This is a genomic window from Pseudomonas danubii (assembly GCF_042980055.1).
Classification (GTDB): domain Bacteria; phylum Pseudomonadota; class Gammaproteobacteria; order Pseudomonadales; family Pseudomonadaceae; genus Aquipseudomonas; species Aquipseudomonas danubii.
The window spans coordinates 57672-147500 of record NZ_CP116502.1 but is presented as its reverse complement, the minus strand read 5'-3'; the positions used below and the strand labels follow the sequence as shown (position 1 = coordinate 147500).

Here is an 89829-nt window from a genome sequence, read left to right as displayed (position 1 = left end):
CGGAAGATGTAACGGGGCTCAAACCATACACCGAAGCTACGGGTATCACGTAAGTGATGCGGTAGAGGAGCGTTCTGTAAGCCTGTGAAGGTGAGTTGAGAAGCTTGCTGGAGGTATCAGAAGTGCGAATGCTGACATGAGTAACGACAATGGGTGTGAAAAACACCCACGCCGAAAGACCAAGGTTTCCTGCGCAACGTTAATCGACGCAGGGTTAGTCGGTCCCTAAGGCGAGGCTGAAAAGCGTAGTCGATGGAAAACAGGTTAATATTCCTGTACTTCTAGTTATTGCGATGGAGGGACGGAGAAGGCTAGGCCAGCTTGGCGTTGGTTGTCCAAGTTTAAGGTGGTAGGCTGGAATCTTAGGTAAATCCGGGGTTCTAAGGCCGAGAGCTGATGACGAGTTACCTTTTAGGTGACGAAGTGGTTGATGCCATGCTTCCAAGAAAAGCTTCTAAGCTTCAGATAACTAGGAACCGTACCCCAAACCGACACAGGTGGTTGGGTAGAGAATACCAAGGCGCTTGAGAGAACTCGGGTGAAGGAACTAGGCAAAATGGCACCGTAACTTCGGGAGAAGGTGCGCCGGTGAGGGTGAAGGACTTGCTCCGTAAGCTCATGCCGGTCGAAGATACCAGGCCGCTGCGACTGTTTATTAAAAACACAGCACTCTGCAAACACGAAAGTGGACGTATAGGGTGTGACGCCTGCCCGGTGCCGGAAGGTTAATTGATGGGGTTAGCTAACGCGAAGCTCTTGATCGAAGCCCCGGTAAACGGCGGCCGTAACTATAACGGTCCTAAGGTAGCGAAATTCCTTGTCGGGTAAGTTCCGACCTGCACGAATGGCGTAACGATGGCGGCGCTGTCTCCACCCGAGACTCAGTGAAATTGAAATCGCTGTGAAGATGCAGTGTATCCGCGGCTAGACGGAAAGACCCCGTGAACCTTTACTATAGCTTTGCACTGGACTTTGAATTTGCTTGTGTAGGATAGGTGGGAGGCTTTGAAGCGTGAACGCCAGTTTGCGTGGAGCCATCCTTGAAATACCACCCTGGCAACTTTGAGGTTCTAACTCAGGTCCGTTATCCGGATCGAGGACAGTGTATGGTGGGTAGTTTGACTGGGGCGGTCTCCTCCTAAAGAGTAACGGAGGAGTACGAAGGTGCGCTCAGACCGGTCGGAAATCGGTCGTAGAGTATAAAGGCAAAAGCGCGCTTGACTGCGAGACAGACACGTCGAGCAGGTACGAAAGTAGGTCTTAGTGATCCGGTGGTTCTGTATGGAAGGGCCATCGCTCAACGGATAAAAGGTACTCCGGGGATAACAGGCTGATACCGCCCAAGAGTTCATATCGACGGCGGTGTTTGGCACCTCGATGTCGGCTCATCACATCCTGGGGCTGAAGCCGGTCCCAAGGGTATGGCTGTTCGCCATTTAAAGTGGTACGCGAGCTGGGTTTAGAACGTCGTGAGACAGTTCGGTCCCTATCTGCCGTGGACGTTTGAGATTTGAGAGGGGCTGCTCCTAGTACGAGAGGACCGGAGTGGACGAACCTCTGGTGTTCCGGTTGTCACGCCAGTGGCATTGCCGGGTAGCTATGTTCGGAAAAGATAACCGCTGAAAGCATCTAAGCGGGAAACTTGCCTCAAGATGAGATCTCACTGGGATCTTGAATCCCCTAAAGGGCCGTCGAAGACTACGACGTTGATAGGTTGGGTGTGTAAGCGCTGTGAGGCGTTGAGCTAACCAATACTAATTGCCCGTGAGGCTTGACCATATAACACCCAAGCAATTTGCTTAAGAAGCGAGTTGCGGTGTGTGAAGACGCTACGAACCGAAAGTTTGCACAACACACAAATCTATTACATACCCATTCGCTGGCACGTTGCATGAGCAACGGACTGGCTACCGAATTTCTTGACGACCATAGAGCGTTGGAACCACCTGATCCCATCCCGAACTCAGAAGTGAAACGATGCATCGCCGATGGTAGTGTGGGGTTTCCCCATGTGAGAGTAGGTCATCGTCAAGATTAAATTCCGAAACCCCAATTGCGAAAGCAATTGGGGTTTTGTTTTTGCGCGAAGAAAAATTGCTCTTATTCGCAAACAAAATTGCACAGTTATTTTCGAATTGGAACACTAGAATAGCCGCTACTTTCTCCACTTCCAGAGCCCTCTATGCCAGATCCGGTTGACGCCCCCGGGTTGTCAGAACTACCACTGGACGACCTGGTTGCCTGCCATGAGTGCGACCTGCTGATGCGCAAGCCAACGCTCGCCCTTGGCGAGAAAGCCCAGTGCCCGCGTTGTGGCTATGAGCTGTATGCCCATCGGCACAATGTGGTCGAACGCAGCCTGGCTCTGGTAATCGCCGCCTTATTGCTCTACGTGCCGGCGAACTTTCTACCCATCATGCAGCTCAATCTATTGGGACAGTCTTCCGAAGATACGGTCTGGAGTGGGGTACAAGGCCTGTTCGATACCGGCATGGAAGGCGTAGCGCTGGTGGTATTCCTGTGCAGCATGGGCATTCCATTGCTCAAGTTGATTTGCCAACTTCTGGTGCTTCTAAGTATCCGCTGGAACATCGGCCGTAGTTACGGTTTGCTGCTCTATCGCATTTATCACCATTTGCGCGATTGGGGCATGCTCGAGGTCTACTTGATGGGCGTACTGGTGGCCATCGTCAAGTTGGCCGACATGGCCTCCATCACCGTAGGCCTGGGGCTGGTGTGTTTCATCAGTCTGTTGTTGGTGCAGGTCTGGCTGGAAGTGGTGATGTCGCCTCATCAGGTCTGGCAGGCGCTATCGGGAGAAGACATACATGCGGGCGATTGATGCAGGCATTCTGATTTGCACCGAATGCCATGAATTGAACCGGCAGGAGGCCGACAGCGACGGGCAGACCTGCACTCGTTGCGGAGCTTTGGTACACCCACGGCGCCCCAACAGCATCCTGCGTACCTGGGCCCTGCTGCTTACCGCCGCCATTCTCTATATACCCGCCAATGTCCTGCCGATCATGACCGTCAGCTCGCTGGGCCAGGGCGACCCGAGCACCATCATGTCCGGGGTCATCCAGCTGGTGCAGCATGGAATGTTCCCCATCGCCGCCGTGGTGTTTGTCGCCAGTATTCTGGTGCCTACCTTCAAACTGGTGGGCATTGCCCTGTTGCTGTTCTCGGTGCAGCGTCACCAGCCACTGTCAGCGCGGCAACGGATTATCATGTACCGCTTTATCGAGTTCATCGGTCGTTGGTCGATGCTGGATATTTTCGTCATCGCCATTCTGGTGGCGGTGGTCAACTTTGGCCGGCTGGCCAGTATCGAGGCCAATCTCGGTGCGGTCGCCTTTGCCAGCGTGGTGATCCTGACCATGCTGGCCGCAGTAACTTTTGATCCCCGACTGATCTGGGATAACACGGAGTCGGACGACGACCATGAGTGATTTGCCTACCGCCAAAACCCGCCCGGCCTCCAACTGGTCGGCCATCTGGGTGCTGCCCCTGATTGCCTTGATCATCGGTGGCTGGCTGGGGTGGCGTGCCTACAGCCAGACCGGTATCGAGATCCAGTTGCGCTTTGAAAGCGGCGAAGGAATACAGGCCAACAAGACCGAAGTGGTCTACAAAGGCATGCCTGTGGGTAAGGTCAAGACTCTGGCTCTGGACGATGAGGGCAACTCCAAGGGGGTGATTGCCACGGTCGAAATGAACAAGGATGTCGAACAGTACCTGAAGACCAACACCCGCTTCTGGCTGGTCAAGCCTAGTGTCAGCCTGGCCGGGATCACCGGTCTGGAAACCCTGGTCTCAGGCAATTACATCGCGGTCAATCCCGGAGAAGGAGAGCCCACGCGCAAGTTCAAGGCCCTGGCTGAAGAGCCGCCGTTATCGGATGCCAAGCCTGGTCTGCACCTGACCATCAAGGCCGAACGCCTGGGGTCGTTGAGCCGCGGCAGTCCGGTCTTCTACAAACAAATCCAGGTCGGACAGATCAAGAGCTTCCTGCTTTCCGAGGATCAGAACACAGTCGAGCTCAAGGTCTACATCGAACCGACCTACGCCAATCTGGTGCGCAAACACACGCGTTTCTGGAACGCCAGCGGCATCAGCATCGACGCCAATCTGTCCGGGGTAAAGGTGCGCAGTGAGTCCCTGTCCAGCATAGTGGCCGGCGGTATCGCGTTCGCCACTCCGGAAAATCGCAGGGACAGCCCGCCCACCGACCCGAGCCTGCCGTTCCGCCTATACGAAGATTTCGATGCCGCCCAGGCGGGCATCCGGGTCAAGGTCAAACTCACCGATTTCGAAGGCCTGCAGGCTGGGCGTACGCCTGTGATGTACAAAGGCATCCAGGTGGGCAGCCTGAAAGCCCTGAAGGTCGACTCCGACCTGACTAGTGCCACCGCCGAGCTGACCCTCGACCCACTGGCCGAGGACTATCTGGTCCAGGGCACTCAGTTCTGGACCGTCAAACCCTCGATCTCCCTGGCGGGTATCACGGGGCTCGAGGCCTTGGTGAAAGGCAATTACATTGCCATCCGCCCCGGTGACAAGGGTGCCGCCCCCCAGCGCGAGTTCGAGGCGCGGGCCAAGGCCCCGCCCCTGGACCTGCGGGCACCCGGCCTGCACATGGTGCTGTTTACCGACAATCTCGGCTCCCTGGAGGTGGGCAGCCCGATTCTCTACAAACAGGTCAAGGTCGGTTCGGTGCAGAGCTATCAGTTCTCCCACACCCGCAAGCAAGTGGTGATTGGTGTTCATATCGAGAAAGAATACGAGGGACTGGTCAACGGCTCGACGCGCTTCTGGAACGTCAGTGGCATAACCCTTACGGGCGGCCTCACTGGCGGTATCCAGATCAAGAGTGAGTCACTGCAAAGCCTGATGGCCGGCGGCATCGCCTTCGAGACGCCGCTGCCCAACGTGCCGCTGAAAAAGCGCATTCCGCGGTTCCGTCTGTTCGCCAACCAGGAAGAGGCGGCGCAGCGCGGCACCCTGGTCAACATCAAGGTCGATCGCGCCGATGGGCTGCGTGCCGGAACGCCGGTGCGCTTCAAGGGCCTGGATGTGGGCAAACTGGAAGAAGTGACCCTCAGCGCCGACCTGCAATCGGTGATGCTCAAGGCGCGGATCACCGAAGTGCCGGAACGTATTGCCCGGGTCGGCAGCCAGTTCTGGGTGGTCAAGCCGGAACTGGGGCTGATGAAGACCTCGAACCTGGAAACCCTGGTGACCGGTCAATACATCGAAGTTCAGCCCGCGGCGAAGAACCAGGGCGTGCAAACCAGCTTTGTCGCCTTGCCGCAGCCACCGGAAGCCAGCTCCCAGGAAGCGGGTCTGAGCCTGGTGCTGAGTGCTGCTCGCCGTGGTTCGCTGAAGGTGGGTGTCCCAGTGACTTACCGGGAAGTGACCGTGGGCAAGGTCACCGGCTACGAACTGGGACAGACCGCCGACCGGGTACTGATCCATATCCTCATCGAACCCAAATACGCGCCGTTGATTCGTGGTGGCACGCGCTTCTGGAACAGCAGCGGATTTGGTGTGGACTTTGGCCTGTTCAAGGGCGCCACAGTGCGCACCGAATCCCTGGAAACCCTGATCCAGGGTGGCATTGCCTTCGCCACCCCGGATGGCGAACGCATGGGCAACCCGGCCCGTCCCCAGCAGACCTTCCCGCTGTTCGACAAGTTCGAGGATGAATGGCTGACCTGGGCTCCCAAGATCCCCCTGGGTAAGTAACCCTGTTGTAGGAGCCGGCTTACCGGCGAAGAGGCCCTCAAGTCCTGCGTTCTTCTAGAGGACGCCTTCGCTGGCAAGCCAGCTCCTACAAAAGCTATCCAATAAAAAAGGCCGCGCTCCCAAGAGCGCGGCCTTTTTCGTTGCAGCGTTACGAAATCAGACTTCGTCCAGTTGCGCTTCTGCCTCGGCTTCGGGTTCCACGTTCAGAGTCGCCTTGACCTGATCGTGACGACGGATGAACTTCCAGTCCGCCTCGTCGATGTAGATGCCGTTCGGTCCGCTGCCGCCTTCCAGGTCGATGGCGACCTGGGCCGACACCTGCGGCTTCACACTGGCCAGGATCGGCACGAAGCCCAGCTGCAGGCTGGTTTCCAGCAGCGCCGCCTGGTTGCGTTCGTCGATGTCCGCTGCCTCGTCGAGGTAATAGGGCAGACGAATGCGCCCGGCCTGGTCGCGGTCCATCAAGTGCAGCAACAGGTACATGTTGGTCAGCGCCTTGATGGTCATGGTGGTGCCGTTGGACGCCGCGCCATCGATGTCGGTGTGGATCACCGGCTGGCCGTTGACCTTGGTGATCTCGAACGCCAGTTCGAACAAGTCCTTCAGGCCCAACTGGTTGTGGTTGGCGGCTACCAACCGCGCCAGGTACTCCTTGGCCTCTTCGTTCTTGTTGTCCTGCTCGGCGCTCTGGCTCAAGTCGAACACCGACAGGGTCTCGCCTTCCTCGTACTGGCCGGCGCTGTGGATGATCTGATCGATGTGCTTGAGGGCTTCCTTGTTCGGTGCCAGGACGATGCGGAAGCTCTGCAGGTTGGACACCTGGCGCTTGTTGATCTCGCGGTTGAACAGCGCCAGCTGGTGTTCCAGGCTGTCGTAGTCACTGCGGATATTGCGCAGGGTCCGGGCGATATCGGTCACCGCGGCGCGGCGTGCCTTGCCCAGGGTCAAGGCTTCGTCGGTACGGTGCGCATAGGCGTTGATCAGCAACTGCAGGCGGCGCTCGACGTCATCTTCGCTGTCGAACTTGGCCACGCCCTTGAGGCGTACCTGGGCATACAGCGCCTCGATCTGCCCGTCGACCCGTTGCAAGCCCTGCCAGCTGTCCTGGTAGTCGTTGAGCAGTGGCAGCAGGTTGTCCATGGAGTCGTCCACCGGGTCCATGAACGGCGTGCCGAACGGCAGGTCTGCCGGCAGCAGCTGACGGCGACGCAGGGCGTCGTCGAGGGTGCGCTGCTTGGCTTCCATGTCGGCGATCTGCCGGCCCACCAGTTGCAACTTGGCCGACAGTTGCTGGACGCGTTCGGTGAAGGCATCGCTGGAGCGCTTGAGTTCGTCCTGGGCCGCTTCCATCTGCGCCAGCTGTTCCAGCTTCTCGCCTTCCTCGGCGCTCAGGGTCTGGGCACGGCGGAAGTCTTCCAGGGCCTTCTGCGCATCCAGCACCTGCTGGTACAGGGCTTCGGTCTGGGTCTTGCTCGCGGCGCGGTCGGCAGCCACGGCAGCCTGGGTCTTGAGCTGCTTGAGTTCTTTTTCCAGGCGCTCCTTCTGATCCCGCAGGGCGGCGCGGTCAGCCAGGGCCTGCAGGGCTGGCGGCTCGATGTGGGAGATGTCGATGGTCAACCCCGGCACTTCGAAACGCTCGCCCTTGAAGCCATCGAGGATCAGCTCCACCGACTTCACCCACTCGCCGTTGTCGTCCAGGGCGATGCCGTGCTCGCCCAGGGGCAGGCTGAACAGCGCGCTGTTGAACAGGCGCATCAGGCGCTCCACGTCCTGCTGGGAGAACTCCTCGCGCAGGCGGGCATAGCTGTTGTTGTCAGCGTGATCGAGTTGCTGCTTGACCGACTTCAGGCGCTTTTCCAGATCCCGCAGGCGTTCTTCCAAATCTTCAGCGGAGAACTGCCGTGACTGGGCCAGGGCGCCGGCCAGTTCATCGTGGGCATCCTTGGCCGCCAGCAGTTGCTGTTCCAGGACCTTGACGTCATCCACCAGGGCGAAGCGGTGCTTGAGCACCGACAGCTCGCCGAGCCAACGCTGGGTGCCGGTGATTTCCCGTTCCAGGCGCATCATTTCCTGGGTGCTGCTGCGTTGGTCGTTTTGCAGCGCGTCCTGCTCATTACGGTAGTGCTCGGCCTGGATGGTCAGCTCTTCCTTGCGCGCGCCGGCGTAGTCCGACCAAGTGCCCAGCAGCGAATCCAGCAGGGGCGACAGGCGATGCAGCTTGCCCCGCAGAATGTCCCGCTGCTTCACGCCGTTGGCCAGGGCCTCCACCAGAGGGCCCGCGGCCACCAGGGAGTTGTAGTCCTGCTCCATGCGCCGCACATCGCGGAAGGCTTCGTCGCAGGCGGCGATGTAGTCGACGCTGCCGGAGCGCAGGCTGTGCTCGAAGGCATCGAGGAACAGCTGCTTGAGCTTGGCTGCGGTGATTTCGCGCATGTGTAGCAGGTTGATGAACAGCGCGCGGAAGGTCTTCAGGCTCTGCTCGCTGGTCGAGCGCAGCGGGATCAGGGTCAGGTCCAGTGGAATTGAGGTGTGGCCGCCTACCAGCAGGCGCCGCAGTTCATCCGGCTTGAGTTCATAGGCCTTCAGGCCCTGGCGTTCCAGGTTGGTGAACAACTCTTTCTGCCGCAGGCAGGTGTCGTCCTTCTGGTAATGCGCCAGGTCCAGCTGGCCGGCGTAGGCGAAGAACTGGTGGCCGAAACCGCCGCCCGGGCCGCGCCCGACCACGCCAATCACATGAGGGCCGTGGGGCAGCGAGACTTCCACCAGGATGTAACTGGTGTCGGAGGCGAAGTAGAAGCGCCGGGATTGTTCCAGGCTGTACTTGCCGAAGCTCATGTCTGACATGCGTGCCAGGATCGGGAATTGCAGGGCGTTGATCGACGCCGACTTGCCCAGGTTGTTGGCCCCGTAGACCGACAGTGGCTCTTCCAGGGGGAACAGGCCTAAGCTGTAGCCGGCGGTGTTCAGTAGGGCAAAGCGGCGGATGCCGTAGCGTTCCTTGCTCATGCGTCGAGCTCCTGTTCTTCGGCGATGGCCCGGGCCAGCGCGTCTTCTTCACTTTCTTCGGACTCGTCGAATTCGCTCAGGTCCAGCGGGTCATCGGTCTGCAGCAGTTTCTCGTCGCTGTCGTTGTCCACCAGCACCGGGGTCGGCAACGGCAGCACGCTGTGCAGGCTGGCGGCCAGGTCGCGGTCCTGCTGCACCGACAGGCAAACGTCGAGGAAGCGGTGCATTGGCGGCAGGAAGCGGTAGATCCCCGGTTCCTCGGCGGCAAAACCCAGCTGGGTCATGCGGCGCATGATTTTCTCTTCCAGCTCTTCCTGGGTCTGTACTTCGGCCTGGATGAACAGGTCGCGGTATTTCTCCAGCAAGGACGGCAGTTCGTCACGGCCGAGGCTGCCGCCATCGAGCACGGCAATCGGGTCGCGGCCCTGGTCGGCCAGATGCTCCACCAGGATGAAAGTGAACAGCGCCAGGCGCTGGGCGGTCTTGTTCACCTGGGCGGCGGCGTTGTCGGGGACAAAGTAGTAGAAGCCGCGGGTGTCGCACACCAGTTCGAAGCCCAGGGCCTTGAACAGCGTGCGGTACTGGTCCTGGAAGTTCGACAATTGCGCGTACAGCTCCGGGTCGCGGCGGCTGACGTGGTAACCCTTGAACAGCTCGCGGAAGATCGGCGCCAGCTGGGACAGTTCGGAAAGATCAAGATGCATTGGCGTTGCTCGCAGAATGCTCGGCGGTGTCATCGCGGGCCGAGAGCAGGGCGAAGGAGCGCAGGCTGACCTGGTGCTCCTGGGTGTGGTAGTCGCGGCGTTCTAGGCGCTCGCGCTTGAAACGTTTTTCCCGGGACAGGCGGGAGAACCAGTACAGCAATTCGTCGGTGGCGCCATCCGGCTCCTGGTCCAGCAGCCAGCTCATCAGGTCCGGCATCGGCAGGGCGTCTTCGCAGCGCTCGAGCATTTCCCGAACCGTGCGCGGCGCCTTGGGAGCCAGGCCCTTGTGGGTCTTGTGGGCCTTGGGGAAACGCGCCGGCTTGGGCTCGAAGCGGGCCAGGGCGTAGACATAGGCTTCCACCTGGCCGGAGCTGCCGAGGAAGGTGCTCTGCGGACGGGTGAACATCGGCATCGCCGCCTGGGGCACCGCGTCGATGCCCTTGCGGCGGATGGCCGCCAGGGCCAGGGCGGCGCCGCGGGTCACGGCGTTGTGGCGGCGGGCTTCCTCACGCAACGGCAGCAGCAGCTCCCGGGCGTGACGCAGGGTCAACTGGGCGCTGGTCTGCATTTCCAGGATGCGCGCGTGGGTGCGCAACAGCATGTCGTCGTCCACCAGATGGCCCAGGCGCTGTTGCTCGGTGAGCAGGCGCAGCAGGACGTTCTCCACCTTGCGCACGCCCTGTTCGAAGGCGCCGTCGGCGTTCACCAACTGAATCATCGGCTCGACGTATTCGTCCCAGGTGGCCAGCACCTCAGCGTAGCGCTGGCGCAGGGGAATCTGCCGGTCGCTGGTCTTGGCCCGCTCGGCCACGGCCACCAAGGCCTGTTCGTCGTTGGCGAGCTTCTTCAGGACATCGCGCACGCGCATGTCCAGCAGCCGCAACTGGCGCGCCAGGTCGTTGCCGTCGCGCACATCGAAGGCGTCCTGGATGTAACCGGCCAGGCGCTCCAGGTGACGCAGGTAGGCTTCGATCTCCAGGCACAGGCCCAGGCGGTGTTCACGGCGCAGGTAGGCGAGGAAGTCGTGGATCTGCGCATTGAGCTCGAAACGGTTCGGGCTTTTCGCCACCGGGACCAGGATGTCCAGGCGTATCCATACGTCCAGCAGGTGGGTGATGTCCTGGGGCGTACTGTCCAGTTGTTGGGCAGACAGCTGTGAACGCAGTTCGGCAAGACTCAGGGTGCCTTGGTCGAAGTGCTCGCACAGCGGCTCCAGAAGTGCCCAGTGTTCGGCGAGGGCGCGCAAGACGCGCTTGGGTTCGATCATCGGAATGGCCGGCTGGTTGGCAATGAAAAGCGGCGATTGTACTGCATCAGGGGGCCGACGATTCACCCCCAGGTCCAGGTATGAGACGGACTGTCGCTTTTGCGCGCAATCAACAGCAGGCGATCTTTGACGAAGGACGGTAGAATCCCCCACCTCAGTTATCCACAAGTGGCCGACCTTTGCTTATCGAGTCCCGTCGTCGCGCTTATCTGTCCGCCATGCAGGTGGTCAGTTGGCTGCCGCGCAGCGAATTGCCCTTTGCCGCCCCTTCGCGTCCTGAATTGCTGGCCTTGCCGGAACCCGAGGTGCAGGTGCCGCCTGCCCCCGTGGTCGAGGCCAAGGCCCCGGCGGCGGCTGCAAGGACCGTCGAACGGCCGAAGATCGAGGTGCCGCGTCCGTCCACCGCGCCTGCAAAGTCAGCCAGCAAGCCAGTGGCCGAGGGCGAAGAAGCCCCGGCTCCGGTGGTCAAGGCGCCGGTGGTTCCTCCGCCGCGCTTCGCCCTGCAGCTGTTGCGGGCCGGCCGTTGCCTGCTGCTGGTGGAGTTACCCACAGGCGAAGCCTTCCAGAGCCGCGACCCGGCCTACTTGCTGCTCAAGGACATGCTGCGCGCCGCCGGCCTGCCGGACAGCCCGCAGATCCTCGCCGAGCCGGTGCGCTGGCCGATGCTGACCCGGGGCAACCTCGACCAAGGGCCGGAAGCCGCCCGGGACTTCGTCCAGGCCTTTGTCGGCGTGCGAATCGAAGAAGAGCCCTGCGTCTGCCTGTGGCTGATCGGTCTACCGGCCGTACGTTTCGCCGGGGAAGCCAACGCTGAATCCTACAACCGTGAACTGCAGGTCGAAGGCCTGGGTTCGGCCTGGGCCTTGCCCGGCCTGGAACTATTAATGGAAGAGCCACAGCGTAAGGCTGATGTCTGGCAAGCCATGCGTCGATTGATGACGCGCTGGAAAAGTACTGATGAGCACAATGACCAATGAGTGACGCGTTGACCTTCCGCCTGGCCACCGAGGCGGACCTGGATGCCATCCTGAAAATCGAATATGCCGCGTTCAGCCACCCCTGGACCCGGGGCATTTTCATGGATGCCTTCAAGTCCTACGAAGTCTGGCTGATGTTCGAAGGCAGCCAGCAGGTGGGCCACGGGGTGATCCAGGTGATCATTGACGAGGCGCATCTGCTGAATATCACCGTCAAGCCGGAAAGCCAGGGCCGCGGCCTGGGCCTGCGGCTGCTGGAAGAGCTGATGAAGCGCGCCTACCAAAAGGACGCGCGCGAATGTTTCCTCGAAGTGCGTTCCAGCAACCAGACCGCTTATCGGCTTTACGAGCGTTATGGCTTCAATGAAGTCGGGCGCCGCCGCGACTATTACCCGGCAGTAGGTGGCCGCGAAGACGCCCTGGTGATGGCCTGTACCCTGGTCGACTGAGCCTTTAATCGCACGCTGCCTGCTGTAGGAGCTGGCTTGCCAGCGAAGGCGCCATTCGCGGCGATGCATGGCTTGAGGGCCTCTTCGCCGGCAAGCCGGCTCCTGCGGAAGATGGCGTCATTAAATGTGGCGCCGAGCTCAGGGTTTGCCGTCCAGCGGGTCGCGGCGCGCCAGTTCGGCTTCATCCAGACCACTGCCACCCCCAATGTCCGTGGCATCGACAATACTCAGATCCCAGTCCGCCGGTTTATCGGCGCCGATTTCCCGGGCAGAACGGGCCCCATCCTCGCGGATCAGGGTTTCCGGGCTCAGGTCGTCGTCGCTGGAGCCGTCGCTGGTGAGGCCGGTGCTGCTTAGGGCGCCGGGTTCGTCGTCATCGAAATGCAGTTCCTCCATGGACCCCATGCGATCCTGATCATCGTCGATCGGCTCGGGCTGGGGCGCGTTGAAGGGGCGTCGTGATTCGGTCATGGCGATTGCTCATACTTTTAGGGGCTTGCAGGGTGGACCCACAGCCCCGGTGAAGATTCCCCGGCAGGGATAACCGGTATCTGCCGTTATTGGCGTGACCTCGACAGGCACTCGTCTGTCAAAGCTGCGCATCATTCTTGAGGCTTCACAGCATGAACGAACTACAAGATCTGATTGATAACAACGCGCGTTGGGCCGAAGCGATCAAGCAGGAAGATCCGGAATTCTTCTCCAAGCTGGCCCGCCAGCAGACTCCGGAGTACCTGTGGATCGGCTGCTCGGACGCCCGGGTGCCAGCCAACGAGATCGTCGGCATGTTGCCGGGCGACCTGTTTGTGCACCGTAACGTGGCCAACGTCGTGCTGCACACCGACCTCAATTGCCTGTCGGTGATCCAGTACGCGGTGGATGTACTCAAGGTCAAACACATCCTGGTCACCGGCCACTATGGTTGCGGCGGCGTGCGCGCCTCGATGCAGGATCGCCAGTTTGGCCTGATCGATGGCTGGCTGCGTTCGATTCGTGACCTGTACTACGAGCACCGCGAGGCGCTGGCACAACTGGCCACGGAAGAAGAACAAGTCGACCGCCTGTGCGAACTGAACGTGATCCAGCAAGTGGCCAACGTCGGCCATACCAGCATCGTGCAGAACGCTTGGCATCGCGGGCAGAGCCTGTCGATCCACGGTTGCATCTACGGGATCAAGGACGGTCGCTGGAAGAGCCTGGACACGACCATCAGCGGTTTCGAACAACTGCCACCGCAATATCGCCTGCGTCCCCTCGGCGCCGTCTGAATGCGGGCTGGCCGCTGCGTGAAGGCGCAGCGGCCAGCGGCGGACTTCAGAGGTGCGGCACCTCGGTGCTTGGCGCCGGTGCCGGTGCCTTGAGCTGCTTGAGCTGGGTCGTGACCGGTGCGCTGCTGCACTTGGCCGCGGCCTGTTGCTCGGTCAGCTTGCGTACCGAGGTGTAGAACAACTCGCAGGTCTGCTCTTTTTGTGTCACCTGCCAGGTCTGGGTGCAACTGCTGAGCAGGGTGCTCGGATCCGTCCCCGGCTTGCTGCCCATACCGGCCTGCCAGCAGGCCGCACTCAAATCCTGTCCCATGACTTTCAGCCCTGCGGCGTCGGCCTTGGCCTCATCGTTGTCATAGTTGTCCGGGTCCGCCGCGTACCAGATGTAGCTCGGGTGGTTGGAGCCCAGTACCGGCACCTTCACGCCTTCGCTGGGGCTGATCTGCGCCAGGCCCAGCACATTCACCGTGACCCCATATTGCTGCTTGAGCCAGTTACGCACGGGCGCACCGAAAGCCACCATCGGCAAGGCCGCGCCGCTGGCGTTCTGGCTGACCTGCTTGACCATGGTGGTCTGGTAGTTGTTGAAGTAGCTGTAGACCCCTTCCAGGTCCTTGCCGGCACTCGATGGCGCGGCGATCGGTGCGATGTCGACAATGGTCTGGTACGCCGGCGTTTGCTCTGCGGCAATGCCGTTGACGGTGAGCAGGGTGGCCCAGCGGTCGGTGGTGGCCGACTCCAGATAGTCCTGGGCCTGGGTCAATGAATAGTCCGGCGGGAAGTGCAGCAGCTCGACGCTCTTGCGGTTTTCCAGGGCCATGCCCAGAGGCAGGAACAGGTACCAGCTGTAGGCCCATTTGCCATCGGCATTGAGCTGGCTGGCGCCTTTATAGGCCAGGTCGCCGGCATCGAGCAGGGCGCTCAACGGCTTGTCGTAGCCCTCGGGCACGCCGCTGATGGAGGCGACAACCTTGTCGTTGGCGGTTTTCACGCTGACCTTGGCCGCGCTGTAGCCATCGCGCTGCACGCTCTGGGTCAGGTAGTGCGCCACCGTCTGCTCCAGGGTCCAGTTGCGATAGCAGATCACGTTGCAGTTGTTGGGGTAGGCGAAGAGTTGGGTGACACGTTGCGGACTGCCCAGATCGACCTCGACATCGGCCATGACGCTGGTGCTCAACGCGGCGGCCGCCAGGGCCAGGGAGATTCCTGCGAATTTGAACATGCTCAGATCCTTTTCAGCGTGAACCCCATGCAGGGGGAAGGCATTGTGTAAATGAACGTTCGGCCCGTACCTGTTCAACCAGGCAGCAAGCGTGTCAGAGGATAGGCGGGATAATGGATTCGGCACGCCAGGATGATGCCGCTCATGAGCAGCAGGAAAATAACTTGCAGTGGGCTCCAGTGGCTCCAGTGCAACGCAGTCAGGTAAGGGTGTCTTTCACTGAAACCTGGGTCCAGATGCCCGATCCGTTTGTCATGCAACAGGCCGATCAGGATGAAACCCGAGTATCCAGCCATCCCCAGCGGTCCCAGCAAGGCCGCGAAAACTGCAAGCATCGCTAACTGGGGGACTGCGTGGCGCAATACCAGCCACTCGCCATGGGGGTTCAGACGTCTGGGCAGCAGGCGTTCGCTGAGCCACAGATCAAGGGCAATCATCTGATGAGATGTGGGCACCCAGAGCAGGAGCATGATCAAGCGTGCCACCGCCGTGGGAATCAACGCGATCGTTCCCCCGAATAACAAGGCAGGCATTGCTGAATGATCCTCCTGATTAAGGAAGAACAGGGTCAAGGCCAGAGCCAGGGCAGCCCAGACCCTGATCCAGGTCTGCGCCGCTGGGGGCCGAGGCATGAACTTGCGCCAGAAGAAAACGTCGCTACAGGGCAGACGCTCAATCAGTTGCGGGTAACGCCCGCTCAGGGTTTGCGCAAGATCCTGGCAAGCGACCCAGTGGTCTACGCCGAAGTCCAGGATCAGGTTCTGCTGTTGCCGGCGTGACAAGGGATTGAGCAGCAGTTGCGCCGCCTGAACTTCAGGTGCCCAGGTCTTGTGGTCTTGCGCCTTGGCTTGCAGGGCGTGGAAGAAGGCTTCCTGCTCACAGCGTTGGATCAGGCTATGCCAGATCCAGGCGGGTTCCGGATGGACCCCGCAGGCATCGTCCCAGCCCAGGAGTTGGCAGACTCGGTCGAGCAACGGCAGGCTCCACTGCGTGTCGTACAGCAATTGCATGACGATTCGTTGCCATTCCTGTCGACGGTCGAACACCTGCATCCAGGGCTGTTTACTGTAGGTTTCGAGGGAATGGAGGAATTCCGGTTCCTGCCGGGTTTCCAGAAGCTCTTGCAGGGTCTGCCGGTATTGCTGCAACAACCCGCTGGTCAGCGCCTCTTCCTCCCAGGGTGTCATGTGCACCTGCTGCCAGGGTGTCAGCCATTGCAGGTGCTGCACCGCCCAGGTGGTGATGGCAGTGCGAAGCCCTGGCTGTTCGAAGCAAAGACGCAGCAAACCGGCTTCAAAAGCTGGCGCACAATCCAGGTCCAGGGCCTGTTGCCAGCGCTGTGGCAGTGTGTGCCGACTCAGGTTCAGCAGCAGAGGCTGTGCCGGGTCGTCAGTTTGCCGGGTGATTGGCAGCGCTTGAACCGCGGGTTGGATCTCCAGCAGTTGCGACCAATGTCGAAGGTTGGCGTCATTCGCCGGTGTCATGGTCGGGAGCGTGCTGGCTAGCGTCGTGCGGGAAGTCGGTCGTTCTTGTTCCTCTTCCCGCCAGCGAGCCAGTTGCAGCGCCCGCTCGTAGGCCTCGCGCAGACGCTGGAAGCCTTCGGCATCCTCATCGGGACGGGTGGTTTTCAGGCGTTTGGCGTAGCTGCGCTTGATGCTGCGCTCATCGGCATCGTCCGGCAGTTCCAGCAGGGTCCAACAGTCCATGTCGCCGCTCCTCAGTGCCAGTGGCCGTTTTCCAGTCTCTGCAACTGTTCACTGAGTTGGTTGCGCACTTCGCGGATCTTGCGCTCGTCCTGGGTGTCCAGCACTTGCTGGAATTGCCCGGCCCAATAGCCGATCTGTTCGCGCAATTCCCCAAGGCTTTCCTGATACAGACGTTCCAGGCGGGCGCTGAGCAGGGTGTTGACCTGCTGGTCGCGGGGATGAACCTTCAGTTGCTCCAGGGCCTTGAGGCGCTGCTGGATTTCTTCCGGGGTCAGCACCCCGGGGTTGTTCTCGATCACCAGGGAACGGCTCTCACCGGTCAGGGGAATGCTCACCTGGGCTTCCAGCAGGCCGTTGATGTCGTAGGTGAAGCGTACGTCCAGCGAGACTTCACCGGCCGGGCGCTTGGGCACCTGCATTTCCAGTTGGCCCAGGGCGACGTTGTCGCGCACCAGGCGGCTCTCGCCCTGGAAAATCTTCAGCAGCACCTGTTCCTGGTTGTCATGCAAGGTTTGCACGGTCTTGACCCGGCTCACCGGCACCACGCTGTTGCGCTCGATGATCGGCAGGTAATGCCCGCCCTCGATCTGGTTGCCGTACTGCTGGGAGGTTTCGATGCCCAGGGTGTAGGAGCAGACGTCGGTCAGGACCACTTCTTCCAGGGCCGCGGAGCGTGCCTTGAGGGCGGCCTGGACCGCCGCGCCTTGGGCCACCACTTCGTCGGGGTCGAGGCTGATGGACGGAAAACGCCCGAACAATCCGGCCGCCAGCTTGCGTACCAGGGGCATGCGGGTGGCGCCGCCCACCAGGAGGATTTCATCCAGGTCGCTGACGCGGATTCGCGCATCGCGCAGGGCCCGCTCGATGGGGGCCCGCAGGCGTTCCAGCAGGGGCGTGTAGAGGTTGGCCAACTGCGCCTGGGTGATGGTCTGGGTCCATTGCCGGCCATCGACGCGCAGGCTGAACTCGGCGCTGGGTTCCTGGCCCAGGGCACGGCGTACCCGTTCGGCTTCCCGGCGCAGGGCCTGGAGCACGCTCTGGCGCTCGGGAAAGTCCGCCGCCTGGCCTTGCTGTTCGATGAAGTGCTCCAGCAGCAGGCTGTCGAAATCTTCGCCGCCGAGGAAGTTGTCACCGGCGCTGGCGCGGACTTCCATGACCCCGTCGAACAGCTCCAGGATCGACACGTCGAAGGTGCCGCCACCGAGGTCGAAGACCAGGAACGAGGTTTCCTTGTCGCGCTGGTGCAGGCCGTAGGCCAGGGCCGCGGCAGTGGGTTCGTTGATCAGCTTTTCCACCTTGAGCCCGGCCAGCTCGCCGGCGATCCGCGTGGCCTTGCGCTGGGCGTCGCTGAAGTAGGCCGGCACGCTGATCACCGCCTCTTCCACCGGCTCGCCGTAGGTGCGCTCGACATCCTCCTTGAGGCTCTTGAGCACCAGGGCCGAGAGTTCTTCCGGGCGAAACAGACGATCCCCCAGACGCACTTCGGTGGCGCTGCCCATGTAGCGCTTGAACAGTGCGGTGGTCAGTTGCGGATGGGTGTGCAGGCGTTCCCGGGCGGCCTGGCCCACCAGCACCCGGCCCTCATCGTCCAGGCCCACCACGCTGGGGGTCAGGAGCTGGCCCAGGGCGTTGGGCACCAGCTCACTGGCGGTGTCGCGCCAGACCGCCACCAGGCTGTTGGTGGTCCCCAGGTCGATGCCTACGATCATGACGACGAACTCCCTTTCCAATCGGAAAACTGATGAAACAAATAAGTGGCGCGCAGGATATTACCCGTCGGGTGGATGGGTAAAGTGTGTGATGTCACATGGCTATTATTGGTGCCGATGCCGCAGAGCCGAAGCGGATCTTGAGCTTCGGTTCTGCGGTGGCTGGCGGGCCTGTTGCGGGCCCCGCCGGGGTCAGACGCTGAAGTGCAGGGCGTTGGTCAGATCGCCCATGGGTTTCTGGCCCCGGGCAATCATGGCCTCATCACGTTCCTTGATGCCGTCCAGGGTTTCCAGCTGGAACACCCGGGTGATCAGCCGCAGGATCGAGGCCGTGTCATACACCGTGTGATCCACCGTGCCTTTGCGGGCGAACGGCGACACCACCAGCGCTGGAATCCGCGTGCCCGGGCCCCAGCGATCGCCCTGGGGCGGCGCCACGTGGTCCCACCAGCCGCCGTTTTCGTCGACGGTGACGATCACCACCATGTTTTTCCATTGCGGGCTCTCCCGCAGCACTTTCAGGGCCCGGTCGATATGCCGGTCGCCGGCGGCTACGTCGGCATAGCCGGCGTGCAGGTTGAGGTTGCCCTGGGGTTTGTAGAAGGTCACCGCCGGTAGCTTGCCGGCCTCGGCGTCGGCGAAGAACTTGTTGGTGCTCGACTCGTCCCCCAGGCCGCCGTCGCGCAGGCGCTTGGCACGCTCGGCCGGATTCTCCGGGCCCTGGCGCACAAAGTAGTTGAACGGCTGGTGGTGGTACTGGAAGTTGGGGATCTTGGGAATCCCGCCGGAATCCTTGAACTGCTCCAGAGTGGCCTGCCAGGCACCGCCGTACCAGGCCCAGTCGACGTTCTTCTTCGACAGCTTGTCGCCGATGTGTTCGTGGGTCTGGGGCACCAGCACGCTGGGCAGATCGGGCTTGGCGTAGTCCGGGCGCTCCGGGTCGCGAATCCAGGTCGGCCAGTAGGGCGGGGCCATGGTATTGACCGCGTAACCGTCCGGGGTCAGGGCGCTGGGGCCGAACTGCGGCGCACCGTCCATGGCACTGGCCGGGGACTTGTCCAGGGGCTTGAGGCGCGTGCCCTTGGGGTCGTCGCCCTGCAAGGTGGCGATCTGCGACTTGGCCACCGAGTTGGCCGCGTCGGGGTAGAACGGCACCTTGGCGCTGATCAGGTATTGGTGGTTGAGGAAGGAGCCGCCGAAGGCGCCCTGGAAGAAGTTGTCACAAAGCACGAACTCTCGCGCCACATCCCACAGGCGCAGGGAGTAACGGGTCTGGGCGTAGTGACCCATGGTCAGGGCACCGGAGTCGGCCCAGGCCACGAAGCCATCGTTCTTGCCGCCGTTGATCTGCATCTGGTTCTGGTAGAACACGTGCCACAGGTCGCGGGTCACCAGGCCCAGGGGCAGGTCCTCGCCGCTGGGGCCTTTGAGGGCGAATGGCGCATTGGGCAGGTTTTCCTGGAACTGGGTTTCCACCGGGTAGGTGATGCCGTCCAGGGTCTGTGGCCCCACTTGCAGGATGCCGCCCCAGATGGGCGGCAGTTTCGACAGCAGGCTGCCATCGCGGTCCCGTTGCTGGAACGCTTCGGGCTTGAGGGCCGACAGCGGTTTTTCCACGCCGGGGAAGTTGGCGAACAGGTTGTTGAAGCTGCGGTTCTCGGCGAACAGCACCACCACGTTCTTCACCTGATCGCGCAGCGCCTTGTCCAGCTCAGTGGGGGAGAGCGGACGTGCATCCGGTTTGCCTGTGGGTTCGCCGGGCTTGCTACAGGCGCTCAGGGTGGCGCCGACCCCAAGAACGGCAACGCCGCCAAGGAAGCGGCGGCGGCTGGTGTCGGTGGGTTGGTCGGCGTTGGTTTCGGGGGTGTCGCGCTGGTCGGTATCGTCGCTCATGTCGGCTCCTTGCACGTCGATCTGGAAATTCGTTACAAACTATTTCGGTGGCACGGTAACAACCGAATATGACGCAAAGACTACAGGAATGCTTCAGGAGTCCACTGCGATGGCCTCTGAAAAGTCTGAAATCCGCGTCGAAAAAGACTTATCCACAGGCCCGCTCCGTCTTGGCGGAGCGGGCTCGGCAAGCCTTCAGGGGATCACGGGCGGCAAGTAGGCCAAGGTGGTGCCCAGGGCCCAGAGCAGGACCAGCACCAGAGGGGTGTGCACCAGCAACTGGACGAAGGAGAAACCGATCAGGTCCCGGGCCTTCAAGCCCAGTACTCCCAGCAGCGGCAGCATGTAGAAGGGGTTGATCAGGTTCGGCAAGGCCTCGGCGGCGTTGTAGATCTGCACGGCCCAACCCAGGTGGTATTGCAGGTCATTGGCCACCTGCATCACATAAGGCGCTTCGATGATCCACTTGCCGCCGCCCGACGGAATGAAGAAGCCCAGTACCGCCGAGTACAGGCCCATCAGCAGGGCATAGGTGTCGTGGGAAGCGATCTGCACGAAGAAGGTCGAGATGTGGTGGGCCAGGGTCTGGCCGTCCACGCCCTTGACCACCGTCATCAGCGCGGCGATGGAACCGTAAAGCGGGAACTGGATCAGCACCCCGGTGGTGGTGGGCACCGCCCGGGCCACGGCATCGAGGAAGCTGCGTGGGCGCCAGTGCAGCAGGGCGCCGGCCATCAGGAACAGGAAGTTGTAGGTGTTGAGCCCGGAGATCGCGGTGATCGCCGGTTTGGTGGCGAACTCGTGATACAGCCAGCCGGCGGCCAGCAGCGCCAGGAGAATGGTCAGCAACGGGCTGTACTCCAGCCACTCGCCGGGGCGGGTCCGCGGTTGCGGCTTGGGCATGCTGAAGCTCGGGTCGACCCCGCAGGCCTGGGCATCCCGGGCACTGTTGGGCCCCGGGGCGGTGGCGTAGGCGACGATCAGCGAGACGACGATCAGGGCCAGCAACAACACCCCCGACTGCCAGAGAAAGATGGTCTGGGTGAAAGGAATCACCCCGGTGATGGCCAGGATCGACGGCGGCAGGCTGCCGGGGTTGGCCTGCAACTGCGCGGCCGAGGACGACAGCCCCAGGGCCCAGACAGCGCCCAGGCCCAGGTAGGCGGCCGCCCCGGCGGCGCGGTAATCCATGCGCAGTTCGGTGCGTCGGGCCAGGGCCCGTACCAGCAGGCCGCCGAACACCAGGGACAGGCCCCAGTTGAGCAAAGAGGCGACCATGGAAATCAGCGCCACCCAGGCCACCGCCGAGCGGCCGTTCTTGGGGATGCGTGCCAGCTTGTCGATCAGCTTCACCGCTGGCGGCGAACTGGCCACCACGTAACCGCCGATGACCACGAAGGCCATTTGCATGGTGAAGGGAATCAGGCTCCAGAAGCCGTCACCGAAGGCCATGGCGGCATCGGTGGGCTTGGCGCCCATGGCCAGGGTGGCCAGGGTGACGATGATCACCGCCAGTGCGGCGAACACCCAGGAATCGGGAAACCAGCGTTCAGCCCAGTTCGAACAGCGCAGGGCAAAGCGGGCGGAGCGGCTATCTTGAATATCAGCGGCCACGTCAGTACCTCGGATTTCTTATGTTTATAAGGAAGACGGCCGCCCCAGGCTGAGGCGGCCGAGAACTGTGCAAGAATGCGGCAATTGCCACGGACTGCAAAGGACTCAAAGCCGATGTCATTTTCCCCCGAAGAACGCGCCGCACTGCTCAAGGTCAAGGGTGTCGGGCCCACAGTGGTGGGTCGCCTGGAGCAACTGGGGATCATTTCCCTGAGCCAGTTGGCCGCCGCCGATGCCCTGGACATCGTCACCCAGGCCTCGGCCCTGGTGGGCTCCAGCTGCTGGAAAAACAGCCCCCAGGCCCGCGCCGCGATCCAGGCCGCCATCGCCATGGCCAAGGGCTCGTCTATAGCCCGGGTCGCCAACGACTGATGGTTGTTCCTCGGGACGATTGCATAGACCATGTGCAGCCTTGCTGATTGCCACCCTCCGAGTTGCTTTTATGACCCCTTCCACTGAGTCGTCGCCGGCGCGCTTTTCCCGCGCCGACTACAAGACCCTGGGCCTGGCCGCCCTGGGCGGCGCCCTGGAAATCTACGATTTCATCATCTTCGTATTTTTCGCCCTGACCCTGAGCCAGCTGTTCTTCCCTCCGGAAATGCCCGAATGGCTGCGCCTGCTGCAAAGCTTCGGGATCTTCGTCACCGGCTACCTGGCCCGGCCCCTGGGGGGCATTCTCATGGCCCACTTCGCCGACCGGCTGGGGCGCAAGAAGGTCTTCAGCCTGAGCATCCTGATGATGGCGCTGCCTTGCCTGCTGATCGGCATCATGCCCACCTATGCCCAGATCGGTTACTTCGCGCCCTTGCTGCTGTTGGCCCTGCGCGTGCTGCAAGGCGCCGCCGTGGGAGGGGAAGTGCCCAGCGCCTGGGTGTTCGTCGCCGAGCACGCGCCCCGGGCCCATCGCGGTTATGCCCTGGGCTTCCTCCAGGCCGGCCTGACCTTCGGCTACCTGCTGGGCGCGCTGACGGCGACCCTGCTGGCGCGGGTCTTCAGCCCCGAGGAAATCCTCGATCACGCCTGGCGCTACCCCTTCCTGCTGGGCGGGGTGTTTGGCGTGATCGGCGTTTGGCTGCGCCGTTGGCTGAGTGAAACCCCGGTGTTCGTGGCCCTGCAGAACCAACGCGACAGCGCCGGCGAATTACCCCTGCGCACCGTGCTGCGCGAGCACCGGCTGGCGATCCTGCCGGCGCTGATCCTCACCTGCGTGCTGACCTCGGCGGTGGTGGTGTTCGTGGTCATCACCCCGACCATGATGCAGAAGAGCTTCGGCATGAGCGCCAGCCATACCTTTGCCCTGAGTAGCCTGGGCATCGTTTTCCTCAACATCGGCTGCATCCTGGCCGGGCTGATCGTCGACCGCCTCGGCGCCTGGCGCACGGTGATGCTCTACAGCCTGCTGCTGCCCCTGGGCATCGCCGTGCTCTATGACTGCCTGATCAGCGGCGGTGAGTGGATCGGCCTGGCCTACGCCATCGCCGGCCTGGGTTGCGGGGTGGTGGGGGCGGTGCCATCGGTGATGGTCAGCCTGTTTCCACCGCGGATTCGCGTCTCGGGCATTTCCTTCACCTACAACATCGCCTATGCCCTCTGGGCCAGCACCACGCCGTTGTTGCTGATTGCCCTGATGCCCTGGAGCCCATGGATCTGCGTGATCTATTGCGCGGTGATGGGGGCGGTGGGGGTGGCCAGTGCCGGCTACTTTGGTGGGCGCGTGGGCGAGGCTCGGCACGCATCGGCGCAACCTGATGGGGGCTACTGATCAGCTTCGCGAATTTTCTTCAGCGGGTGTGATTATTTGGGTAGCAGTTGGTCCAGGTAGCGGGTGCGCTCGTTGCTCAGGCGGGTCACGCAGCGGTTGATCAGGGTGACGTGGGCCGGCTTGCCCGGTTCCACTTCGAAGGCCTCCAGCACGCAGCTGCTGTCGCGGTATTTGATCCAGGCACGCTGGGCATTCTTCAATTTGCCGAGGTATTCCTGTTCTTGCAGCAGGCTGCCGGGATACAGGTTGTGGACCCGCACCAGCAGTGCCTGATAGCTCTGGTTGAGCGCAGCGTCGGCGCGATCCTTGTCCTGCCGGGCGCAGCGATCGATCTGTTCGCTGACGCTGATGTGCTCGCAGTCCAGTGCTGCGGCCTGGGCAGGCGCCCAGCCAGTGGTACTGGCGAGTACGGCGATGACAAGGCCAAAGATCCAAGGCTGATGAGGCATGTCGGTCCCTTGCGCTGAGAATGGAGCAGGCATTCTACAGAGCTGTTGCCAGGGAGAGCATGTACCTGCTCCTGCAAGGCGTGCCGGACGGGATCGAGGTCGAGCAGGTGGAGCCGGCGGGGCATCAGCAGATGCATGAGCAAAAAGGTGGTCTGGCCGGCGAGGCGATCGTGCGGCTCAGTCGCGCTCTTCGAGTACGTAGCCCACGCCCCGCAGGGTGTGGATCAGTTTGCGCTCGAAAGGGTCGTCGATCTTCGCTCGCAAGCGGCGGATCGAGACTTCCACCACGTTGGTGTCGCAATCGAAGTTCATGTCCCAGACAAAGGAGATGATCTGGGTCCGGGACAGCACTACGCCGCTCTGACGCATCAGCAGGTGCAGCAGGGCGAATTCCTTGGTGGTCAGATCGATGCGTTGTTTACCGCGAAAGGCCCGGTGCCGGCCCTGGTCCAGTTCCAGGTCGGCGACCCTGAGCACGTCGGGCACCGCTGCCTGTTCGCTGCGGCGCATCAGGGTGCGGACCCGGGCCAGCAGTTCGGGGAACTCGAACGGCTTGACCAGGTAGTCATCGGCCCCCAGGTCCAGCCCCCGGATCTTGTCCGCCAGCCGTCCCTGGGCCGTGAGCATCATTACCCGGGTGTTGCTGTCCTGGCGGATCTGGCACAGCACGCCCCAGCCGTCGATCTGCGGCAGGTTGACGTCCAGGATCACCAGGTCGTAGGCGTGCTGGCGGGTCAGGTGCAGGCCATCTGCGCCGGTATTGGCACAATCCACCACATATCCACTTTCAGTCAGTCCCTGATGCAGGTAGTCGGCAGTTTTAAGTTCGTCTTCGATAACCAGGATACGCATGCTGATGAGGTTCTCGGCGATAAGGGGCAGTAAAAGAAAGTTGCTGTAAATGGCTGGATTAATAATTTAAAAGTGCACTTTCATGCAGGCAGCTTGAGACGCCTTTAACTTTGTTTGGAGCGTTTTAAAGTGCGTCTGGCATTGTCTTTGGATGGCGGAATGTTAATACAGAACGTTGATGCAGAGCCTTTGCTAACGGATTTGTAATCTTTGCGCCACCCTGCTGATAAGCAGCGAAAGTTACCCTTGGTCGATATTGAAATTCTCCCAGTCAATGGGCGAACTGTTGCAGTTCCATATCGGCCAGGGCGCTGTTGAATAACCACCGATATGTTCCGCTGCACTTTCGCAGAAACTTTGCCTCTATAGGGGCCGGAACCTGTTATGCCGACTTTCCCGAGAACACTTCCCCGGGCAGCCTGGCGCTGCTCTGCGGCGCTGCTGCTGGCGCTGCTGGCGCAGTCTCCGAGTGCTGCCGAGCCACCCGCGCTGAGCCTGGATAGCGCCTTGGCCAATGCCTTTGCCAACAACCCCGAACTGGCCGCCGCACGCTGGGAGATCGAGATCGCCCAGGGCGCTCGCCAGCAGGCCGGGCTGATGCCCAACCCGGTGCTGTCGGTGGATGCCGAGGACACCCGCAGGGATACCCGCACCACCTCGGTCAAACTCAGCCAGGCGCTGGAACTGGGAGGCAAGCGCGGCGCTCGGGTGGAGCTGGCCAGCCGCGGCCAGGCGCTGGCGGCCCTGGAACTGGAGCGACGGGGCAACCAGCTGCGGGTCGATGTCCTGGAGGCTTTCTACGCCGCCCTGCGGGCCCAGGAGCGCACGCAACTGGCCGGGCGTTCCCTGGCCCTGGCCGAGCGCGGTGTCACGGTGGCCCAGGGGCGGGTCAATGCCGGCAAGGCCTCGCCGGTGGAGGCCACCCGGGCCCAGGTGCAGTTGGCGGAAGTTCGCCTGGAACTCAATCGTGGCCAGATGGAGCAGGACAATGCCTATCGGCAGTTGGCCAGGATCACAGGCGCTGCCACCATGAACTTTGCCGCCGTGCAGGAGCCCTCGCTGGCGGTGGTCACTCCGCCGGCTTCGGCGCAATTGCTGAATCGGTTGCAGGAGACCGCGGAGCTGCGTCTGGCGGAGCAGGAGATTGTCCAGCGCGAGGCGTCCCTGGGCCTGGAAAAAGCCCAGCGCATTCCCGACCTCGACGTCAGCGTTGGCAGTCAGTACGACGCCAGTGCCCGCGAGCGGGTGAACCTGGTGGGCCTGTCGATGCCGCTGCCGCTGTTCAACCGCAACCAGGGCAATGTGCTGTCCGCCGCCCGGCGCGCCGATCAGGCCCGGGACCTGCGCAACGCCACCGAGCTGCGCCTGCGCAGCGAAACCCGCCAGGCCCTGGAGCAATGGAGCACCGCCAGGGGCGAGGTGCAGTCGTTCAACCAGATCATCCTGCCTGCGGCCCAGCGCGCAGTGGACAGTGCCACCCGGGGCTTCGAGATGGGCAAGTTCAGCTTCCTCGAAGTACTGGATGCCCAGCGCACCTTGATCAGCGCCCGCAGCCAGTACCTTGCCGCCGTGGCGCAAACCACCGATGCCTGGGTGCGGATCGAACGCATCTACGGCGACCTCAGCCGTTGGTGAAAGCCTGGTTGAGGGGCCTCGCGTGCCTGGCCGCCCTGCTGGTCAGCGATTGCAGCGGTGCACCGCTGGCGCCGCCGGATGAGCCGCCCCGGCACTGGTGCGTCCATGAATGGCACCGGGCTCTCGACGAACTTTTCTTTCCGCCTACCTCGTAAGGCGCTTCTCGCGCTGCCGAACATCGATTGTCAGGAGCACCCATGGATAAAAAACGCAGCCTTGTCATGGCCATTTCAGCGGTGGTCGGCCTGGGAGCGGCGGCCTTGCTGCTGCCGGACCTGTTCGCTACCCCCGCCCGCACCCAGGCACCTGCAGTGGCAGAGCCGGCCGGGCATGGCGAAGACGAACCTGAAGGGCATCTGGAGCTCAGCCCCGAGCAGATCCAGGCGGCCGGTATCGAGCTGGCCGAGGCCGGGCCCCGGCGCCTCAACCGCCTGCTCAGCCTGCCGGGGGAAATCCGCTTTGACGAGGATCGCACCTCCCACATCGTGCCCCGGGCTGCCGGCGTGGTGGAGTCGGTGCAGGTCAATCTCGGTCAGGCGGTCAAGCGTGGCGAGTTGCTGGCGGTCATTGCCAGCCAGCAGGTGTCTGACCTGCGCAGTGAATTGGCGGCTGCCGGGCGGCGGGTGGAACTGGCCCGTACCACTTTCGAGCGTGAACGCCAGTTGTGGGTCGACCAGATCTCCGCCGAGCAGGATTACCTGCTGGCGCGGCAGACCCTGCAAGAAGCGCAAATCGCCCTCGACAATGCCCGGCAGAAGATGAATGCACTGAGTGGCAGTGCGCAGTTGGTGGGGGGCAATCGCTATGAAATGCGCGCGCCGTTCGATGGCGTGGTGGTGGAGAAACACCTCAGCGTCGGCGAAGTGGTGAGCGAAACCAGCGCCGCTTTCACCCTGTCGGACCTGTCCCGGGTCTGGGCCACCTTCGGGGTGTTTCCCAAGGACCTGGACAAAGTCCGGGTCGGTCAGGCGGTGAATGTCAGCTCCAGTGAGCTGGGGACCCAGGTCCAGGGCCAGGTGGCCTACGTCGGCAACTTGCTGGGGGAGCAGACCCGGACCGCCACCGTGCGGGTGACCCTGGCCAACCCCGATGACGCCTGGCGCCCGGGGCTGTTCGTCTCGGTGCAAGTGGCCACCGAGGCCTTCGAAGCGCCGGTCAGCGTGCCGCAGACAGCGATCCAGACCGTGGAAGACCGGCCTTCGGTGTTTGTCCGGGTGGCCGAGGGCTTCCAGGCCACGCCGGTGGTCACCGGGGCCACTCAGGACGGTTTCGTCGAGATCCGCGAAGGCCTGGCCGCCGGTGCCCGGGTCGCCACCCGTGGCAGCTTCACCCTCAAGTCCGAGCTGGGCAAAGGCTCGGCCGACCATGGCCATTGATCGGTCACAGCACAGAGTGATTTCCCATGTTTGAGCGCCTCATTCAATTCGCCATCGAGCAGCGCATCATCGTCCTGTTGGCGGTGCTGCTGATGGCCGGGGTCGGTATCGCCAGCTACCAGAAACTGCCGATCGACGCGGTCCCCGACATCACCAACGTCCAGGTGCAGATCAACTCCGCAGCGCCAGGGTTTTCACCCCTGGAAACCGAGCAGCGCATCACCTTTCCCATCGAGACCGCCATGGCCGGCTTGCCGGGGTTGCAGCAGACCCGCTCGCTGTCGCGCTCGGGCCTGTCCCAGGTGACGGTGATCTTCAAGGACGGCACCGACCTGTTCTTCGCCCGGCAACTGGTCAACGAGCGCCTGCAAGTGGCTCGTGAGCAATTGCCTGAAGGCGTGGAGGCGGTGATGGGGCCGATCTCCACCGGGCTGGGGGAAATCTTCCTCTGGACCGTGGAGGCCGAGGACGGTGCCCGCAAGGAAGATGGCACGCCCTACACCCCCACCGACTTGCGGGTGATCCAGGACTGGATCATCAAGCCGCAACTGCGCAACGTGCAGGGCGTGGCGGAGATCAACACCATCGGCGGCTTTGCCAAGGAGTACCAGATCGCTCCGGACCCCAAGCGCCTGGCGGCCTACAAGCTGACCCTGAATGATCTGGTGACGGCCCTGGAGCGCAACAACGCCAACGTCGGCGCCGGCTATATCGAGCGCAGCGGCGAGCAGTTGCTGATCCGTGCGCCGGGGCAACTGGCGTCCATCGAGGACATCGCCAACATCGTCATCAGCAGCAGCGACGGCACGCCGATCCGCGTGCGCAACGTTGCCCAGGTGCAGATCGGCCGCGAACTGCGTACGGGCGCGGCCACCGAGAACGGCCGGGAAGTGGTGCTGGGGACGGTGTTCATGCTGATCGGCGAGAACAGCCGCAGCGTGTCCCAGGCCGTGGCGAAAAAGCTCGAAGAGATCAACCGCTCGCTGCCCGAAGGGGTGGTGGCGGTCACGGTGTACGACCGCACCAACCTGGTGGAAAAAGCCATCGCCACGGTGAAGAAGAATCTCTTCGAAGGCGCGTTGCTGGTGATCGTGATTCTGTTCCTGTTCCTGGGCAACATCCGCGCCGCGCTGATCACCGCCCTGGTGATTCCACTGTCGATGCTGTTCACCTTCACCGGCATGTTCAGCAACAAGGTCAGCGCCAACCTGATGAGCCTCGGCGCCCTGGATTTCGGCATCATCGTCGACGGCGCGGTGGTGATTGTGGAGAACGCCATCCGCCGCCTGGCCCATGCCCAGCAGCACCACGGCCGCATGCTGACTCGCTCCGAACGCCTGCATGAAGTCTTTGCCGCGGCCAAGGAGGCCCGGCGTGCGCTGATCTTCGGCCAGTTGATCATCATGGTGGTGTACCTGCCGATCTTCGCCCTGACCGGGGTGGCCGGGAAGATGTTCCACCCCATGGCCTTCACCGTGGTCATGGCCCTGCTGGGGGCGATGATCCTCTCGGTGACCTTCGTCCCGGCGGCCATTGCGCTGTTCGTCACCGGCAAGGTCAAGGAAGAGGAAAACCTGCTGGTGCGCAGCGCCAAGCGTGGCTACGCGCCGGTGCTGGACTGGGTCATGGGCCATCGTGCGACGACCTTCGCGGCGGCCGCGGCGATCCTGCTGGGCAGCGGTGTGCTGGCCAGCCGCATGGGCAGTGAATTCATTCCCAGCCTCAGCGAAGGCGACTTCGCCCAACAGGCTCTGCGGGTGCCCGGCACCAGCCTCACGCAGTCGGTGGACATGCAGCAGCGCCTGGAGAAAACCCTGCTGGCGCAGGTGCCGGAGATCGAGCGGGTGTTTGCCCGCACCGGCACCGCGGAGATCGCCTCGGACCCGATGCCGCCGAATATTTCCGACAGTTACGTGATGCTCAAGCCCAAGGCGCAATGGCCGGACCCGGGCAAGTCCCGGGAGGCATTGATTGCCGATATCCAGCGCGCCAGCGCCCTGGTGCCGGGTAGCGCCTATGAACTGTCGCAGCCGATCCAACTGCGTTTCAACGAGCTGATTTCCGGGGTGCGCAGCGATGTGGCGGTCAAGGTGTTCGGTGACGACATGACCGTGCTGAACAAGACCGCCAATGAAATCGCCACGGCCCTGCAGGGCTTGTCCGGTGCCTCGGAAGTCAAGGTCGAGCAGACCTCCGGCCTGCCGGTGCTGACCATCAATATCGACCGCGACAAGGCGGCGCGATTCGGCCTGAACGTGGGCGATGTGCAAGACACCATCGCAGTGGCGGTGGGCGGGCGTCAGGCCGGCACCCTGTATGAAGGCGACCGGCGCTTCGACATGGTGGTGCGTCTCTCGGACCAACTGCGTACCGACATTGACGGCCTTTCGCGGCTGCTGATCCCGATCCCGGCGACCGCGGGCACGGCCAACGGGCAGATCGGTTTTATCGCCCTGTCGGAAGTGGCCAGCCTCGATCTGGTGTTGGGCCCCAATCAGGTCAGCCGCGAGAACGGCAAGCGCCTGGTGATCGTCAGCGCCAACGTTCGCGGGCGGGATATCGGTTCATTTGTCGAGGAAGCCACGGCGTTGATTGGCGAGAAGGTCAAGGTCCCGGCGGGGTACTGGACCACCTGGGGCGGCCAGTTCGAGCAATTGCAGGAGGCGTCCCAGCGCCTGCAAGTGGTGGTGCCGGTGGCGCTGCTGCTGGTGTTCGGGTTGTTGTTCATGATGTTCAACAACCTCAAGGACGGCCTGCTGGTGTTCACTGGCATTCCCTTTGCCCTGACCGGCGGGATCATGGCCCTGTGGTTGCGGGATATTCCGCTGTCGATCTCGGCGGGGGTGGGGTTCATTGCACTTTCCGGTGTCGCTGTACTCAACGGCCTGGTGATGATTGCCTTTATCCGTAACTTGCGCGAGGAAGGGCGCCCCTTGTCCACGGCCATTCACGAAGGCGCCCTGACCCGTTTGCGTCCGGTGCTGATGACCGCGCTGGTGGCGTCCCTGGGGTTTATCCCCATGGCCCTGGCCACGGGCACCGGCGCCGAAGTACAACGGCCCCTGGCGACCGTGGTGATTGGCGGCATCCTGTCGTCCACCATCCTCACCTTGCTGGTTCTGCCGGCGCTGTACCAATGGGCGCACCGCAAGGAAGAGGATTAGCGCCTGTCGCCGCTGCCGCAGGCTGTGAGCGGGCTGGGCGGCACTCCGTCGAAGGGACGCGGCGGTCTTGAGGCCGCTGCGGGGTTGGCGGGGGATCGTCAGGCAAGGTCCTGCGGACCTTTGCGCAGCTTCGCCTTGGCTCAGCAGCGGCTACAGGGCGGGTGGGTTAGAGCCAGGCGGCATCCCAGAGGGGATAGTCGCCTACGCGCTGGACCAGTCCCGCTCGAACCGGGTTGTAGATGATGTAGCGGGCAAGCGCCTTGAGGTCTGCCTCGCGACGGATGGCCCGTTCGTAATACCCTTTTTGCCACAGTCGACCACGCTGGTTAAGGCGCTGGTTGATGTTGCGCCCGCTTCGCGACTTGAGCCGGCACAAGGACTCTTCCAGCGAGCATTTCTGCAGTTGGAACAACCAGTGAATGTGATCAGGCATGACCACCCAGGCCAGGGAGTGGATGAGTCCCGCTTCGTGTTGGGCCCTGATTTGTTCGACCACCAGCCGCCCCAGGTAGAAGTCGCTGAACATCGGGCGTCGCTGTTCGGTCACGGCGGTTATCGCGTAGATTCTACCGATCTGTGTGTGTCGTCCTTTGAGCAGGCGATAACCATTGGATCGGAATTGCATTACCCGGCTCTCCCTGTGCTGGAACGATCCCTTCACGCTAGTCCTGGCTCGGCCTGTTAACAGATGTATCTCGTTAACACCTGTGTCTCTCTTGCATCCCTGTAGCCGCTGCTGAGCCAAGGCGAAGCTGCGCAAAGGTCCGCAGGACCTTCAGCGCGGTAAAGAACGGCGCCTCCTGCGCAGGTGTTCGCAGCCTGCGGCAGCGGCTGAAAAAGCCCAGCGTGGCCGGTAATTCTCGGGCAAAAAAAAGCGCCCCATGCGGGACGCTAAAAATTCATCTCTTTCCAAAGGAGCATCAAAAAAACGCTTCAAGAGATGAATGTGCTCGGTAGGCCATCGCCGTTAAATATCTTCCTCGGTCGTAGCGGATGCGCCAGCGTCGCGAGGGGAAGTGCCGGTGTCAGCCGCGGCTGTTTGCTGACTGGCGTTGCCGTGAATCTGTTCCTGGCTGGCGAGGAAGGTGTCGCGGACCTGCTGTGGGCGTTCGCTGCCATCAGATGCCCAGACGGCGGAGCCGGTAGTGGCCAGAAGGCCGATCAACAATAGTCGGGTGGGACCCATGGTGTTTCTCCTGACAAGCTCGCCGGCCGGGGGAATCACGGCGGATTCGAGTGTGTTCAGGAGTATATGGAGGCCAACCTAACGAGAAGGTGAGGCCGATATTACAGTTCTGAAAGCCATGCGTCTGTGAAGAAGTTTTAACACCGGGCAGGCGTCAACCTGCCCGGCCAGGTACATCAGAGCAGGGCCAGGGGGTACTCGACGATCAGTCGGAATTCTTCCAGGTCGGACTCGAACTGACTGGAGCGGATGGTCGCCTGGCGGATGCGCAGGGACAGGTCCTTGAGCGTGCCGCCCTGGAACACGTACTTGGCTTCGATGTCCCGCTCCCAGCGACGCTGATCGGTCAGCGGATCACCCGCCGCGTCGCGGCGCATGTACACCGAGTTGGCGTGGCTGTAGTCGGCGTCGCTGCCGCGCGCGTAGCGGGTCATGAACGACAGACCGGGAATGCCGAAGGTCTGCATGTCGAGGTCGTAGCGGACCATCCACGAACGCTCCTTGGGCGAGTTGAAGTCGCTGTACTGGATCGAGTTGTCGAGGAAGATCGAGTCCGACTGGCGCAGGTAGTCGAAGTCGTCGTTGCCGTTGTTGCGCTGGTGCGACAGGGCCAGGGTGTGGGCGCCGTAGGTGGCGCCGACCTTGGCGCTCCAGATGTTGTTGTCGAACTCGCCCAGCAGTTTCTTGCCCTCGTCCACAGCCTTGTAATAGTTGAAACCGCTGAACAGGGTCAGGTCGTCGGACACCGGGTAGTTCACCGCCGTGCCGAAGTAGTACTGATCCCAGGCGTCTTTCAGGCGGCTGCTGTAGAGGCTGAAACTGAGGTTGGGGTTGAACTTGTAGTCGCCACCGAAGTAGCCGACCCAGGGCGAGTCGACCTTGCCCGCGTAGAAGGTGGCGAAGCCGTCGCGCATGCCGCTGCTGTCGGGCTGGCTCATGGCGTGCAGGCGCCCGCCCTGCAGGTTGAGACCGTCGAGGCTGGTGTTTTCCAGGGTCACCCCGCGAAAGCTTTCCGGCAGCAGGCGCGAGTCGCCGTAGTGCACCACCGGCGTCTTGGGGAACACGTCGCCGACTTTCACCACGGTGTCCAGGGCTCGCAGTTTCACCGCGCCGCCGGCCTTGCCATAGCCGTCGGCGGGCTCGTTGTCGTGGTTCACCGGCAGCATGCCGAAGGAGCCACGGCCGCCGCTGCGCCCGCTGCCGGAGTCGAGCTTGAGGCCGTACATGGCGAAGGCATCGATGCCGAAGCCGACCGTGCCCTGGGTGAAGCCGGACTCGAACTTGCCGATCAGGCCCTGGGCCCAGGCTTCGGAGTAACCGTTGCCGGTGGGGCTGGACTGGCCCTTGCGATCATCGCGGTTGAAGTAGTAGTTGCGCAGCAACAGGTCGAGGCGGCTGCCTTCGACAAAGCCTTCGGGTCGTTCCTCGGCGGTTACCGCCGCCACGGGACACAGCCCCAGTACCGCGGCAAGCACGGACAGGGACAGAGGGGGATTGATTCGCATGGGGTCGCTCCTGAGTGTTGGCAGCTATCAACTTTTATATCGCCAGAGGCGTTCTTATTGGGGGGACTGACCGGCGCAGAAGCGCCCTGAAAGTCGCTGTCGATAGTTGCAAACAGTCGATAACGGCGAGGTGACCCGGTGATTACAATTGTGCAAGAAAGGACGCTGGTAGCGCTCGGCCAAAGCCTCTGAAACCCCCATGAACAGGGGCGATGGCAATGGGGGGGGGAAGTTGCCTTAAGGGGCATTACAGATAAGTAATGTGCCCGCGATCATTCTGACAGGGTCGGTTCCTTATCCTCGCTGGAGTCAACTGGACGAGGAAACTGTCATGAAGCTGTTCAACTTGAGTATCGCCGCGTTGCTGCTGTCCATTTCTGCCCTGGCCCTGGCCGAGGGCGGTGGTGATCGCACCTTTACCCGCGCCATGCTGGAGAACCAGAAGGCCATGGAGCGCTATGCCGCAAGCCAGGGCAAACCGGCCCCGGTGGTGCAGAGCTACCGCTATGGCATGGCGCTGGATATCGCCAGGGTGGTCAATGTGACGCCTGCGGCCAAGTCCTGCGAGGTGGTGCCCTCGCGCATGACGTATGAAGACTCCGCCGGTCAGCTCAAGACCATCGAATATCAGGTTGTGGGTCAGTGCCGCAACAACGGCAGCTGACTCCGGTATCGTGCCCTCAGGCGTCGCCTGGCTCGGGGTGCAGGGCAACGATCATGTCGACTTCCACCGAGGCGTTTTTCGGCAACTGATAGACCCCCAGCGAAGTGCGTGTGTGCACGCCGGCCTCGGCAAACACTGAATACAGGATCTCTGAGGCGCCATCCGCCACTTCGCTCTGCTGGGTGAAGTCCGCCGCGCTCTGCACATAGACGTTGATTCGCAGAATGCGCTTGATCCGCTGCAGGTCGCCGAGCATCTGTTCCAGGATCGCCAGGGCTCGCAGGGTACAAATCTGTGCCCCGTGCCGGGCCTGCTCCAGGGACGTCTCGGCACCCACCCGGCCGACCACCATCACCGTGTTGTCGATGCGCGGGATCTGCCCGCTGACATAGACCTCATCACCGTTACGCACCGCCGGCACATAGTTGCCGCCAATGCGCATCTCGCCTTCGAAACTGTGGCCGATCCGGGCTGCCGCCTGCTGGAAAAGTGCCTTGCGTGTTGCGTCCATAGTCCAACTCCGTCGATCGCCGTGGAATTTCCAGAAGCCGACTATACGCGCTCCAACGCGGCGATGAATCTTCGGCGAAAGCCCCGTATCGACGGGCTTTGCCTGCCGTTGAAATTTTTTGGTCGGACAAGTCGCAGTTGCTATTAAGAAAATACTTTCAGGGCCGATGTTAGGCCCAAAGCAGCCCATTTTTTTCAGTCCCCCCGTCCCCGGTGCATCCTCATGTTCAATAAACGCTTGAAGCAAGAGTTGTCGGCGCTTCGTGAAGAACTCTCGAGCCTTCAGCAAGTGAAGGAAAGTCTTGAAAGCGAGATGCTCGTGATCAATTTGAGCGCCGATGGACGGATTCAATCGGTCAACCACAACTTCGCCCAGGAAATGCTCTACAAGGGAGGCGATCTGGTGGGGCGTGCCCTGGAGGACATCGTCCCGGAACACGTCAAGCGCGACGAGTTCCATCAGCGCTTCAAGGCGACCCTGGCCCGGGGCGAGCATTTTGCTGGGGCGGTGCGCTTGCTGCGGGGCAACGGTGAGGAAGCCTGGCTGCGCGCCATTTCCCAGCCGATTCGCGACTCAGAGGGCCGGATCAAGTACTTCGCGATCTTTTCCAGCGACCTGACCCGCACCATCGAGGCCTCCCGCGAGCACGAGAACCTGATCGGCGCGCTGATGCGTTCCACCGCGCTGATCGAGTTCGATCTCAATGGCCATGTGCTGACCGCCAATGACCGTTTCCTGGCCGGGATGGGTTACAGCCTGGCGCAGATCAAGGGCAAGCATCACCGCATGTTCTGTGAGCCGGAGGAGTACAACAGCGCGGCCTACCAGGCGTTCTGGAGACGCCTGAATGCCGGGGAATTCATCGCTGAACGCTTCAAGCGGATCGATGCCCACGGCCGGGTGGTCTGGCTGGAGGCGTCCTACAACCCGGTGCTGGACGCCAACAACAAGCTCTACAAGGTGGTGAAGTTCGCCACGGTGATCACCGATCAGGTGAATCAGGAACTGGCCGTGGCCGAAGCGGCGAACATTGCCTACAGCACCTCGTTGCAGACCGACAACAGCGCCCAGCGCGGCACTACGGTGGTCACCGAGGCGGTGAACGTCATGCGTGATCTGGCCAAACACATGCAGGAGGCCGGCGAAGGTATCGGCGCCCTGAACGAGCAATCCCTGGTGATTGGCAGCATCGTCAAGACCATCAGCGGCATTGCCGAGCAGACCAACCTGCTGGCGCTCAATGCGGCGATCGAGGCAGCCCGTGCCGGTGAGCAGGGACGGGGTTTTGCCGTGGTCGCCGATGAGGTCCGGCAACTGGCCTCGCGTACCAGCAAGGCCACCGAAGAAATCGTCGGCGTGGTCCGGCAGAACCAGGACATGGCCCGTGAAGCCGTGGAGTTGATGGCCGAAGGCAAGCTGCAGGCCGAGCAGGGCCTGGCCCTGGCCGCAGAAGCCGGCACGGTGATAGTCGAGATCCAGGACGGCGCACAGAAAGTGGTGAGCGCGGTGGGTCAGTTCGCCAATCAACTGTCGACCTGAGTCGTGGGGCCCCGGTGACGGGGCACCGCTCATCCTCTCGGCACGGCGTTCGCCGGCCACGATGGCCTTGAGGAAATTTCCGAAGAGGTCTTAAGAATATTCTGAAACGCTGCGCACGGCTTGGAGAAAGGTCACGCAGCGCCGATGGCAAGAGGGTCGCTGTATCCACTCTTAGTCTGTCGGTGTATCCATGTTCAACAAACGTTTGAAGCAACAGCTTGCCACCTTGAGCGACGAGCTGAATGCTCTGCAGCAATTCAAGGCCTGTCTGGAAACCCAGGTGCTCAGCATCGAACTGGACGGCGAGGGGGTGATCCGTCGGGTCAACCAGAACTTCACACGCACCTTGGGCCTTGATGGCCAACAGCTCTGTGGGCAGCCCCTGGAGCAGATTGTGTCGCGCCACACCCAGGCGACGCAGTTGTATCGCACTTTCCAGGCGGCCCTGGGGCGCAACGAAGGCTACATCGGCCAGTTGCGCCTGCAGCGGGGCGACGGCCGCGACGCCTGGTTGCATACCTGCGTGCAGCCGGTCCATGACAGCGCCGGGCGCCTGGACCACTACTCGCTGATCTGCAGCGACCAGACGGCGTCGGTGGAAAGCGCCTGCGAGCATGAAAACCTGATGGCGGCGTTGCTGCGTTCCACTGCGGTGATCGAGTTCGATCTGCAAGGCCGGGTGCTGACCGCCAACCCGCGTTTTCTGGCCTGCATGGGTTACCGCCTCGATGAAGTCCAGGGCCAGAACCACCGTCTGTTTTGCGAACCCCAGGAATATGAGGGGCCGTCGTACCAGGAGTTCTGGGCGCGCCTGAACGCTGGCGAGTATGTCGCCGACCGCTTCAAGCGTATCGACAGCCAGGGGCGTGTCGTGTGGCTCGACGCCTCCTACAACCCGGTGCTGGATGCCAACGGCCAGCTGTACAAAGTGGTGAAGTTCGCCACCCTGATCACCGATCAGGTGAACCAGGAACGCTCGGTGGCCGAGGCCGCCGACATCGCCTATAGCATCTCCCGCCAAACCGATACCAGCGCCCAGCGCGGCTCGGCGGTGGTCACCCAAACCCTGGACGTGATGCGTGACCTGGCCAAGTGCATGCAAGACGCCGGTGACGGTATTGAAGCCCTGAACGAGCAGTCCCTGGTGATTGGCAGCATCGTCAAGACCATCAGCGGGATTGCCGAGCAGACTAACTTGCTGGCCCTCAATGCGGCGATCGAGGCCGCTCGGGCCGGTGAACAGGGGCGCGGTTTCGCCGTGGTCGCCGACGAGGTCCGACAACTGGCCTCGCGTACCAGCAACGCCACCGACGAAATCGTCGGCGTGGTCCGGCACAACCAGGACATGGCCCGCTCGGCGGTGGAACTGATGGCCGAAGGTCGCCAGCAAGCCGAGCAGGGCCTGACCCTGGCGGCGGAGGCCGGCGCGGTGATCGTCGAGATCCAGGACGGTGCGCAGAAAGTGGTGGGCGCGGTGGGGCAGTTCGCCAGTCAGCTGTCCAGCTGAGTGTCACGCTGAGGGTTCAAGTTTCGCGTCCGCCTGGCCCAGCGGACGCGGAGGGTTTCAGTGTTGCAACGGCCCATGGCATTCGTAATGCAAACGGTCGAACCACTGCCCGTGCAGCAGGAAGCTGCGGCGTGAATGGCCGTAGCGGGAGAACCCTGACGCCTCCAGTACCCGCACCGAGCCGAGGTTCTCCGGGCGGGCGTTGGCTTCGATGCGGCTCAGTTGCAACTCCCCGAAGGCCCGTTGCCGGACTTGCTCCACCGCCGCCTTGGCGATGCCGCGGCCGTTGAAACGGGCGCCCACTCGATAGCCCAGTTCGGCGCAATTGAAGTAGGCGCGCTGCACCCGGTGCAGGTTGATGCGTCCCACCAGCTGTGAGTTTTCACGGATCAGGAATTGATAGCCGCGATCCGCTTCGGCGTCCTGTCGAGCCTGGGCGATGGCTTCGGCGACGCCTTCGGCACAGTAGTACGCGGCGGGTCGGGCGTTGATTGAAGCCTCGAAAAAAACGCGGTTCTCTTGTTCAAAAGCTAGCAGTTCATGCACGTCGTCAGGCTGCGGGGCGGTGATGTACAGGTGCGTCATGGTCCGGTGGCCTCAATCCGTTGAAGGCGCTTTCATCTCACGTTCTGCAGGTCGGCTTCAAGCCTCCAGGTGCGGTTTGATCAGTTCGGCAAACCATTCGATGAACACATTGAGACGGCGCGAGCGATGGCGGCGGTCGGGGTACAGTGCGCTGATTTCCATGGGCGCCACCGGCAGTTCATGAAGCACCTGCACCAGTTCGCCGCGCTCCAGTAGATGCTGCACATCGAAGCGCGGCACCTGGATCAGCCCCAGGCCCTGGCGACAGCAGGCAATGTAGTTCTCGACGTTGTTGACGATCACCCGACTGGGCAGGCCCAGCAGGTGCTCGCGACCTTCCTGCAGGTATTCCCAGGGCTGCTCTCGACCCGTGTCCGGGGAGGCGTAGCCCACCATCCACTGGCCGTTCTGCAGGTCCTGGTGGCTTCGAGGCTCGCCATGTTCGGCGAGGTAGGCGGGGCTGGCGCAGTTGATCAGCGCCAGGCGCCCCAGGGGACGGGCGATCAGGCTGCTGTCCGCCAGGCTGCCGACGCGGATCGCGCAGTCGATGCCTTCCTGGACCAGGTCGATGCTGCGATCGCAGGCCCCCAGCGCCAGTTGCAGGTCGGGGTATTGCGCCAGCCATTGGGGCAGGGCGGGCACGATCAGGCGCCGGGCGATGCGGCTGGGTACGTCGATGTTCAGACGTCCACTGACATCCACCTGGCGATGCTGGAACAGTTGGCTGAGTTCGGATGCATCCGCCAGCAGGCGCCGGGCTCGCTCCAGAAGGATGGCGCCGTCGGCGGTCAATTGCACATGCCGGGTCGTGCGGTGCAGCAGGCGCGTGCCGAGGCCGGTTTCCAGTTGCTGCACGGCGGAGGAGACGGTGGCCCGTGGCAGTTCCAGGACATGGGCGGCCTTGATGAAGCTGCCCATGTCGGCCACCTGGATGAACACGCGGTATTGTTCAAGCTTATCCATCGTATGAACGATCCTGGTCCGGGGGACGCCGAGCGGCAATGGATCGCGGCATCGTCCGAGGCGATCGATGCAGCGGCTCGGCAGGCCAATTTACCCCTTGGGCGCCAGGATTACTTGGTGGTGTAGCCGCCGTTGATCAGTAAGGTCTGACCGGTGATCCACCAACCCTCGGTCACCAGGTGACGAATGAAGGGCACCACATCCTCGATATCAGTGAGTCCGGTCTTGCTCGAAGGCGACAGGGCCGCGGCGCTCTTGTGATAGGCCACCGCGTCGTCCCCTTCGGCAGGGTAGAAGAACGGTGTATCCATGGGGCCTGGCCCTACAGCGGTGACCGAGATGCCGCGGGCGCCGAACTCCTTGGCTGCGGCCCGGGTGAAGTGTTCCACCGGTGCCTTGGAACCGCCATAGGCGGCATAGAACGGGGTGAAGGCTCCCAGCAGCGACGTCACCAGGGTCACCAGCTTGCCGTTGTCCTCCAAGTGTTTGCCGGCTTCCTTGATAAAGAAGAACGCGCTCTTGGCATTGACCGCAAACATCTGGTCGTACTCGTCTTCGCTGATCTCGACTATGGGTTTTTTCAGCACCTTGCCCACGGTGTTGATGGCGATGTCGATCTTGCCGAAACGCGCCTTGACCTCGCTGAACAGACGCTCCACGGCACTGGCGCTGGTGAGGTCGGCCTGCCAGGCGTGGGCCTCGACCCCCAGGTCCTTGAGCGCCGCCAGGGTGCGCTCGGCGTCGGCCTGGCTGGCGCTGCTGTTGTAGTGCACGGCCACGGCTTTGGCCCCGTGGCTGGCAAGATCACGGGCAATCAGGCCGCCGAGGTTTTTCACCCCTCCGGCAATCAACACGACTTTGTTGTTCAGGGAATGATCGGCCATGGTGCGGCTCCTTCGACGGTTGGTGAAGGCTGAGTCTAGTCTTTGGAAGGGCGCGGATAAGCCGTCGGCGGCTGCACGGATTATCCAGAAAATCCATCCAATACCGCGGTCTGCCCGAGGGCTGGATAGGGCTACAATCGGATTTTTTTCAGGAGCCTGCCATGCCTGCATTTCGTCGTTCGGTCCCTCTGGAAAAGGCCTACCGCCTGCTCAATCACGGCCCTACGGTGCTGGTCAGCGCGGCCCATGGTGGCCAGCGCAATATCATGGCCGCGGCCTGGGCGATGCCCCTGGATTTCGAGCCGCCGAAAGTTGCCGTGGTGCTCGACAAGTCCACCTGGACCCGGCAGCTGCTGGAGGCTTCGGGCACCTTCGTCCTCAACGTGCCCTGCGCCGCTCAAGTGGACATTGTGCAGAGCCTGGGCAACAGCTCTGGACTGGAGCTGCACCACGCCGGGCGCGACAAGTTTTGCGCCTATGGTTTATCGACCTTTGCCGGCCAGGCCCTTGAGGCTCCGCTGCTGGAAGGTTGCGTGGCCTGGCTGGAATGCCGGCTGTTGCCCGAGCCCCACAATCACCAGCAGTACGACCTGTTCCTCGGTGAGGTGATTGCGGCCCAGGCCGATGCCCGAGTGTTCAGCGAAGGGCGTTGGCACTTCGAGGGTCAGGACTCGCTGCGCACCCTGCACCATGTAGCAGGTGGGCATTTCCTGACCATTGGCGACGCCGTTGACGGTCGTCAGTTGCCCCAGGCCGGTGAGGTTTGAGTCAACGTCTGCTGGGTGTGATCCAGCACCTGCAAGTCCAGCGCTCTGCCGCCGACTGGGTCTTGGCTACCAGCTCACCTGGCCCAGGGCGTCGGCGAAGGCGTTGAGTTTCGGCGAGCATTGGCGTGAGGGCGGGTAGACCAGGGACAGTTCCCGGCAGCGCCCGTCATGGGCCTGGAGAATCGGCACCAGATGGCCTGCGTCGAGGGCATCGCGCACGGCGAACTCCATCAACTGGGCGATGCCGAAGCCACCCAGCACCGCATCCACCAGGGCATCGCCGATGTCGAAGATCAGCCGCCCCTGCACCGCCAGGTCCAGAGGCTTGCCCTGGTCCATGAACTGCCAGTCCACCAGGCGGCCGCTGCGCAGGTTGCGCACGGTGAGGCAGTTGTGCTGCTGCAAGTCCGCCAGTTGCCGGGGCGTGCCATGGCGCTGCAGATAAGCCGGCGCCGCCACCGTTACCCAGCGCAGGGGCGCCAGGGGGCGGGCGATCAGGCGCTGGTCGTTGATCACCCCGGTACGCAGCACCGCGTCGAAGCCTTCGTCGATGATGTCCACCACCCGATCGGTCATCACCGCCTCGATGCTCAACTCGCGATAGCGGGTGGTCAGCTCGCCAATGACCGGCATCACCACCTTGCGCCCGAACAGTGAAGGGGTGCTGATCTTCAGCGCTCCGGTGGGAGAGTCCCGGCGGTCCAGCAGCAAGTGCTCGGTATGGGCCAGTTCTGCCAGCAGCGGTCCGGCCCGGTCCACCAGAACCTGGCCGTCCGGGGTCAGGCTGACACTGCGGGTATTGCGTTGCAGCAGGCGCACGCCCAGTTGCTGTTCCAGGCGGGAAATGGCCCGGGACAGGCCGGATTGGGTCAGCCCCAGGTCGCCGGCGGCCCGGGTGAAACTGCGGGTCTCGGCCACCCGGACCAGCAGGCGAAGGGCGTTCAGATCCATGATTAAAGTCATTACTGAAAGAGGAAGTGGCGTATTTATCATTTAAACGGCATCGATGACACTGGGCGCCGCTTATTTCAGACAAGGATTTTCGCGATGTCCGCGACCCCGTTAGCCAAGCCGTCGGGCTGGATGCTGTTACTGCTGGCCACCGCGCAGTTGATCATCGCCCTGGACGCCACCATCGTCTTTGTTGCCCTGCCGGACATTGGCCAGCGTCTGGGGTTCTCCGCCCAGCAATTGCAGTGGGTGGTCAGCGCCTACAGTGTGGCCTTTGGCGGCTTCCTGCTGCTGGGCGGGCGTGCGGCGGACCTGTTGGGCAAGCGGCGTTTCTACATCATTGGCCAGTCCCTGTACGCCCTGGCGTCCCTGGCCGGCGGCCTGGGCGGCAGCGCCCTGTTGCTGGTGCTGGCCCGGGCCGTGCAGGGCGTGGGCGGGGCGATGCTGTTCCCGGCCACCCTGGCCCTGATCAACACCTGGTACGCCGAAGGCCCGGCCCGTAACCGCGCCTTTGCGGTGTGGAGCGCGGCCTCGGCGGCGGGACTGGCCCTGGGGGCCTTGCTGGGCGGGGTGTTGACCCAGTACTGGGGCTGGGAAGCGGTGTTCCTGGTCAACGTGCCCCTGGCCGGAGCCTGCGCACTGATGGCCCGGCGCTGGATTCCCGCCGACCCGGCGCGCCAGCGTGGCCGTCAGTTCGATCTGCGCGGTGCCCTGACCGTGACCCTGGGGGGCACCTTGCTGGTGTTTTCCATTGTTCAGGGGCCGGAGTGGGGCTGGACCGCGCCGGCGACCCTGGCTTGCCTGATGCTGTCCCTGGCGTTGCTCTGGCTGTTTGTCCGACTGGAGCAGCGCAGCCCGGACCCGCTGATGCCGCTGCGTTTGCTGGGTTATCCACAACTGCGCATGGCCATGGTGATTACTGCATTGTTCATGAGCAGCTTCGGCGTGCAGTACTACTTTCTCAGCCTGTATTTCCAACAGGTCTACCAGTTCAGCGTGTTGCAGAGCGGCTTGGCGTTCCTGCCTTCGACCCTGCTGTGCACGGCCGGGATCTGGGTGGCGGAACGGGCGCTGCTGCGCATCGGCTTGCGGGCGACCCTGGTCAGCGGCTTGCTGCTCGGGGCGCTGGGCATCGGCATGATGTACCTGGCCTTGCCCGGCAGCAGCGGTTTTGTCGGCCTGTTGCCGGGAATCGTGGTCATGAGCATCGGCCAGGGCATGACCTGGACCTCGATGTGGGTCTCGGCCGGGCAGGGTATCGCAGCGTCCGAGCAAGGGGTGGCAGCGGGGGTGGCTTCGACCAGCCAGCAAATCGGCGGGGCCCTGGGGCTGGCGCTGCTGGTGTCCCTGGCCAATACCTTGAGCCCTGAGGGCAATCAGGCTCATGGCATTGAAATGGCCACTGCGGCCAGCGCCCTGCTGGCCTTGCTCGGGGCCCTCCTGGCGCTGCGCTTGCCTCGGGCGTCACCAGCCTTGCCGGCCTGTTCCGTGGCCCAGGGCTGAGGCGCGTTCAGTGGGGTTGGGGCAAGTGGCGGCGCACCGCCCACAGCACCCCGGCCAGCAACAGCAGGGCCGCCGAGCTTTGCAGCAGGCTCGGCAGGTGTTGCAGGCAGATAAAACCGTACAGCAGGGCAAACAGGGTCTCGAACACGATCAGTTGGCCGCTGAGGGTCAGGGGCAGGCGCCGGGTCGAGGCGTTCCACATGCGATTGCCGAACCAGGAACCCAGCACTGCACTGGACAGGCTCAGGCCCCAGAACAGCATCCAGCGATGCTCGCTGGCCTCGACCTGGGTGCCCGGCAGGGAGAAAGCCTCCGCCAGCAGCCAGATCAGGGCACTCATCAGCCCGGTGGTGATGCCCCACAACGTCGACCACTGGCTGCTGTTGAAACGGCTGCCTTTGAGGTAGCGGGCGTTGTCGGTGGCGAACCAGGTCCAGCACAGCAGGGCGCCAAAGGCGCAGAGCAGGCCCAGGGCACGCTGGCCCAGCTCGGGTGAATCGCCAGGCGCGGTCAGCAGGGTGTCGAGGTTGATGCAGCAGATGCCGGCGAACACCAGCAGCAGCGGCCAGCGCAGGCGGCGCAAGGGCACGGCGTCGGCGTCGCCGCGCCCGGCCAGGGTAATGGTCAGCGGCAACAGGCCGACGATCAGCGCGGTGCTGGCCACCCCGGCCCACTGGATGGCGCTGGCCAGGAGCATGAAATAGATCAGGTTGCCGGTCAGCGCCAGCTTCACCAGCAACCCGGCATCGCTCCAGGTCAGGCGTTGCAAGAGTTCCCGGGCCTGGGGCGCAGCCAGGAGCAGGGAGAATGCACCGTACAGGGTGAAGCGGGCACAGCTGAGCATCAGCGGACTGAACTCCGGCAACAGGCTGGGCACCACAATGGCCAGGCCCCAGACCGCACCGGCTAGGGCGGCGTAAGCAACTCCGCGTTTCATGCACACACTCGCAGCGATTCATCAAAGCGCGCAGCCTAGTCATTGCTGACCGAGTGGACAAAGGATATATAGGCACCTACCTATTCTGCTGGGGAATGCCTCATGAGCCGCTTTGCCCGTCATTTGCCACCATTGGAAACCCTGGTGACCTTCGAGGCGGTGGGGCGCAACGCCAGCTTCACCCGCGCCGCCACCGAGCTGTGCCTGACTCAGAGCGCAGTGAGCAAGCAGATCCGTGCCCTGGAGCTGTCGCTCAAGACCGAACTGTTCGAGCGCCAGGCCCGGGGGGTGAAACTCACCGCCAGCGGTGCCTCGCTGTTCGCCGAGGTCAGCACTCAGTTGGAGGCGTTACTGCGCAGCGTCAGTCGCCTGCGGGCCGGGCGCGATGCCAACACCGTTACCGTGCAATGCACCCATGCGGTGGCGCAGTTCTGGCTGTTTCCGCGCTTGCTGGCGTTCAACAAACAACACCCGGACATCACCGTGAGCATCCACGCCAACAACGACATGGACGAGTCCAGCGTGGCCGAACACGACTTCGCCATTCTCTACGGCGCTGGGCATTGGTCGTCCCTGACCGCCACGCCGTTGTTCGCCGAGATTGTCTATCCCATCGCCAGCCGGCGCCTGGAGTTGCCGGTCATTGACGCGCTGGCGCAACTGGCCGAGCTGCCCTTGATCCAGCTGGATGCCACGGCCTGGAACTGCATAGACTGGCGCGACTGGTTCCGGCATTTCGGCCTGGACTACAGCGCGCCGCCAGGGGCCATGGGCTTCAATCAATTGACGCTGATGTTCAGCGCCGTGCAGCAGGGCATGGGGGTGGGCCTGGGCTGGGATTTCATGGCCAGCGAGTTGGTGGCCCAGGGCGAGTTGCAGCGCGTCGGCCAGTGGGCGTTTCGCACCGGGCAGGCAGACTTTCTGGTGCATGTGCGGCACAAGCGCCTGTCTGCCAGCGGCCAGTTGTTTCGCGACTGGCTGGTGGCGCAGGCGAGTGAATGAGCGCCCGGGGCGGTGTGCCAGCCCCGGTGCCTGGATCAGAGGCTGGCGCGGGGCACGCTGAAGCGGAACTCGCTGCCCTTGCCCGGTTCGCTGTGGGCCTCGATCTTGCCGCCGTGGGCCTGGATGATGCCCTGGGTGATGTACAACCCCAGGCCGGTGCCGTTGGGGTTGCCTTCCTTCAGGGTCCAGTAGCGATCGAAGATGAACGGCAGCTGGTCGGCGGGAATGCCTTCCCCGGTGTCGCGGACGCTGAAGACGATCTGCTCGCCGTCGGACATCGCCACCACCCCGACCTTGCCTTGCTTGGGGGTGAACTTGATGGCGTTGCCCACCAGGTTCGACAACACCTGGAACAACCGCTCGGGATCGGCATTGATGGTCAGCTCGGGCTCGGCGTGGAAGCTGATGTCGATGGCCTTGTCCAGGGCCAGGGGGGCCAGCAGCGAATAGGCCTCTTCAAAGATCTGGCTCACCTCCAGCGGCTGTGGCGCGATGCTGTAGCGCCCGGCTTCGATCTTCGAGGTGTCGAGCAAGTCCTCCAGCAGGTTGTTCATGCGGCTGGCGGCCTGTTGCATGGTGTCGATGGCCGAGGAAATGCGTCGTGACGTATGCGGGCCGTCAGAGCTGAAGGCTTTTTGCAGCATGCCGCAGAGCATGGAAATCACGGTCATCGGGTTGCGCAGGTCGTGGGACACCACCGCCACCAGCTCGTCCCGGGCGCGCACGGCCTGTTGTTCACGTAGGACCTGGCGCGCCAGGTCGTGTTCCAGGGCCGAGCGCCGCAGGTCATTGGCGGCGAAGCGGTCGCCGTGGCTCCACTTGCTGGAGATCCCGGCCATTTCCACCTTCCAGATCTCGAACGAGGTACGCGGTCGCAGGCGCAGGCCGGCGTCGGAGTTTTCCAGGTCCAGGGGTTTTTGCGGGTTGCCGCTCCAGTGGATGTTTTCCTTCACTTCGGGGCGGAACCACAGCACGCCGTTATCCACAGGTTTGGGCAGACTCATGGCCAGGACGCCGCTGGCGACCTGTTGATAACTCGCCGCCGGCGGGTACACGCTGGCCAGGTGATGACTGGCAAACACCGCTTCCCCCGTGCCTTGCAGCCAGCGATGCAGCGCGCGGATTTCGTCCTGGGGCGGGCACTGGCCGAAGCAGTGCAACTGTTTGTCCTCGATGATTGCCACACCGCCGGCTTGCGTCAGGTCCAGCAGCACCTGCGGCGCCTGGGTCAAGCCGTCGAAAACACTGCCGCAGGCGTCGCGCATGGCCTGGTCGAGGCTGGCCAGGGCGGTGAGTTTCTCTTCCCGCTGGCGGCTCAGGTCCAGGGCTTGCATGGCGCTGATCTGCAACGACAGCACCTGGCCAATGGTCTGGCAGGCAATGCGCAGTTCGTGGGGCACCAGCAGCGGCTGGCGGTTGCCGCAGCTGATCAGGCCCCAGAGCTGATCGTCCTTGAGCAGGGAAATACTCATGGACGACAGCACGCCCATGTTCTTCATGTACTGGCAGTGAATCGGCGACACGCTGCGCAGGGTGGCGAAACTCAGGTCCAGGGGCTGCTGGGTGTCCGGGCGCAGGGTCGGCAGCAGCGGCACCGGCTGGTAGTCGGCGTTAGGAATGATCCGCAGCCAGTTGCTGCGATACAGCTCGCGGGCCTGCTGGGGAATGTCCGAGGCGGGGAAGAACAGGCCGTTGAACACCTCCATGTCGGGGCGGGTGGCTTCGGCGATCACCTGGCCGTGGCCTTCCTCTTCGAAGCGGTAGATCAGCACCCGGTCGTAGCCGGTCATGGCCTGGATCTCTGCGACGCTGATGGCATACAGCTCGTGCAGGGTCCTGGCCGCTTGCAGGCGCCGCAGCAGGCGCCCGAGATTCTCGGTCTGTTGCTTGAGGTGCTGGTGCTGCGGCTGATCGGGCTGGATTTCCAGCTCCAGCATCAGCACCCCTTGATGGCGATGCAGCAGGGCTTCGAAAGGTGTTCCGTTGAGTGACAGGTGCAGCGGCGGGGCATCGAACAGCTGATCCTGTTGCAGCACTTCACGGATGCGTTGAGCGTCTGTTTCTCCCAGCAACTGCTCCAGGGGGTGACCCAGCAGCGAATCGGCGGGCGGGCCCAGTAGGGTCTCGACGTTGGCACTGATCTGCTGGATGCGCAGTTGCGGTTCGCACAGGGTCAGCAACACACCGTGGGGCTGGATCGCTCCCGGGGAGTGGATGGGTTCGTTGGCGCAATTGGCCAGCAACTGTTCGAAGGTTTGGGAATCTTGGGGGGTCATAGCAGCACCTCGCGGCGGTCGAGCCAGCGTTCGAAACAGGCAAATGTGGATTGCGCGGCGCTGACCAGGTGTCGGCGTGTGCTCGGGTCTTCGGGCATGCGCTCCAGGTAGTCGAGAAAGTCCTTCCAGCGCCGCCCGGTGGCAGTGCCATAGACGTCGAGAAAGGCGCCGCCGTTGTCGGCATCGAGATCCAGGCGCCGGGCCATTTCCCGGCGCAGAATCTGTCCGCCCAGGGTCGCGCCTTCCAGTACGTAGAGGGTGCCCAGGCAGGCTCCGGCGCTGTGCAGAGGCGGCAGTTGCTCACAGCGGGGCAGGGCCTCGATGCTGGCGACATCCAAGCCCAGGGCACGCAGATCCCCGAACAGGGTCGGGGTCTTCAGGCGTTGGCTCAGGTCATAGCCCGCAGGGATCAGGCCGCAGTTCTGCAGGGCCGCTTCCAGGGGCTGATAGAAGCCGTAATAGGCCTGGATCAGGCGTCGATACCAGGGCGCATCAAGCCGCTCACAGAAGAACGGCAGGCGTTTCTCCAGGGCAACGTGCAAGGTCGCGGTGCCGGTGCGCAGGTCTTGAAGCAGGGTGGGCGTGGTGCTGGCTTGGTGCGGTGTCGGCATGCAGGGATCAGGGGTCGCAACAGGTAGTGGACGCGCCATGGGCGTCATCAAAAGCCGGGACCAGGCTGGCATCCCCGCGATAGAGCCATCGCACAGAAAAAATCGGCGCGTCACTTTACCCGTGCTTTTTCCCTCGACGTAGGGGTTTTGTCACACCGTCGGTCGGTCAGCAGCGTTGATTGAGTGGCGTGTCAAAGCGTCTGACCCCGCCGGTGCGGTGGAAATTCCCTTTTCCACTTTGCAGATTCGGGCCGGGGTCAGATCCAGACGTCGTTCTGTGCCGTACGTTCGCCGCCTTGATCGCCGGTGTTGAGCACGCCCTTGGGCTCGATCAACAGCAGTTTGACCTCCTGCTCGGCCCAGGGCTTGTGTTCGACGCCCTTGGGCACCACGAACATCTCGCCGCTGGCGATGGACACCTGGCCGTCACGGAAGTCGATGTGCAGCAGGCCGTCGAGCACGATGAAGGTTTCGTCGGTGTCGGCGTGGCTGTGCCAGACGAATTCCCCTTGCAGCTTGGAGATCTTGAACTGGTAGTCATTCATCTCGGCGATCACCTTGGGGGTCCAGTGTTCGCTGAACAGGCCGAGTTTGTTGGCGAAGTTGATGCTTTGGTAGGCGTCTTGCGGGGCAGGGTTTTGCATGTTGCGGTCCACCTCAGTGATGAATGAACACTGAGGGTAAACAGGCAGGGGCGCCGGCTTCTTGAACGATCGTGTGTGGCTCAGCGGCCGAGCATCTTCAGCCAGCGAGCGGGAGGCAGGCCGTAGGTCTGGCGAAACTGTCGGGTCATGTGGCTCTGGTCGGAGAAACCCGCCATCAGCGCCGCATTGGCCAGGGACTGGCCCTGCACCAGCAGGGCGCGGACCAGGTCCAGGCGGCGCATGCTCAGGTAGCGATAGGGGCTGGTGCCGAACAGCAGGCGAAAGTCCCGGGACAGGCTCCAGCGGTCGCGTTCGCTATGGGCTGCCAACTCGTCCAGGGTGAGGGTCCGGTCCAGGGCGCTGTGGATGTACTCTCGGGCGCGTTCTGCCGCTACGTAGTCGAAGCGCTGGCGGGACCGCGGGACTCCGGACACGCTGTTCAAGGCGTGGGCCAGGTCGAACAGCGCGTCTTCCTGTTCCAGCGGATCGAGGGGGCCGTCGACGCTGCGCAGCAGGGTCTCGGTGGCGGCGAACAGCCGCGGGTCATTGGACAGGCCGCCGGCAATGAAGGGCAGTGGCTGGCCGCGGAGGATCTGCTGGATCAGCGCCGGCTCGACATACAGCATGCGGTAGTGAAAACCGTCGTGGGTGCCGGCTTCGCCGTCATGGGGCTCGTCGGGGTGCAGGACCATGGTGGCCCCAGGCAGGCTATGGCGCCAGCCGCCGCGGTACTGGAAGCTCTGCACCCCGCGCAGGGTGCGGCCGATAGCGTAGGTGTCGTGGCGGTGCATGTCATAACCATGGCCGGCGAAATACGCCTCGATGCGCTCCAGGCCCCGGGCGGGCGGCGCGCGGTGAACCCAGTCGGTGACAGCGGTGGGTTTGGCCATTGGACGGTCCTGGTGAGCAATCGCAAGAGCCGCACATTAACTCAGGGGCTTGGAGTTTGTCTGCAAGGCCTGAGCCGATAACGCATGCCTCTGTGCTGCAACTGCCTCTTGCTATTGCCCCGGTGGCTGGTGACTAATCTGCAGGCACGATTGCCCCTCAACACGGACGTTATGTCCCCGTATCAGGAGACTGAACATGGCTGTTGTTTTTCGCCCGGTAGCGGACGCCGACATTGCGCGGATCTGCAGTTTCGTGGGCAGTCCCCAAGAGTTGTATTTCTTTTTTCCCGCTGCCACCTGGCCGCTGACCCACAAACAGCTGCGCGACTCCATCGCCCAGCGCAGCGACTCGACAGTGATCGAGTTGGATGGGCAGGTAGTGGGCTTTGCCAACTTCTATCGCTGGGCCAGTGGCGGCACCTGCACCATCGGCAATGTCATCGTCGACCCAGAGGTGCGCGGCGCGGGCCTGGGAGCGCAACTGATCGGGCAGATGATCCATATCGCTCGCAGCAAGCACCAGGCCAGCGAGGTGACGCTGTCCTGCTTCAACAGCAATGTGGCGGGGTTGCTGTTCTATCCGAAGCTGGGTTTTGTGCCGTTCGCCATCGAAGAGCGCAAGAACAAGGAGCAGGAGCGGGTGGCGTTGATCCATTTGCGCTGCAGCCCCAGCTGAAACCAAGAGAAGCGTCAGCGATCATTTTTTTAACGGGAACCATTCATGAGCAAGTTGCGGGTCGGAATTATTTTTGGTGGCCGTTCGGCCGAACACGAAGTGTCGTTGCAGTCGGCGCGCAACATCGTCGATGCCCTGGATCGTTCGCGCTTCGAGCCGGTGCTGATCGGTATCGACAAGCAGGGCCACTGGCACCTCAATGACACCTCGAACTTTCTGATCAACCAGGAAAACCCGGCGCTGATTGCCCTCAACCAGTCCAACCGCGAACTGGCGGTGGTACCGGGCAAGGCCAGTCAGCAACTGGTGGAAACCTCCAGCCAGGAACTGCTGGGCCATGTCGATGTGATCTTCCCTATCGTCCACGGCACCCTGGGGGAAGATGGCTGCCTGCAGGGCTTGTTGCGCATGGCCGACCTGCCCTTTGTCGGCTCCGATGTACTGGGCTCGGCGGTATGCATGGACAAGGACATCAGCAAGCGCTTGCTGCGCGATGCCGGGCTGGCGGTGACGCCGTTTATCACCCTGACCCGTGCCACTCGTGGTCGCTACGGTTTTGCCCAGGCCCGGGAGAAACTCGGCTTGCCGCTGTTCGTCAAACCGGCGAACCAGGGCTCGTCGGTGGGGGTGAGCAAGGTCGAAAGCGAAGCCGATTATCTGGCTGCCGTGGAACTGGCCCTGAGCTTTGACCACAAGGTGCTGGTGGAGTCGGCAGTGCGGGGGCGGGAAATCGAATGCGCGGTGCTGGGCAATGACCAGCCGCTTGCCAGTGGCTGTGGCGAGATCTTGGTCAGCCAGGGCTTCTATTCCTACGACAGCAAGTACATCGACGAACAGGCGGCTCAGGTGGTGGTACCGGCGGCGATCAGTCCGGCTGATAGCGAGCGGATTCAGGCCCTGGCCATCGAGGCATTCCAGGTACTGGGTTGCTCCGGGCTGGCCCGGGTCGATGTGTTCCTCACTGACAGTGGCGAAGTGCTGATCAATGAAATCAACTCCCTGCCAGGGTTCACGCGTATCAGCATGTACCCCAAACTATGGCAGGCCGCCGGCATGAGCTACAGCGAGCTGGTCAGCCGGCTGATCGAGCTGGCCCTGGAGCGTCACGGCGAGCGCCAAACCTTGAAAATCACCCGCTAAGGCGAGCCTCCTTCCGGGCTCATTCCGGCGGTAGCATCAGCCCGATGCAGGCCAGCGCCAGCAACAGCGCCCCAAGCACGATGAACACGTAGTTGACGGGGGTGAAGCGGGCGTTGCTGCGACCCTCGGGATCACCCGCAGCAGCATTCAGACCCCGCTGGCCCAGCCAGGTGACCCATGCCAGCACTGGCAGCAGCGCCAGGCTGGCGATGTCGGTCACCGGGTAGCCGATGTTCTTGCGTGACAGGGCATCCACCACGTTGTTGACGATCAGCCCCACCACAAACAGGGTTGCCAGTTCACCGGGCCGCCAGTCATGGCTGCGGCCGTCGCGCTTGAGCTGTGCATCGGCTTCGCGGTACAGCGCGTGGGTGAAGAAAATCGCAAAAAACGCCCGGGCCACGGGCCACAGCTCCTGGCCGCTGGCATGCCTGAATTGATGCCAGTGCTTGTAGGCCCAATACAGCTGGTAGATGCCGAAAGTGACGATGTACAGGGTGATGAACTTGGCCCGGGACACCACATAGAACGGTTGCAGCTGCGCTTGGGGGGACGGCGCGACCAGTTCCGCCTTGGGCGGGGCATAGAGGTTGTCAGACACGGGCACTCCTTGGTTGGGTCTGAAGAAGCGGCAACGTTAGCGCCGCTTGGGGTGGGACGCCTACTGGCATTCAGGCAGGTCTGCGCGGGATGACTCACGACGCAGCGGATCTGCCGGGCGAAGGTAATGAATATCCCATTCGCTTTCACTGACCTGAACAAAACCCAGGCGTCGATAAAAACGATTCGAGTCACTGCCACGCAGGGCATCCAGGCGGATTGGCACCTGTTCCAGGGTTGATCGATCAATCAGCGGTTTCAAGGCCTTCTCGCCGATGCCCTGCCCCTGAAAATCAGGCATGACGTACAGGTGCTGCAAAAGCAAATGATCGCTATAGGCTTGGCTCTGAATGAAGCCTACATGCTGTCCATTGAGACAGATGAATTGGCATCGTTCGCAAGCAAAACTTGCCACAAAGCGTTCTCGGGCGCGCTGCGGGTCGAAGCGTCCGATGCGTTCCAGGCTGTCGCGCATCGCCGTTATACGCATGTTGACTAGGGTTTCCAGATCGTTTGCGGTGGTGGCTTGCAATGCAAGCACCGGGCTCATGTGCGGGCTATCCAGGAGTATTGAAAGGCCTTCTCGTCACCGCGATGGCCCCGGCGCCGGTAGCTGGCCAGCTTCGGGGTCGAGCAGTAGGTGCACAGTGGGCTGAACTCGACCTGTTCATCACTCATCCCGGCCGCACGCAGCAAGTACAGGGCATAGCGGCTCAGGTCGAACCACAGCGAGCCTTCCTGGGTCGGTTGCGGCGGGGTGATCTCGGGCGGCAGCAAGGGGGCCGGTTGCTGACGGCTCCAGGGGGCCTGAGCTGCGGGCCACAGATGGCTTTGGCTGGCAGACAAGTGGTTGACGAAATCCGCACTGACTTCATAGCAGCAAGGCTTGATCGACGGGCCAATGGCCACGCGCAACTGATGTACGCTGATGCCCCGAGCGGCGAAGTGCTCCAGCACATGGGCAATGATCCCGCCGTGCAGGCCTTTCCAGCCGCCATGCACCGCTGCTACCCAGGCGCCGTCGTGGCTGCTGATCAACATCGGCAGGCAATCGGCGGTGACCACCGCAATCGGCCGGGCCGAGCGGGTCAGTACCGCGTCGCCACGAATGATGCCGCTGGGCAGGGTGGTACTGGCTTCCACCACTTCGCCGCTGTGGACCTGGGAGCAGAAGAACAGATTGGCTGGCAGGGCAGCGCCCACGTTGGAAAAGTCATGACGGATGCCGGTTATCTGCTGCAACACACCTGCCTGGAAACTCATCGGGCCTTCGCTCGGTTACCTGGGAATGGTTGCAGAGCATAACGGCATCCGCGGTACTTTTGCTGACAACGGCTGGCCCGGACAGGCTCCCAGACCAGCGGTCTTCCCAGTACGGGCCCGTCTGCCGGGCGTTTCAGGCGTTCAACGGGATATACAACTCCACCACGCTGTGGGGATTCATGGGGCCCAGAAAGCGTTCGCCGCTGTACTCGAACTCCAGGGCTTCGATGGGCAGCAGCCCGGCCGCGGGCAGCCATTCGCTGTAGGCGGCGCGGAAGGTTTCCGGCAGGGTTTGCACCGTGCCGTGATGCTCGACCCTGGCGTAGTGGCGGCCGGGGATTTCCAGTTCCACCATGCCCGGCACCAAGGGCGCGTCGGCCGCCACCGGCAAGCCGGCGATGTAGCGCCAATGGCCGTCCTCCAGAGGTTGGCAGATACCGTAAGTGCCAACGGGGTCGGCCAGTCGCTGGATCTCCTGCTCCCGGGGTTCGAAGCGCTGCCAGAGTTCGGCGATGGAGCCGGGATCATCCTGCTGCCAGGCCATGCCGATGATCCGCAGCGGCGCCAGGAGCACTTTTTCCGGCGTTTGCGGCGCAGGAATCTGGCGTTGCGGCTGCGCCAGATAGCGCTGCAGATGACCGAGCACCTTCTGGCTGCGGGCAATCTCGCTTTCCAGCTGCCGGGCGTGGTCCTGCAGTGATTGCTGCATGTGCAACACGCTGTCCAGGCCGCCCTGGTCCGCCAGCGTGCGGATGTCTTCCAGGGACATGCCCAGTTGCCGCAGCCAGACGATGCGGCCCAGGGTCACGATCTGTTCCGGGCTGTAGTAGCGATAGCCGTTGTCACGGCCGGTGAGGGCCGGGGTGAACAGGCCGATGCTGTCGTAATGGCGCAGGGTCTTGGTGGTGAGGCTGTGGCAGCGAGCCATTTGGCCGATGGTGAGCATGGAGCGTCCTTAGTGTGGTTGGGCTGCCAGGCAGGTTGAGCCTTTACCCAAGGGCAAGCTCAAGCCCGGCAGCGTGGCTCAGGACGATTTGCTCGGCTTGATCAGGCTTTCGGCCGGGATGCCGAACAGCTGGTGCAGTTTCCAGATCATCGGCAGGGTCAGCGCGCGCTTGCCGTTGAGCACTTCGTAGACGCGATTGGTGCGGCCGATGGCCGGCGCCAGGTCGGCGGCGGACAAGCCGGATTGCTCCATGCGGAACTTGATCGCCTCGATCGGGTTGGGCAGGTCCAGGGGAAACTGCCTGGCTTCGTATGCCTCGATCAGGGTGATCATCACATCGAAGTAATCGCCTTCAGGCGTCCCGGGCTGCGGTTCGTTGTCGAACAGGGGCGAGACGCTTTTGAGCGCGGCGCGGTAATCCTGGTCGGTGTGGATAGGGCGGATGTTCATGCGGGTTGCTCCATGTCTACGCTGTCGGCATCAATGGCGTCGTACTGTTGGTGAGTGCCCACGAACTTGATGTACAGCGCACCAAAGCGGTAGGCCACGGCAACGATCAGTAGATACTCGTTGCCCTTGATGTTGAAGACCACCCTGCGGCTTTTGAGAATGCTCGCGTTGCGATACTGGTCCTTGATCTGCGCAGGGTTGGACCACTCGGCATTCCTTGCTTCATCGATCCAGGCCAGCAGAGGCTGTTCTGCGTCCGGGTGCTTTGCCCAGAAGGCCTTCAACTGACTGACTGCAATAATTCTCATGGCGCGATCCTAGTCCCGTCCTGGGACTTAAACAAGTCGCTGAGTGCGTCAAGCGATGTACGGGCAGATCGCTGGATCTGCCCGCGCAGGCAACGTCGGCTCAGGGACGATCAGGTCATGCAGAGAGCGTGGCGTGCACGTCGTCCATCAGTGCCTTGCCCATCTCTGCCAGGTAGTGTGCCGCCCAAGCATAGTGGTCGCACCGGGGCTCCATGGCGGCCTCCAGGGTGAATTGCTTTGCCAGATGCAACAGCGCCGAGGCGTGTTCCAGGGCATCGCTGATCGGCACGTCGGCATTCACCCGAAACAGCGGATGCGGGTGTTCGCCGCACTGGGAAAAGCGGATTTCACCGAGGGTGGTCAGAGGCGATTGAGTGGTCATCGGGCACCTCCGGCTTTTTGTGACGGGAGGTAATGGAGAAACAGATTGCAGAAGCAGTTCATGGTCACGACTCCTTGATTCGAAGGACCGTCACCGTCTGCCGCCAAGCAGATCAGGGTGGCGGATTGCGCAGGATTGGCGGACCGGGAATCAAGGAACCGGCGAACCCGAAGGTTCTCCCACGCAACCCGCCATAACGCAGGTATGCGGGCGCAAAAAAAGCGCCCGCATGTGGGTGGGGCGCTGTTGCGCCTCGATTCTATCAGGCCGCCAAGCCTGTTCGCTGATTTTGCAGCGACGGTCGAACCATAGGTTGGAGTAGGGGGCGTCGCAACGGCATTACTGCGACATTTTGTGAACCAACCCTGTAGCCGCTGCCGCAGGCTGCGAACGACCGGAACGGTCGCAGCGATCTCCCAGGCGCCGAAGGCCCTTCGGTCCTTGTCGCAGCCTGCGGCAGCGGCTACAGAAAGCCCTGTTTCGCCATCTCACTGGTCGCGGCCCAACCCAGCCCCTGATACAGGGGCTTGCCGGCCTCGGTCGCATGCAGCACGGCAAAGCCCAGCCCGCGCTGGCTGAACTCGGCCTCTGCCAGTTTCATCAGCGCCGACGCCAGGCCGCGGCGCCGGTAGGCCGGTTCGACGTAGACGTTGAGCACGTAGCCGCGCTGATCCTGGGTTGGATGGGAAGGGTGGGGCGGCCAGTCGATGCTCATCAGGCCGATGCTGGCCACGCTCTGCTCGGCGTCCATCAGGGCGAAGCCGTAGTAGCGGCCGTCCTCGAGGCGTTCGCGCAACCAGGGGTGAAAGTGCTCGGTCATCACCTGCAAGGCGGAGAGGTCCTTACCCGCATCGAGAAACATCGCCTGGCGATGGCGGCAGATCAATTCAAGGTCCTGGGGCGTCAGGCGTCGTGGGCTCAGGCCCGGAATATCAAGGTCGGCTGCAATCTTGTTCATCGTCGGTTCCTCGGTGGGCAGGGACGATGCTAGGGCAGATCCACAGGCCGGGTCAGACACAGAGCGCCGCAAAATCTTGCATACAGTGCCCTGGGCCCCCGCCCACAAAAAAGGGCCAGCCTCACGGCCGGCCCTCGGGTTCAGCGCAGGGCCTTCAATCCCCCAGCGCTTCCCCTTCGCGCCGTGGATCGGCGCCGCCGGCCCAGGACGCCTTGCCCTGTGCATCACGCACGCGAACGATGGCTTGGGTGCCGCTGGTCATGTCGATCTCGTTCAGTTCATGACCCTGGGCTCTCAGCGCCTGTTTCAGCGCCGGGCTGAACTGGCCCTTCTCCAGTTCTGTGGGGCCGTTGCGGCTGCCGAAGTTGGGCAGGCCGACGGCGGTTTGCGGGTCGAGGTTCCAGTCGAGCATGCCCACCAGCGACTTGGCCACGTACTCGATGATCTGCGAGCCGCCGGGGGAGCCGACGCTGGCCAGCAGTTCGCCGCTGGCGCGGTCGAAGACCAGGGTCGGCGCCATGGACGAGCGCGGGCGCTTGCCGGGTTCGACGCGGTTGGCCACCTTCTGGCCGTTTTCCTCGGGGATGAAGGAGAAGTCGGTCAGCTGGTTGTTGAGCATGAAGCCCTGGACCATCAGGTGCGAACCAAAGGCCGCTTCCACCGTGGTGGTCATGGACACCGCGCCGCCCAAGTCATCCACCGCCACCACTTGCGAGGTGGAGATGCGCATCGGCGAGCGATCCGGTGCATAGGCCACCTGAATGCCCTGAGGCTTGCCCGGTTCGGCCTTGCCCAGGCTGCGTTCGCCAATCAGCGCAGCGCGCTGGGCCAGGTAGTTCGGGGCGATCAGGCCGGCCACCGGCACGGGCACAAAGTCGCTGTCGGCCACGTACAGGCCGCGGTCGGCATAGGCCAGGCGCTCGGCTTCGGCGATCAGGTGCACCGCTTGCGGTGCTGGCTCAAGGCCGGCGGGCAGGTTGGTTTTCTGCGGCTTGAGGTTGGCCAGGGTGTAGCGCGGGTCGCGTTGTTCCAGAGCCTGCAGGGTGCCGAGGATCTGCGCCACCGCCACACCGCCTGATGAAGGCGGCGGCATGCCGCACACCTGCCAGCGCTTGTAGTCGCTGCACAGCGGCGCGCGTTCCTTGGCGCGGTAGCCTTGCAGGTCGTTGAGCGACAGGCTGCCGGGGTTGGCGTGGCCCTGGACCTTGGCGACGATTTCCGCGGCCACCGGGCCTGTGTACAGGGCGTCCGGGCCTTCCTGGGCGATGCGTTTGAGCACGGCGGCCAGCTGTGGATTTTTCAGCAAGGTGCCCACGGCTTTCGGCGTGCCGTCGGCATTCAGGAAGTACGCGGCCATGTCCGGCGAGCGCGCCAGGAACGGGTCGGCGCTGATCATGCTGTGCAGCCGTGGCGAGATGGCGAAGCCTTGCTCGGCCAGGCGGATCGCCGGTTCGAACAATTGCGCCCAAGGCAGGCGCCCGTGTTTCTGGTGGGCCATTTCCAGGGCGCGCAGCACGCCCGGGGTGCCCACCGAGCGTCCACCGATCTGCGCCTGAGGGAAGGGCATCGGCTTGCCGTCCGCCTGCAGGAAGAGCTTCTCGGTGGCGCCGGCCGGCGCGGTTTCCCGACCGTCATAAGTGCGCACGGCCTTGCCGTCCCAGAGCACGATCATCGCGCCGCCGCCAATCCCCGAGGACTGCGGTTCTACCAGGGTCAGCACCGCTTGCATGGCAATCGCCGCATCAATGGCCGAGCCACCTTTGCGCAGCATCTCGCGCCCGGCCTCGGCGGCCAGCGGGTTGGCGGCGGCCGCCATGTGTTTGTCGGCATGCCGGGTTTGCATGTCGGTGCGGTAGCCCGAAGCGATTTCCGGAGCGGCAGGCAGGGCGGTGGAAGAGGGCGGGTTGTTGCAGGCGCTGAGGCTGAGGGCGGCGGCCAGCAGGCCGAGGCTGAGGAGTCGGGGGTGACGGGGAGGGAAGATCGAGAACACGCGTTGAGCTCCGTTCACTGGGAAATGAGGTGTCGTCCGTGGAGGGGAATGTACAGCAGTGGCGCCGCCAGCAGGGCCGGCAGGTGGCCATGACCGTGCGCTGGGCCAGTGGCAAGACGCTAGACAGCGGCCCTGTACATAGGGTCGCAGGCAGGCGTGCACCCGGCCACCGATTGATCTGAGTCAGGGCGGCTGGGGGAGGTTGGGCACATGGTGCAGCAAACCATAAGCCTGATGAGAGGACGCCATGCACGGTTGTAAGTGGTTACTTGTGTTCGGATTGCTGCTGGGGAGCGAGGCGCGGGGGGAGACGCCGAGCGAGCCGATCCTGCCGGTGCAGCCGGCGAAGATCAGCGATGTGGCCAAGGTGGAGTTGGGCAAGCAGCTGTTCTTCGACCCGCGCTTGTCCAAATCCGGTTTCATTTCCTGCAACTCCTGCCACAACCTGAGCATGGGCGGCAGCGACAACCTGCCCACCTCCATCGGCCACAACTGGCACCAGGGGCCGATCAACTCGCCCACGGTGCTCAACTCTGGGCTGAGTTTTGCCCAGTACTGGGATGGCCGTGCGGCGACGCTGCAGGAGCAGGCCAGCGGCCCGATCACCAACCCGGGGGAGATGGGTTTTACCCATGACCTGGCGGTGGACGTACTGCGTTCCATTCCCCAGTACCGGGCTTCGTTCAAGCGTGTGTATGGCAACGATGAGATCAGGTTCGAAGACGCCACCAACGCCATTGCCGCCTTCGAAGACACCCTGGTGACGCCCAACGCGCCGTTCGACCGCTGGCTCAAGGGCGACAAGGCGGCCATCAGCCCGACTGCGCTCAAGGGCTACCAACTGTTCAAGTCCATCGGCTGCGTGGCCTGCCACAACGGCGAGGCGGTGGGCGGCGGCTCGTTTCAGAAAATGGGCATGATCGAACCCTACGTCACCCAGAACCCGGCCCAGGGCGTAGCCGGGCTGACCGGCAAGGACGCCGACCGCATGCTGTTCAAGGTGCCGACCCTGCGCAACGTGGCGCTGACCTATCCCTACTTCCACGATGGTGCCTACTGGAAGCTGGAAGAGGCGGTGGACGTGATGGCCCGCCTGCAACTGGGGCGCAAGCTGGGCACTGAGGAAGTCGGCCAGATCGTGGCCTTCCTGGAAACCCTGACCGGCGATCAGCCGGACTTCAAATTACCGATGCTGCCGCCGTCATCGGCGCAGACACCGCGTCCGCAGCCGTTCAACTGACCGAAAAGAACCGCAGCGTGCGCCCTCCGTTCGCTGAGGGTGCCGCTAGCTATCCATCATCTCTGCCGCTTGCTGGGTCGCCTGGCTGGTCCGGGTGGCCAGCTTGCGTACTTCATCGGCGACCACCGCAAAGCCGCGTCCGGCCTCGCCGGCGCGCGCTGCCTCGATGGCGGCGTTCAACGCCAACAGGTTGGTCTGGCTGGCGATGCCCTGGATGGTGGCGACAATTTGCGTCAGTTTGTTGAGGGTTTCCTGCATCACCCGATGTTGTTCCGCCTGAGCTTCGCGCATCGCGCTTTCTTCATGGTGGGCATGGATATCGGTGATGGCGCCCACCACTCTTTGCGGGGAGCCGTCCTGCGCACGTCGTGTTTGTCCGCGGCCGCGAAACCAGCGGTATGTGCCATTTTTGTGTTTCAGTCGATAGGCCACATCGAACGGTGTCTTGCCGCTGCGATCGTTAACGTGGGCGACAAAGGCACCGATGGCCCGTGCGCTATCGTCGGGATGCAAGCGTGAGGTCCAGCTTTCCAGGGTGTTGGGAAACTCCTCAACCGTGTTGCACCCCAATAGCCGACGCATTTGCGACGACCACCAAATGGTGTTTTTCGGGTTCGCCGGGTCGCCGGCTACCACCTCGATGTCCCAGAGCCCGTCGTGCAGCATCTCCCGGGAAATGTCGAAACGGGTGGCCGCCAGTTCGAGTTGCTGGTTGTGCAGATACTGTTCGTGAATGTCACGAACGCTGCCGCCGATGGCCAGCGCCTTGCCTTGCTCGTCGCGCCGCGATACCCCGCTGATTCGGCACCAGCGATAGTCGCCGTCGGCGGTCGGCTTCATCCGCGCGTCCAGCGTAAACGGCGTGCGCCCACTGCGATCGGCCAGATGCCGGGTGAGCGCCTCCAGATGCAGTTGCTGGTCAGCCGGGTGCAGTCGTTCGCTCCAATCGCCCAGCTGATCGACACCCTGGACCTGGAGCGATGCCGGCCCGGTCCAGTGCATGGCCCATTCCGGCGTGGGGGTGGTGGTGGCGTCCAGTTCCAGCGTCCAAAACCACTCGCCTGCGCCTTGGCTGATCAGCGCCCAGTACGCTTGCGCTTGGTGCCACTGGCTGTTGCGCTCGGCCAGTTGTTCAGTCAACCGGGCGACGTCCATGCTCAGGGCGTGTGCCTGGTCCTTCAGGGTTCGCCGTTCCTGCAGCAGTTGTTCCACCCCGGCCAGGATGCGGCGCAATAACGGGTTGTTCGACGACAGCGGCGTGCAGTCCTGGTCAGGCAGTTCCAGCCTGTCGGCGAGCGGTGCCAAGACCCAGCGGGTGGTTCGGTTGAAAAAGTTCATGCAATACCTCTATCTGGGGTCAATGGATCAGCCAGCAAGGATTGCGTCTGGCGGGTCGACAAGGCATGGGCGTCAAACGCCGTCGCCCCTGGCAGGGTTTGCCAGGTGGATGGGCCCGCGGCGATTTCCTGAGCACTCAGCAAGCAGGTGTCGAGTTCACGCTGTAACGCCTCGGTATCCAGATCCTGGCCAATGAAAACCAACTCCTGCCGGCAATCGCCGACAATGCCGTCCCACTTGGCCATGATGCTCTGCAAGCGGTATTCATCCCGTGGCCAGTGCGATTGCTCAATGAAGTTCCACCAGCGCCCGACATAGTCCCACTGGAACTGCTTGCCGCTTTGCACCAGCAAGCCGGTTTCCAGGTGTCGGCTGGCAAGCCAGAAGTAACCCTTGCAGCGCAACAGGCGGCCGTCGCGCCAGGGCTGCTGGAGAAAGTCGAATAATCGCTGGGGGTGAAACGGCGCGCGCTCGCGGTACACCCAGGATGTCACGCCATAGGTGTCCGACTCGGAGGCCGGTGCGTCTTCGGCTTCCATCTTGCGCATCCAGCCCGGCGATGCGGCAAGGCTGGGTAAATCAAACAGGTGCGTGCCAAGGATGCTGGATAGGCCGACGTTGCCCTGGGTCATCGGCATGATCCGTGCGGTGGGGTTGAGGCCGGCGAGGATCGCGCGCACCGCCTGGTAGCCAGGCTCGTCGATCAGATCGAGTTTGTTGACCAGAATGACGTTGGCGTATTCCACCTGCTCGATCAGCAGGTCTGCCAGCTGACGTTGGGGCGCGTTGTTCTGGGCATCGTCGTGGGGCAGGGTGTCCGGTGACTGCAGCAGCGCTTGAAAACGACTGCCGTCGACCACCGTGACCAAGGTGTCGAGCCGCGCCAGTTCGCTGAGGCTGAAGCCCTCGGCGTCAAGGAAGGCGAACGTCTCGGCGACCGGCATCGGCTCCGAGATCCCCGTGGACTCAATGAGCAGATAGTCGAAGCGCTGCTGGCGTGCCAGGGCGCTGATCTGTTCGAGCAGGTCGGCCCGCAGCGTGCAGCAGATACAGCCATTGCTCATTTCGATCAGCTCATCGCGACCACGGTGCAGCATCACGTCGCGCTGCACCTCTTCGGCATCGATGTTGACCTCGCTCATGTCGTTGACGATGACGGCCACTCTCAGGCCTTCGCGATTGCGCAGGATATGGTTGAGCAGGGTGGTCTTGCCGGCGCCGAGGAAGCCAGAAAGCACGGTCACCGGCAGTCGGCCCGCCTGGGCGCCGTCAATCATAGGTTCACCGCTCGCGAGCTGGCGGCCTTGTCCAGGTAGCTTTCGAACAGGTCGACCACCACGAAACCATCATCGGCGGCCTCCCCCCACAGGTCTTTCACGCGAAACTCGACGTGGTAGGTCGGCTGATAGGCTGCGGTCAAGTCGCCATGACCTATCGCGTCCGGGAACGGCCATTTTTCTGAGGTCCGGTGCAGGACCACGCCTTCTTTGCCGCGCACGTAGGCCGGCATGCGGATATGCCCGGCCACATGCTCGTCGCGCACGACAACCCGGTCGCCGACTTCAAAGGGCGGCCGGCCGGTGATCGCCGGGCGACCCTGAGCATGCGCGGGGTTCGCCAGCTTGAAGTGAGAGCCCAGCGCCTGATCGAGCTCCGCCTGGGTGATGACGCCCGTTTCCACCAGCAGGGTGGCGGTCGCGATGACGTAGCGTTCGTAGTACTGGGTGCCGACATGTTGGCGGACATCCAGGCGTTCGACGGCGTGGCGCACTTCGTCCACGCTGAACTTCTTCAAGTGATCGGCACCGATAAACATCAAGCTGTAGGCCAGGTGCTCCCAGTCTTGCTTGAACACAGGCTGGTAGCTGAGGCTGTTGACGGTGTGCGGGACTTTGCCAAAGCCTTGAAACCCACCGAGATCGTGAAAGCCATCCATCGTGAATACCTCTGAACAGTGAAGGAAAGACAGCGCCCCGGTCAGGCCACGCGCGGTAGCGCCACGCCGATAAGGACATCCTTGGTGATCAATTGTCGAAGAGCCTCTTCATCCATGGACTCGCTGCCCTGAGGCCGCACAGGCAGTACCAGGTAGCGACTTTCGGCGCTGGTGTCCCACACCTTGACGGTGACTTCGTCCGGCAGCTCAGTGCCCAGTTCCCGCAGGACGGTGCGCCCTTCGCGAACCAGTCGGGCGCGGAACTCGAAGCCCTTGTACCACTCAGGCGGCAAGCCCAGGACCGGCCAGTTGGTGCAGGAGCACAGGCTGCACACAATCACGTTTTTCACACTGGGCGTGTCTTCCAGGGCAACGATGTATTCACCCTGCGGGCCGGTATAGCCAAATTGGGCGCAGGCAGCGGTGCCGTCCTTGAGCAGCAGTTCGCGGAACTGCGGGTCGACCCAGGCCTTGGCCACCACCCGAGCACCGTTCTGTGGGCTCCATTCGTGCGCCATCAGTTGTGTCATGTGCTCGATGTAACCGTCGGGGATCAGGTCCTTTTGCTTGAGCACTTGTAGTAACGCCTGTGCTCGCTCGCCTGGGGTTGATGTGTTTTTTGCATCTGTGGTCATCAGTTGACTCCTCATCATTGAGCTTCTGGGCAGCGCCTGGCGGCTTGTTCTTTTGGCGCTGCGTGGGACGCACCGGCTAATTGTTTTTCCAGTCGACCGCCGCTTCGAACGCCGCGGCAGCCTGGTAAATCGTGCCTTCTGCATAGTGCTTGCCCACCAGCATCAGCCCGACAGGCAAACCCTCTACCAGGCCGCAGGGAATCGACATGGCCGGATGGCCGGTGATGTCCTGGGCGGAGGCATTGCCGATCATTTCCAGCGCGCGGGCCACGTACTCGGTGATCGAGCAACCCGGCTCCGGGTGGGGTTGGGCAATGATCGGGACGGTGGGCATCACCAGCAGGTCGTAACGGCTCAATGCCGCGTCATAAGCGCTGCGTGCCAGGCGCCTGAGGTTTTGCGCCTTGGCATAGAAATGACCGTTGTAGCGGTCCAGGCCGTATTGCCCGACGAACATGCACAGTTTGAGAGAGGCGCTGAGGTCATTGGCCTGCTCGCGCCATCCGGCTTGCTTGTCCAGCAGCCCGAGGTCATACAGCCCTTTCCAGTTAAAGCCGGCCCCATTGCCGTGCATCATCTGCATCGTCAGGCCTTCACAGCCGATGGGATGCCACAGCGAACCGGCAATCTTGTGTTCGGGCACCGACACCTCTTCGACGTGCGCGCCCAGCCGCGAAAACGCTGCGATGGCATTGCGTACACAGGCGGCCACGCGCGGGTCCTGGTTGGCCAGCTCAAAGCCTTCGCGCAGGATGCCGATCCTCAGCCCGCTCACACCGCGTTCCAGGTAATCGGTGTAAGCGTCGACCTGGGGCGCGGCTTGGCGCGGATCGAGCCCATCGGCTCCCGCCATGACCTCCAGCATCAACGCGTTGTCCCGCACGCTTGCGCTGATGGGGCCGGCATGATCGATAGTCGCCTCGATGGCCATGATTCCGGTGTAAGGCACCAGCCCATGGGTCGGCTTCATTCCGTAAGTGCCGCAGAAGGCGGAAGGAATCCGGATCGACCCACCCTGGTCGCCGCCCACGGCCAGGTCGACCTCGCCTGCGGCCACCAGTGCGGCGCTGCCGGAAGACGAGCCACCCGAGGCAAACCCGTGGCGATAGGGGTTGTGCACCGGCGCGGGATCGGAGGTGTGACTGCCGCCAGACAGGCAGTAGTGCTCGCACGTTGCCTTGCCGAGGATGGTTGCGCCGGCATCCAGCAGTCGAGTGACCACGGTGGCATCGAAGGATGGAATGAACCCCTCAAGGGGTTTGGCGCCATTCATCATGGGGACGCCAGCCAGTGAAATGTTGTCCTTGAGTGCGACCGTTTTGCCCGCCAGTTTGCCTTCGCCAGCACCGCTGACTTGCGTTCGGAAGTACCAGGCGTTGAGCGGGTTGTGTGCACTGGACGGGCGATAGCCCGAGCTGCGTTCGTAACGTACCGGCGGGATGAAGTCAGGCAGCTCGTCTATCAGGTCATAAGCGTCGAAGCTTGACTGCATAAGCGCCAGGTATTCACCGGCTTGCTCTGCACTGAGCTGCATGTGCAGGTTGCTGGAGATGTCCAATAGCTGTTCGAGGGTGGGACGAACGATTGCCATGGTTGGGCTGTCCTTATCGTAAGTGGCCGAAGAGCACGGCGTGCTGATCAACATCAGTGGGGCCTGGCGCTCAAGATAGTCCGAGCCTGCTGGCGCAGGCTTGGTTGAAAAAGACATCGACTTGGCTGAGCCGGACACCCCGGCATCCAGGCGCACCGTGGTGTGCGGTGGCGGTCCGATGGGCTCTTGCTTCAAAAAATCCGCGCGTAACGCAGGTTTACCCGCAAGTCTTCCTGGGTGCCGTTGTCCACCGAGAGGTCCTTGCCCAATTGCAGTTGGATCTGGTCCTTGGGGGTGACGAATTGGGTGGCGGTAAGGCGGAAGTTGGTGGTGCCCAACTCGTTATCCTGATTGACGTGTTCGATGTTCGTCTCACCTCCCCAGGTGCGTCCGAAGCCGATGCCAAACGCGGTGCTGGCGTTCGGCATGTAACGCCCCATGATCTGTGCTGCAAAGGAGGCGTCCTGCTTCATGCGCTCGGCATTGGCAGCGTAATCAGTGTTGTCTCCATACCAGGTGGCGCCGCCTACCAGGTCCACGGCCCATTGTTCTGTGAAGTGTTTGACGTAGGCACTCTGCAGTTCGAATTTCCAGCGGTTCTCTCCGATGTTGAGTGCATCGTCCTTGTCATACGTACCCGTAGGCACGTACAGATACGGGGCGATGCTGAGCGTGTCGCGGGCTTCGTTGATCCGCCACTTGACCGGCGCGGTGAGGATCAGGTCGCCAAAGCCACGGGTGCTGCCCAGCGTTGAGGCGTCAGCCGCGCTGGAGACGTGGCCGAAAGGCAAAAGAAATTGCGGGTCGATGGTGACGGTGTCGCTGAGCGCGTAGACATGGATCAGCCGCAGGATGCCGACGTCCGAGGTCACCTTGAAGTCGGAGCTGACCTTGTGTCCGTTGGCATAAGCCGCGTCTGTGGTGGCGTGCTGGTAATAAATCGCACCGATGTTGGTGCCGGCCGGGTATTGCTCATAATCGCCGGGCGCAACTTCACCGGCGCTCGCGTGTAGCGCCGGTAACAGGGTGCAGAGGGGCAACAGGCGGATCTTGTTCATTGTTTATTCCTCGCGCAGCCAGACCCGGCCACCCGTGAAAGGGTGGCGAGTAGACATGAGTTGGGGGGAGGGGGTTAAACGTCGTTGGCGCTCAGGTGCCCGGCGCACGCGCGTCGCGCAACAGGCCGGTCTGCGAGTGACAGTTGATGTACTCGAATACCTGGCTCTTGGCGTCCGACACGGACACTTCGTGATATAGCCTGAGCTTCTTCAGGCCTGCGGCCACGCGGAAGAACGTCACGAAAATGCGCAGGTGAGTCGGGTGGGATTCAGCCCAGCGTTCGAGTTTTTCTACCGAGCGCCAGTGACCGATGTTGTAGCTGACGTCGAGAAAGTTGCCGTCCAGGTCGATGTTGCGCACGAACCTGTTGCTGTAGCAGCCCAACGGTTGGCCGTTGTCGCGCAGGAAGTCCATGCCGTCTTGCAAGGTGGGCAAAATTTCGTCGAGGTAGAGCGAGCGTTCGTCCGCCTCGGCATCCGCCCAGTCCTGGCCCGAACGAATCAGCGTCAGGTTGTCATGCCCCAGGACCACCACCCGTCCGCCTTTGGCCGGGTCGCCGGCGATCACTTGCAGTTCACCGGTAGGTTTCATCCAGTCCGTTTGGGAGATCGGGAAGCGGTCGCGCATCGAGCCCCAGTAACCGTGTTCTTCGATTTCCCCGCTGGTTGCATCCATGACCGCGCCGACACCGGGCAGGTTGTCCTGAAAGGCGTACAGCGTCTCGAACTGCTCGGCGCGTGGTGCGCTGATTTCCCGAAAATAGCCAAGGCCGTCGTTGAGGCGATCCGGTGACGCCCACCAGTCGTTCACCGGCGCCGAGCGCAACCAGCGACAGTGCGCAGCAGGGTCTTTCCAGTACCCGACCACGATCAAATTCTCAAAGCCGCTGCTGTCGGTGTGGTGGGTCAAATCATGGTGCTGCGGGCCATCGGCCAGGCTGAAGCTGCCGACAATGTGACGCATGGCCTGCAGTGCGGCTTCGCGCTGGGCCTGGCCTCGATACTGCACGCCGAGGTAGGCCATCACCACTTGTTGCAACTGCTCGTCGGCCCGTGCCACCCACATCGCAAAGGGCGGTTGGTAGTCTTCGGGCACGCGGCGCGACAGGCTGCGTGGGCATTTGAGATGTCTGTCGATTGCGGATTCCATCTTGAGCTCCTGGTTGTTTTCGTTCAGGCCTACGGGTTGGCGTCAGTGCTTCGGCGACGGGCCGCGCTTGGCGGCCTGTCGTCGGTGCAGCAGCTTCATGGCTCCCCACTCAATCAACCAATAAGCCGACTCTTCAGGCATGAGGTCGCGCCTCAGCAGAAGCCAGGAGCAATCAGCCAATCGTTGTGAACACGGTCTATGCATGGCATGCCTCATCAGCGGGATATGAGCTGCTGTGAGGTGGAAATTAGGCTGGGCGGTGAGGGACCGCTTGGTTCGCCGAGACAATCGTTTGGTTGGAAAAGACAGGGTGGCGACTGACGCTCTACCCATGACCTGCCTTGGTGCGCCGCTGCCGACGGTTGGCGTTCTGTGCCTCTAAATGGGCGGGACCAGGGCTTGAAAACTCGCGGATGGGTAGGCCACCTCGATGAGACATCCGCGGTTGGACCTCAAGGGGGCGCGCCATTGTGCTTGGCCTGCTAATTGCTTTGGGTTGCGAATTGCTTACACCTTCTTGAGCTCTAACTGCACCGCTGTACCGAGGTCCGTGCCATGAATCCAAGCACTCAGTATTCGACCCTTGCCGTTCCGGCACCGCGTCGCTTTGATTACTGGAAAGAAGTGGTCTGTCGCCATTGCTTAGCGGCAGATAGCAAACCCTTGTCTCAGGGCAGTTTCGATGGTGCGCTTAGCATCAATACCCTGGGCGAACTGGACGTCTGTTCCCTGTCATCGCCACTGCATTACTGGGAGCGCTCCGAGCAGCACCTGCGCAGTGGTCCGGCTGAGGACTTATGGCTGGGGTTCGCCCGAAATGGCCATGGCCAGATTGAACAAGGTGGAAGAAAAGCCAGCCTGAGCACTGGCAATCTGTTTCTTTATGACGCAACTCAAGCGTTTCGATTCAGCCTGGGTGGTACCGAAAACCACTTGATCCGCATTCCCCGAGCCTTGCTGACCGAGCCTCTGCCGCGTATTGCGGAACAGACTGCGATGGTCCTCGACGACCGGCGCCCTGGCGTTATCCCGCTCCGTGAAATGTTGCGTCAGGTGGCCAGCACGCCGGCGTCGCTGCAGGGTGAGCGCGTTTCTAATCGGTGTTCAAGTGTATTGCTTGACCTGTTGGTGATGAGCCTGGAACTCCAGGATCTGAATGCAACTCATCAGGAGCTGGACCTCTACGCTCGCATCATGAAGTACATCCAGCGCCACTTGAGCGATCCGGACCTGTCGATTGAACTCATCGCGCAGGCCCACAATGTGTCCACCCGGACCGTCACGCGCGCCTTCGCCCGCTACCAGAAAACCCCTGTCGCGGAAATTTGGAAAGAGCGCCTGAATGCCAGCCGTGAAGCGATTGAACGTGGGCAAGTACGCAGTGTGTCCCAGGCCGCGCTGGACTTCGGATTTTCTGACTTCTCTCATTTCAGCCATGCATTTCGCAAACGATTTGGCGTTGCGCCCAATACCCTCTTGCGTCGAGATTGAGACGGCTCGCGAAGCAGATGTGTGACTGACGCAGCGACGAGTTGATTCGCATAGTCGAGGGGATGGGAGGTAGACAGCCAGAAACAAGAAAGCCCGCACTAGGCGGGCTTCTTGAGGTGATTCATAGACTGCTGTAGACATCTATGGATCGGTACTTGGTGGCTACACAGGGACTTGAACCCCGGACCCCAGCATTATGAATGCTATGCTCTAACCAACTGAGCTATGTAGCCAAGTGGCGCGCATTATTCGCGCAGAACGACAATGCGTCAAGCGTTTTTATAAAAAAATTATCTACGCTATCAACCGTTTATCCCTTCCCCCCCGAAATCAGCGGCGACGGGCAGCGCTGGAACCAGCGGCTAGCCTGTTCGTAGGCGTGGGCCAGTTGCAGGACGGCGAAGTCGGCCTGGTGTTTGCCGATGATCTGCAAGCCCATGGGCAGGCCTTCGGCATTGAAGCCGGCCTGGACACTGGCCACCGGACAGCCGGACAAGGTGCCGGGAATCACCACCTCCATCCAGCGGTGATAGGTGTCCATGGCCACGCCTTCGATGCTGCGCGGCCAGGGGGTGTGCTTGTCGAAGGGGAAGACCTGGGCGCTGGGCAGCAGCAGGTAGTCGAAGCGCTCGAACAGCTTTGAAATGGCGCGGTACCAGTCGCTGCGGATCACTGAGGCTTCGAATACCTGACTGGCGGAGAGCTTGAGGCCGTTCTCCACTTCCCAGATGGCCTCGTCCTTGAGCAGTGTGCGTTTCTGTGGATCGGCATAGGTGCTGCCCAGGGACCCGGCGACCATCCAGTGGCGTAGGGTGCGCCAACTGCTCCACAGGCGCTCGGGGGCGAAGTTCGGGCTGGCCGGTTCGACGCTGCAGCCCAGGCTGCGGAAATCGCCCAAGGCCTTTTCGCAGAGTTGCAGCAGGCCCTTTTCCATCGGCAGGTAACCGTTGAAGTCCCCCAGCCAACCCAGGCGCGTGCCCTTGAAGTCGCGCTCCAGTGGCGCGGCGAAGCCCTGGCCGGATTCGGCGATGGACAGCGGCGCCCGTGCATCGCCGCCGGCCTGTACTGACAGCAGCAGGGCCGCGTCGCGCACGCTGCGGGCCATGGGGCCTTCGTAGCCGAGCTGGTCGATGAACAGGTCGCTGCTGTCGTCGAACGGCACCCGGCCCTGGGACGGGCGGAAGCCGAAGATGTTGTTGAAGGCCGCCGGGTTGCGCAGCGAGCCCATCATGTCGCTGCCGTCGGCCACCGGCACCAGGTGCAGGGCCAGGGCTGCGGCGGCGCCGCCACTGCTGCCGCCAGCGGTCTTGCTCGGGTCATAGGCACAGCCGGTGGCGCCGAACAGCGGGTTGTAGGTCTGCGAGCCGAGGCCGAATTCCGGGGTGTTGCTCTTGCCGATAATGATCGCCCCGGCAGCCTTGATCCGTTCCACCATGATGCCGTCGCGCTCGGGGATGAAGTCCCGGTACAGCGGCGAACCCAGGGTGGTGCGGATGCCCTGGGTCAGGGACAGGTCCTTGATCGCGTGGGGTAGGCCGTGCATCCAGCCGCGATAGTCGCCACGGGCCAGTTCGGCGTCGCGCTGCTCGGCCTGGGCCAGCAGGCTGTCGGCCGGTTGCAGGCTGACCAGGGCATTGACCTTGGGGTTGTAGCGTTCGATGTGGGCAAGGTAGGTCTGCATCACTTCCCGACAGGAAACCTGACGCAGGCGGATACGCTCGGCGAGTTCATGGGCCTGGAGCAGGACCAGTTCGCTGGGGGGATTGGCGTTCATGGCAGGGGGCCTTTCAAACGGCTTTAGAAACGCCCCGGCATCCAGGGGCGGCAGAAGTCAACGCAGCTCAGCGCATCAGGTTGGTCCACAGGCGGTCGGCGAGGCGGATCGCGCCTTCGCCGCAGGTCTGGCTGAAGACCACCTTGGTGCCCTCGGGAATGTGCAGCTCGGGGGCATCCTTCAACCCGGCGTCGAGGAAGGGTTCGACGCCCTTGATCGGGCTCTGGTGCTTGAGGAAGTTCTGGGTCATGGCGGCGTTCTCAGGCTGGCTGAGGAAGGTAATGAAGGCCTTGGCGTTCGCCGGGTGCTTGCTGCCCTTGGGGATGACCATGTTGTCCACCCAGGCCAGCACGCCTTCTTTGGGATAGAGGTACTTCAGGCCGGGCTTCATCTCCCGGGCACGCATCGACGAGCCGCCCCAGAACATCGACATGTCGATTTCCCCGGCCGCCAGGTTCTCGCGGATCGCCCCGGCCTTGGAGCTGTAGGTCTTGACGAAGGGCTTCTGTGCCTTGAGCAGGCCAAGGATCTGCTGCATCTGCTTGGGGTCTTCGCTGCACAGCGGAATGTTCAGGTACAGGCTGGCCATGTCGATCACTTCGCTCACCGAGTCGAACATGTTGATCCGCCCCTGCAGCTCCGCAGGCGGTTCGTAGAGCACCTTGTAGCTGTCGCTCGGGCCTGTGTAGCGTTCGCCGTTGAGCACCACGCTGGTGGTACCCCAGATGAAGGGCACCGAGTAGGCGCCTTCAGGGTCCCAGGTGGGCTTTTTCAGGTTGTCGACCACGCCGGCGTAGTAGGGCTGCTGGGCCGGATCGAAGCGTTCCAGCAACTGCTCCTGGATCAGGATCGGAATGAACTGGTGGGACGGGATTGCCACGTCATAACCGGTGCCGCCCTGTTTCAGCTTGGCCAGCAGGGTTTCGTTGGAATCGTAGGAGTCCACCGTGACCTCGATGCCGGTCTGCTTCTGGAACTTGGCGAGAATTTCCGGCGAAAAATAGCCGCTCCAGCTCACGACGTTGAGTTTCTCGGCGGCCTGTACCGCCAGTGGCAGGCTCAGCAGCAGCGAGGTTCCCAGACTTGCGATCAACTTGCTCATGGCATTTCCCCAAGGTCAGTGGACGGTTCAAGGGTGTTTCTTGCTCAACAGGTAAGAGAGGCTGACGAACAGCACCGAGACGCCGAGGATCAGCGTCGACACGGCGTTGACGTCGGGTGTCACGCCCATGCGCAACAGGCCGAAGATGAAGATCGGCAGGGTGGTGGTGCCCGCCTGGGACACCATCATCGAGATCACGAAGTTATCCAGGGAGACGATGAAGGCCAGCATCAGCCCGGAGACGATCCCTGGCATCAGCAGCGGCAGGGTCACCTTGCGAAAGGTGCGCCAGGGGCCGGCGTACAGGTCCGCCGCGGCATGCTCCAGGGACAGGTCCATGTCGTTGAGGCGGGCGCGGATCGGCAGGTAGGCGAAGGGGATGCAGAACACCGTGTGGGCGATGATCAGGTTGCCGTAGCCCAGGGACAGCCCCAGCGTCGAGAACAGCGCCAGGGTGGCCACGCCGACGACGATTTCCGGCAGCACCAGGGGCAGCATGATGGCGCCCATGGACAGTTGCAGGCCCTTGAACTTCGCCCCGCGTGAGGTGCCCAGGGCGGCCAGGGTGGCGATGGCGGTGGCTGCCATGCTGGCGCACACGGCGATCAGCAGGCTGTTGCCCGCCGCTTGGCGCAGGGCCTGGTTGGCAAACGCCGCGCGATACCAGTCGAGGCTGAAACCGCTCCACACCGTGGCCGACTGGTTGGCGTTGAAGGAGAACACCACCAGCACCAGGATTGGCGCGTAGAGGTACAGGTAGAACAGGAAGCTGAAGCCGCCGAAGCCGGGAAAGTCCTGGACGCCGAGGCCGTTGCGTTTGAACAGGCGGATCATCATGCACCCTCCTGAAGGGTTCGCTGGCGCTGGGCGCGCAAGGCGTAGACGGTCAGTACCAGCATCACCGCGGCCATCAGCACCAGGGACAGGGCCGCGCCGAAGGGCCAGTTACGGGCGTCGCTGAACTGCCGGAAAATCAGGTTGCCGAGCATCATTCGAGTGCCGCCCCCCAGCAGTTCCGGAGCGATCATCGCCCCCAGGCAGGGCACAAAAGTCAGGATCGCCCCGGCGAAAATCCCCGGCTTGGCGATCGGCAGCACCACTTTGCGCAAGGTGCGCCAGCGTCCGGCGTAGAGGTCTTGGGCCGCCTCCAACAGGCGGATATCCATCTTTTCCAGGGTGGCGTAGATCGGCAGCACCACGAAGGGCGCGTAGGTGTAGACCAGCCCCAGCAGCACCGCGCCGTCGGTGTACAGCAACTGCAACGGCTCGTGGATGACCCCCAGGCCCATCAGGCTGTTGTTGATCACCCCGGTGTTGCGCAGCAGCAGAATCCAGGCGTAGGTGCGGATCAGCAGGTTGGCCCAGAACGGCACGGTGATCAGGAAGATCAGCAAGCCCCGGCGCTGCACCGGTTGCATGGCTAGCCACACCGCCACCGGAAAACCGATCAGCAGGGTGATGAGGGTGGTCAGCCCGGCAATGCCGATGGAGCGCAGGGCGATCAGCAGGTAGGAGTCGGCGAAGGCCAGGCTGTCATCCAGTTGCCGTTCGAACAGCAGGGAGGTGTAGGCGTCGCTGCTGAAGACCTGGTTCACCCCGCCGTAGGGGTTGGCTTCCATCAGCGAGTAACCGATGACGATGAGGATCGGCACGATCAGGAACAGGCCGATGGCAATCAGCGCCGGGCTGACTCCGAGAACGCTGCGCAAGGCCTTGCGCCGTTCCAGGTGCTGGGAAATCGATGAGGCGTGCATGGCGAATCCTCGTGGTCAATCCAGCAGGACGCTGGCGCTGCCGCGTTCGAACACCAGCCCGGCGTGGCTGCCCACGCTCAGGCGCGGATGGTGTTCGAGGCTGTTGGGCGCACGCACTGTGAGGCGCATGCCGTCGCCAAGGCTGACCTGGTATTGCAGGTCGGTGCCCAGGTAGATCTGCGCCTCGATGCGGCACGCCAGGGCGCCTTCCACGGCGTCGCTACGCAGGTGCAGGCGCTCCGGGCGCACGGACAGGGTGACCTGCTGGCCGACTTTGACCGTGTTGCAGGGTTGCGCCGGCAGTGCCTCTCCGGCGGGACCGCTAAACCAGGCCAGGCCGGCTTCGACGCGGCTGACGGTGGCCTGGATGAAGTTGGTTTCACCGATAAAGTCGGCGACGAAGCGATTACGCGGTTGCTCGTAGATCTCTTCCGGGCGACCCACTTGCTGCACTTCGCCTTCGGAGAGCACGGCGATGCGGTCGGACAGGGTCAGGGCTTCTTCCTGGTCATGGGTGACGAAGATGAAGGTGATGCCGGTCTTGGCCTGGATCGCCTTGAGTTCTTCGCGCATGGCCTGGCGCAGCTTGAGGTCCAGGGCCGACAGCGGTTCGTCCAGCAACAGCACCTTGGGGTGGGGCGCCAGGGCCCGGGCCAGGGCGATGCGTTGCTGCTGGCCGCCGGAGAGTTGGTTGGGCTTGCGCCCGGCGAAGCGTTCCATCTGCACCAGGGCCAGCATCTCGCGCACCCGCTCGGCGATCTGCGCCTTGCTGAGCACCTGGCCCATGGGCCGCGATTCCAGGCCGAAGGCCAGGTTCTCGGCCAGGGTCATGTGGGGGAACAGCGCATAGTGCTGGAACACGGTGTTCACCGGGCGCTCGAAGGGCGGCCGCTCGGCGATGTTCTCGCCGTAGAGGAGGATCTCGCCCTGGGTCGGAAATTCGAACCCGGCGATCATCCGCAACAGGGTGGTCTTGCCGCAGCCAGAGGGGCCGAGGAGGGTGAAGAATTCGTTGTCGCGGATGTCCAGGTCGATGTGCTTCAGGGCCACCGGGCCGCTGTGTGGATCGCCGTAGACCTTGCGCACCGAGCGGATGGACACCGCCAGTGTTTGCAGCGCATGCAGGGCATTCATGCCTTACCTCCGATTCCCCCATGGGCTGTCGCGCAGGCCATGGATATTGTTTTTCTTGGGCAGGATCGAGATGTGTTCGGATGCGTGCAAAGCCTGTTTTTACGGGCTTTGCGCGGGTTCTTATTGTTCTGCTGGGGCTGATTATCAGTGAGGGGTTGCGGGGGCGAAACATCAATTTTAACATACCAGCTGTTAAATAATTTAATAGCAGAGAGCGTGCAGAACCATGGCCGAACAGCGTTTGCCACCGTTGAATGCGGTGCGGGCTTTTGATGCCGCGGCCCGCCTGGGCAGCTATGTCGAAGCCTCCAAGTCGCTGCATGTCACCCAGCCGGCCATCGGCCGCCATGTGAAGTTGCTGGAGGATTGGCTCGGGGTGCAGTTGTTCGAGCGCACCTCTCGTGGGGTGACCCTGACGCCGGCGGGGGAGAAGTACCACCGCAAGATCGCCGCCGCCCTGCAACTGATCATCGAGGCCGGTCGCGAAGCCCAGCCCAAGGCCGCCGAGCGCTGGCTGCGGATCATGGTGGTGCCGGGTTTTGCCAAGCGCTGGCTGACCCCGCGCCTGGAGGCGCTGCGCCATGTGCGTCCGGGTTTGAAGTTCGCCATCGAGCCGAACTCCACCTTCACCGAAGTCGACGCCAAGAGCGCCGACCTGGGGATCGCCTATGGCCTGGACGGGCAATATGCCGAGTCGCGGGTCAGCCTGATCTGTCCTCGGGTGTTTCCGATTTGCACCCCGGCTTACCTGGCCGGCATCGAGCCGATCAAGGGCCCGGCGGATCTGGCCCGCCACGAGTTGATCCATTTCGATGACGGTGAGTGGTGGAACCTGTGGTTTGCCGCCAATGGCCTGGATATCCAGCTCAGCTCCGACCTGATCTATGTGAACAACGACCACGCCCTGTCGGTGGCCGAAAGCGGCGGCGGCATTGCCCTGGCCAATGAAGTGCTGGTGCGCGAGGAGCTCAAGGCCGGCACCCTGGTACGGGTGCTGGAGGATCAGGTGAAGCTGGAAAGCTACCGGGTGCTGACCCCGGCCACTGAATGGTCGCAGGACGTGGAGTGGTTCATCCAATGGCTCAAGGCCGAGCTTGAAGCGGACTTCCCCGAGGCGCGGATAGTGGGTCGTTAGCAAGCTAATGGGATGGCGTGTGCGCAGCAAAAAATGGCACATTGGCGCACCTGCCCCTGTGCACCCACCCGTTGTACGGAAAATCCTATGGCTAGCAGCAACCCTCAGACCGTCGCAACGACGGCATCTCCCGCTTCGCAAAGCAGTCCACTGGTCCTGCGCATCATTGGTGCGGTGGCCCTTGCCCACTTGATCAACGACCTGATCCAGGCGGTGCTGCCGGCGATCTACCCGATGCTCAAGGACAACTACGGCCTGACCTTCACCCAGGTCGGCCTGATCACCCTGACCTTTCAGCTCACCGCTTCCCTGCTGCAACCCTGGGTTGGTTTTTACACCGATCGACGGCCTCTGCCGTTCCTGTTGCCAGCGGGCATGATCTGCACCCTGATCGGCATTTTGATGATGTCCCAGGTCGGCAGCTTTGCCTTGATCCTGCTGGCGGCTGCATTGATCGGCATTGGCTCCTCGACTTTCCACCCGGAAGCTTCGCGGGTCGCCCGGTTGGCTTCAGGCGGGCGCTACGGTCTGGCGCAGTCGAGCTTCCAGGTGGGTGGTAATGCCGGCACCGCGTTCGGCCCCTTGCTGGCCGCGGCGATCATCATTCCCTACGGTCAGGGTAACGTGGCCTGGTTCGGCCTGTTCGCGCTGTTTGCCCTGGTGGTGCTCTACGCCATCAGCCGCTGGTACGCCAACCATCTGCGCCTGCACAAGCTCAAGCAGGGCCAGGCGGCGACCCATGGTCTGTCGAGGAACCGGGTGATCAGCGCCCTGGTGGTCCTCGGGCTGCTGGTGTTCTCCAAGTATTTCTACATGGCCAGCTTCACCAGCTATTTCACCTTCTACCTGATCGAGAAATTCGACCTGTCGGTGGCCAGTTCGCAACTGCACCTGTTCTTGTTTCTCGGCGCGGTGGCGGCGGGGACCTTCTTCGGTGGGCCGATCGGCGACAAGATCGGGCGCAAGGCGGTGATCTGGTTCTCGATCCTCGGGGTGGCGCCGTTCACCCTGCTGCTGCCCCATGTCGACCTGTTCTGGACCAGCGTCCTCAGCGTGGTGATCGGCTTCATCCTGGCCTCGGCGTTCTCCGCCATCGTGGTCTACGCCCAGGAACTGGTGCCGGGCAACGTCGGCATGATCGCCGGGGTGTTCTTCGGTTTGATGTTCGGTTTCGGCGGGATCGGCGCGGCGCTGCTGGGGCACCTGGCGGACATCCATGGCATCGAGTACGTGTACTTCCTGTGCTCGTTCCTGCCGCTGTTCGGAGTGCTGGCGATCTTCCTGCCGCGTACCCGCAAAGCCTGACAGCTTGAGCAGGCGCTGAAGCAGAAACGCCCGGGGCATTGGCCTCGGGCGTTTTGTTTTGCGGCGGCTTCAGGTGTCTGCCTGGGCCTGCCCGGCACTCTGGCGGAAGGCGTTGGGCGACTGGCCACTGAGGCGCTTGAAGAAGCGTGAGAAGTAGGTGGGGTCGCTGAACCCCAGGTTGTCCGACAGCTGGCTGATGCTGATGTTGGTGTAGATCAGGCCGCGCTTGGCTTCCAGCATCAGGCGCTGGTGCAGGATCTGCAGTGCGCTCTGCCCGGCCAGCTCCCGGCACAGGGTGTTGAGGTGCACGCTGGACAGGCCGATGCGGTGGGCCAGGGATTCCACCGTGGGGTGTTGCTGATAGTGGCGCTCCACCAGCTTGATGAAGTGCCCCAACAGCTGCTGATTGCGCTCGCCGCGATTGCTCGGCGGGGTGTTCTGCTGGCCACGGCGACTGATCCACACCACCAGCACGTTGACCAGCGAGTGCAGCAACAAATCGCGAGCGGCGGCGCTGCCTTCGTATTCGTCCATCAGCGCCTTGAACAGGGTGTTGAGGCTGTGGCGGTCGCGGCCCACGGGGTAGCAGCCGGCGCTGGCCAGCACCGCCAGCGGCGCACCCAGTTGCGCTTCCAGCTGGGCTACCAGGGGCGCGCCCAGGGTCAGCACGTAACCCTGAATGTTTTCCGAGAACTGAAAGCCGTGGACCATCAGCGGCGGCACCACCTGGATCGTCGCCTCGCGCACGTCCTGGCGCCGTCCCTCGACCTCCACCAGGGCCTGGCCGCGTTGCACGTAGAGCAGTTGATAGAGGTCGGCGTGACGGTGTGGCTTGATCTCCCAGTGGTGCAGGCTGCTGCGCTTGGGGATGGATTCGCAGTGCAGCAGGTCCGGAGTCGGCCAGGCCTGGTTTTCCCCATAGAGCTTGAACACCGGGATGCTGGAGCGGCTGGCTTTCATCGGACGCGACCTTGGCAAGGGCTTGGCTGGAGTGCTCGATAATCGAACGTTGTTTTCAAAAGTGCATTTTTAGCGTGGCTTATCACCATTTTTCCGCGTTTCTGTCGGCAAAAATGCAGGGGTACAACAATAACCATAAATTCCAGTCTGCGCCTGTCGGCCCACTGGAATGCCCTAATGAGACGACAATAATGAAAACTCAGGTTGCGATTATCGGTGCCGGACCTTCCGGCCTGCTGCTGGGCCAACTGCTGCACAAGGCCGGCATCGACACAGTGATTGTCGAGCGCCAGACCCCGGAATACGTACTCGGCCGCATCCGCGCCGGGGTGCTGGAACAGGGCACGGTGGACATGTTGCGTGAGGCTGGAGTGGCGCAGCGCATGGACGCCGAAGGCCTGGTTCACGAAGGGGTGGAGCTGTTGATGGGCGGCAAGCGCGTGCGCATCGACCTCAAGGCCCTGACCGGGGGCAAGACGGTGATGGTCTACGGCCAGACCGAAGTCACCCGTGACCTGATGGAAGCCCGCGCTGCCAGCGGGGCACCGATCATCTACTCGGCGGACCGGGTGCAGCCCCACGACATGAAGGGCGCACAGCCCTACATCACCTATGAAAAGGACGGACAGCAGCACCGCATCGATTGCGACTACATCGCCGGTTGCGATGGTTTTCATGGTGTGGCGCGCAAGAGTATTCCCGAGCAGGTACTGACCCACTACGAGCGCGAGTACCCCTTCGGCTGGCTGGGCCTGCTGTCCGATACCCCGCCGGTCAACCACGAGCTGATCTATGGCCAGCATGAGCGCGGCTTTGTGCTGTGCAGCCAGCGTTCCCTGACCCGCAGCCGCTACTACCTGCAAGTGCCGCTGAGCGACAAGGTCGAAGACTGGTCCGACGAACGTTTCTGGAGCGAACTCAAGGCCCGTCTGCCGGCGGAGGTGGCGGCGGATCTGGTCACCGGGCCGGCGCTGGAGAAAAGCATCGCGCCGCTGCGCAGCTATGTGGTCGAGCCCATGCAGTACGGCAAGCTGTTCCTGGTGGGGGACGCCGCGCACATCGTGCCGCCCACCGGGGCCAAGGGCCTGAATCTTGCGGCTTCCGATGTGTGCTACCTGTACCGGATCCTGGTCAAGGTCTACCGTGAGGGGCGTACCGAACTGCTGGACAAGTACTCCGAGCTGGCCTTGCGCCGGGTGTGGAAGGGCGAGCGTTTCAGCTGGTTCATGACCAACCTGCTGCACGATTTCGGCGAGCACCATGACGCCTGGGAGCACAAGATGCAGCAGGCCGACCGCGAGTATTTCCTCAACTCCCACGCGGGCCTGGTGAATATTGCCGAGAACTATGTGGGCCTGCCGTACGAGGAAATCTGCTGAGCCTTCGGCATTGGAAGCATCGGCCTTGGAACCGCTCGCGAACGGGGGTGGTTGCGGGGCCGTGTTTGCACATGGGCACAGGCCGAAAGGTATCGGTCAAGAAACATTCCTATTTCTAAATGATATTTATTAGCATTACACTTCGGTCCCCTATTCCTGGCGCACCACCAAGGTGCACTGAATCGACAAGGATCGTTTGTAATGAAAGTCAGCTCCTGCCTGTTCAATTCGCTTCTGCTCAGTGCCGGTGTCGGCCTGCTGGCTCCGCTGGCGCAGGCCGGCGAGGCCTCAGAAGAGGTCAAACCGGCGCCGTTGGAACTGGACACCGCGTTTGTCACCGCTACCGGCGGCGCCACGGACCTCAAGGATGCCCCAGCCAGCGTCAGCGTCATCACCCGTGAGGAAATCGAGCGCCAGCCGGTCTACGACCTCAACACTCTGTTGCGTCGGGTGCCGGGGGTGACCGGTGGTTTCGGCCCGGTGGGCGAGCAGTCGAAGATCAAGCTGCGGGGCCTGGACGACAAGTACACGCTGATTCTGGTGGACGGCAAGCGTGTCGGTAGCTCCGCTGACCTGAGTTATCGTCGTGACCTGGCGCGTCAGGACTTGAACTGGATCTCGCCGAACATGATCGAGCGCATCGAGATCGTCCGTGGGCCGATGTCGTCGCTCTACGGCTCGGACGCCATGGGCGGGGTGATCAACATCATCACCCGCAAGGTCTCGCGGACCTGGACCGGTTCGGCCAGCACCCACATCACCGTGCCCAAGGACTCCGATCGCGGTCAGACCACCCAGTACAGCGCGAATGCTTCGGGGCCGTTGACCGAGTCCCTGGGATTACGCCTGGGGGCCAACGTCACGCGTCGGGCAGCGGATGAAGTCGAGGCGCGGCGCGATGCCCAAGGCGATTTCATGTACGACGACGGTGCAGGCGGTTCCAAGAATCAGAGCGTAAATGCGCTACTGGACTGGCAGATCAACGAAGAACAGAGCTTGTCCTTCGAGGCGGTGCATGGCGTTGAGCGTTCCTGGGCATCAAAGAAAACCTTTGGTGATTGGGGCGATACCGTTGGTGGCGCCTTTGGTCCCAGCCGACTGACTCGCGACAGCTACATCCTGTCCCACACCGGCGATTGGAGTTTTGGTACCACGAAGCTCGATGCCTACCTGAACAAGTACCGCAACGATCTGGATATGGGCAAAGCCAACTCCGAGGAGAAGATTGTCGAGGGCAGTCTCAATCTGCCCTTCGAACTGCTGGTGGATCAGCGCCTGACGCTGGGTGGGCAATGGAAGCGTGAAGAACTGACCAACACCAATACCCTCGGCACCGTACCGGTGGATTACCAAGGTACGCCGGTTAGCGGCTCGACCTTGAAGGGCGATTACTCGGCGGCCTTTATCGAGGATGAACTGTTCCTGCTGGACAACCTGTCCCTGACCCTGGGCAACCGCTTCGACCACAGCGACAAGTACGGCAACCACAACAGTCCGCGGGCTTATGTGGTCTATCACCCGCACCCGGACTGGACCGTGCGTGGGGGTGTTTCCAAGGGCTTTCGTGCGCCGAGCCTGAAGGAGGGCAGTGCGGGAGCAGCGACCGAGTCCGGTGGCCGTGGTTGTGGTTCGTTGCGGCCGTTGGGTTATCTCACCGGCAGTTGCTGGATGGCCGGCAATCCGAACCTGATGCCGGAAACCAGCACCAACAAGGAAATCGGCCTGTCGTTCGATCATGACGGCTGGGAGGCGGGCCTGACCTACTTCCACACCGACTTCACCGACAAGATCGAATACGGCCCGCTGGGCCAGTACCAGGGCCGCTGGTGGACCATGCTGGAAAACGTCGACAAGGCCCGCACCCGTGGTTGGGAAGGCACCACTCGGGTTCCGTTGGGCGACTCTGTGACGTGGCGTACCAACGCCACCTACATGCTGGAAAGCCGGAACCTGAGCACGGGTGAAGATCTGATCAGCTCACCCAAACTGTCGGCATTCAGCGCGTTGGACTGGCAGATCAATGACCGTTTGAGCACCGAACTGTCGGCGCAACACGTCGGCAAGCAGCGGGGGCTGGGCAATGATTTCGTGCAGTCCTACACCACCTATGACCTGACGGCGAACCTGGCGTTGACCAAATGGCTGACGTTGAACGGTGGGGTGCAGAACCTGATGGACAAGGACCTGCGGGACGGATCGACCAACTTCTACGTGCCCGGACGGGCGTTCTTCGCGGGGGCGACCACTTACTTCTGAGGCCGCTGGACGTAGCGGGGGAATCAGCCCCATTGCCAGGCAATGGGGCTGAAGGGGATCACACGTTGAAGCGGAAGTGCATCACGTCGCCGTCCTTGACGATGTATTCCTTGCCTTCCAGGCGCCATTTACCGGCTTCCTTGGCACCGGCTTCACCCTTGAACTGGATGAAGTCGTTGTAGGCGATGACCTCGGCACGGATGAAGCCTTTTTCGAAGTCGGTGTGGATCACGGCGGCCGCTTGTGGCGCGGTGGCACCGACACGCACGGTCCAGGCACGAACTTCCTTCACACCTGCAGTGAAGTAGGTCTGCAGGTTGAGCATTTCGTAGCCGGCGCGGATCACCCGGTTCAGGCCAGGCTCTTCCAGGCCCAGGGCCTCGAGGAACATGTCCTTTTCTTCGCCGTCTTCAAGCTCGGCGATTTCCGCTTCGATCTTGTTGCACACCGGCACCACGATCGCGCCTTCTTCTTCGGCGATGGCCTTGACCACGTCCAGCAGCGGGTTGTTCTCGAAGCCGTCTTCGGCAACGTTGGCGATGTACATCACCGGCTTGGTGGTCAGCAGGTGGAAGCCGCGGATGATCAGCTTCTCGTCGGCGCTCATGTCCTTCATCAGGCTACGGGCCGGCTTGCCTTCGGTGAAGTGGGCGATCAACTGCTCCAGCAGGGCTTTCTGGGCCACGGCATCCTTGTCACCGCCCTTGGCGTTGCGGGCGACTTTCTGCAGCTGTTTTTCGCAGCTGTCGAGGTCGGCAAAGATCAGTTCCAGATCGATGATCTCGATGTCGCGCTTGGGATCGACGCTGTTGGACACGTGGATCACGTTGTCGTCTTCGAAGCAGCGGACCACGTGGGCGATGGCATCGGTTTCGCGGATGTTGGCCAGGAACTTGTTACCCAGGCCTTCACCTTTCGAGGCACCGGCGACCAGGCCGGCGATGTCGACGAACTCCATGGTGGTCGGCAGCACGCGCTCCGGCACGACGATCGCCGCCAGGGCGTCCAGGCGCGGGTCGGGCATCGGCACGATGCCGCTGTTGGGCTCGATGGTGCAGAAGGGGAAGTTCTCGGCCGCGATCCCGGATTTGGTCAGGGCGTTGAACAGGGTGGACTTGCCGACGTTAGGCAGGCCGACGATGCCGCAATTGAATCCCATGGTGTATTCCCCGAGGAGTAGAGTCAGGCCTTCTGGCTGTGCAGGTTTTTCATCGCGCGGTTCCATTCACCGGCGAAGATATCCGGCAGCACGCCGAGGGCAAAATCGATGCTGGCATCGAGTTTTTCCTGTTCGGCGCGTGGCGCACGACCCAGGACAAAGTTTGAAACCATACTGGCAACACCCGGGTGGCCAATGCCGAGCCGCAGGCGGTGAAAGGTATTCTGATTGCCGAGCTGCGCGATGATGTCCCGCAGTCCGTTGTGCCCGCCATGTCCGCCGCCGGTCTTGAGCTTGGCAACGCCGGGTGGCAAGTCGAGTTCGTCGTGGGCCACCAGGATCTCTTCCGGGTTGATGCGGAAGAAGCCGGCAAGCGCCGCCACGGCCTGGCCGCTGCGGTTCATGTAGGTGGTGGGGATCAACAGACGAATGTCCTGACCTTGGTGACTGAAACGCCCGGTCAGGCCGAAATATTTGCGATCGGCGACAAGGTTGACACCTTGTTTCTCGGCGATGCGCTCAACAAAAAGGGCCCCTGCGTTATGCCGGGTCTGTTCGTATTCGGCGCCTGGATTACCCAGGCCAACGATCAGTTTGATGGCAGTCACGATAGGGGCCCTTCTTTGGAGTGGTGGATAACATCGCCGCAACCGGTGCTACGGCGAAAGGGGACGACAAAAGCTTGGTTGCCTTGCGGCAAACTTCGCGTTCTCGCCCGCTTTCTCGCTACGTTCCAGTCCGCGATGTGTTCCGCTCAACTCCGGCGTCAGAGTGAATTACTCTGCTGCGCCTTCTTCTTTCTCAGAAGCAACACGTGGTGCGTAGACGTTGGCGACTGCCAGGTCGTTGCCGTGTGCCAGAGCAACAAACTCAACGCCTTTAGGAGCGGTGAGGTTGGACAGGTGGATCACGGTGCCGATGTCGGTCTCAGCCATGTCGACTTCGATGAACTCAGGCAGGTCTTTCGGCAGGCAGGAAACTTCGATCTCGGTGGCTGCGCGGAAGATCTCGCCGCCTTTCTTGATCGGTGCCGCTTCGTTGATCAGGTGCACTGGAACCATGGCGGTCAGTTTCTGACCAGCAACTACGCGAACGAAGTCAGCGTGCATCACGTGGCCTTTGGCCGGGTGACGTTGCAGGGCCTTGATCACGACGTTCTGCTTGGTGCCACCAACGTTCAGTTCGATGATGTGGCTGTAGGCAGCTTCGTTTTCCAGCAGCTTGGCCACTTCTTTGGCCAGCATGCTGATGGATTCAGGGGCTTTGTCGCCACCGTAAACTACAGCTGGAACCAGGCTTGCGAGACGACGCAGGCGGCGGCTCGCACCTTTCCCCAGGTCGGAACGCAGTTCAGCATTCAGAGTAAAATCGTTCATGTTGTATCTCCAAAATAACCACACTCGCCCCAGCGTTTGCGACCAGCGCTAAAGGCGATATGGGCAAAAAAGCCCCGTCCCAACACAGGTTGGGACGGGGCGCTTTTCGTCATCGGGATGTTTTGCCAGGGACTAGCCCTTAGCGGAACATCGCGCTGATCGATTCTTCATTGCTGATGCGGCGGACCGCCTCGGCAACTACCGGTGCGATATCCAGTTGGCGGATACGCGCACAGGCTTGTGCTGCAGCGGACAGCGGGATGGTGTTGGTCACCACCAGCTCGTCCAGCACGGAATTTTCAATGTTCTCGATGGCCCGACCCGACAGCACAGGGTGTGTGCAGTAGGCAAAGACCTTGGCTGCGCCATGCTCTTTCAGGGCCTTGGCCGCGTGGCACAGGGTGCCGGCGGTATCGACCATGTCATCGACCAGAATGCAGGTGCGTCCTTCGACGTCGCCGATGATATGCATCACTTCGGAGTGATTGGCTTTCTCACGACGCTTGTCGATGATCCCGAGATCCACGCCCAGCGACTTGGCCACGGCACGTGCACGCACGACGCCGCCAATGTCCGGGGACACGATCATCAGGTTTTCGAAACGCTGGTCTTCGATGTCATCCACCAGAACCGGGGAGCCGTAGATGTTATCTACCGGGATATCGAAGAAACCCTGAATCTGGTCAGCATGCAGATCAACCGTGAGAACACGGTCGATGCCGACTACGGTGAGCATGTCAGCCACGACTTTCGCGCTGATAGCCACACGTGCGGAACGCGGACGGCGATCCTGACGGGCATAACCAAAATAAGGAATAACAGCAGTGATACGAGTCGCTGAGGAGCGGCGGAAGGCATCAGCCATCACGACGAGTTCCATCAGGTTATCGTTGGTCGGAGCGCAAGTCGGCTGAATAATGAAGACGTCTTTACCGCGGACATTTTCATTGATCTCGGCAGTAATTTCGCCGTCGGAAAATTTTCCAACAGAGATGTCACCGAGAGGGATATGCAGCTGACGTACTACACGCCGAGCCAGATCGGGGTTAGCGTTCCCCGTAAAGACCATCATCTTGGACACGCGCAGTACCTGAAGGCTGAGGGTATACCTGGATGAGTATAAGGAAAATGGCAGGGGCGGCTGGATTCGAACCAACGCATGGCAGGATCAAAACCTGCTGCCTTACCGCTTGGCGACGCCCCTGTATCTGTTGCTTCGAGTACCTGATACTCGATTCCTTTAGAGCAGACCTTGCAGCTTGCGATGCAACATCGAAACGTTGCTTCCTTTTGCTACAAACCCTGTAAGGGTCTCTGTAAGAAGGGCCGAGACTTTATCAGCTTCAGCTTTGCTTGGGAAGCCCCCAAACACACAACTTCCAGTTCCAGTCAGTTTTGCTTCGGTAAATTTACCTAGCAAATTCAATGCGTTACGTACTTCTGGATAACGCCTTGCGACTACCGGAAGGCAGTCATTTCTGCTGTTTCCCTTGGGAACGGGGCGCACTTTAATGGGCGGAGTGTCACGTGTCAACAGCGGATCGGAAAAAATTTCTGCTGTACTTACAGACACTTGCGGGACCAGCACCAGGTACCAGGGTTCTTCGGGGTATTCGGGGGTGAGTTTTTCACCCACGCCCTCAGCGAACGCAGCGTGCCCGCGTACGAAAACTGGAACGTCAGCCCCCAGGGTCAGCCCCAATGCAGCCAGTCGATCTTCATCCCAGCCCAGTTGCCAGAGATGATTGAGGCCCAGCAGGGTAGTGGCGGCATTGGAACTGCCGCCGCCGATGCCGCCGCCCATGGGCAGGATCTTGTCGATCCAGATATCGATGCCCTGGGTGCAGCCGGACTGTTCCTGGAGCTTTTTCGCCGCCTTGACGATCAGATTGCTGTCGTGAGGCACACCGTCGAACTCGGTGTGCAGGCGAATCTCTGCGTCATCGCGGAGAGCGAAGGTGATTTCATCGCCATAGTCGAGAAATTGAAACAGCGTCTGCAACTCGTGGTAGCCGTCTTCACGGCGACCCAGAATGTGCAGCATCAGATTAAGTTTGGCCGGGGAGGGCAGGGTCAGCTTTTCCAGGGACATGTCATTGCCCCAGCTTGCGTGGCAGCCATTCCTTGATCACCAGGGTGACGTCAAGGTTGCTGCCATGCAGTTTGATGCGCTCGGGCAGCCAGTAGCCGTTCTGTTCGGAGTAACTGCTGTATTCCACTTGCCAGCCATCCTGTTCCAGGCTCGCCAGGTGGCTGTCGCCATCCAGGGTCAGGCGGCTTTTGCTGTCTGGGGCAGGCAGACCGCGAACCCACCAGGCCAGGTGGGAGACCGGCAGTTTCCAGCCCATCTGCTCTTCAAGCAGAGTTTCCGGGCTGGCCGCTTCGTAACGACCCTGATTGGCCACTTCCAGGCTGACCTGGCCGGGGCGACCGGTCAGGCGTGCAGCACCACGGCCCAGCGGACCGGACAGGCGAATGTCGTAATAGTCCTGGCGTTGCAGCCAGAACAGCGTGCCGCTGCCGGAATCCTTGGGCGCGCGAATACCGATTTTGCCGTTGATCTGCCAGCCATCGAGGCCGGTCAGCAGTTCCTTGTGCTGACGCCATTGGGCAGCGTTGCCCTGGCCCTGGACTGACTCGCGGGCGCCAAAACCGGCACAGCCGGCAAGCAGGGCGATAAGGCTGAAAACAATTACGTGGCGCAAAAACATAGTCTTAAAGAGTCTCTGATCCGGTCAGGCGTTTGATGGTGTCGCGCAATACGGGGCTATCGGGCTGATCCTTGATGAACTTGCTCCAGATCTGTTTGGCCTCGCGCTGCTTGCCGTTGTTCCACAGCACTTCGCCCAGATGCGCCGCGACTTCCTGGTCGGGGAAGCGCTCAAGGGCCTGGCGCAGCAGGCGCTCGGCCTCGTCGAGGTTGCCCAGGCGGAAGTTTACCCAGCCCAGGCTGTCCAGCACCGCCGGGTCTTCCGGGGTCAGTTGGTGGGCTTGCTCGATCAGTGCCTTGGCTTCGGTGTAGCGGGTCGTGCGGTCCGACAAGGTGTAGCCCAGGGCATTCAAGGCCATGGCGTTATCCGGCTCGCGCTGGATGATCAGGCGCAGGTCTTTTTCCAGCTGTGCCAGGTCATTGCGTTTTTCCGCCTGCATGGCACGGGTATAGAGCAGGTTCACGTCATCGGGATACTGTTGCAGCGCCTGCTGAATAACGTTCCAGGCGCGATCGCCCTGATTGTTCGCCGACAGGGTTTCGACTTCGACCAGATACAGCTGGATGGCGTAGTCGGGCTGGGCATCGCGGGCTGTCACCAGGCGCTTTTGCGCCTCGTCGGTACGGCCGTTGTTCATCAGGATATCGGCCTGCCGCAGTTGCGCTGGCAGGTAATCGTTACCCGGTCCGACCTGGGCGTATTCGATCAGGGCCCCTTGCGGGTCATTGAGTTCTTCGGCGATTCGTCCCAGGTTCAGGTGTGCGGAGTCTTCGTGGCTTTCCCGGGCGATCAGGTCTTCCAGGTAACCCTTGGCCTCTTCCCAGGCCTTGGCCTCCAGGCACACCAGCGCCAGTGAATAGCGCAGTTCATCGTCTTCCGGGTACTGCTGGACCAGGCTGGAGAACTGGGTCTTGGCGTCCTCCATGCGGTCCTGTTCCACCAGCATGCGGGCGTAGGTCAGGCGCAGACGCTTGTCGTCCGGGTATTTGCGGATGCTTTTTTCCAGCAGCGGCAGGGCTTCCTTGCCGCGGTTCAGGCTCTGCAGCAGACGGGCGCGCAACAGCAGCGGCGCCACCTCGCCGTCTTCCGGCGGATTCTGTTCCAGCAAGCTCAGGGCATCCTTGGCGTCGCCATCCTGCTGCATCAACAGGGCCTTGCCGAAGATCAGTTGACTGTTGTGCGGGTGCTTCTGCAGCAGGCGATCGAAGCTTTTCATCAGGCCATTGCGGGTGTCCTGGTCGGTATCGGCAGCCGACAGCGCAAGAAAGTCGAAATGGGTGTCGCCCTTGCCCTGCAGAACTTTCTCCATATAGAGCATGGAGTCGTCATAACGACCGGCGCGGGCCAGCTGGATGGCGGCAGCCCGTTGTGCTTCCAGATCGTCTGGAGCGTTCTTGGCCCAGATCAGCGAAGTGTCCAGGGCTGCCTGGTCGGCTCCCAGGTACTCGGCAATGCGAAAGGCGCGCTCGGAGATGCCCGGATCCTGGGTGTTGATGGCCTGGGTCACGTAGTTGTCCAGGGCAATGTCGAAACGATTGCGCTGGCCCGCCAGTTCAGCGCTCAGCAGGCTGAAGATGGTGTCTTCGCTGAACGATGAATAGACCTTGGGCTTTTCAGGGGCGGGGGTGCTGTCTTCCACCGGCGACGTAGCGTCCGATGAAACGGGGGCCAGTGACTGGCAACCACTGAGGAAGACAAAGGCGAGGAGCAACGCGGAAGATCTATTCATATAGGAAGAGGGCGACTAACCTGCGGTCGGATCATCATGACACAAGCCTTCGGTCAAACATAACCGAGACTCAACGGGATGCCAGAACAGAGGCAGTCTATTAGGACAATAGTCGGCGGTAGTTGTTCTGCGTCGGTCGAAGTAGGACAATTGCCGGCTTCTCGACATCATCAGCGACCTTGAATGGCCTTCCTTGCACTCGGTATTAACCACAAGACTGCTTCTGTAGACGTCCGCGAGCGCGTGGCCTTTACCCCTGAGCAGTTGGTTGAGGCCTTGCAGCAGCTCTGCCGACTCACCGACAGCCGCGAAGCTGCGATCCTCTCCACCTGCAATCGCAGTGAGCTTTATGTAGAACAGGATCATCTTTCTGCGGATGTGGTGCTGCGCTGGCTGGCGGAATATCACCACCTGAGCCTAGACGAGCTTCGTGCCAGTGCCTATGTGCATGAAGATGATGCGGCAGTTCGTCACATGATGCGGGTGGCGTCGGGGCTGGATTCGCTGGTGCTGGGCGAGCCGCAGATTCTCGGGCAGATGAAGTCCGCCTACGCCGTGGCCCGTGAGGCCGGCACCGTCGGCCCGCTGCTGGGCCGGCTGTTCCAGGCTACCTTCAGTGCCGCCAAGCAAGTACGCACCGATACCGCCATTGGTGAGAACCCGGTGTCCGTGGCCTTTGCTGCGGTGAGCCTGGCGAAACAGATTTTCAGCGATCTGCAGCGCAGTCAGGCGTTGCTGATCGGTGCCGGCGAGACCATTACCCTGGTGGCCCGCCATCTGCACGACCTTGGGGTCAAGCGCATCGTCGTGGCCAACCGCACCCTGGAGCGGGCCAGCCTCCTGGCCGAGCAGTTCGGCGCCCACGCGGTGCTGTTGTCGGACATTCCCCAAGAGCTGGTGCACAGCGATATCGTGATCAGTTCCACTGCCAGCCAGTTGCCGATCCTTGGCAAGGGGGCGGTGGAAAGCGCGCTGAAGCTGCGTAAGCACAAGCCGATTTTCATGGTGGATATCGCCGTTCCCCGGGATATCGAACCTGAAGTCGGCGAATTGGACGACGTTTACCTCTACACCGTCGATGACCTGCACGAAGTGGTCGCGGAGAACCTCAAGAGCCGTCAAGGCGCGGCCCAGGCAGCCGAGGAGCTGGTGAACATCGGCGCCGAGGATTTCATGGTGC

78 protein-coding genes, 2 tRNA genes, 2 rRNA genes and 4 pseudogenes (2 of these 86 running past the window's edge) are annotated in these 89829 nt (G+C 62.4%); 30 read left to right on the top strand and 56 right to left on the bottom strand.

From position 1 onward, the window contains the following. The 5 genes from PFZ56_RS00740 to PFZ56_RS00720 form a co-directional block, all read left to right on the top strand. Nucleotides 1–1779 (top strand): 23S ribosomal RNA (locus tag PFZ56_RS00740) (it extends 1113 nt beyond the left edge of the window). Nucleotides 1780–1918: 139 nt separating this feature from the next. After that, nucleotides 1919–2034 (top strand): 5S ribosomal RNA (rrf, locus tag PFZ56_RS00735). A 148-nt stretch (nt 2035–2182) separates the two neighbouring features. Further along, the gene (locus tag PFZ56_RS00730) at nt 2183–2842 is read left to right on the top strand and encodes a paraquat-inducible protein A (RefSeq protein WP_102860186.1); all 660 of its coding nucleotides are present in this window, start codon (nt 2183–2185) and stop codon (nt 2840–2842) included. Then, the gene (locus PFZ56_RS00725; protein WP_102860187.1) at nt 2829–3452 is read left to right on the top strand and encodes a paraquat-inducible protein A; all 624 of its coding nucleotides are present in this window, start codon (nt 2829–2831) and stop codon (nt 3450–3452) included. The genes PFZ56_RS00730 and PFZ56_RS00725 overlap by 14 nt, the downstream gene beginning before the upstream one ends. Beyond that, nucleotides 3445–5748, top strand: coding sequence for a PqiB family protein (locus PFZ56_RS00720; RefSeq protein ID WP_110596290.1), 2304 nt, complete (start codon nt 3445–3447; stop codon nt 5746–5748). Before PFZ56_RS00725 ends, PFZ56_RS00720 begins: the two co-directional genes overlap by 8 nt. 156 nt (nt 5749–5904) lie before the next feature. On the opposite strand, the gene mksF is transcribed toward PFZ56_RS00720, so the two are convergent. From mksF to mksB, 3 genes are read right to left on the bottom strand one after another with little or no spacing between them, the layout of a single operon-like run. Continuing rightward, nucleotides 5905–8754, bottom strand: coding sequence for an Mks condensin complex protein MksF (mksF, locus tag PFZ56_RS00715; RefSeq protein WP_170004429.1), 2850 nt, complete (start codon nt 8752–8754; stop codon nt 5905–5907). After that, nucleotides 8751–9458 (bottom strand): Mks condensin complex protein MksE, encoded by a 708-nt coding sequence (mksE, locus tag PFZ56_RS00710; protein WP_015637041.1) that lies wholly within the window; start codon nt 9456–9458, stop codon nt 8751–8753. Before mksE ends, mksF begins: the two co-directional genes overlap by 4 nt. Further along, the gene (gene mksB, locus PFZ56_RS00705) at nt 9448–10725 is read right to left on the bottom strand and encodes an Mks condensin complex protein MksB (RefSeq protein WP_170004427.1); all 1278 of its coding nucleotides are present in this window, start codon (nt 10723–10725) and stop codon (nt 9448–9450) included. The genes mksE and mksB overlap by 11 nt, the downstream gene beginning before the upstream one ends. Before the next feature lie 179 nt (nt 10726–10904). Here mksB and PFZ56_RS00700 point away from each other — a divergent pair, with 179 nt between their 5' ends. Next, nucleotides 10905–11702, top strand: a complete 798-nt coding sequence (locus PFZ56_RS00700; protein ID WP_170004425.1) for an energy transducer TonB — start codon at nt 10905–10907, stop codon at nt 11700–11702. Continuing rightward, on the top strand, nt 11699–12151 hold the full coding sequence (rimI, locus tag PFZ56_RS00695) for a ribosomal protein S18-alanine N-acetyltransferase (protein WP_047285456.1): 453 nt from the start codon (nt 11699–11701) through the stop codon (nt 12149–12151). The genes PFZ56_RS00700 and rimI overlap by 4 nt, the downstream gene beginning before the upstream one ends. Nucleotides 12152–12289: 138 nt before the next feature. On the opposite strand, the gene PFZ56_RS00690 is transcribed toward rimI, so the two are convergent. Further along, a complete protein-coding gene (locus PFZ56_RS00690) occupies nt 12290–12622 on the bottom strand; it encodes a hypothetical protein (protein WP_047306113.1) in 333 nt (110 codons plus the stop codon). Between the two features lie 152 nt (nt 12623–12774). Here PFZ56_RS00690 and can point away from each other — a divergent pair, with 152 nt between their 5' ends. Then, nucleotides 12775–13419: a carbonate dehydratase gene (gene can / locus PFZ56_RS00685; protein WP_016963568.1), complete on the top strand. Its 645-nt coding sequence runs from the start codon at nt 12775–12777 to the stop codon at nt 13417–13419. Nucleotides 13420–13465: 46 nt separating this feature from the next. Here can and PFZ56_RS00680 read toward each other — a convergent pair whose 3' ends face one another. The 5 genes from PFZ56_RS00680 to PFZ56_RS00660 all read right to left on the bottom strand — a co-directional run bounded on the left by PFZ56_RS00680 (nt 13466) and on the right by PFZ56_RS00660 (nt 21560). Then, the gene (locus PFZ56_RS00680) at nt 13466–14638 is read right to left on the bottom strand and encodes a hypothetical protein (RefSeq protein WP_110652192.1); all 1173 of its coding nucleotides are present in this window, start codon (nt 14636–14638) and stop codon (nt 13466–13468) included. A 74-nt stretch (nt 14639–14712) separates the two neighbouring features. Then, nucleotides 14713–16344, bottom strand: coding sequence for a J domain-containing protein (locus PFZ56_RS00675; protein WP_110596295.1), 1632 nt, complete (start codon nt 16342–16344; stop codon nt 14713–14715). Nucleotides 16345–16355: 11 nt separating this feature from the next. Next, nucleotides 16356–18053 (bottom strand): molecular chaperone HscC, encoded by a 1698-nt coding sequence (locus tag PFZ56_RS00670; RefSeq protein WP_170004423.1) that lies wholly within the window; start codon nt 18051–18053, stop codon nt 16356–16358. A 192-nt stretch (nt 18054–18245) separates the two neighbouring features. Then, entirely contained in the window at nt 18246–19946 is a 1701-nt protein-coding gene (locus tag PFZ56_RS00665) for an acid phosphatase (protein WP_110652195.1), read from the bottom strand. Nucleotides 19947–20141: 195 nt separating this feature from the next. After that, the gene (locus PFZ56_RS00660; protein WP_102860196.1) at nt 20142–21560 is read right to left on the bottom strand and encodes a short-chain fatty acid transporter; all 1419 of its coding nucleotides are present in this window, start codon (nt 21558–21560) and stop codon (nt 20142–20144) included. Nucleotides 21561–21674: 114 nt separating this feature from the next. On the opposite strand from PFZ56_RS00660, the gene PFZ56_RS00655 reads away from it, so the two are divergent. Then, on the top strand, nt 21675–21932 hold the full coding sequence (locus PFZ56_RS00655; protein WP_102880974.1) for a Pathogenicity locus: 258 nt from the start codon (nt 21675–21677) through the stop codon (nt 21930–21932). 70 nt (nt 21933–22002) lie between these two features. After that, on the top strand, nt 22003–23322 hold the full coding sequence (locus PFZ56_RS00650) for an MFS transporter (protein WP_170004421.1): 1320 nt from the start codon (nt 22003–22005) through the stop codon (nt 23320–23322). Nucleotides 23323–23354: 32 nt separating this feature from the next. Here the strand turns inward: PFZ56_RS00650 and PFZ56_RS00645 are convergent, their stop codons facing one another. Both PFZ56_RS00645 and PFZ56_RS00640 read right to left on the bottom strand, forming a co-directional pair. Continuing rightward, on the bottom strand, nt 23355–23771 hold the full coding sequence (locus PFZ56_RS00645) for a lysozyme inhibitor LprI family protein (RefSeq protein WP_170004419.1): 417 nt from the start codon (nt 23769–23771) through the stop codon (nt 23355–23357). A gap of 177 nt (nt 23772–23948) precedes the next feature. Beyond that, a complete protein-coding gene (locus PFZ56_RS00640) occupies nt 23949–24623 on the bottom strand; it encodes a heavy metal response regulator transcription factor (RefSeq protein ID WP_102860200.1) in 675 nt (224 codons plus the stop codon). Nucleotides 24624–25007: 384 nt separating this feature from the next. Between PFZ56_RS00640 and PFZ56_RS00635 the strand changes: the two genes are divergently transcribed. The 3 genes from PFZ56_RS00635 to PFZ56_RS00625 all read left to right on the top strand — a co-directional run bounded on the left by PFZ56_RS00635 (nt 25008) and on the right by PFZ56_RS00625 (nt 30798). Next, nucleotides 25008–26258 (top strand): TolC family protein, encoded by a 1251-nt coding sequence (locus PFZ56_RS00635; protein ID WP_170004417.1) that lies wholly within the window; start codon nt 25008–25010, stop codon nt 26256–26258. A gap of 197 nt (nt 26259–26455) precedes the next feature. After that, the gene (locus tag PFZ56_RS00630; RefSeq protein WP_170004415.1) at nt 26456–27634 is read left to right on the top strand and encodes an efflux RND transporter periplasmic adaptor subunit; all 1179 of its coding nucleotides are present in this window, start codon (nt 26456–26458) and stop codon (nt 27632–27634) included. A gap of 26 nt (nt 27635–27660) precedes the next feature. After that, the gene (locus PFZ56_RS00625) at nt 27661–30798 is read left to right on the top strand and encodes an efflux RND transporter permease subunit (protein WP_110652198.1); all 3138 of its coding nucleotides are present in this window, start codon (nt 27661–27663) and stop codon (nt 30796–30798) included. A 166-nt stretch (nt 30799–30964) separates the two neighbouring features. Here PFZ56_RS00625 and PFZ56_RS00620 read toward each other — a convergent pair whose 3' ends face one another. From PFZ56_RS00620 to PFZ56_RS00610, 3 genes are all read right to left on the bottom strand, one after another. Then, nucleotides 30965–31423, bottom strand: coding sequence for a transposase (locus PFZ56_RS00620; RefSeq protein ID WP_170004413.1), 459 nt, complete (start codon nt 31421–31423; stop codon nt 30965–30967). A 342-nt stretch (nt 31424–31765) separates the two neighbouring features. Beyond that, complete coding sequence (locus PFZ56_RS00615; RefSeq protein ID WP_170004410.1) at nt 31766–31984, bottom strand: hypothetical protein; 219 nt, start codon at nt 31982–31984, stop codon at nt 31766–31768. Between the two features lie 176 nt (nt 31985–32160). After that, nucleotides 32161–33489: an OprD family porin gene (locus PFZ56_RS00610; protein WP_102880966.1), complete on the bottom strand. Its 1329-nt coding sequence runs from the start codon at nt 33487–33489 to the stop codon at nt 32161–32163. Nucleotides 33490–33820: 331 nt separating this feature from the next. On the opposite strand from PFZ56_RS00610, the gene PFZ56_RS00605 reads away from it, so the two are divergent. Then, nucleotides 33821–34153 carry a DUF2790 domain-containing protein gene (locus PFZ56_RS00605; protein ID WP_102860207.1) on the top strand — a complete coding sequence of 111 codons (333 nt, stop codon included), beginning with the start codon at nt 33821–33823 and terminating at the stop codon, nt 34151–34153. 16 nt (nt 34154–34169) lie between these two features. On the opposite strand, the gene PFZ56_RS00600 is transcribed toward PFZ56_RS00605, so the two are convergent. Further along, nucleotides 34170–34664, bottom strand: coding sequence for a RidA family protein (locus PFZ56_RS00600; protein WP_102860208.1), 495 nt, complete (start codon nt 34662–34664; stop codon nt 34170–34172). Between the two features lie 222 nt (nt 34665–34886). Here PFZ56_RS00600 and PFZ56_RS00595 point away from each other — a divergent pair. The 4 genes and pseudogenes from PFZ56_RS00595 to PFZ56_RS00580 all read left to right on the top strand — a co-directional run. Beyond that, nucleotides 34887–35609: pseudogene (locus PFZ56_RS00595) on the top strand (PAS domain-containing protein); the annotation flags it as partial. Between the two features lie 162 nt (nt 35610–35771). Then, the gene (locus tag PFZ56_RS00590; protein ID WP_253085032.1) at nt 35772–36203 is read left to right on the top strand and encodes a methyl-accepting chemotaxis protein; all 432 of its coding nucleotides are present in this window, start codon (nt 35772–35774) and stop codon (nt 36201–36203) included. 190 nt (nt 36204–36393) lie between these two features. Continuing rightward, nucleotides 36394–37119 (top strand): annotated as a pseudogene (locus PFZ56_RS00585) (PAS domain-containing protein); the annotation flags it as partial. Continuing rightward, a complete protein-coding gene (locus PFZ56_RS00580; protein WP_394304643.1) occupies nt 37102–37710 on the top strand; it encodes a methyl-accepting chemotaxis protein in 609 nt (202 codons plus the stop codon). The pseudogene PFZ56_RS00585 and the gene PFZ56_RS00580, both read left to right, overlap by 18 nt. A gap of 57 nt (nt 37711–37767) precedes the next feature. On the opposite strand, the gene PFZ56_RS00575 is transcribed toward PFZ56_RS00580, so the two are convergent. The 3 genes from PFZ56_RS00575 to PFZ56_RS00565 all read right to left on the bottom strand — a co-directional run bounded on the left by PFZ56_RS00575 (nt 37768) and on the right by PFZ56_RS00565 (nt 40142). Continuing rightward, complete coding sequence (locus tag PFZ56_RS00575; protein WP_102880963.1) at nt 37768–38295, bottom strand: GNAT family N-acetyltransferase; 528 nt, start codon at nt 38293–38295, stop codon at nt 37768–37770. Between the two features lie 57 nt (nt 38296–38352). Continuing rightward, nucleotides 38353–39258 carry a LysR family transcriptional regulator gene (locus PFZ56_RS00570; protein WP_102880962.1) on the bottom strand — a complete coding sequence of 302 codons (906 nt, stop codon included), beginning with the start codon at nt 39256–39258 and terminating at the stop codon, nt 38353–38355. Nucleotides 39259–39368: 110 nt separating this feature from the next. Next, the gene (locus tag PFZ56_RS00565; protein WP_170001529.1) at nt 39369–40142 is read right to left on the bottom strand and encodes an SDR family oxidoreductase; all 774 of its coding nucleotides are present in this window, start codon (nt 40140–40142) and stop codon (nt 39369–39371) included. Nucleotides 40143–40303: 161 nt separating this feature from the next. Here PFZ56_RS00565 and PFZ56_RS00560 point away from each other — a divergent pair, with 161 nt between their 5' ends. Beyond that, nucleotides 40304–40909, top strand: coding sequence for a flavin reductase family protein (locus tag PFZ56_RS00560; protein ID WP_110652201.1), 606 nt, complete (start codon nt 40304–40306; stop codon nt 40907–40909). 66 nt (nt 40910–40975) lie between these two features. Here the strand turns inward: PFZ56_RS00560 and PFZ56_RS00555 are convergent, their stop codons facing one another. Continuing rightward, nucleotides 40976–41860, bottom strand: coding sequence for a LysR family transcriptional regulator (locus PFZ56_RS00555; protein ID WP_102880960.1), 885 nt, complete (start codon nt 41858–41860; stop codon nt 40976–40978). A gap of 96 nt (nt 41861–41956) precedes the next feature. On the opposite strand from PFZ56_RS00555, the gene PFZ56_RS00550 reads away from it, so the two are divergent. Beyond that, nucleotides 41957–43363: an MFS transporter gene (locus PFZ56_RS00550; protein WP_170001527.1), complete on the top strand. Its 1407-nt coding sequence runs from the start codon at nt 41957–41959 to the stop codon at nt 43361–43363. 7 nt (nt 43364–43370) lie between these two features. Here the strand turns inward: PFZ56_RS00550 and PFZ56_RS00545 are convergent, their stop codons facing one another. After that, the gene (locus PFZ56_RS00545; protein WP_123393928.1) at nt 43371–44300 is read right to left on the bottom strand and encodes a DMT family transporter; all 930 of its coding nucleotides are present in this window, start codon (nt 44298–44300) and stop codon (nt 43371–43373) included. Nucleotides 44301–44402: 102 nt separating this feature from the next. On the opposite strand from PFZ56_RS00545, the gene PFZ56_RS00540 reads away from it, so the two are divergent. Next, on the top strand, nt 44403–45302 hold the full coding sequence (locus PFZ56_RS00540; protein WP_170001526.1) for a LysR substrate-binding domain-containing protein: 900 nt from the start codon (nt 44403–44405) through the stop codon (nt 45300–45302). 35 nt (nt 45303–45337) lie between these two features. Here the strand turns inward: PFZ56_RS00540 and PFZ56_RS00535 are convergent, their stop codons facing one another. The 4 genes from PFZ56_RS00535 to PFZ56_RS00520 all read right to left on the bottom strand — a co-directional run bounded on the left by PFZ56_RS00535 (nt 45338) and on the right by PFZ56_RS00520 (nt 49723). Then, nucleotides 45338–47578, bottom strand: coding sequence for an ATP-binding protein (locus PFZ56_RS00535; protein ID WP_110652203.1), 2241 nt, complete (start codon nt 47576–47578; stop codon nt 45338–45340). After that, a complete protein-coding gene (locus PFZ56_RS00530) occupies nt 47575–48189 on the bottom strand; it encodes a biliverdin-producing heme oxygenase (protein ID WP_170001525.1) in 615 nt (204 codons plus the stop codon). The genes PFZ56_RS00535 and PFZ56_RS00530 overlap by 4 nt, the downstream gene beginning before the upstream one ends. Nucleotides 48190–48446: 257 nt before the next feature. Further along, entirely contained in the window at nt 48447–48833 is a 387-nt protein-coding gene (locus tag PFZ56_RS00525) for a cupin domain-containing protein (protein WP_102880955.1), read from the bottom strand. 80 nt (nt 48834–48913) lie between these two features. Further along, nucleotides 48914–49723, bottom strand: a complete 810-nt coding sequence (locus PFZ56_RS00520) for an AraC family transcriptional regulator (RefSeq protein ID WP_170001524.1) — start codon at nt 49721–49723, stop codon at nt 48914–48916. 196 nt (nt 49724–49919) lie between these two features. Between PFZ56_RS00520 and PFZ56_RS00515 the strand changes: the two genes are divergently transcribed. Then, complete coding sequence (locus PFZ56_RS00515; RefSeq protein WP_170001523.1) at nt 49920–50399, top strand: GNAT family N-acetyltransferase; 480 nt, start codon at nt 49920–49922, stop codon at nt 50397–50399. A gap of 45 nt (nt 50400–50444) precedes the next feature. After that, nucleotides 50445–51539 carry a D-alanine--D-alanine ligase gene (ddlA, locus tag PFZ56_RS00510; RefSeq protein WP_170001522.1) on the top strand — a complete coding sequence of 365 codons (1095 nt, stop codon included), beginning with the start codon at nt 50445–50447 and terminating at the stop codon, nt 51537–51539. Nucleotides 51540–51558: 19 nt separating this feature from the next. Here ddlA and PFZ56_RS00505 read toward each other — a convergent pair whose 3' ends face one another. The 9 genes from PFZ56_RS00505 to ggt form a co-directional block, all read right to left on the bottom strand. Next, nucleotides 51559–52140: a DUF4234 domain-containing protein gene (locus PFZ56_RS00505; RefSeq protein WP_110596310.1), complete on the bottom strand. Its 582-nt coding sequence runs from the start codon at nt 52138–52140 to the stop codon at nt 51559–51561. Between the two features lie 60 nt (nt 52141–52200). Continuing rightward, nucleotides 52201–52689: an N-acetyltransferase gene (locus tag PFZ56_RS00500; RefSeq protein WP_170001521.1), complete on the bottom strand. Its 489-nt coding sequence runs from the start codon at nt 52687–52689 to the stop codon at nt 52201–52203. Next, entirely contained in the window at nt 52686–53402 is a 717-nt protein-coding gene (locus tag PFZ56_RS00495) for a polyphenol oxidase family protein (protein WP_102880948.1), read from the bottom strand. The genes PFZ56_RS00500 and PFZ56_RS00495 overlap by 4 nt, the downstream gene beginning before the upstream one ends. Nucleotides 53403–53535: 133 nt before the next feature. Then, the gene (locus PFZ56_RS00490; protein ID WP_170001520.1) at nt 53536–54348 is read right to left on the bottom strand and encodes an effector binding domain-containing protein; all 813 of its coding nucleotides are present in this window, start codon (nt 54346–54348) and stop codon (nt 53536–53538) included. 78 nt (nt 54349–54426) lie between these two features. Continuing rightward, nucleotides 54427–54798: a type II toxin-antitoxin system HigA family antitoxin gene (locus PFZ56_RS00485; RefSeq protein WP_016967390.1), complete on the bottom strand. Its 372-nt coding sequence runs from the start codon at nt 54796–54798 to the stop codon at nt 54427–54429. After that, nucleotides 54795–55106 (bottom strand): type II toxin-antitoxin system HigB family toxin, encoded by a 312-nt coding sequence (locus tag PFZ56_RS00480; protein ID WP_170001519.1) that lies wholly within the window; start codon nt 55104–55106, stop codon nt 54795–54797. The genes PFZ56_RS00485 and PFZ56_RS00480 overlap by 4 nt, the downstream gene beginning before the upstream one ends. A 115-nt stretch (nt 55107–55221) precedes the next feature. Continuing rightward, complete coding sequence (locus tag PFZ56_RS00475) at nt 55222–55488, bottom strand: DUF3077 domain-containing protein (RefSeq protein WP_170001518.1); 267 nt, start codon at nt 55486–55488, stop codon at nt 55222–55224. A 463-nt stretch (nt 55489–55951) separates the two neighbouring features. Then, nucleotides 55952–56446, bottom strand: coding sequence for a GNAT family N-acetyltransferase (locus PFZ56_RS00470; protein ID WP_102880943.1), 495 nt, complete (start codon nt 56444–56446; stop codon nt 55952–55954). A 154-nt stretch (nt 56447–56600) separates the two neighbouring features. Next, on the bottom strand, nt 56601–58436 hold the full coding sequence (gene ggt / locus PFZ56_RS00465; RefSeq protein WP_170001517.1) for a gamma-glutamyltransferase: 1836 nt from the start codon (nt 58434–58436) through the stop codon (nt 56601–56603). Nucleotides 58437–58707: 271 nt separating this feature from the next. Between ggt and PFZ56_RS00460 the strand changes: the two genes are divergently transcribed. Next, entirely contained in the window at nt 58708–59676 is a 969-nt protein-coding gene (locus tag PFZ56_RS00460) for a cytochrome-c peroxidase (protein ID WP_306383202.1), read from the top strand. A gap of 69 nt (nt 59677–59745) precedes the next feature. On the opposite strand, the pseudogene PFZ56_RS00455 reads toward PFZ56_RS00460, so the two are convergent. From PFZ56_RS00455 to PFZ56_RS00420, 8 genes and pseudogenes are all read right to left on the bottom strand, one after another. Continuing rightward, nucleotides 59746–59937, bottom strand: a pseudogene (locus PFZ56_RS00455) (methyl-accepting chemotaxis protein); the annotation flags it as partial. Nucleotides 59938–60048: 111 nt separating this feature from the next. Then, nucleotides 60049–60678: pseudogene (locus PFZ56_RS00450) on the bottom strand (PAS domain-containing protein); the annotation flags it as partial. Between the two features lie 332 nt (nt 60679–61010). After that, on the bottom strand, nt 61011–62291 hold the full coding sequence (locus tag PFZ56_RS00445) for a GTP-binding protein (RefSeq protein WP_170001516.1): 1281 nt from the start codon (nt 62289–62291) through the stop codon (nt 61011–61013). After that, complete coding sequence (nthB, locus tag PFZ56_RS00440; RefSeq protein WP_102880938.1) at nt 62288–62950, bottom strand: nitrile hydratase subunit beta; 663 nt, start codon at nt 62948–62950, stop codon at nt 62288–62290. Before nthB ends, PFZ56_RS00445 begins: the two co-directional genes overlap by 4 nt. A gap of 41 nt (nt 62951–62991) precedes the next feature. Continuing rightward, nucleotides 62992–63585 carry a nitrile hydratase subunit alpha gene (nthA, locus tag PFZ56_RS00435; RefSeq protein ID WP_102880937.1) on the bottom strand — a complete coding sequence of 198 codons (594 nt, stop codon included), beginning with the start codon at nt 63583–63585 and terminating at the stop codon, nt 62992–62994. Between the two features lie 76 nt (nt 63586–63661). Continuing rightward, nucleotides 63662–65176 carry an amidase gene (locus PFZ56_RS00430; RefSeq protein WP_102880936.1) on the bottom strand — a complete coding sequence of 505 codons (1515 nt, stop codon included), beginning with the start codon at nt 65174–65176 and terminating at the stop codon, nt 63662–63664. A gap of 191 nt (nt 65177–65367) precedes the next feature. Continuing rightward, a complete protein-coding gene (locus tag PFZ56_RS00425; protein WP_170001515.1) occupies nt 65368–66234 on the bottom strand; it encodes a transporter in 867 nt (288 codons plus the stop codon). A 91-nt stretch (nt 66235–66325) separates the two neighbouring features. After that, the gene (locus PFZ56_RS00420; RefSeq protein ID WP_102880934.1) at nt 66326–67384 is read right to left on the bottom strand and encodes a phenylacetaldoxime dehydratase family protein; all 1059 of its coding nucleotides are present in this window, start codon (nt 67382–67384) and stop codon (nt 66326–66328) included. Nucleotides 67385–67939: 555 nt separating this feature from the next. On the opposite strand from PFZ56_RS00420, the gene PFZ56_RS00415 reads away from it, so the two are divergent. Further along, on the top strand, nt 67940–68875 hold the full coding sequence (locus PFZ56_RS00415; protein ID WP_102880933.1) for a helix-turn-helix domain-containing protein: 936 nt from the start codon (nt 67940–67942) through the stop codon (nt 68873–68875). A 156-nt stretch (nt 68876–69031) separates the two neighbouring features. Here PFZ56_RS00415 and PFZ56_RS00410 read toward each other — a convergent pair. The 6 genes from PFZ56_RS00410 to PFZ56_RS00385 form a co-directional block, all read right to left on the bottom strand. After that, nucleotides 69032–69108, bottom strand: a tRNA-Met gene (locus PFZ56_RS00410). Between the two features lie 77 nt (nt 69109–69185). Beyond that, nucleotides 69186–70649 carry an amidase gene (locus tag PFZ56_RS00405; RefSeq protein WP_170001514.1) on the bottom strand — a complete coding sequence of 488 codons (1464 nt, stop codon included), beginning with the start codon at nt 70647–70649 and terminating at the stop codon, nt 69186–69188. A gap of 67 nt (nt 70650–70716) precedes the next feature. Then, nucleotides 70717–71751 carry an extracellular solute-binding protein gene (locus PFZ56_RS00400; protein WP_170001513.1) on the bottom strand — a complete coding sequence of 345 codons (1035 nt, stop codon included), beginning with the start codon at nt 71749–71751 and terminating at the stop codon, nt 70717–70719. A gap of 27 nt (nt 71752–71778) precedes the next feature. Then, nucleotides 71779–72588 carry an ABC transporter permease gene (locus PFZ56_RS00395; RefSeq protein ID WP_110596322.1) on the bottom strand — a complete coding sequence of 270 codons (810 nt, stop codon included), beginning with the start codon at nt 72586–72588 and terminating at the stop codon, nt 71779–71781. Further along, nucleotides 72585–73505, bottom strand: a complete 921-nt coding sequence (locus tag PFZ56_RS00390) for an ABC transporter permease (RefSeq protein ID WP_102880929.1) — start codon at nt 73503–73505, stop codon at nt 72585–72587. Before PFZ56_RS00390 ends, PFZ56_RS00395 begins: the two co-directional genes overlap by 4 nt. Before the next feature lie 15 nt (nt 73506–73520). Beyond that, on the bottom strand, nt 73521–74639 hold the full coding sequence (locus tag PFZ56_RS00385; protein ID WP_110596323.1) for an ABC transporter ATP-binding protein: 1119 nt from the start codon (nt 74637–74639) through the stop codon (nt 73521–73523). 226 nt (nt 74640–74865) lie between these two features. Here PFZ56_RS00385 and PFZ56_RS00380 point away from each other — a divergent pair, with 226 nt between their 5' ends. Beyond that, nucleotides 74866–75774: a LysR substrate-binding domain-containing protein gene (locus PFZ56_RS00380; RefSeq protein ID WP_170001512.1), complete on the top strand. Its 909-nt coding sequence runs from the start codon at nt 74866–74868 to the stop codon at nt 75772–75774. Between the two features lie 87 nt (nt 75775–75861). Continuing rightward, the gene (locus PFZ56_RS00375) at nt 75862–77079 is read left to right on the top strand and encodes an MFS transporter (RefSeq protein ID WP_102860240.1); all 1218 of its coding nucleotides are present in this window, start codon (nt 75862–75864) and stop codon (nt 77077–77079) included. A 69-nt stretch (nt 77080–77148) separates the two neighbouring features. Here the strand turns inward: PFZ56_RS00375 and PFZ56_RS00370 are convergent, their stop codons facing one another. Next, nucleotides 77149–78039 carry a helix-turn-helix domain-containing protein gene (locus PFZ56_RS00370; RefSeq protein WP_170001511.1) on the bottom strand — a complete coding sequence of 297 codons (891 nt, stop codon included), beginning with the start codon at nt 78037–78039 and terminating at the stop codon, nt 77149–77151. A 191-nt stretch (nt 78040–78230) separates the two neighbouring features. Between PFZ56_RS00370 and pobA the strand changes: the two genes are divergently transcribed. After that, the gene (gene pobA, locus PFZ56_RS00365) at nt 78231–79418 is read left to right on the top strand and encodes a 4-hydroxybenzoate 3-monooxygenase (RefSeq protein ID WP_170001510.1); all 1188 of its coding nucleotides are present in this window, start codon (nt 78231–78233) and stop codon (nt 79416–79418) included. A gap of 201 nt (nt 79419–79619) precedes the next feature. After that, nucleotides 79620–81674, top strand: coding sequence for a TonB-dependent receptor domain-containing protein (locus PFZ56_RS00360; protein ID WP_170001509.1), 2055 nt, complete (start codon nt 79620–79622; stop codon nt 81672–81674). Nucleotides 81675–81732: 58 nt separating this feature from the next. On the opposite strand, the gene ychF is transcribed toward PFZ56_RS00360, so the two are convergent. From ychF to PFZ56_RS00320, 8 genes are all read right to left on the bottom strand, one after another. Next, nucleotides 81733–82833 carry a redox-regulated ATPase YchF gene (ychF, locus tag PFZ56_RS00355; protein WP_102880915.1) on the bottom strand — a complete coding sequence of 367 codons (1101 nt, stop codon included), beginning with the start codon at nt 82831–82833 and terminating at the stop codon, nt 81733–81735. 23 nt (nt 82834–82856) lie between these two features. Then, nucleotides 82857–83441, bottom strand: a complete 585-nt coding sequence (gene pth / locus PFZ56_RS00350) for an aminoacyl-tRNA hydrolase (protein ID WP_102880914.1) — start codon at nt 83439–83441, stop codon at nt 82857–82859. 168 nt (nt 83442–83609) lie between these two features. Further along, complete coding sequence (locus PFZ56_RS00345) at nt 83610–84209, bottom strand: 50S ribosomal protein L25/general stress protein Ctc (RefSeq protein ID WP_102880913.1); 600 nt, start codon at nt 84207–84209, stop codon at nt 83610–83612. 139 nt (nt 84210–84348) lie between these two features. Next, complete coding sequence (locus PFZ56_RS00340; protein WP_003171603.1) at nt 84349–85290, bottom strand: ribose-phosphate pyrophosphokinase; 942 nt, start codon at nt 85288–85290, stop codon at nt 84349–84351. A gap of 48 nt (nt 85291–85338) precedes the next feature. Continuing rightward, nucleotides 85339–85413, bottom strand: a tRNA-Gln gene (locus tag PFZ56_RS00335). 36 nt (nt 85414–85449) lie between these two features. Further along, on the bottom strand, nt 85450–86301 hold the full coding sequence (gene ispE, locus PFZ56_RS00330; RefSeq protein ID WP_102880912.1) for a 4-(cytidine 5'-diphospho)-2-C-methyl-D-erythritol kinase: 852 nt from the start codon (nt 86299–86301) through the stop codon (nt 85450–85452). Nucleotide 86302: 1 nt separating this feature from the next. Further along, nucleotides 86303–86920 carry a lipoprotein insertase outer membrane protein LolB gene (lolB, locus tag PFZ56_RS00325; RefSeq protein WP_170001508.1) on the bottom strand — a complete coding sequence of 206 codons (618 nt, stop codon included), beginning with the start codon at nt 86918–86920 and terminating at the stop codon, nt 86303–86305. Between the two features lie 4 nt (nt 86921–86924). Then, the gene (locus PFZ56_RS00320; RefSeq protein ID WP_123393977.1) at nt 86925–88649 is read right to left on the bottom strand and encodes a tetratricopeptide repeat protein; all 1725 of its coding nucleotides are present in this window, start codon (nt 88647–88649) and stop codon (nt 86925–86927) included. A 183-nt stretch (nt 88650–88832) separates the two neighbouring features. Here PFZ56_RS00320 and hemA point away from each other — a divergent pair, with 183 nt between their 5' ends. Further along, nucleotides 88833–89829, top strand: partial view of a glutamyl-tRNA reductase gene (gene hemA / locus PFZ56_RS00315; protein WP_102880910.1) — the 5' portion only. 278 nt of this gene lie beyond the right edge of the window; the window shows 997 of its 1275 coding nt (coding positions 1–997); the start codon lies at nt 88833–88835; its stop codon lies beyond the right edge, outside the window.

Bases quoted from the DNA above. Each gene is read 5' to 3' on its own strand.
- PFZ56_RS00730 (WP_102860186.1), top strand. From the start codon at position 2,183: ATGCCAGATCCGGTTGACGCCCCCGGGTTGTCAGAACTACCACTGGAC.
- PFZ56_RS00725 (WP_102860187.1), top strand. From the start codon at position 2,829: ATGCGGGCGATTGATGCAGGCATTCTGATTTGCACCGAATGCCATGAA.
- PFZ56_RS00720 (WP_110596290.1), top strand. From the start codon at position 3,445: ATGAGTGATTTGCCTACCGCCAAAACCCGCCCGGCCTCCAACTGGTCG.
- mksF (WP_170004429.1), bottom strand. From the start codon at position 8,754: ATGAGCAAGGAACGCTACGGCATCCGCCGCTTTGCCCTACTGAACACC.
- mksE (WP_015637041.1), bottom strand. From the start codon at position 9,458: ATGCATCTTGATCTTTCCGAACTGTCCCAGCTGGCGCCGATCTTCCGC.
- mksB (WP_170004427.1), bottom strand. From the start codon at position 10,725: ATGATCGAACCCAAGCGCGTCTTGCGCGCCCTCGCCGAACACTGGGCA.
- rimI (WP_047285456.1), top strand. From the start codon at position 11,699: ATGAGTGACGCGTTGACCTTCCGCCTGGCCACCGAGGCGGACCTGGAT.
- PFZ56_RS00690 (WP_047306113.1), bottom strand. From the start codon at position 12,622: ATGACCGAATCACGACGCCCCTTCAACGCGCCCCAGCCCGAGCCGATC.
- can (WP_016963568.1), top strand. From the start codon at position 12,775: ATGAACGAACTACAAGATCTGATTGATAACAACGCGCGTTGGGCCGAA.
- PFZ56_RS00680 (WP_110652192.1), bottom strand. From the start codon at position 14,638: ATGTTCAAATTCGCAGGAATCTCCCTGGCCCTGGCGGCCGCCGCGTTG.
- PFZ56_RS00675 (WP_110596295.1), bottom strand. From the start codon at position 16,344: ATGGACTGTTGGACCCTGCTGGAACTGCCGGACGATGCCGATGAGCGC.
- PFZ56_RS00670 (WP_170004423.1), bottom strand. From the start codon at position 18,053: ATGATCGTAGGCATCGACCTGGGGACCACCAACAGCCTGGTGGCGGTC.
- PFZ56_RS00665 (WP_110652195.1), bottom strand. From the start codon at position 19,946: ATGAGCGACGATACCGACCAGCGCGACACCCCCGAAACCAACGCCGAC.
- PFZ56_RS00655 (WP_102880974.1), top strand. From the start codon at position 21,675: ATGTCATTTTCCCCCGAAGAACGCGCCGCACTGCTCAAGGTCAAGGGT.
- PFZ56_RS00650 (WP_170004421.1), top strand. From the start codon at position 22,003: ATGACCCCTTCCACTGAGTCGTCGCCGGCGCGCTTTTCCCGCGCCGAC.
- PFZ56_RS00645 (WP_170004419.1), bottom strand. From the start codon at position 23,771: ATGCCTCATCAGCCTTGGATCTTTGGCCTTGTCATCGCCGTACTCGCC.
- PFZ56_RS00640 (WP_102860200.1), bottom strand. From the start codon at position 24,623: ATGCGTATCCTGGTTATCGAAGACGAACTTAAAACTGCCGACTACCTG.
- PFZ56_RS00635 (WP_170004417.1), top strand. From the start codon at position 25,008: ATGCCGACTTTCCCGAGAACACTTCCCCGGGCAGCCTGGCGCTGCTCT.
- PFZ56_RS00630 (WP_170004415.1), top strand. From the start codon at position 26,456: ATGGATAAAAAACGCAGCCTTGTCATGGCCATTTCAGCGGTGGTCGGC.
- PFZ56_RS00625 (WP_110652198.1), top strand. From the start codon at position 27,661: ATGTTTGAGCGCCTCATTCAATTCGCCATCGAGCAGCGCATCATCGTC.
- PFZ56_RS00620 (WP_170004413.1), bottom strand. From the start codon at position 31,423: ATGCAATTCCGATCCAATGGTTATCGCCTGCTCAAAGGACGACACACA.
- PFZ56_RS00615 (WP_170004410.1), bottom strand. From the start codon at position 31,984: ATGGGTCCCACCCGACTATTGTTGATCGGCCTTCTGGCCACTACCGGC.
- PFZ56_RS00610 (WP_102880966.1), bottom strand. From the start codon at position 33,489: ATGCGAATCAATCCCCCTCTGTCCCTGTCCGTGCTTGCCGCGGTACTG.
- PFZ56_RS00605 (WP_102860207.1), top strand. From the start codon at position 33,821: ATGAAGCTGTTCAACTTGAGTATCGCCGCGTTGCTGCTGTCCATTTCT.
- PFZ56_RS00600 (WP_102860208.1), bottom strand. From the start codon at position 34,664: ATGGACGCAACACGCAAGGCACTTTTCCAGCAGGCGGCAGCCCGGATC.
- PFZ56_RS00590 (WP_253085032.1), top strand. From the start codon at position 35,772: ATGCGTGATCTGGCCAAACACATGCAGGAGGCCGGCGAAGGTATCGGC.
- PFZ56_RS00575 (WP_102880963.1), bottom strand. From the start codon at position 38,295: ATGACGCACCTGTACATCACCGCCCCGCAGCCTGACGACGTGCATGAA.
- PFZ56_RS00570 (WP_102880962.1), bottom strand. From the start codon at position 39,258: ATGGATAAGCTTGAACAATACCGCGTGTTCATCCAGGTGGCCGACATG.
- PFZ56_RS00565 (WP_170001529.1), bottom strand. From the start codon at position 40,142: ATGGCCGATCATTCCCTGAACAACAAAGTCGTGTTGATTGCCGGAGGG.
- PFZ56_RS00560 (WP_110652201.1), top strand. From the start codon at position 40,304: ATGCCTGCATTTCGTCGTTCGGTCCCTCTGGAAAAGGCCTACCGCCTG.
- PFZ56_RS00555 (WP_102880960.1), bottom strand. From the start codon at position 41,860: ATGGATCTGAACGCCCTTCGCCTGCTGGTCCGGGTGGCCGAGACCCGC.
- PFZ56_RS00550 (WP_170001527.1), top strand. From the start codon at position 41,957: ATGTCCGCGACCCCGTTAGCCAAGCCGTCGGGCTGGATGCTGTTACTG.
- PFZ56_RS00545 (WP_123393928.1), bottom strand. From the start codon at position 44,300: ATGAAACGCGGAGTTGCTTACGCCGCCCTAGCCGGTGCGGTCTGGGGC.
- PFZ56_RS00540 (WP_170001526.1), top strand. From the start codon at position 44,403: ATGAGCCGCTTTGCCCGTCATTTGCCACCATTGGAAACCCTGGTGACC.
- PFZ56_RS00535 (WP_110652203.1), bottom strand. From the start codon at position 47,578: ATGACCCCCCAAGATTCCCAAACCTTCGAACAGTTGCTGGCCAATTGC.
- PFZ56_RS00530 (WP_170001525.1), bottom strand. From the start codon at position 48,189: ATGCCGACACCGCACCAAGCCAGCACCACGCCCACCCTGCTTCAAGAC.
- PFZ56_RS00525 (WP_102880955.1), bottom strand. From the start codon at position 48,833: ATGCAAAACCCTGCCCCGCAAGACGCCTACCAAAGCATCAACTTCGCC.
- PFZ56_RS00520 (WP_170001524.1), bottom strand. From the start codon at position 49,723: ATGGCCAAACCCACCGCTGTCACCGACTGGGTTCACCGCGCGCCGCCC.
- PFZ56_RS00515 (WP_170001523.1), top strand. From the start codon at position 49,920: ATGGCTGTTGTTTTTCGCCCGGTAGCGGACGCCGACATTGCGCGGATC.
- ddlA (WP_170001522.1), top strand. From the start codon at position 50,445: ATGAGCAAGTTGCGGGTCGGAATTATTTTTGGTGGCCGTTCGGCCGAA.
- PFZ56_RS00500 (WP_170001521.1), bottom strand. From the start codon at position 52,689: ATGAGCCCGGTGCTTGCATTGCAAGCCACCACCGCAAACGATCTGGAA.
- PFZ56_RS00495 (WP_102880948.1), bottom strand. From the start codon at position 53,402: ATGAGTTTCCAGGCAGGTGTGTTGCAGCAGATAACCGGCATCCGTCAT.
- PFZ56_RS00490 (WP_170001520.1), bottom strand. From the start codon at position 54,348: ATGCTCACCATCGGCCAAATGGCTCGCTGCCACAGCCTCACCACCAAG.
- PFZ56_RS00485 (WP_016967390.1), bottom strand. From the start codon at position 54,798: ATGAACATCCGCCCTATCCACACCGACCAGGATTACCGCGCCGCGCTC.
- PFZ56_RS00480 (WP_170001519.1), bottom strand. From the start codon at position 55,106: ATGAGAATTATTGCAGTCAGTCAGTTGAAGGCCTTCTGGGCAAAGCAC.
- PFZ56_RS00475 (WP_170001518.1), bottom strand. From the start codon at position 55,488: ATGACCACTCAATCGCCTCTGACCACCCTCGGTGAAATCCGCTTTTCC.
- PFZ56_RS00470 (WP_102880943.1), bottom strand. From the start codon at position 56,446: ATGAACAAGATTGCAGCCGACCTTGATATTCCGGGCCTGAGCCCACGA.
- PFZ56_RS00445 (WP_170001516.1), bottom strand. From the start codon at position 62,291: ATGATTGACGGCGCCCAGGCGGGCCGACTGCCGGTGACCGTGCTTTCT.
- nthB (WP_102880938.1), bottom strand. From the start codon at position 62,950: ATGGATGGCTTTCACGATCTCGGTGGGTTTCAAGGCTTTGGCAAAGTC.
- nthA (WP_102880937.1), bottom strand. From the start codon at position 63,585: ATGACCACAGATGCAAAAAACACATCAACCCCAGGCGAGCGAGCACAG.
- PFZ56_RS00430 (WP_102880936.1), bottom strand. From the start codon at position 65,176: ATGGCAATCGTTCGTCCCACCCTCGAACAGCTATTGGACATCTCCAGC.
- PFZ56_RS00425 (WP_170001515.1), bottom strand. From the start codon at position 66,234: ATGAACAAGATCCGCCTGTTGCCCCTCTGCACCCTGTTACCGGCGCTA.
- PFZ56_RS00420 (WP_102880934.1), bottom strand. From the start codon at position 67,384: ATGGAATCCGCAATCGACAGACATCTCAAATGCCCACGCAGCCTGTCG.
- PFZ56_RS00415 (WP_102880933.1), top strand. From the start codon at position 67,940: ATGAATCCAAGCACTCAGTATTCGACCCTTGCCGTTCCGGCACCGCGT.
- PFZ56_RS00405 (WP_170001514.1), bottom strand. From the start codon at position 70,649: ATGAACGCCAATCCCCCCAGCGAACTGGTCCTGCTCCAGGCCCATGAA.
- PFZ56_RS00400 (WP_170001513.1), bottom strand. From the start codon at position 71,751: ATGAGCAAGTTGATCGCAAGTCTGGGAACCTCGCTGCTGCTGAGCCTG.
- PFZ56_RS00395 (WP_110596322.1), bottom strand. From the start codon at position 72,588: ATGATGATCCGCCTGTTCAAACGCAACGGCCTCGGCGTCCAGGACTTT.
- PFZ56_RS00390 (WP_102880929.1), bottom strand. From the start codon at position 73,505: ATGCACGCCTCATCGATTTCCCAGCACCTGGAACGGCGCAAGGCCTTG.
- PFZ56_RS00385 (WP_110596323.1), bottom strand. From the start codon at position 74,639: ATGAATGCCCTGCATGCGCTGCAAACACTGGCGGTGTCCATCCGCTCG.
- PFZ56_RS00380 (WP_170001512.1), top strand. From the start codon at position 74,866: ATGGCCGAACAGCGTTTGCCACCGTTGAATGCGGTGCGGGCTTTTGAT.
- PFZ56_RS00375 (WP_102860240.1), top strand. From the start codon at position 75,862: ATGGCTAGCAGCAACCCTCAGACCGTCGCAACGACGGCATCTCCCGCT.
- PFZ56_RS00370 (WP_170001511.1), bottom strand. From the start codon at position 78,039: ATGAAAGCCAGCCGCTCCAGCATCCCGGTGTTCAAGCTCTATGGGGAA.
- pobA (WP_170001510.1), top strand. From the start codon at position 78,231: ATGAAAACTCAGGTTGCGATTATCGGTGCCGGACCTTCCGGCCTGCTG.
- PFZ56_RS00360 (WP_170001509.1), top strand. From the start codon at position 79,620: ATGAAAGTCAGCTCCTGCCTGTTCAATTCGCTTCTGCTCAGTGCCGGT.
- ychF (WP_102880915.1), bottom strand. From the start codon at position 82,833: ATGGGATTCAATTGCGGCATCGTCGGCCTGCCTAACGTCGGCAAGTCC.
- PFZ56_RS00345 (WP_102880913.1), bottom strand. From the start codon at position 84,209: ATGAACGATTTTACTCTGAATGCTGAACTGCGTTCCGACCTGGGGAAA.
- ispE (WP_102880912.1), bottom strand. From the start codon at position 86,301: ATGTCCCTGGAAAAGCTGACCCTGCCCTCCCCGGCCAAACTTAATCTG.
- lolB (WP_170001508.1), bottom strand. From the start codon at position 86,920: ATGTTTTTGCGCCACGTAATTGTTTTCAGCCTTATCGCCCTGCTTGCC.
- PFZ56_RS00320 (WP_123393977.1), bottom strand. From the start codon at position 88,649: ATGAATAGATCTTCCGCGTTGCTCCTCGCCTTTGTCTTCCTCAGTGGT.